Genomic DNA, 115343 nt, shown 5'->3' with positions numbered 1-115343 from the left:
TTCAAAATAGTTTACAATGTATTCAATAAGACAGCCGTTAGTTCTAGTATAATTTTCCATAGCAGAAAGTTTACTGTATCTAACTTTAGCTATTTCTGGAGATAAATTTTCATTTTCAATGAATAATTTTTGAATAATAATATCTTTAGGATTATAAAGTAGAATACAACTTGAAATAAGACCATCTCTACCGGCTCTACCAGCTTCCTGATAATAACTTTCAATATCTTTTGGTAGGTTATTATGAATAACCCATCTTACATTGGATTTATCAATACCCATTCCAAAAGCATTGGTTGCGACAATTATTTTACATCTATCTAAAAGAAAATCCTCTTGATTACTCATTCTCTCATTATCAGAAAGACCAGCGTGATATTTAGCAACACTCTTTTCTTTAGAAAGAAATTCATAAATTTGTTCACACTCTTTTCTTGTAGAAGTATATATTATTCCACTTTCCTCAGGGTGTTCTTCAATAAATTTTTTTATAAATTTAAGGTTATCTACATTTTTGAAAACAGAAAACTTTAAATTATCTCTTTTAAATCCATTTTTAAATATAGTTGCTTCAATATTTAAACTTTCTAAAATATCTTCAGTAACTTCAGGAGTAGCTGTAGCTGTAAAAGCTGATATTACTGGATTACTATTTATATCTTGGATAAAATTTTTAATGTTTTTATAGCTAACTCTAAAGTCATGTCCCCACTGAGATATGCAATGAGCTTCGTCAATAGCGATTTGAGATATATTAATATTTTTTATTACTGATAAAAATCTAGAATTCTCTAATCTTTCAGGTGCAATATAAATTATTTTGTATTTATTAAAAAGAAGAGCATTATAAATAATCTCACATTGTGAATTTGAAAGACTACTATTTATAAATACAGAAGGGATACCATTTTCATTTAAAGCATCAACTTGATCTTTCATAAGTGATATTAAAGGAGAAATGACAATAGTAACTCCTTCAAAAATTAAGGCTGGTATTTGAAAACATATAGATTTTCCACCACCTGTTGGCATAATAGCTAGAGTATCATTTCTTTGTAAAATATTTTTAATGATATCATGTTGTCCCTTTCTAAACTCATCATATCCAAAGTATTTTTTTAGAATTAAATTTTCTTTTGCTGTTAATTTATTCATATATCCTCCTGGGATTTTATTTATTACAATATTATTATATTATATCACTAAAAATAAAAAAGGTACCTATTTTATTTTTGACAAAATAGATACCTTTTATTAATCTTTTGAAATTAATCTTTTTTAGATACGTAATAGTATGCTGCTCCTAATCCAACTCCTCCAAGCATATTTCCTAAAGTTACTGGAATTAAGTTAACAATCATTCCCATAAAGAATTGTGGTTCTTTAAACATTAATGCTGAGAAAAGAGTCATGTTTGCAATACTGTGTTCTAAACCAACAGTTATGAAAGCAAATAGACACCACCAAATCATAATCAATTTACCTGATTCAGATGTCATTTTTATAGAACACCAAACAGCTAAACAAACAAGTATATTACAAAGTATTCCTCTATAAAATAGATCCCAGAAAGGTGCTGTAGCCTTTAGTGTGGCTATAGTTCCCATAAATTTACCAACACTTTCAGCTCCAGGAACAAAGTGAACAGTTAAATTTGTTAGAGAGAATAAATATCCACATAAAATAGATCCAGCTAAGTTTCCAAAATAACATACAACCCAAAGTTTAATAGTATCAGCCCAAGTTGTTTTTTTAGATAGTGTAGATATTGTCATAACAAAGTTATTTCCAGTAAAAAGTTCACTACCACACATAATAACTAAACTCAGTGCTACTCCAAAGCAAGCTCCCATAAGTGTTCTAGCACCTAAAGGTCCAATAACTGGTGCTGCTAATCCACCAATAGAGAAAATTAATAAAATTCCTAATCCAACAAAAAATCCAGCAAAAGTTGATAAGACAAAGTATTTTCCAAAACTATTTTTTAAAAAATTAGATTTGCTAACCCCTGCATTTGCAACTTTTTCAACTGCCTCAAAAAACATATATTCCTCCTCAATTAAATGATATACTAGCATTTTATATTAAAAATAAAAAAACATAGTGTGATTTAAATCACACTATGTTAAATTGTGTAAAAAAAGATTTTTTGTGGATTAAAATGTAATCTAACTGTATTTTTTAAAAGAAAACATTACAATGTCTTAAGTCCACATTCCATAAAAGTTTGATGTTTCTCTTTGTGCACTGGCAGCCATGAATCGCATCAAATATAGTTTCTAAGTTATAATGTCTAATTACATAAGATTCTACACAGACATCAAGAGTCGTTTTTCTATCTCTTAAATTGCAAGGATATACTATAACAATCTCCTCTTTAAGCTTATTAAGTGTTTTTAAAGTATCTAAGGTAATATCATTAATATTTTCAAATCTATGTAAAACATTATTCTCTCTATCTAGAATAAGTCCCTCTCCAATATGGAATAGATTTTCTTTAACAATATTTCTGTAAGAGTTAGTTAATTTTTCATAAGCTATAATCATGGTATCAACCCCTTCTATTATCTTAATTACCATATGTATTACCTCATAGATACCATAAAGTCAAATGCTTTCCTTTAATTTGAATCATCATTCTAATGAATAGTTCCTAAAGAATAATCATGTATTGGGATTGGATACATTTCAAAGCCTTGTACTTTTTTATTAAGTGCACCATTTAAGTCTCTATAAAATAGCATAACTTCACTATTATTATTTACAATAATCTCTTGAACTTGCTGATAGATTATTTCTCTTTTATTTTTATCTAAAGTACTTCTAGCCTCTTCTAAAAGTTTATCAACTTTTTCATCACTAAAAAATGTACGATTTCCTGGAGCACCAAAAGCACTTGAGTGGTGAGTTGGATAAAGAGCATAGTCAGAATCTCCTGTAACACTTCCCCAAGATCCTATAAACATATCAAACTCTCCACTATTAGTTTTAACCCAATAAATACTAGGTTCTAAAACAGTTATTTGAACATTAACACCAATATCATTTAAATATCCAGCAATAATTTCAGCAGTTTGAATATCTATATTATTACTCATTGTAGCTAAAGTAAGAATCTTATCTTTTAAAGGTGCTAGAAGTTTTGAAGCTTCATTTTTATCATATCCTAAATTTTTTAGATTTGGATTGTGACCTTTTACTCCTTCAGCAACTGGAGAGTTAGCAATTTTTCCCTCTCCATTTAAAACTACTTCCAAGATAGCTTCTTTATCAATAGCTAAATTTAACCCTCTTCTTATATTAGAATCTTTAAAAGTATCTTTTTGTAAATTTAGCCCCATATATGTATATGAGTATGATGGCTTAGATATAAATTTTAAATTCCCATTATTATTAATAGTTTTTTCATCTTGAGGTGGTAGAGAAAAAGCTATATCAGCTTCTCCTGTTTCAAGGGCTATAGTTCTATTTGTTGCTAAAGGTATTGTTTTTATATTTATTTTTTCGTAAGTTGGCTTAGTATCAAAATAGTTTTCAAATCTTTCAAGTACTAATCCCTCTCCTGGAGACCAGCTTTCTAAAATATATTTACCGCTTCCCATAGGTTGTTCCACTAAAATATCTGGATTTTTTGTTAGATAATTTTTGCTCACAATGCTTAGCGCAGGATGAGTAAGTTGATCTATAATCGCTGAAAATGGTTTTTCTAAAATCATTTGAAAATTATATTTATCCTTTATAATAATCTCTTTGATAGGAGGTAATATTCCTGCAATTCTAGGAGATTTTTTCATTCTTTCAAAAGAGAACTTAACATCTTCAGAAGTTAAGTTCTCTCCATTTTGAAAAAAAACATTATCTTTTAAAGTAAAGTCAATAGTTTTATTATCTATAAATTTATAGCTTTTAGCTACTCCTAAAACAGTTTCCATATTTGAATTTTTTTCTAAAAGTCTAGAATATAATAAACGATTTATTCTTAAAGAAAATCCATCGTTTCCAAAATGAGGATCAAATGTTCTAGGATCTCCTTCTTGCACTATATTAATTGTTGCTGAAAAAAGAGCAACACTCATTGTAAAAATAAGAAATAAAAACAAACGAATCCTTTTCATAAAATACTCTCCTATAAGATAATTTTTTCGACCTTATCGATATTTGTTCCTAAAAACTCTTGAGCAACTTCTTTGAATTTTTGGCAATCACCACTAACAAAAAATTTTATAGATGTTTTTTCAGAAGATCCCCCTTCACCTATAATTGTTTTTAAAGACTTTGCAGTCTCTTTGGCAGGGTCTACAATACTTCCAATAAAATGTCTTTTTATATATTTTTCAATTAATGGATAATGGGTGCATCCTAAAATAAGAGTATCAACATTTTGAGGTAGATTACTTAAATAATCTTTAATTAACTGATTACTCTCTTCATTGTCAATCCATCCTCTTTCAATCATTCCAACAAAAAGTGGACATTTAACTTGATAAATATTTAAATTTTTATCAATTCTATTGAACTCTTTTAAATAGATATCCATTTTAATTGTAGCAGGAGTAGCAATAACTCCAATGTTTTTATTTTTAGTTACTCTTATTCCTTCTTTAACACCATTATTTACCACTCCAACAACTGGAATGTGATATCTTTCTTTCATTATGTGCATGGCTGCTCCAGTAGCTGTATTACAAGCTATAACTATAGCATCAACTTTTTTTTCATAAACTAAGAAGTCTGAGACCTTTAGACAGAGCGCACGAATCTCTTCAATCTCTCTATCCCCATAAGGAGCATGTAGACTATCTCCAAAATAGATGATATTATCATAGGGAAACTCTTTTATAACCTCTTTTAATACTGAAACTCCCCCTACTCCAGAATCAAATACTCCAATTGTTCTCATTAAAACCTCGCATTCATTTTTATATTAATTTTATTATACTACCTGATTCTCCAGGAACTGCTGGAGTAACTTCTAATCTTCTTGGAATTCTAATTTTTAAATCTTCAACGTGACTTATAATTCCTATTTTCATTGCATCTTTCCATCTGATCTCTTCTAGAATTTCAATAACTCTATCAAGAAGAGTAGCATCTAAAGTTCCAAATCCTTCATCTAAAAAGAAAAACTCAAGCTGTATTTTTCCTTTTAACTGTAGTTGGCTAGATAAGGCTAAAGCTAGCACAAGAGATACGATAAAAGTTTCTCCTCCTGAAAGTGTTGAACACTCTCTAGTAAAGTTACTATTAAAAGCATCTACAATATTAAAATCACAGTTATTATCAACTGTTAAAATATATCTACCTCTTGTAATTTTTTGTAATCTTTTAGATGCTTCATAAGCTATATAATCTAATTTTTTTCTAGCTAGAAATTTTACAAATTTTCTTCCTTCAAATTTTTTCTGAAGAGTGATGATATCATCTTGTTTTAAAATAAGTTTATCTATTTTTTCTAAAAGCTCTTTAGATTCTAAGGCTAGTTGTTCGAGCCTATTTAAATCACCTCTATGTTCTGTAATCTCTTTAAAAAGATTATTCTCTTTAATTGTTAGACCTTCAAGTTTTTCTTCCAACTCACTCCATCTATCTTTATTAAAAACTCTATTATCAATAGATTTCATTACCTCATCTTTTAAACTTTGATATCTTATACTATCTATTTCATATGATGATATTTTATCTTTTAATATATTTATTTTGCTATTTTCTAAGATGTGGTTTAAGATATCTTCAATAGATAAAAATCCATTTTTAGTAGCTTCTATTTTTAACCACTCTTTTTTATCATTATAACTATCTTTTAAATGATTATTCTTTTCTTCTAAACTAATTACTTCAAGAGAAAGAGTTTGAATCGCATTAAAATCTTTAAAAATATTATCTCTCACTCCTCTAAGAGATATATCTAAATTTTCTTTTTTATTAAATACCTCACGATACTCTTTATCCATATTTTCTAGTAAAGTTTTTCTGCTACTAATGAAATCTAAAGAATCACTTTCAAGTTTAAGAAGAGATATATTTTCTCTCTCCTCTAAAATTTCTTTTTCATATAAAGTTAATTTTTCTTTGAGTTTATTTAAGTCATTCTCTTTTTGAGTTATATTAGATGAAGAATTTTTTATATTTGATTTCAAAGTGGAAATTTTATTATTTAATTCTTTTTCATTTTCTAAAATCTCTTTTTCTTTAACCTTTAAATCATTTATATTGTTTTCTTTAATTTTTAATGCACTTTTTAGAATATCTATATTGTCTAACCTATTCAATTCAGATAACTTTTCCAAACGATAATTAAGCTTTGTATCTATCTCTAATATAGATTTTTCTAATCTTTCTTTATTTTTAGATAATTCATCTAAAATAGATGTATCTATATTTTGAATTTCTTTAGCTGGATTTGGATGGTCTTTTGATCCACAAACTGGACAAGACTCTCCATGAATGAGATTTTTAGATATTTCGAAAGCTTTACTTTCTAAATGTTGCTGGTTAATATTTTTAATTTGTATTAAACAATTTTCCAACTCTGCTGTAATCGAAATTTTTAAAGAATTGTCCTCTTTAATTTCAACTTCTAATTTATTTTTTTCCTTTAGTTTTTCTTCTAATAGCTTAATATCAGCATTTAATTTCTTTATTTCATCTTCAAGAGAAATTAATTTATCCTTATCTATTTTTTCAAGGTTTTGAAGATTATTATTTTCACTTTCTAAAGATAGATTATCAACTTTCAATTTTTCATATAAAGATTTTAAGTTAGAAGAGATTGAATTAGAATCTATTAAAGTTTCTTCTAAAAGCTTTTCTTTAAACTTTAATGATCTAATATATTGATCTCCTTTACGTAAATTATCAAGTTCAGTATAATCTACTTTTAAATTATTTAGTTCTAGTATTAATTTATCTAATTCAATCTGCTTTTCTCTCTCTTGTTCTTTAAGATTTTCAAGGGCTGAGTTTAGATTCTCTAAAGTACTTTTTGATTTTAAGAGATTATTCTGATTGTTAAAAATACTTTCTTTAAGATTTGTTATTTCATCAATAACGCTTTTGAAGGATTGTGCAACTTCATGCTTAGTTAAAATATTTTTACATAGATTAATATCTTCTTTGTCTAAATCTAATCTTTGAAGTTCATATGTATATGACTCTAGTTTTTCAAATAAAATTTTTAGTTCTTTTAATTCACTATATTCCTGAGATAGCTCTTTTTTACTCGATAAAAGATTATTGTACTCTTCCTCTTTAGTTGCTAAAGTGGCTTTAAGATTATTTATTGTTTCTAATGAACAATCTCCTTTTCCTTTAATTTGGTTTTCTAAAGATGTAATCTCTTCTTTTAATTTATTATTTCTAACTTTTATTTTTTCAGACATTTTAGTTCCATATCGTTCTAAATCGAAGATATTTTCTAACATAGTCATCTTATCAGCACCTTTTAATTTTAAAAACTCACTGAACTTACCTTGAGGTAAAACAACTGATCTTGTAAAATCATTTACACTTATACCGAAGAATTCATTTATTTTGCCTTCTACATTTTTAACAGTATCAGCTATAACATCTCCATTTAAAATTAAAATAGGATTGCTTTGTTCAAATTTCTCCTCACCTTTTCTAGAAAACTTTTTCTTATAACATCTAGTTATTTCAAAGATATCCTTTCCAAGTGCAAATTTAAAATAAACCTCTAAAATATCACTATCTTGATTTAAACATGGTCTTATATTTTTCCCTTTACTACCCATAGTTCTTGGTATTTCATCAAATATTGCAAAAATCATGGCATCTAGTATTGTAGATTTTCCACTTCCTGTTTCACCAAAAATACCGAAAAGTCCAAGAGTTGTTAGAGCATCAAAGTCAACTATCTGCTTTTTAGAAAAGCTTTGTAATCCAGTTATTTCTAATCTAATTGGTCTCATTGCTTTCTCCCTCCTCTAAAATTTCTAAGAAAAGTTTCGTTATGTTATCATTTGGAGGTAATCCCATTGTTTCTTCTTTATAAAACTCAATAAAAGCCTCTTCGAGAGTTTGTTCGTTATAATTTGTAACTTCAATTTCTTTTGATTTTACTTTTATAATTGGAACTATTTCTAAAATATTTTTATTAGATTTAATTTTTCTAATAACAGAATTTGTAAGAGGTTCTTCCAACTCTACATTTAAATAAATCCACTCGTTTTTATCAATAAGTTCTAGAGATTTATTAATAGCCTCATCTGCTCCAATTACGCTATATTCTCTTATAGGTTTATAATTTTCTAAAGGTATCTCCTTTACAGTAGTTGAATCTTTTAAAATATCAACTACAAAAATCTTTTTATCAAATCTATTTTCAGTTACTCTATACTCGATAGGAGAACCACAGTAATAAGCTTTTTTATTTGCAAAGCACATTGGTTTATGAACATGTCCTAAAGCTATGTAATCGACATCTGGTAAATCACTAGTAGCAATTGCACGTGACCCACCAAGTTCTAAAGCAACTTCTCCCTCACCCATAGCTCCAGCTACATAGATATGAGTCATTACTACACTAGGTATATTTTCATTATTGTAACTGACACCCTCTTCTAAAATCTCTTTGATTCTAGTATTGAACTTGATATCATCAAAAGTTTCGTTTAAAGTAGCTTCACTTGGAAAAGGAAGATTATATATATATATTTTTTTATTATTTTTTTCTATGAAAATTCCACCTGGAACAGAATTATAAATATTTAGAGTACCGTATTTTCCTATAGTGATTTCTTGGAATGCACTATCATAGATTATAACTCCATAATCTTTAGCTAAATGAGATACAGCAGTTAATCTTTGAGGATTATCATGATTACCGGGAATTATTATAATTCCTACTTCCCCATTTAAAGATAATTGTTTTATACTATCAAAAAATAGTTTCTCGGCCTCAGCTGATGGATTATAAGTGTCATATATGTCTCCAGCTAAAAGAATTAAATCAATTTTTTCCTCTTTTATAACTGACTCTAGAGCATTAATAAATAGTTTTTGTTCTAATATTCTTGATTGTCCTTCAAGCTTTTTGCCTAAATGCCAATCAGAAGTATGAAGTACTCTCATAAAAGCCCCTCCTAAATTATTTCTTCTTTAATACAGTGTATCACTGAATTTGGCAAAATTCAAATTTTAAGATAAAATAAAAAAGGCTGTCAAATAGACAACCTTTATATTTTAAAATTATTTTCCTGTCATTCTTTTTAAAGCGTTAGCTACAAACTCAACTTGAGTTCCAACGATAATCTGAACAGAAGTTTTACTTGGTTTTAATACTCCAGCTACCCCTAATTTCTTGATTTCTGCTTCATTAACTAATGAACTATCTTTAACATCAAGTCTTAATCTAGTTATACAGTTATCTACAGTCACTAAGTTATCAGTTCCACCTAAAAGTGGTAGCATTCTTTCAGCTAACTCATCATTTGTAGAAGCTTTTGATGGTGCATTTACTTCTTCTGAAGGATCAGCATCTTCTCTTCCAGGAGTTTTAAGATTAAATCTTGTAATGATGAAGTAGAATATGAAGTAGTATAAGAAGAAGAATACAATACCTTGTATAACTAACATATACCATCCTGTAGCTAATGGATTTCTAGATGATAATAACATATCTATTAATCCAGCAGAGAATCCAAATCCAGCAATCCAGTGCATAGTAGCAGCTATAAATAATGAGATTCCAGTTAATATAGCATGAACTAAATATAATCCAGGTGCAACGAACATGAATGCAAACTCTAATGGCTCAGTAACCCCTGTTAAGAAAGTTGCAAATCCAGCAGCAATCATGATAGATTTAATTTTATCCTTATTTTCAGGTTTAGCTGTTTTTACGAAAGCAACTGCTGCTCCTAAAAGACCAAACATCATAATAGGGAAGAATCCAGCTTGATACATTCCTGTAACTCCAGGGATTCCAGTTCCGTTTGCAATTGATTGAGCTCCACCTAAGAATTTAGGAATATCATTAATTCCAGCAACGTCAAACCAGAATACTGAGTTTAAAGCGTGGTGTAATCCAACAGGAATTAAAAGTCTGTTTAAGAATCCATAGATACCTGCTCCAACAGCTCCCATTCCGCTGATTCCCTCTCCAAAGTTAACTAATCCATCATAAATTGTTGGCCATACATACATTAAAAGGAAAGCAACTATAATCATAACAAATGATGTAATGATTGGAACTAATCTTTTTCCACTAAAGAATGAAAGAGCTTTAGGTAACTCAACATCACTAAATCTGTTATATAAAGCTGAAGAGATAACTCCAACTAAAATACCTATAAATTGGTTATTTATTTTACTAAATCCAACAGGTACATTGTCTATTTTCATAATCTGTCCAACAGCACCAGGTGATAATAATGTAGTAAGTACTAAGAAACCTACTAAACCTGTTAAAGCAGCAGAACCATTTTTGTCTTTAGACATTCCAAAGGCAACCCCAACAGCAAATAATATAGGCATTTGATCTATTATCGCAGCCCCAGATTTAATTAAAAATGCAGCTAATGCACTATTTCCTCCCCAACCAGTTGGGTCAATAAAGTAACCTAATCCTAATAAAATTGCAGCAGCTGGTAAAACTGCAACAGGAACCATTAGTGCTTTACCTATTTTTTGTAAATAACTAAACATTTTTCCCTCCTAAATACATTTGTTTTTGAAATTTTATTTCTAACATATTTTATAATAAAAGAATTATTGTGTCAAGTACAATTCATATTTTAACAGAACACATTAGCTATATTGTATACAGTAAAATTATTTCTTTACTTTATTTAAAAATATGGTATAATAATAAAAGATTAATTTAATAAATAGGCGATGGAGTTCGCCATTAAACGCGAAAGCTAATGACTCCTACTCTTTTTTTAAGGGTAGGAGTCTTTTTTATTTTAAGGAGGAGAGAGATGAATTACTTTATTATTTTACTTTTTTTTATTTTTTTAGCATTTTATTCAAATTATGTAGGAAAGATTTTTGAAAAGATTAAGTTCCCGTCTTTAATTGGAATGATGATTGCAGGAGTTTTAATTGGACCATATGGTCTGAACAAGACACCAGAGTTAGCTCTTGAATTAGCACCAATTTTAAAAGATGTAGCTCTAATAATAGTTTTATTTATTGGGGGACTTGGTATAGGTGCCGATCAAATAAAAAAAATAGGTCGTCCAGCTATATTGTTAAGTATTATTCCTGCAACTTTAGAAGGATTTGCAATAGCATATTTATCAACTATTTTTTTAGGTTTTACTTTTATTCAAGGAGCTATTTTAGGATTTATTATAGCTGCTGTTAGTCCAGCGGTTTTGATTCCATCTATGGTAAGTTTGATAGACAAAAATATTGGTCAAAAAAAATCTATTCCACAGTTATTATTAGTAGGAGCATCTGCAGATGATACGATAGCTATTACTCTATTTACATCTTTTTTAGCAATATATTTTCAAAAACTTGATGGTGGAACTTTTGATTTTAAAACTCAACTATTTCTTATACCTGTATCTATTGTAGTCAGTTTAATAATTGGGTGGTTAGTGGGATTGATTGGAAAATATAGTTATTTAAAAATAAATAATAACAAGATAAAAATAGCTGTAGTTTTTACAATTTGCTTAGTCCTTAGATTTATAGAAAATAAGTTTCATTTTACTTTATATAATTCACTATTAACAATAATGTCTCTGGGATTTTTTATTCGTTATTATCAAGTAGAAAAGTATAAAGAAATTCATAAAGGAATGAATGAGATATGGAAATATGGAAAAATATATCTATTTACTTTTGTAGGAATGGCTATAAATCCAGGATTAGTAGGTGGTTACTTTTTCATCGGATTAACAATTTTAACATATTCTTTATCTATAAGATCAATTGGAGTTTTAATTGCGTTAATTGGTACAAATTTAACATATAAAGAAAGATTATTTTGTGTTATTGCTTATCTTCCTAAAGCAACTGTTCAGTCAGCAAAAGCAGGAATTCCACTTCAAATGGGAGTTGTAGGTGGAGAAGTAATGCAAGCTATAGCTATTTTAAGTGTTTTAATAACAGCTCCTTTAGGTGCTATAGGTATAAACTCTACATATAAAAAATTATTAAAAAATTCTTAGATAAAAAATAAAAATTAAAAAAGGAAAAATAGGATTAGTAAGTATAGACATTGTAGTAGGTTTTATTTTACAAAAATTTATATTTTGAGGTGGTTGAATATGATTGAGTTTAAAAAAGTTACAAAATCTTATGATAAAAGAACACTTATTTTAAAAAATATAGATTTTAAAATAAAAACTGGAGAATTTGTCGTTTTAATTGGAGAATCTGGTTGTGGAAAAACAACAACTATGAAACTAATAAATAGACTTATTGATCCGTCCAGTGGAATTGTACTTATAGATGGAGAAGATATAAGTAAAGTTGATCCAATAACTCTTAGAAGAAGAATTGGATATGTTATACAAAAAGAGGGACTGATGCCTCATATGACTATTGGTGAAAATATAGAGCTCGTTCCTAAACTTTTAAAATGGGAAAAAGAAAGAAGAAAAGACAGAGCTTATGAATTATTAAATCTTTTAAATCTTGATCCTGAAATATACTATGAGAAGTATCCTCATGAAGTGTCGGGAGGTCAAAAGCAAAGAGTTGGTATAGCTAGAGCTTTGGCCACAAATCCTGATATAATTTTGATGGACGAACCTTTTTCTGCACTAGATCCTATAACTAGAGAAAGTATTCAAGATGAAGTTTTAAAACTGCAAAAAGAGTTAGGAAAAACTATTATATTTGTTACTCATGATATGGATGAAGCGATAAAGTTAGGAGAGAGAATAGCATTTTTAAAAGATGGAGAGATTTTACAGTTTGATACTCCAGATGAAATTTTGAAAAGGCCAGCATCTGAATATATAGAGCAATTTATAGGAAAAGATAGAATTTGGAAAACACCTAAAAAACTTCTAGTTTCAGATATAATGTCTAAACATTATTGGACGATTGAAAAGAGAAGTAACATTTCTAGAGCTTTTAATCTATTAAAAACTCACGATACAGATTTTCTTATTGTTACTGAAACAGAGGGTGGAAGATATAGTGAACCTATTGGAATAATATTTAGGAAAAATTTGATATATGCTATGGAAAATAATATTTTAAGAGTAAGAGATATTATGGACAAAGAGTTTACTACTATAGATAAAGATAGTAATTTGTTAGATGTTTTAAATAAGATGTCTAGTATAAATGCAAAAGTTATACCTGTTGTTGATGATAAAAATAGATTGAAGGGAGTTATAACAAACTTAGGGTTAGTTAATGCTATTAGTAAAATAGCACCATCTCCTGAAGTCGAAGAAGAATCTTTAGAGACGGGTGATGCTATATGAACTCATTTATAAAATATTTTATAGAAAAACTACCTGAGGTTCATGTTGCACTTATGCAACATATAGAGATAACAGGTCTTGCTGTAGCGATAGCTATTATAATTGGAGTTCCAATAGGAATTTTTATAATTAGAAGTGAAAGACTTTCCAAAGTGGTTTTGACTATAGCTGGAATATTTCAAACAATACCTAGTTTAGCATTATTTGGTCTGATAATTCCTATTATGGGAATTGGAATAAAACCTGCAGTTTTTGTACTTTTTTTATATTCACTATTACCAATTATAACAAATACTTATATTGGAATAAAAGGGGTAGATAAATCTACCATTCAAGCTGCTATCGGTATGGGAATGACTAATTTCCAAGTTTTAACTAAAGTTAAGTTACCTATTGCTGTAGCTGTCATAATGGGAGGAATTAGAATTTCTACAGTAGCTACAATAGGAACAGCAACAATTGCAGCATTAATTGGAGCGGGTGGATTGGGAGAACTTATATTTAGAGGAATATCAACAAGTAATAATAATCTAGTTTTAACTGGAGCTATCCCTACAGCTATTTTAGCTTTTGTGGCAAACTATTTTTTAGGAGTTTTGGAAAAAGTACTGACTCCTAGTGGAATGTTGACAAATCCAAAAGAGAAAAAGAAAAATGTAAAAATCTTAAAAATAGTTATGGCTATCTTAATATTAGGAATTGGATTTAGAATATATGAAAATAATAAAAGTAGAGGTATACCGACAATAGTTGTAGGACATAAAAATTACAACGAACAAAGAATTTTAGGGGTAATGATGTCTCAAGTTATAGAAGCTAAAACTAATTATAAAGTAAAAACAGTGGAGCTTGGAACAGGAACAGTTATATTTGAGGCTATTAAAAGTGGAGATATTGATGTATATCCTGAATATACAGGTGTAGCATATGCAGCTTATTTAGGAAAGAAAGAGAAGGCAGATGCTAAAACTGTATTTGATATCATAAAATCTGAATACTTAGCAGATCATAATTTAGATATTAGAGAACCTATGGGATTTGAAAACACATATGCTTTTGCTATGAAGCCAGAAGTAGCTCAAAAGTATGGAATAAAAGCTATTAGTGATTTAAAAAGATATGCAAATAATATGGTTTTAAGTGGTCCTCATGAGTTTATGGAGAGAGAAGATGGACTTTTAGGAATACAAAAAGCTTACAATATAAGATTTAAAAGTATTCTATCTATGGATCAGGGATTGGTTATTAATTCTTTAGTTTCAGATAAGATTGAGGTTGCTTTAGTTTACTCTACAGATGGATTGATAGCTAAACATAAGTTGCTTCTTTTAGAGGATGATTTAAAGTTTTTTCCTCCTTATGAAGTTGTGGTTACAATGAGAAAGGGATTTGAAGATACAAAGGGAGATGTTATAGAAGCATTGGATTCTCTTGTGGAAGCTTTAAATGAAGATGAGATGCAAGAGTTAAATCTTTTGGCAATTGAAGGGAATGAACCCATTGAAAATATTATTAATAAGTTTCTTATAAATAAAGGTATTATAAAATAATAAAAATAAAAGAAAGCTGAAGAATTTTTATTCTTCAGCTTTTGTAATTTTATTCAATCTGATATTTGATTAATTTTTTATAGGAATATAAAATATCCTAATAGTGGTAGTGTTAAAATTAACACTGGTATATTTAATTCTTTATATCTTCCAGTTAATACCTTTATAATTACATGAGATATAATACCCATACTCATTCCAGATGCCATGTTATCTGTAAATACAGTAAACATAATTGTAATAACAGCTGGAACAAATTCAGTCATATCGTCCATATCGATAAACTTCATGCTTGTCATCATAAGGATGCCTATAAAAATTAATGCTGGTGCTGTTGCAGCAGATGGAATTATATAAACAATTGGTGTTAAGAAAATTGTAAATATAAAGCAAATTCCTGTAGATATTGCAGTTAGACCTGTTCTTCCTCCCTCTTCAACTCCAGCTGCTGACTCTAAAAATGTTGTTATTGTTGTAGAACCAAATAATGCTCCAACAATAGTTGCTATAGAATCAACTAGGAAAGGTTTATCTACTTCTGGTAAATTACCATTTTCATCTAAAAGTCCAGCTTGTGCTGAAACTCCTAATAAAGTTCCTAGAGTACAGAAGAAATCTCCTACGAAAAATGTGAATATTAAAGGTAAAAATGCAAATTTTAATGCTCCCATTATATCAAGTTTAAAAGCTATACTAGATATTGATGGTGGCATAGAGAAAAAGCTCTCAGGTATTTGAGTTATTCCCATTGGAATTCCAAGTAGTGTAGTAATCACTATACCAATTAAAACTCCACCTCTAACTTTATTTAAAACAAGAGCAATTGTAATAAAAAGTCCGATTAAAGATAATATAGTATTTGGATTATAAATACTTCCCATAGAGATAGTTCCATTAGAAATTGTCATTATTTGACCATTTTTAAATCCTACCATAGCTATAAAAAATCCAACAGCTACTCCTATAGCAAACTTTAAATTTTTAGGAATTGCTTCTACAATAAGTCCTCTCAATCCGAAAACTGTAAGAACTAAAAAACCTATTCCAGATAAAAATACCATTCCCATAGCTGTTTGCCAATTAACCATTCCTCCAGCAACTAGAGTATAAGCGAAAAATGCATTTCCTCCCATAGCTGGTGCCATAGCAAAAGGTCTATTTGTATAAAGACCCATAACAATAGAAAAAGCAGCTGATAGCAGAGCAGTTACAATAGTAACAGCTTTAACATCCATTCCAGCAGCACTCATAAATAAAGGCTGAACTATTAAGATGTATGCCATCGTCATAAAAGTTGTAATTCCAGCAGTTATTTCTGTTGAAATTGTAGTGTTGTATTGGCTAAGTTGAAAATAAGAATCAATAGCCCTTAGCACACCATTATTCTTTTGTTTAATGTTTTCCATTACTCCTCCTAATAATAAGCCATTTACGGTGGCTTGTAGAAACTCCTGACCTTATTACAGGATTATATCAGTGATAAAAATACAGACTATTGTACTATATTTCACAAAAATTGTCAACTTTTTTGTTTTTTGAGTATTTAAACTATAAAAAATATAAATTGTAAGGATAAGTTTTATTCGTCCAATTTTCATTAAATTACTATCAAATAACAATAATTATTATTTTATAATATATTACATTACAAAACTGCATATAATGCCTCTTATCTGAAGTTTTATTAAATAAAAATAATTATTACTTGGAATAATATTGAAATTATTGTAAGTTTTTATAAAATATGAGATAATAATATAATATAAAACATATAATAAGGAGGTTTTTGGTTATGTATAATGTTACAAGAGAGATGTTAACTGAAATTTTAGATGGATATATTAAATTAGCAAAAAAATTAGATGGAGAGTTAGTCGTATTAAATAAAATTGATGATGAAGCTGATGAGTTTTTAATTGAAAATATAAAAGATTTTAATCTTATAAAAACAAAGAAAAACGATTTGTTAGAAATTACTATTTATGTTGACGATGAAGATGAGGTATACGAAGAGTTCGTTATTGGTGATGGAAGTGATTATTCAAAAGTACAAAAAAATATTTATGAAAAATTTCCTAAGTATTTCAGAGCAGGGTCTTTAGAAAATAAGTCCGATTCAAAAAAAACTGGAAAAACAAAAGAAAGCTCAATTAATAGAGATTCTCAAAGTAATCATTTTCAAAAATTTATGAAAAAAAATAAATAAGTTTATAAAAAAGAGCAACTCCAATATTTATTTTGGAATCGCTCTTTTATTTTTTAAAAAATTATTTTTCATAATTAATAATTTATCTTTTTTTATGGTTTTTATACTTCTTTCTATCTAATACTAGGTATATTATTGTAATCAATTCTACTAAACATAGAAGCGAAACAATTCCAAAAGCTAATTTATAGATATTTTTAGCTGAAGTTTTCTCTGTTTCAAGAACTTTTATATTAACTTCTTGTAAATTATCAGTTAATTTTCCTGAAGAAGTAATTTCATCCTTATTTACCGAGTTGTTATTTTCCATATTTTTTTGTATAGGTCTATTATTAGAAGAGGCATCTATTTGAAGATTTTTTCCCGTAACTTTTATTTCTTGTGATGGAATTATTAAATTTTCATATTTTTCTGTGTTAGTATTAAAATATGGAATAACTATTTCTGGAGTTTTTTCAATACCTCCATTTTTAGGAATAAATGCTACTTCAAAAGTTTTTTCATTATAATAGTTTTCACCTTTAATCTCTTCATTATAATTTTTTACACTTTGAAAAACATTAAAATCATTTTGATTTTCAATAGGCAAGTTTTCTAATAAAGCTAAATTTCCACTTCCAGATAAAGTTAAATTCAAAGTAATAGCTTGTCCAACATTAACCTCTTTATTTTTCCAATTTTCTTTATAGGTAAGGGTTCCTACAATATCTTTAAAATTTTTAGGTGTATCTACAGGTAGTGGCTTAATATCTATTTTTAAATTATCTCCCCCAACTAAAGTTGTATTTTCATAGAAAAAATCTCTTGTAGGTTCTCCAACTTTAACCTCACTTGTTATAATATTTTTTTCACCACTACTATTAGCTTGCAAAATTCCTTTAAATATATTAAGTTCAATGGCTTGTTTACCTTTATATTCTATTTGATTTTGTATATAGCTATTGTTATTATATTTAGTAATATCTTTTACTGAAAAATCTTGGAAATTTGGTGCTTTAACTTGAGAAAAAGAACTGATGTTAACAGTACTTATAAAATTCTCTTGAAAAGGTATTTTTTCACCAAAATAATAACTTTTTTTAGGTATATCTACTTGCAAAGCAAATCTATCTTCCATAACTTTATCTAATTGCTTGTTCTCTTTTACATCTATTAGAAGAGATTTTTCATTGCCGTTTTCAGTTATAAGTTTTAGTGTAAATTCTCCATCTTTCTTTGGCTTCAATCTATAGACATCGCTTTTAACTGATGTTGTTTTTCCATTTATTACATTGTAGCTATTACTTGAGCCTTTGGATAAAACATCAAAATTTTCTAAACCATCTATTTTGTATTTTTCTTTATCTTCGTTTACAAATGAAACTTCTAAATTAAAAACTTCATATTTTGAAGGAGATAAATTAGAAGAGTTTAATATTAATTCAGAAAAAGTTAATTTACAAAGCATTAACATTATTAAAAATAAATTAATTTTTTTCATTCTGCTCTCCTCTACCATCTATTTTCACTATTTTTATTTTCACTTGTGTTTAAAACTCTCTCATTATTTTTAAAAGCTTGTTTTTCATTTCCTTCAAGTCTTTGCATAATACTTCTTAACTCCTCTTCTTTTTGCTTCATAGCTTTCTCCTCTGGAGTTAACTCTTTTGGAGTACTTCCTTTGTTTGGCTCATTATTTTGTGAGTCATTTTGATTTTCTTGTTGATTCTGTTGTTGATTATTATTATTATCATCTTTTTTATTTTGATTTTCATCTTGCTTCTGATTATTTTGTTGATCATCTTTTTTATCTTTATTGTTTTGTTCATTATTTTTCTGATCATTTTGCTTATTATTATCTTGTGAATTGTTTTTATCTTGTTGATCTTGTTGCTGGTTTTGCTGTTGATTTTCATTATTTTTTTGATCTTGATCTTGATTTTGTTGATTATCTTGTTGTTGATTTTGTTTTTCTTCATCAACTTTATTTTTAATAATTTCAAAATTCTTTTTTATATTTATATCTTCATTGGTATCCATGGCTAGTTTATACTCTTCTAAAGCTTCTTTAGTTTTGTTTTCTTTTACTAATGAGTTACCACTCATAAATTTTAGATATCCAGGCTCTTCAACTGCTTTATCTCTTTTTAATCTCAGAATCCCAAATATAATTAAAAGTATTCCTAGAAGAAGAACTAATACTTTTTTAAACATATTCTCCCTCCTTCTCTTTTCTTCTTAAAAAATATCCAATAAGCACTAATAAAAGTCCTATTCCTAATGGATATTGGTAATATTGTTCATAAATATTTAATTTTTCATCTCTTTGAGAAGTTTTATCTAGTTTACCAATATCAGTAATTAACTTTTGATAATTGCCTGTATTTAAGTTATTTAAAGAATAATATTGTCCACCACTCTCTCTAGCTAACTCTTTCAAAAAATCATCATTCAGTTTAGATACAACTATATTTCCACTATTATCTTTTATAAATCCATTATCTATTGGAATTACACTTCCTTCATCAGTTCCAACTCCAAAGATAAAAGTCTTAATATGATTATCTTTAACATACTTTAAAATTTCAGGATTTCTCTCTCCACCATCTGAAAAAATAATAACATTTTTATCTTTTGCACCTGTTTTTTCAAAAGAGGCATTTGCTAATTTTAAAGCTTCTAAAAGTTCTGTTCCACCACCTGAAATAAGCTTACTATCTATTGCATCAATATAATTTATTGCCATAAAATAATCATCAGTTAAAGGCATTTGAACGTAGGCACTATCAGAAAATGGAATAATTCCAACACGATCCCCTTTGAGATTATTTAAAATCTCTTTTAATTCTTTTTTACTTATCTCCAATCTATTTGGATAAGTATCTTCAGCCAACATAGACTTAGATATATCCATCAGAACATAAAGATCACTTCCTTTAACCTCTATTTTCTCCTCTTCCTTTAACTTCTGTGGTGAAAGTAGTGCTATAAATACTAAAATTCCACCTAAAGAAAGAAGAATTGTTTTAACAACCATAATCAGAGTATCTTTTTTCCAACCTATTCTTTCTAATATTTTCTCTCTTTTTCTTACTCCTAATATTAAAAATAAAATAGTTAAAATAGGGATAACTATAAATTTAATACTAGTTGTGTTTCCAAATTCCATAACTATCCCTCCTAAGGTATTCTTATATATTTAAAATATTCAAAAAATATTCCTAATAAAAATAAAACTAAAGCAACTTTTAATAACTCTTCAAAATATTCTGTAATATTATAGATACTTCTACTATCTATCTTGCTTTTTTCTAAATTATTTATTTCGTTAAAAATATTCTGAAACTCTTTAGAATCACTAGCTCTGAAATATTTTCCATTTGTTTTTTCTGCAATAAGATTTAAAAGATTTTCATCTAGCTCTTTATTTTCGATATATGAAGTTCCAAAAAATCCAGGAACTGCAATTTCTTTAGCTCCAATTCCAATGGTATAAACTTTTATACCTAACTCTTTGGCAACTTCAGCGGCTCCTATTGGACTCATTTCACCAGAGTTATTTTCACCATCTGTCATTAATATAATAATTTTAGATTTAGAATTAGAATCTTTTAATCTATTTAATGCCACTCCCAATCCCATACCGATAGCAGTTCTATTATTGCTTGTTATATCATCAGTTGTTATATTAGAAATCATATTTTTTAATACACTGTGATCAAATGTCAAAGGTACTTTTGTGTAAGCTTCTCCTCCAAAGACAACTAAAGATAATCTATCATTTGGTCTTTTATCTACAAATTCATTTAATAGTTCTTTTGATTTTTCTAATCTATTGGGATTAAAATCTCTTGCTTCCATAGATTTTGAAAGATCTAAAGCTATAGCTATATCTATTCCATCTTTTTTTACAACTTTACCCTCTGTTGTAAGTTGAGGACGAGCCAAAGCTAAAATCATAAATACAGTAGATAAATACATAAAAACTCGTCCTAAAAGATGTTTTTTACTTCCTTTCGAATATTTTTTTATAATTTGTATTCCTGGAACCTTAATAGCTCCTTGAGATCTTTTTCTAAAAAAAAGATAGGTAACTATAGGAATCAGTATTAATATATATGGTATCTTAAAGTTATACACTGTTCTTTTTCTCCTTTCGTAATCTCTCTACTATTTCAAAGGTTCTTTTTTTATAGTCTAAATAATCACCCTCTCTATTAGGAGCAAATTTTAAATAATCCATATTTTTAACAAAGTCAATATCTTCTTCAGTTATAGGATAAATAAGTTTATATTCTCCTCCTAAAAAATTAGTTCCGTACATATTATCTATATATCTACGTAATTCTAAGCTAATGTTTTCTTTCCAATTAGATTCATTAACTTTAGACATACCTTTTTTAAATATAATATATGGATCTTTAGCTCTATCTACTAAATGCATAAAAAATGCTGTTATAATAGCAATTATTCCTGCTATAGTTGCTAAAATTCCCATATGAGGATAATCAGTTTCTATATATGTATTATTTGGATTTGAAAGAGCTTCATAAATCTCTTTTTCAGAAGGTTCTATCGTTGAAACTACATCTATTTTTAATTTTTTATTACCAATTTGAATTTCATTTTCTCCAACTTTATATGTAGTAAATGTTACAATATAAGAACCATCTTTATCTTTTTCTAAGGAAGATATTTTATAATTTTCCAAAGCTTTTTCAATTTCACTTTTACTAATAGTACCTTCTATCTTTAGAGTAATTTTGTCACCTATATTATACTCTTTACTAAAAGATAATAGAGAAAGTAAAAGAAAAATACCAATAACTATTTTTTTCATCGCACTCTCCCTCTATTAAAAAATTTTGAAATTTCTTTAACATAATCTTCTCCAACATATAAATTTATTCCGTTAGAAATATTATTTATGTTTATATTGCTACTATTTTCTTTGTAATTTTCAACAACTATTTGTTCGCCAGTTTCAGCATCTTCTAATGTAAAAATAGCTCCAATAGGAAGTGATTCATATTTTTTATCACCTATTCTTACAGGGATAATTTCATGGCGCTGAGAAAGTATTTTTAACTCTTTTTCATAATTATCATCTAAAAAGTCTGATATTAAGAAAATTACTGATCTTCTTTTAAAAACTTTTCCAAAGTATCTTAAAGCCATTGCAATATCAGTTTTATCTCCTTTAGGATTAATTGTCAACAGATTCTCAATTATAGAAAGTGTATGTTTTTTTCCTTTTTTTAGTGGAATAACTCTTTCAATTTGATTAGAAAAAAACAGAGCTCCTACCCTATCGCCATTTTTATTAGCGCTAAATGCTAAACTTCCAACTAATTCTGTTATAAGCTCTAATTTTTCTTTAAATCTATTAGATGCTGATATATCAACTAATAAAAAAACAGATAATTCTCTCTCCTCAACAAACTCTTTAACGTATGCTTTCCTTTGTTTTGCAGTAACCTTCCAATCAATTTTTTTTACATCATCTCCTGGAGCATATCTTCTAATATCAGAGAACTCCATTCCATTTCCTTTTAAACAAGATTGATACTGTCCTGCAAAAATATTATCAGATAAAATAGTAGCTTTTATTTCGATATTCTTTATCTTTTTTAAAAGTTCCTTTTTACTTTCTAATTTATTATCCATAGCCTCTCCTTATGGTAAAATAACTGTTTTTAGTATATCATCTATTATATCTTCTACTTTTTTATCCTCTGCTTCAGCTTCATATGTTAAAATAAGTCTATGACGTAATACATCATAAATAACCTTTTTTATATCCTGTGGCATTACAAAATCTCTTCCATCTAAAAATGCAGCAGCTTTAGATGCTATAACCAAACTTATACTTGCTCTAGGAGAAGCTCCACAAGCAATATAATCAGAATGTTCTCTAGTTTTAAATACAATATCCAAAATATATTTTTTTAACTTTTGGTCTATAACAACTTTTTTAATTGTTTCTTTTATCTCTTCTAAATCTTCTAAAGATACAATTGTATTTATTGGAATATCAGAAAACTCTTTTTCACCTGTCAATAAATCAAGTATCTCCATCTCCTCTTCGTATGTTGGATACTCTATCTTTACTTTCATTAAAAATCTATCTTGTTGAGCCTCTGGTAATGGATATGTTCCATCTTGCTCTATAGGGTTTTGAGTTGCTAAAACTATGAATGGTTTATCTAATTTAAATGTTTCGTTAGCAATTGTAACCTGTTTCTCTTGCATAGCTTCTAAAAGAGCAGATTGAACTTTTGCAGGAGCTCTGTTTATTTCATCAGCTAAAACTATATTAGCAAATATAGGTCCTTTTTTTACACTGAAATCTCCTGTTTTTTCATTATACATCTCTGTTCCTACAATATCACTTGGTAATAAATCTGGTGTAAATTGAATTCTCGAAAAACTTAATCCAAGGGTTTCTGCTATTGTATTTACTGTTAATGATTTTGCTAATCCAGGAAGACCTTCTAATAGAATATGGTTTCCTGTTAAGATTCCTATAAGAATTTTCTCGACCATATCTTTTTGTCCAATTACCTTTTTAGAAATCTCATTTTTTAAAGTATTAATTCTTTCCATACTTTCCTCCTAAATTTTATTTAACATTATAATTTATTATACGGCGTTTCTACCTAAATACCTAAGTTTTTTGACGAAAAAAAAAGAGTAAAAGTTTTATACTTTTACTCTTCGAACATAATTTTTTTATTGTAATACAGTTGCTTCAATTATATGCTTTGGTAATGGTTTAGAAAAAAGGTATCCTTGAATAAAGTCAGCCTTCATATATTTCAATAATCCTAAATCCTCTACCGTTTCAACACCCTCTGCAACAACTTTTAAGTTTAAGGCATGAGCAGTATCTATGCAAAGTTTAACTAAAGTTCTGTATTCCTCACTATCTTTCATACCCCAAATAAAACTCTTATCAATTTTGATATTAGAAAGTGGTATTTTTACAAGATAGCTAAATGAAGAGTATCCAGTTCCAAAATCATCTAAAGATATTTTAATTCCAATGTCTTTAAGTTCTTTTATTTTTAGAATATTTTCTCCAATATTTTGTAATAATACAGTTTCAGTGATTTCAATACCTACAGTATTTGGTTCAACACCTGTTTCATCTATAATTTTTTTTATAGTTCTAACAAAGTTATGTTTCATTATTTGAACTGCCGATATATTAACAGAAACTATAACTTTTTTTTCTCTGTTAGTATTTATTTTTTTTGCAAATGAAAAAGCACTTTTTATTATAAACTTCCCTATTTCATCAATTAGAGTTGATTTTTCCATAATATTTATAATATCAACTATGGGTACTTTTCTATATTTATCATTATTCCATCTAAGAAGTGCTTCTAGTCCAACAAGCTCTTTACTACATGTATATTGAGGTTGATAGTGAAGTTCAAGTTCATCTTTATCTAAAGCATTTCTTAAATCCTGTTCAATCTCTTCATTTAAACATCTCTTTTTATCTAAATCACGGTTATAGAAGACATATTGATTTTTTCCTTGATCTTTGGCTTTATATAAAGCTAAATCTCCTTTAGTTAAAAAGTTGTCGATTGTGTCTTCTTCAGTATTACCTGTCACAATTCCGATACTTGCAGATAATTTATTAAACTTTCTTTTTTTTCCACTTAAAAGATTAAGAATTTTTTCTGCCATTTCAGTTGCTAATTCTTTATTCATCTTTCCTTCCCAAACAATTACAAATTCATCTCCACCGATTCTAGAGACAAATCCATTTTTACAAATTGTCTGTAAATCTTCACCAAATTCAATTAGAATCCTATCACCATGTTGATGACCAAAACTATCGTTTAAAGATTTAAAATTATCTAAATCCATAAACATAATTGTAACATCTGCATATTTTTTTACTAGTTGACTCTCTACATAGTTATACAATCCTCTTCTATTAGCTAATCCTGTTAAAGAATCAGTATAAGCCATCTTTTTTATTTTAGCTTCTTGATTTTTAACCTCTGTAACATCTCTCATTGTACAAACAATACCAATAACTTCTCCAGATATATCGATAATTGGAGATTTAAAAACTTCAACTATTTTCTCACCATTTTTTGTTTTTAGTGTCCTTACTAAAGATATATTACTTTTATTATAGATAACATCCTTATCTTCAATTTCAATACTTTCTTTATGTTCTATGCCCAAGAAATCTTCCTCTTTTAGAGAAATATAAGTGAAGCGATTAACATCAGTTAATTTATAAAAAGTTGAATTATTTTGTATAATATCTCCATTTCTATTTTTAGTAAATACAGCAAATGGCATATTTTCTAATAAAATATCAAATTTTACATCTTTATTTTTCAAATCTGTTATATCTTTTGCAGTCCCCATTGTTCCTAAAATATTATTTTTCTTATCTACTACAGGAACTTTATAAATATTAAATTGTTTATAACCTTTTTTACCTGGAATTATTTCATCGAAAACAAGTTGTTTTCGTTCTGTCATAACTTTTAAATCGTATTGACGGCAATTTTCCCCAATCATACCATCCCATACAAATTGGTCCCCTTTTCCTCGAATTGTTTCAAAATCTTTTCCACAATGTTCTTTAAATTCATTATTAACAATCATATACTCACTGTCTTTATTTTTAAACCAAGCCATATAAGGAATGTTATCTAATAAAGTATAAAACTTTAATCTATTTTCTTCTGCCTCTTCTTTAATTAAAAGATTTTCTTTTAATTGATCTAAAATTAATCTGATTTCTTTTAAAGAATATGGTTTTAAAAGAAAATTCCCTGCCCCTCTTTTTATATAATCTGAGGGTCTTTCTTCTTTTAAAATATTCACTGATACAATTATTCTATCTGCTTTTTCTTTAAAGTATTCAAATACATAATCATTATAACTATCAAATACTATAAAATCATAGATCCTGAAATTAGCTTTTAAATAATCTAAAATATTTAAAAATTCAAATTCATAATCTTGTAGCAGATGTAAGCCTAATTCTTCAAGGGATATTTTTGTGCTTTCACTTTCATGTAAAATTAAAACCTTTGATTTTTTCATCTAACTTCCTTTACTCCTGATTTTTTACGTTCTTACATATGTTTTTTAATATTTTAACATATTTTATAGCTATTGAAAATAATTAATATTGAAATTCCAATCTTTTGATATTATAATAATAACTATAAAAAGAGTTTAGGGGGAGTATATGTATAAGTTGATAGTTTCTGATTTAGATGGAACTTTAGTTGATAAAAATAAAAATATTTCTGAATACACAAAAAAAATTGTAACTTTATTAAAAGAAAAAGGTATTGAATTTATTATAGCTACAGGAAGAAGCTATAAAGGTGCTAAACATATTTACGATATATTAGAATTAAACAGCGAAATTGTTTGTAATAATGGAACTACCATTTATAACAATAAAGGAGAATTGATTTTCCAAAGAGTATTAGATTCTAATATAGTAAATGAAGTTTTTAAGAAATCTATAGAAGAAGATTGTGTATTTTTTGCTACATACGGAACTCAAGTATATATAGGAGAGGGAACAATAGATAAAGCGAATACTTTTTTATATAACTCTCTAGAAGATCCTATTGAAATAAATTTAGAGAATATTAATTCATATATTTTTGAAAAAATAGTTTTAATGGATAGAGATAATGAAAAATTGAAACATCTATCATTATATTTTAATAAATATGATGAAGTTAATGCTTTTATATCTCAAGAAGATTATCTTGATATTGTTCATTTTGAAACATCTAAGGGAAAAGCTCTTGAAACAATAGCGAAATTAAAAAATATTAGTTTAAAGCATACAATTGCTTTTGGAGATGCTTTTAATGATTATGAAATGCTTAAAGTTGCAGGAAAAGGACTTGTTATGAAAAATGGTTTTGAAGAGTTAAAAAAAGAGTTTGATACATTAGACTTAACAAATGATGAAAATGGTGTAGCAAAATATTTATCTGATATATTTTCTTTAGAAAATATATAGTATATAAAAAGGGAGTTTTTAAAACTCCCTTTCTTATTTTTAGAAGAAGTTATATCCTAATGTAAAGCTAATTTGCTCTAAATTATCATTTCCTCTTTTATCTCCGTCTATTTTTGTAACAGAATACAGTATTTCACCTTGTAATGCAAATATATCCATACCTACTCCTGCACCATAGAAATACTTCCCATCAGGATTTGAATTAGATACACTGTCACGAGTATATAAAACTTTTCCAACTTTTCCAACTAAGTATGGTTTTACTCCAACTGGAAATAGATTCATTTTTATTAGTCCATAAGCTGGTACTGTTTCAATATCTGTTCCTGAAGTTTTTCCATTATAAGCAATTCCCACACCTACATCTGCTAAAAGTAAAGTTTGAGTAACCTCTAATCCTATTGTTGGTGCATAGCTCTCAAAGCTTTTATCCTCTTTATTATAAGATCCAGCATTTGTTATAGCTCCTAATCTTAAATGTGCATCCATTGAAAATGCCGCTGTACTTGCTGCTAAAAATAAAGCAATTAATCCTTTTTTCATGTTTTCTCCTTAAATATCTTTCTAGTATCATATATATTGTATAATATTTTTTTAAGAAGCACTACATTTATTTTTTACTTTTGTTTATTTTTTTATTTTATTTAAAATTAAATTTATAACTTTTCTTAGCATAGATATTTTTATACTACTTCCTTCAAAAATTGGCTTATAGTGAGTAAATGTATCAAAAGAATATTTACCATGATATTGACCAAGACCACTGTTACCTATTCCTCCAAAAGGAACTCTTTTATCAATAATTTGAAGCATTGTACTATTTATACATACTCCACCAGCTTTTAAGCCTTTTGTAGATAAATTTCCCTTATCACTCCTAAAAATATAAAGAGCTAATGGTGAAGGCTTTGATCTTAAGTCCCAATAAACTTTTTCTAAACTTTCATACTCAATTAAAGGAAGAATTGGGCCAAATATCTCCTCTTGAGCAATAGGGTCCTCATCTTTAGGATTTAAAATTATTGTAAATGGAAATATTCCCTTATTTTTACTGTCATCATCTATTCTACCATTTTGATAGATTATATTTTGATTATTTAATAGATTTTCCAATCTTTCAAAATGAATATCATTTATTATTTTCCCCTGAATATCACCATTTCTTCTAATATATTCTCTTGTTAATTCTACAAATTTGTCTTTCAATCCTATAGGTAGATAGATATAGTCGGGAGCTACACATGTTTGACCTCTATTGAAAAATTTTCCCCAAATTATTTTTTCAACAGCATCTTCTAAACAATGCTCATCTTCTATTATAACAGGTGATTTTCCTCCTAGTTCTAATGTTACTGGAGTTAAAGTTTCAGCTGCTTTTAAATATACCTCTTTTCCAACTTTTGTGCTACCAGTAAAAAATATATAATCAAACTTTGTATTTAAAAGTTTTGTTGTTGCTTCTTTATCTCCAAGTACAACAGAAATATCTTCAACACCACTTTCTTCAATTATTTTTTTTATTACTTCACTTGAAGTTTTAGAATGTTCTGAGGGTTTTAAAACAACTTCATTTCCAGCTGCTATTGCTCCTATCAAAGGAATGAATGTCAAATTAAAAGGATAGTTCCAAGGAGAGATAATTAAAACTTTACCATAGGGTTCTGGTTGAATAATTGTTCCACAACCTATGAAATTAAAAAAGCTTTTAATTTTTTCAGGTTCACTCCACTTTTCTATATTTTTTAAAAAATAATCAAATTCAGATATAATAGGATAATATTCTGACAATCTACTTTCTTCAAAATTTTTTCCTAAATCTTTATACAAGGCATCTGTTATTAAATCTTTGTTTTTTTCAAAAGCTTTTTTTAATTTTTCTAATTTATCTACATTTTTCATATATATACCCCCTTTCAAAAAAATTCATTTTTGTCTTTATACAATATTATATGTATATTTCCTTTAAAAATTTTTTTGTTGATGATATTTAGATTTTCCTCTATAATAGAGTTATTTTTAAAATAAATAAATAAAGGAGGATTTTATGAAATTTAAAGATTTTAAATATGAAAGACCTAATTACGATTTAATTAAAGAAACTTTAACAAATCTAATGCAAAATTTAAAAGCTTCAACTGATATTCAAGAACAAAAACATTTAATTCATGAAATTAATACCATAAGAAATAATATATCATCTATGTCTAGTATTGCTAATATTAGACACACTATAAATACTGAGGATAAATTTTATGATGACGAGAATGAATACTGGGATGAAATATCACCTTTTTACCAAGAGCTAGATACTAATTTTTATGAGATTCTAGTAAATCATAGCAATAAAAATAATTTAGTATTAGAGTATGGAGATCAACTCTTTAAACTGATGGAGAATAGCTTAAAAACATTTTCTCCAGAGATTATTGAAGATTTACAAGAGGAAAATAAAGAAGTCTCTAAGTATGTTAAACTTTTGGCCTCTGCTAAAATTTTATTTGATGGGAAAGAAAGAAACTTATCAGGTATGACACCATTTATTCTTTCTAAAGATAGAACTATTAGAAAAGCTGCTCAAGAAGCAAAATCAACTTTTTTTATTAATAACGAGAATAAATTTGATGAAATATTTGATAACCTTATAAAAATAAGAGTTAAAATAGCTAAAAAATTAGGATTCGACAATTTTATAGAGCTAGGATATTTAAGAATGAATAGAGTAGATTATAATGCTGAAATGGTTGACTGTTTTAGAAAGCAAGTTATTGAAAGTATAGTTCCATTGGCTTCATCTCTATATGAAAAACAAAAAGCAAGATTAGGATTAGAGTCTCTTAAATATTATGATGAAAAATTTGAATTTAATGACGGGAACCCAACTCCTAAAGGGGATTCAAATTGGATTATTGAGCAAGGAAAAAAAATGTACCACGAACTTTCTTCTGAAACTGCTGAATTTATTGATTTCATGATTGAAAATGATTTAATGGATTTAACAACTAAAAAAGGGAAAGCTGGAGGGGGATATTGTACTTTTATTCCAGATTATAAATCACCATTTATTTTTTCTAATTTCAATGGAACAAGTGGAGATATTGATGTTTTAACACATGAGGCCGGACATGCTTTTCAAGTTTATAGATCAAGTTGGATTGAAATTCCAGAATTATTATGGGCTACATATGAAAGCTCTGAAATACATTCTATGAGTATGGAATTTTTTACTTGGAATTGGATGGAAAATTTCTTTAAAGAGGATACAAACAAATATAAATATTTACACTTAAGCAGTGCTATTAAATTTATACCTTATGGAGTTTTAGTTGACCATTTCCAACATAAAATCTACGAAAACCCTAACTTAACTCCAGCTGAAAGAAAGACTATTTGGAGAAAGTTAGAGAAAGTTTATAAACCTCATTGTGATTATTCAGAAAATCCATTTTTAGAAAAAGGAACATGGTGGTTCCAGCAGGCTCATATATTTGAAGTTCCATTTTACTATATAGATTACACATTAGCTCAAATTTGCGCATTACAATTTTGGCAAAAAATGAATAAGAATTACCAAGAAAGTTGGAAAGATTATTTAAATTTATGTCATGAGGGTGGAATAAAATCATTCTTAAATTTATTAAAAGTTGCTAATTTAAAATCTCCTTTTGAAGAGAATTGTGTAGAAAATATAATTGAAGATGTTAAGAAATATTTAGATGAATTTCAATTTTAATATATTATAGGTCTAAAAGAAGTATTTTTATACTTCTTTTTTTATTTTCAAAAGGATTTTTTTACTTTTAACAGAATATGATAATGATACAATTAATTTTTTAAGGGAGGGTCCTTATGGGAAAAATACTTTTTTTACTTTTTATTTTCAATTTTTCTTTATTCGCAAAAACTCTTGATGTTGGAGTTATTTTAGAAAACCATTCGCAATGTTCAGAGACCGCTTTAGAAATTCTTAAAGATGAATTAAATAAAAATTTTGCAGGTACAAATTTTTCTCCAAAAATAACAGAAAAATTTTATCTGACAAATCATAATATTCAAGATGGTATAAATAAATTAAATAAAAATCCTAAAATTGATGGAGTTTTTATATTAACTTGTGCACCATTGGAAAATATATCTAATTTACAACAAAATAAATTTTACTCTATGCCTCTAGGGTTTGGAGATAAAGGAAATAATACTCCTAAAAATTTAAACTATATTTACAGTAATCTTGATTTAAATAATTATCTGATGCCTTTTAAAGAATTGACTGGTGTTACAGAAGTTGATGTACTTATCTCTAATATGAATTCAAGCAATTTAAAAAAACTTGCTCAAAGTACTAATGTTCCTGGAATAAAAGTTAATGTTCTTAAATCTACAAAAGAAAACTTGTTAAATGCGATTGATAAAAAAGTCCCTTCATTTCTTATTGATTTTAACGAAGAATTAAAGCCATATGCATATTCTGGGTTAAATCTAAATAAAGAGTTTAGAAAAAGATTAAGAGCAGCTTCTTTAAATTATATGTTTTTTAAAACTAAAAAAGATATGAGTACAATAGTTGAAGTTAATGCTCCAATCAAAGATATATACCTAAATTCTGAAGTAGCAACAAAAATTGATATTTATCCTAATCTTATTTTCCTTCAGGATTTATCACAAGTTAATACTCCAGAAATGGCAAATCCAAAATTAACACTTAAAAATGCTGTAAATAGAGCTCTTAATTCTAACTTAGACCTTCTTCAAGTTAGACAAAATATTATGACTAGTTACTATAATGTTAAAGTTACTAATTCTAAGCGTCTACCGCAGTTATCAGCTAATGCAGATTATTCAGCTCTAGATGATAGATCTCCTAATTTTAAACAAGGATATCCTACAAATAGTGTGGCTTCTTATTTACAACTTTCACAAGTTATATTTAGTGATCAAATCAATGCTAGTGTTTATATTGATAAGTTATCATTAGATTCTAATAGAAAAGCATTTGAGCAACAAAAATTAGCTACTATATATTATGTAGCTTCTACATATGTTAATATTCTTCAATTAAAAGCTCAATTAGCTATTCAAGCAAGTAACTATGATCTTTTAAGAGAAACTTTAAATGTTGCAAAAATTAATTATAATGTTGGTGCTGGTGGACTACAAGACGTATATAGATTACAATCAAATGTTGCCGGAGCTCTTTCGGATATTTCTAGTGTTAAAGGAGAAATTCGTTCTCAAGAAATCTACTTGAATAACCTTTTAAATTATCCAGAGGGAAACACATATACTTATGAAACTCTTGATGAACTTGCTCCATACTTTTTATTAAGTGAAAATTTAGGTAAAAACTTTACATTTGGTTCTGAAAAATCTAAAAAAATAGAAAGCTTTTTAGTAAATGGAGCTCTTACGAATTCTAATTCTTTAAAACAACTTGATAATACTATAAAAAGTAAAGAAAGAGAACTTACATCAAACAATAGAGAAAGATTTATACCTACAATAACTGCTTCTGGAAATTATTACAAAAATAATGTAGTAACACCTTGGGGTAAAAATTCAAATGGAGATTTTCCAGATGAATATTGGCAAGCTGGAATCAATGTTAGTTTACCACTTATAAGTGGAGGAGAAATTTACTATAATGGTCAAGCTATAAAAAGTGAATTAAAAGCACTTGAGTTTAATAAGCTTTCATCTCAAAATCAATTAGCTCAAGAGGTTTTACAAACATATACAAATCTTTTAACTAATTTTGTACAAAGTTATACAACTAAAATATCTTCAGATGTAGCTAAGAAAAATTTAGATATCGTAACTAACCTATACACAGAAGGAACAACTACACTAACTGATTTCCTATCTGCTCAAAATAATACTTTGAGTCAAGAATTAAATCATGTAATTGAAAACTTTAATCTGATTAACTCTACGCTAAAACTTGAATACCTTTATGGTAAGTCTTCTCTTACTATGGAACCGTCTGAAAGAAAAGTTTTACTGCTTAAACTTCAACAAGAGTTAGATAATTAGGAGGGATAAATTATGAAAAATAAATTTTTAGCAGCTACTATTCTAATTTTATTATTAGCATGTGGTAAAGACAAAACAAAAGAAAACACAGGAGATATAAAATCTGTAGTTTATGAAAAAGTTGAGAAAAAAGAATATGATGTTAAAAGAACATATTCTGGAACAGTTAATACCGAAGCTCTATCTAATCTTAGCTTTAGAGTTTCAGGAACTATTAATAACAGAATTGCACAATTAGGAGATACTGTTAAACAAGGACAAATCTTGGCAACACTTGATCCAATTGAATATCAATTAAATTATCAGCAAGCAGTTTCAAACTTAGATAAAGGAAATGCTAACTTAGCTGAATCTACAGCTAATTTTAAAAGATCAGAGGCTTTGTATTTAGAAAATAGTATTTCAAAAGCTTCATATGATAGTGCTACAGCTAACTACAAATCTGCAATATCTTCTGTTAAAGCTTTAGAAGATGCAGTTAATCTAGCTAAAGTTAATCTTAGTTATACTATGTTAACAGCTCCAAGTGATGGAACAATTGGGCAAGTAAAAAGTGAAGTAAATCAAAATGTTTCTTCTAATACTGTAGTTTTTGTACTAAATACTTTTGGTGAACGTTATGTAGAATTCAATGTATCTCAATCTGTTGTTGGTGATTTACAATTAGGTGAAGAAGTTGACATTGAAATAACATCCCTTAATAATCTAAAAATTAAAGGAACAATTACAAATATTGGTACTCTTTCTGTTGGATATGGAGGAACTTATCCTGTTAAAGCTAAAATAGTTGATCCTCTAGATACCGTTAAAGTTGGAATGACAGCAAAAGTTATTGTTACTACTAGTAATAGTAACCAAGTTATTGCAGTTCCATTAACTGCTATTTTAACTGCACCTAATGGTGAAAAATATGTTTATGTTGTTACAAATCTTGAAAATAATATTGGAATTGCAAAAAAACAAGTTGTAACACTTGGAGCTACTACTGAAGTTGGAACAGAAATTGTAACTGGATTAAACAATGGAGATTATGTTGTTACAAAAGGAAGTAGCGTACTTTTAGAAGATCAGAAAGTTTCTCTTTTAAAAGGAGCTGAATAATCATGAAGTTAACCGAACTAGCGATTAAAAATAAAGTTACAACCTATTTTTTAATAGTAGTTTTACTTATTGGTGGATATTTATCTTACCAAAAATCAGAAAAAGCTCAAGATCCTGGATTTACAATAAAAGTCGCATTAATTACAACAAATTGGCCTGGTGCTACTGCCAAACAAATGGCTGATTTAGTTAGTAAAAGAATTGCAGATCAAGTACAAAATATGGATTCACTATGGTATGTTAACTCTACTAATACAGATGGACAATCGAATGTTTATGTAAACATAAAAGCTGAATATAAAGATATTCAGCCAGTATGGACAGAGCTTAGAAACAGAATAAATACATTTGTTGTTCCAAACCTTCCTCAAGGAGTTCAAGTTCCTCAAATAAATACATTTTATGGAGATATTTATGGAACTCTTCTTGCTATAGGTGGAGATGGTTATACCTATGAAGAACTTTATGAAACAGCTTATCAATTAAAAGAGGTTTTATTATTTAATGTACCTCAAATTGGAAGTATTGATATATCTGGTATTCAAAATGAAACTGTATATATCGATATTGATAATAAACTATTATCTCAAACAGGGCTTACTTTACAAAATATTATAAATACTTTAAATAGTTCTAACGTTATTATTAAAGGTGGAAATATTGTAATTGATGAAAATAGATTAAAAGTTACTCCTAGTGGAAATTTTAAAAGTATTGAAGATATTAAAGATACAATTATAACTAGTCCTAATGGAGATTCAAGCATCTATCTTAGTGAAGTTGCAAATATTTACAAAGGTTATCAAGACCCGTCGCCTTATTCTATTGATTTCAATGGTAATAAATCTCTTGTTTTAGGGATATCATTAGGTTCAGGTGAAGATGTTTTATTAATGGGAAAAGGTATTCAAGAAACATTAAAAACATATAGAAACTCTCTTCCGATAGGTCTTGAAGTTGGAGAAATTTATTATCTTCCTGATTTAGTTCAAACAAATGTTACTGCATTTATTGTTAACTTGATTCAAGCTGTTACAACAATAGTTTTAGTAATGCTTGTATTCTTAGGACTTAGATCTGGATTAATCGTTGCTGCCTTAACTCCAACATCAATAGCTTTTACTCTTATTGGATTATTTTGGTTCGATTACGGAATTAACCAAATCACTCTTGCAGGACTTATTATAGCACTAGGTATGCTTGTTGATAATGCCGTTGTTATGTCAGAGAACATTACGGTTCTATTAGAAGAAGGATATTCAAGAATGGATGCTTGTTTAGAATCATCTAAAACACTAGCAATTCCTTTATTTGTTAGTTCTCTAACAACTATAATGGCTTTCTCCCCTATTATTCTAAATAAACAAAACATGGGAGAATACGTTGGACCGTTAACTATCGTTGTTATGCTTGCACTTATGAGTTCATGGTTAATTAACCAAACTTTTATACCTTTATTATGTTATGACTTTATAAAATTAAAACCTGGAGAAAAACAAAATCTTAATAGCAAACCATATCTTTTATATAGAGAGATTTTAATTAAAGTTTTAAAAAATAAAAAAATTACAATTGTTTTAACTGCAATTTCATTTATTTTTGGTATTTGGCTACTTGGTCTTGCTCCTTCAAACTTTATGCCTGGTTCAACTGACCCCGTTATGTCAACGTATATAACTTTACCTAAAGGTACTGACGTTGACCATACAAGAGCAGTAGTTGAAGATTTAAATAAATTTATTGAAAAAAATTATAGTACTGGTCCTCAAGAACCTCTTCCACCTGGACTTTGGGATTATATAACAACTGGTGGTACTACAAAAACATATGATAAAGCTGGAGTTTTAAGTTGGGGGTCATTTATAGGTGGAGGTGCACCTAGATTCTCTACAGGATATTCACCACAAACACAACTCCCTGAATATGCTTATATTATGTATAATCTAACTGATTACAGATTAATTCCAAAATTAAGCCAAGAAATTAATCAATATCTTATAAATAAATATCCTGATATAGATGTCGTTTCTAAAGGATTAGGTAGTGGAGTTTCTCTTGCTAAAGATTTAGGATATGTTTTTGCTTCACGTGATATAAAACTTTTAAAAAAGGTAGCAGAAGAGGTTAAATCTAAATTGACATCTCTTGATGGTACTTATGCTGTATCTGATGATTGGGGAATTGAGGTTCCTAAAATATTTATCGAAGTAGATACTGAAAAAGCTCAAATGGCTGGATTTACTAATGATACTATTGGAACATATTTACAATATGTTCTACAAGGATATAACGCTAGTGTTTATAGAAACTTTGATGCTCCGCCTCAAAGTACAGTTATTCCAATAGTATTGAGAGGAACTGATCAATATAAAGATGATTTAAACTCAATCCAATCTATTGAACTTGTAAATTCAAAAGGACAAGCTGTTCCTTTAAAACAAATTGCTAAAATATCTTTAGAATATTATGATAGTTTAGTTGCAACTAGAAATATGGCTTACTCTATTGAAATTGATGCAGCTATAAAAGATTCAACTACTCCTCTTGAAGTTAATAAAAAGTTTATGCCTTGGCTAGATGAAAAACTTAAAGAGTGGGGACCTGATGTAAAATATTATTCATCTGGTATTATGCAAACATCTGATGAAAACCAAGAAGCTTTATTTGCACAAGTTCCAATAGCAATTTTAGGAATGTTCTTCCTAGTTGTTGCTCAGTTTAACTCTATGAGAAAAGGTTTAACTATTATGCTTGTTATTCCACTTTCTATATTAGGAGTTGCTATTGGATTACTATTAACTAATACTGATTTAGGATTTATGGCAATGATTGGTATTATTGCTCTAGCGGGTGTTGTTCTTAACCATGCTATTATCCTAGTAGATAAAATGACCATAGAAAAAGATGATCTTGGTCGTAGCGATCAGGATGCTGTAGTATTCGGTTGTCAATCAAGACTTAGACCAATTTTTCTAACAGTTGCTACAACATTAGTTGGTTTAATGCCTCTATATTTCTTTGGAGGTCCACTTTTCCAACCAGTAGCAGTTGTTCTTATATTTGGTTTAGTAACAGATACTGTTTTAGCTCTTGGAGTTATTCCTGTTATCTATGCACTTTTCTATAAAATTGATTTTGCTGATTATAAATATGATGAAAGTCGTTTAATAGAAAATAAACCAACTGAAAATAAAGATGCTCAGTCATAAGATAATAAGATAAAATGCCTAGCTAATTAGCTAGGCATTTTTTATTTTATAATTTTTTATACACATATTGTGGTCTACCTATATTTCCATAAGTTATATTTTCCTTTATATAATCTATTTTTTCTAAATAATCCAAATACTTTTTTATGGTTACATTACTCATTTCTGTTAACTCACAAATTTCTTTAATATTAAATTCTTTTCCCTCTAAACTATCTATTTTATTCATTATCCCATTTAAGGTTTTTTCATTTAATCCCTTTGGTAAAATTTCTAAATTTTCTTTTTTAATAAAGTTTAGTTTATCCAAATCTTCTTGTCCTATTTTTTCTTCATTAAAAAGCATATTTTTATCATGAAATTTTTTAATAGCACATTTAAATCTTTCAAAATCAAATGGTTTTATTAAATAATCTAAACAGCCTAAAGACAAAGCTTTTTTTATCTCTTCGCTGCCATTAGCAGATGTAATCATGATAATATCAACCGTATATCCCTCTCCTCTAATAGCTTTTAAAATTTCTAATCCACTCTCACCACCTAAAAAAATATCCATTAAAATTAAATCAACTTTAAACTTTTTTAGATATTCGAATACTTCATCTTTATTCACTGCATGTCCAACTACTTCTAACTGTGATATCTTTGATATGTATTCCATATTTATCATAGCTACCATTGGATCGTCTTCTACTACTAAAACTTTCTTCAACTACTTCACCACCTTTACTTTAAAGAATTTCCATTGTTCATTTTGTTCAAATTCAATTGTTCCCTTATATAATGTTATTTTATTTTTTACAATACTTAATCCTACACCACGTAACTCTCCTTTTGTTGAAAAACCTCTTTCATATATTTTTGAAAAATATTCTTGTGGAATCGGTTCACCATTATCCCAAACTTCAAGTTCAATGTTATCTTCAGTTTCTATAATTTTTATTTTAATTATTTTTTCTTTAATATTAAATTCTTTAAATGAGTCCATAGAATTTTCAATTAAATTACCTATTATTGTACTTATATCTTCAATTATAGGACTTTTATTTTCAGTTGTAACCTCTGATTGAGAATCAACTATAAACTGTATTTTTCTCTCTTTGCAAATTGCATCTTTTCCCAATAACATAGCTTTTAAAAAAGAATTCTTAATTTTTGTAAATTTTTTAAAATCATATTCATTTAAGTTCTGTATCTCTAAAATATATTTTTTTGCCATATCTATTTTTTCCAGATTTATAAGACCTAAAATTACATGTAACCTATTTTTAAACTCATGTATATTTGCTCTCATTCCATCAACTAATTGATCTATTCCAGTTATCTCTCTAGCATACCTACTTACATCATCTTTTGTCTTTATTAGTAATATTGTTCCGTAGTACTCTGTTAAATTATATATTGGTAATATTTTTACATAGTAATACTCATTATCAATAACAACCTCTATATTTCGAGCAGTATTTTCTTTTTTTTCTAAATAGATACTTACTTTTTCTAAAATTAATTTAGGTGATAACTTTCCATATTTTTTAGAAAAAACACTATTCACTTTAAGTATCTCATTTTTTGTGTTTAAAGCGATTAAACCAGATTCTAAATTGTCTATTATCAATCGTTCCTCAACATATAGTCTTCCAATCTCCTCAGGATCTAAGCCAAATAAACTTTTTCTAACACCATTTGCAAAAGTTATTGCTAATATAAAAGCTAATCCAAAAGCTTCTAAAAATAGTAAGCATAACATTAATACAGTATTTTTTTTCATATCTGAAATTGCAGTATAATATTTCCCTACCATTACAAATCCTATAACTTCTTTATTTTGTACATCATATATAGGTTCAAATCGTCTAAAGGTAATCCCCATAGATCCCATCATTTTAGAAAAATATCCTTCACCTCTTTTTATATCATTCCATTGGACTGGATTTACAAATTTTTGTCCAATCTGCTTTTTATCTAAATGAGAATATTTTATCCCTTCTATATTTGCAACTACAATAATATCTATATCTCTAAAAATATCTGTTAGAGAATCAACTTTTTTTTCAATCTCACCACCTTTATAGTTTAATTGTAAATTTTTTCTTATTTCATTACTACTGCTAACAACTTTTGCTGCTTCCAAAAGATTTTTTGTTATATTATTTTCATCATTTTTTATTTTTTCATTAAAAAATATTGCATATGAAAAAATCAGGGGTATTAAATTTATTATTAAAACCCAAATCATTATTTTATTTTTAAAATTTAATCTCTTCATAACTGTTATATTAACATATAAAAAAGAGTTAGTACAATTAATTATTATACAAATTTAGATAACTTTTTTGTCTATTTTTTTATCAATTTTAGTTTTTTCTACTTAAAAAAGTTAAAAAACTATTTATAAAGTTTAAAAAATTGTAAATCTTTTCAAAAGGACTTATATTAATTAATGAGTACTTAATTGTTAAATTTTATTTTAGGAGGATTTTATGAATTTCAGTGAAATTATTTCAAGTATTTTGAAGAATAATAGTATTGTTGGTGCTATATCTTCATCTGTTTTAATCATTCTTTTTGGATTTTATCTTAGAAAAACTAATGTTTTAAAAGATGGTACATCTAAAACATTAAGTGATGTTATCTTATCCGCATCTTTACCAGCTTTAGCTTTTAACTCTTTTATGCAAGATATCAACAAAAATAGTTTAGAGCAAGGTATCAATCTTTTAATTTGGGGATTTGCTATATATATCTTATTGATATTTTTGACAAAAGTTTTATACATCCAATATAAAGGAGATAAAAAATCAGTTTTAGAAGTTCTAACTATATTTGGATCTACTACTTTCTTTGGTATTCCAATTATTGCTGCTGTTTATGGAGAGGTTGGAGTTATGTATGCTTCAATTTTTAACATAGCATATAGAGTTTTCCTTTACTCTTATGGGTATATTAAAATGTCTGGTATTAAAGTAGATAGAAAAAATATATCTCAGATGTTTTTGAATCCAATTGTTTTAGCTACATTTTTAGGTATGTTTGTTTGGGTTTTCCAAAGTTCACTACCTCAAGTATCTATTGGTGATAAAAGCTATGCTTTCTTAAGAATTGATAAAACAGCTTTTTGGTTATTTAAACCGATGACTTATCTAGCTGCTCTTTGTTCTCCATTAGCTTGGATCTCTATTGGTGCAAAATTAGCAGATATTTCTCTAAAAGAAGCTTTCTCTTCAAAAGATTCTTGGATTTACAGTTTTGTTAAAGTTTTAGGAGTTCCTGCTATAAATATAGTTGCTTTATATATTTTAAATATTACAAATATTTTACCAATATCTTTTGTAGGATTAGCTACTGTTGTTATTATGATGGCAACTCCAACAGCAACTGTTGCTGCAGCTTATGCTATAAAGTTTGATAAAGAATCACTTATGACATCAAATTGTTCTTTACTATCTACAGTATTTAGTGTAATATGTATGCCATTATGGATTGTAGTTTTAGAAGTTATTAAATCTTTACAGATATTTGGATAGATTAAGTAAATTTATAGGAGGTTTACAATGAAATTAATATGTTTTGGTGTTAGAAAAGTGGAACGTGATTTTTTTATAAAATTAAATAAATTTGGATATGAGTTAACTTTAGTTGAAGAGTTATTAAATGATGAAAATATTCATCTAATAGAGGGACATAAAGCAGTTATGTTAAGAGCTAATTGTCCAGCAAATCGAAAAAATTTAGAAATAATTAAAGGATATGGTGTTGAGTACCTTCTAACTAGAACTGTAGGTTATAATCATATCGACTTAGATGCTGCTAGAGAGATGGGATTCAAGATGGCTAGAGTTCCTACTTATTCTCCAAATGCTATTGGAGAATTAGCTATTACTTTTGCTATGAACCTAGTTAGAAAAGGAACTTATATGGTGAATAGAAGTAGAGAAAAAAACTTTACTGTAGATGAGTTTATGTTTAGCAAAGAGATTAGAAATTTAACTGTAGGTATTGTTGGAACTGGAAAAATTGGACTAACAACTGCTAAGCTTTTTAAAGGACTTGGTTCTAAAGTTATTGCCTATGATATCTATGAAAATGAAAATGCTAAAGATATTTTAGAATATGTTTCAATGGATGATTTAATTAAAAATGCAGATATTATAAGTTTACACTGTCCATATATAAAAGGATCTAATGATAATCTAATCAATGATAGTCTTATTAGTAAAGCTAAAGATGATGTTATCATAATAAATACTGCTAGAGGAGAACTTCAAGATGTTGAAGCTATCATAAGAGGATTAGAAAGCGGTAAAATCGGTGGCTTTGCAACAGATGTATTTTCTAATGAAAAAGAGTTTTTCTTTAAAAATATGACTGGTAAAGAGATTGATAAAAATGTTGAAAAACTTTTAGACCTTTATCCTAAAGTATTAATAACTCCACATATTGGTTCGTACACAGATGAAGCTCTTACAAATATGATTGAAATATCTTATGAAAATCTTGATGAATTTATTAAAAAAGGAATTTGTGAAAATCAATTATAATAATTTAATAGAAAAGCTATGAAGTTTAAAACTTCATAGCTTTTTTTAAAAGACATTATTTAATAAATTTTCCATTTTCTTTCTTAATTCGCTTCTCTCTCCATTCCAGTGATTAACAACAATAGCAAAAGTATATGTTCTTCCATTTTTTTCCACATATCCAGCATAAGATTGTATTCCACTCATACTTCCACTTTTAACTCTAACTTTTCCCTCTAAAGGTGTATTTCTTAAAAATAAAGCTACTGTTCCATCTTTTCCAGCAACAGGTAGAAGATTTTCTAAACCATCCTTAGAATAAGATAAAATTTCTACTAATAGTTTTGCTGAAATAGTATTTCCTCTAGATAAACCACTTCCATCTCTCATAGTTAAAGAGTGAACATCAATCCCTTTTTCTTCCCAAAACTTTTCTATCTTCACACCTTTTGTTTTTTCTATTAATTGGTATAGATGCTCTGTATAATGATTATCACTTCTAGTTAATAAAACTTTAACTATTTCAGATATTGGAGGAGATTTTGTCACTGCTATAACTTTTGGATTTCTCGGTCTTTGTGATGTTAATCTAGCTGTTTTAATATTTCCATTTACTTTTATATTTTCTCTTTTTAAATAGTACGAAAAATATTGTCCCAAAAATAATCCTGGATCTGGAATATCACTTTGAATTGTTAGGCCATTTTTATTTTGTGGAACTACTCCAAAAATTCTTCTTTTATTTTCTAAAGGTACACCTCTTACATATATATCCTTTTTTCCACCCGGAGTTACCACACTTTGATTATCAAATGTTAATCCTTGAATCTCTGGTTTAGTCTTTATCACTTCAGGCTTTTGACCAGAGATACCTGTGTTTAAATAAAGAGTATATATATTATCAAATACACTTATTCCATAAGTTCCTTGACCATAATTCGTTCCCATATCTTCCCAAAGCCATTTTCCTGGAATTCCTTCATATCCAAACAAATCATCCAATACAATTATATTTCCATTAATAGATTTTATTCCTATTTTTTTCACTGCATCAGTCCAATTTTTTAAAAATTCCTCTCTATTTATAGATATTCCATCTGAACCTAAAGTAGGATCTCCTCCTCCTTGAATATATATATTTCCAGTTAAAACTCCATCTTTAGATATCTTTCCATCATATAGAACTTTAGTTTCTAAAACAGTATCTGGCCCTAGCACTTCTAGTGCTGTTGCTGAGGTAACTATTTTTAAAACAGATGCTGGAGTTAAAGCTGTCTCTCCTCTATAGTTATCGATAACTGCTCCACTTTCTATATCCATAGCATAAAAACTTAAATTCCCATGCTCTAAAACTCTTGAATTAACAAATTCATCTACAGCTTTTGATTTTACTTTAGTAGGCAAAGTTGTCATAGGTATAATTGGTTCTTCTACTATTTTATCTGGAACAACTGGTATTTGATAGCTATCTTTATTCTCAGATTTTTCTATACTGCTACAACTAGCCAATAATATTGTAATTAGTGCTAAACAAATATATTTTTTCTTCATACACCACCTCTTATAAGACTTTTTTATATCCTACATCATTTAAAGATTTTTTTAAAGTATTTTTCTAATTAATTACTTTTTTAATAATATAAAAAAGCTTAGAAAAAAATCTAAGCTTTTGATTTTATACTTTACTAACGTTTACTTCTCTTCCTTCTTTTCTCCACTGTGAATATTCTGCAATACTTGTAAATAAAACATCTGTAGATGAATTTAAAGCTGTTTCACATGAATCTTGAAGAACCCCTATAACAAACCCTACTCCGACAACTTGCATTGCAACATCATTAGATATCCCAAATAAGCTACATGCTAATGGAATTAATAATAATGATCCTCCAGCTACACCTGAAGCTCCACAAGCACTTACAGCTGAAAGAACACTTAGAACAATTGCTGAGAAGAAATCCACTTGAATTCCTAGGGTATGTGCTGCACTTAAAGCAAAAACAGATATTGTAACTGCTGCACCTGCCATATTTATTGTCGCTCCAAGAGGAATAGAAACAGAATACATATCTTTTTCTAAACCTAACTTCTCACAAAGATTCATATTTACGGGAATGTTCGCTGCTGAACTTCTTGTGAAAAATGCAGTTAATCCACTTTCTTTTAAACATGTAAATACTAATGGATATGGATTTTTTTGAATCATTACAAAAGCTATTATTGGATTAACTATAAGGGCTACTGTCACCATACATCCTAAAAGTAAAAGTAAAATCTTTCCATATGATAGTAACCCACTTCCACCACTTGCTTCTATTGAACTAAATATTAATCCCATAACACCAAAGGGAGTAAACTCTATAACTAATTTTACAACTTTTAAAAGAGCTTTGGAAATATCTATAACAACCTCTTTTGTTACATCTTTAGCATCTTTTAAAAAAATACCAAATAAAGAACTCCAAAATAAAATACCAATATAATTTCCATTAAAAAGAGCTTTTACTGGATTATCTATAAGGTTTAAAAGAAGAGTTTTTAAAACTCCTACAATATTTTGTGGTGCTGACTCCATATTTATATTAGATACAAGGGAAAGGGTAACTGGGAATAAAAAACTTCCTATTACTGCAACTAAACTAGCTAAAAAAGTTCCTAATAAATATAGTATCACTATTGATTTTATATTTGTTTTCTGACCTTTTTTATGTTGAACAATTGCAGATATAACTAAGAAAAATACCAATATTGGAGCAACAGCTTTTAAAGCACCTACAAATAGGTCACCAAAAATTGTTATCCAACTCATACTATTAGGAGCTATATATGCTAAGGCCACTCCAAATAATAATCCTATAAAAATTCGTTTCACTAGGCTTATGCCGCACCATCCTTTAAACACTTTCTCCATTTTTACCATCTCCTTGTCTTTGTTTTAGAAACACATGTCTTTAGATAAGAGACAATATAACATATTATTTTTTATAATACAAGTTTTTTTTCTAGACATATTTTTTTTAAAAAGTTATACTATCTACAAATGCATATAAATTGGGAGGTTATAAATGAATGGAAAATTTTTGGTTGTAGATAAATCTATCCTTCCAGATTATCTGGAAAAAGTTATTGAGGTTAGAAACTTACTAGCTGAAGATAAAGTTCAAAATGTAAGTGAAGCTGTTAAAATTGTTGGAATAAGTAGAAGTACTTATTATAAATATAAAGATTTTGTATTTTTACCATCTGATAATGCTTTAGGAAAAAAAGCTTTAATCTCTCTTATGTTAGAGCATGAAAAAGGAGCCTTATCTGAAGTTTTAAATTTTCTATCATCTGTTAATTGTAATATAATTACTATTAATCAAAATATTCCAATTAATAATGTTGCTTCTGTAGTTATATCTTTTGAGATATCTTCAACCTCTCTTCCTCCAGAAGATGTTGTTCACGAATTAAAAAAAATTAAATATGTTAAAATGTCTAGACTTCTAGCTTTTGAGTAATTCACAAATGTCAACTTTACAATTTAATAAAAGTTGACATTTTTTTTATTTCATAATAATATATATTGAATACTGTATACAATAAGGAGAAGAAAATGACTACTAAAGAAAAGATTATCTCTATGTTAGAGAATAATAAAGGTTCTTATCTTTCGGGAGAAGATATCGGAAAACAATTAAATATATCTCGTGCAGCAGTTTCAAAAGCTATTAAAGAACTAAAAAATAATGGTTATACAATTGACTCTGTGAATAAAAAAGGTCACTGCATTCCTCACAAAAGTAATATGTTGTCGTTAATAGAAATTAAAAAAAATCTTAAATACAATAATGATATTATTATAAAAGATTCTGTTTTCTCTACTAATTTAGAGGGTAAAAACTATCTAATAAATAATCCAAAGCATGGAACTGTTATCATTGCTAATGAGCAAACAAATGGCAGAGGACGAAAAGGAAGAAGTTTTTTTTCACCTAAAAATACTGGAATATATATGAGTATTATTTTAAAACCTGAAAGTTTACTTTTGGAAAACTCTTTTAAGATAACTATTGCTACAGCAGTTGCTGTTTCTAATGCAATCGATGAAACTTGTAATAAAGATACTCAAATAAAATGGGTTAATGATATTTTCTTAAATAATAAAAAAATATGTGGAATTTTAACAGAGGCTATAACAGATTTTGAAAGTGGCTCTATTGAAAATATCGTTTTAGGAATTGGAGTAAACTTTAATACTTTAAACTTTCCAGAGGATCTTTCTTATACTGCTGGATCAATTTTTCTAGAGGATATTACTCCTATTAATAGAAATCAATTAATTTCAAAAATAATAAATAATCTTATGGAGATTATAGAAAATTTAGACGATTCAGAAATTATTAAAATCTATCGTAATAAATCATTTTTAATTGGTAGAGATATTATTTATTATGAAAAAAATAGTCCTATTCAAGGTATTGTTATTGATATTGATGATGACGGACATCTTGTTGTTCAAGATTCTAATAAAATTATAAAAATTTTAAAATCAGGGGAGGTTAATTTTAAGTGGTAGAAAATTTATTTTTAAATCTATATTTTTTAGGTATTTTAGCGATTGGGTATAACTCATTTAAAAAAATTAAAGATAGTTCTCATTTTTTTATAGCAAATAAAGAAGCAGGTGTTTTCCAAGTTACAGGTAGTTTATTAGCCACAGTTTTAGGAAGTTCCGCTATTCTAGGAAATGTTGCTGCTACATATTCTATTGGTTGGGCTGGAATTTGGCTTCTTTTTTGTGCAGCATTTGGTCTTTTTACCCTTTTACCTTTGCTTAAAAGATTTGAAAAATTTAAAGGGTATAATCTTCCAGAACTTTTAGGAAGTTTTTATGGAGATGAAGTTCGAATTTTAAGCTCTTTTATTATTTCTATAGCTTGGATTGGAATTGTTGCTGCTCAAATTATGGGTGCTGCCCAAATTATGGAAATTATAAGTAATTTTTCCTATTTTCAAAGCGTTATTATAAGTGGAGTAGTTTTTATTATATATACTATATTAGGTGGACAACTTTCAATTATAAAAACAGATTGTTTTCAATTAATTTTTATTTTGCTAGGTATTGTACTATGTTTTTTATTTTTACCTAACATAGAAACAACTTATGTAGTACCTCAACTAATTAATGAAAAATTTAGTTATATTGATTTATTAATTCTAGTACTAACATATTCATCTACATTTTTAGTTGGTCCTGATATTTATTCTAGAATTTTTTGTGCAAAAGATACCACTGTTGCAAAAAAATCAATTATTATTAGTATTATTATTTTAGTACCTTTAGCTTTTATTCTAACTAAAATAGGTATATTTGCTGCTGGAGCCTATCCTAATCTAACTAATGGTCAATCTCCATTACTACATGTTGCAGCTAATACTTTACCAAAACCTATAAGTCTTCTTTTATATTTTGGTTTACTTTCAGCTATAATTTCTACTGCTGATACTTGCTTATTAACTGGATCATCTATATTTACAGAGATTTTTACTAAAAATTTAAAAAATGTAAAATCAATTAAACTTACAAGGGTTTTCATTGGAGTATTTGGATTATTTAGTATCCTTGTAGCTCTTAAACTTAAATTTATATTAAGCTCTTTATTACTAGCTTTATCTGTTTATTCTGGAGCACTTATAATTCCATGTTTTGTCGGAATTTTAGGATATAGATTTAAAAAATCTTATGTTTTAAGTGCAATTATAATGGGAGGAACTATAGCTTTATTTGGGAAAATATATGGTGGTAGTAATTCAAATTATATTTTAATTCTTGCATTTTGTATCAATGCTATAATTTTAACAGTTGGTCGAAAAAAATAAAAAATATATTTTGACAAAAAAATTTTTATATGATAATATCATCTAAAATAATTTTTTAAGGAGGTCAGTTATGTTTTTAAGGAACGAAAGAGAGATTTTAAAATTTTATATTTTAGATAAACTATCTCTTTTGTTATGGAAAATATGACTATACTTTTATTAATACTTTAGTCTTTTATTTACCGAACTAATTTGAGTTAGTTCGGTTTTTTTTATACAAAAATTTATTTTAATGGAGGGTATTATTATGAAAAAAATTATTACTTTAATCATGGCAAGCGTTTTATCAGTATCTTTATTTGCAGAAAAACTTTATGTTGGTACCAATGCTGAATTTGTTCCATACGAATATCTTGAGAATGGTAAATTAACAGGTTTTGATGTTGAACTTATGGAACTTATTGGACAAAAAGCTGGATATGAAATTATATGGAAAGATATATCTTTTGATGGTTTGATTCCTGCTTTACAAACAGGAAAAATCGATGCAATTATTGCTGGTATGTCTCAAACAACAGAACGACAAAAAGCAGTAGATTTTTCAAATCCATATTTATATTTTAAATCTGAGCATCTTGTTTTAGTTAATAATAAAAGCTCTTTAAATAATAAAGAAGAATTGAAAAATAAAATTGTTGGAGTTCAATTAGGTTCTCTTCAAGAGGAGTTTGCTACAAAGTTAGGAGCTGAAGTTCGACCATATAACTCATTTTTAGGTGCTCTTATGGATTTGGAAAACAATAAAATTGATGGTGTTATTATCGCTGATAAAACTGGATATGAGTATTTAAAATCTATGAAAACTTTAAAAATATTAGATAAAATTACAGATAATTACCCTGGTGCGTCTATTGCTTTAAAGAAAGGAAGCTTGGAAAAAGTTGAAAAAATTAACGATATTTTAGAAAATTTAAAAAACACTGATGAGTATAACAATTTAGTGATTAAATATTTCCCTGAAAAAAATAATTAATTTTTTTGTTGACATTTGATTTTTTTTTATTTATACTTAACAAAATAAAAAATTTAAGGGAGGTTACAAAATGACACTATTTATATTTAGCTTTAGTTTCTATCTATTTCTGCTGCTGCTAGCATTTATTTTTATACTAGATAAAAACTATATTTTCAATTGGCTAAATATAAATTCACAAGTAAACTCTTTTAAAAAATTAAAAATGAATGCTATTTATTTTCATAGTCTTCTCTTTCTCTAATTTTTGATTTAATTTAAAATAGTTGTGTTTATGACAGCCAGAAATGGCTGTTTTTTTTATATAAAATTTTAAGGAGATGATTCTATGAAAAACATTTGGTTTATTTTTACTATTTACCTTTCTCTATTCTCTACTAATACTTTCGGTAAGGTAGAGAACCAATTTAAAGACACCCTTGTTATTGCACAACGATCTGATGTGAAAACTTTAGATCCTCAAAAAAGTATTGATACTGTTTCAAATAAAGTGATAAACCTTATGTTTGAATCTCTTCTTACTTTAGATGAAAATTTAAATATAACACCACAAATTGCCACGAGTTGGGAACAAGTTGATGACCTTAATACTATCTTTCATCTAAGAGAAGGCATTATTTTTCATAATGGAGAAAACCTAACATCTGAAGATGTAGTATTTTCATTAAATCGAGCTAGAGCCTCTGCACAAGTTGGATATAATTTTACACCTATTATAAATGTTCAAGCTATTGATAAATACACAATACAAATAACAACTGATAAACCTTTTGGAGCTATGCTTAAATATTTAAGTAGTGTGGGTGGAGCTATTGTCAGCAAGAAAGCTGTAGATGAACTAGGAAATAATTTCTCACAAAATCCCATTGGAAGTGGTCCATACAAATTTAAAGAGTGGATTCCAGGAGATAAGATTACTGTAGAAGCTTTTGATAATTATTATGGCGAAATTCCTAAAAATAAAACTCTTATTGTTAGAAGTATTCCTGAAGTTACAAATAGAACTATTGCCCTTGAAACTGGTGAAGTTGACATTGCTTTTGATATTGGAATTATGGATCGAGAAACTATTAAAGATAGTAGTGATTTAGAATTACTTGAAGTAGAAGCTCCATCAACTCTTTATCTAGGATTTGATAATACAACTCCATTATTTCAGAATAAAAAACTTAGAGAAGCTATTGCCTATGCAATTGATAATGAATCTTTAGCTGAATTTGTTTTTAGAGGAGCTGCTCTTTCTGGAGACTCTCCTATTCCTCCAGTTATAGATGTTTATAATCCAAATGTTAAAAAATATCCACAAGATATAGTTTTAGCTAAACAACTTATGAAAGAAGCTGGATTTGAAAATGGTCTTAACATTGAACTTTGGACATCTGCACAATCAACATGGATAGATATGTGTACTATTATTCAAGATCAGCTAAAAGAGATTGGAATAACTGCTGAAATTAAAATTTTCGAATGGAGTACATATGTAACTATAACTTCTCAGCCAAATAAAGCTTTATATCTTCTTTCTTGGAATATATCATCTGTTGATGGTGATCCTGCTTTATATCCACTTTTCCATTCAAATGAAAAAGGGATGTCTGGAAATAGAAGTTTTTATGAGAATAAAGAGATTGACTCTTTACTATTAGAAGCCAGAACTACCGTTGATCAAAACAAAAGAAAAGATCTTTACTTTAAAGCGCAAGAGATAATTCAAAATGAATTACCACACTATACATTAGTATATCCTCATTATAATTTAGGAGCTCGAAAGGCTGTTAAAAACTTAGTTTTACAAAAGAATGGTTTCACTGATTTAGCTAAAACATACGTATTAAAATAAATTTATTGGGAGGTTTTTATGAGAACGAAGGAGTTGGCTAAAAAATATAAAGATTATGTAATCTCTATGAGAAGGGAGTTTCATCGATTTCCAGAAGCTAGTCTTGAAGAGTATCGAACGTCTAAAAGAATTAAAGAGGAACTTGAAAAATTTGGTATTACTGCTGAAATCGTAGGAGATACTGGGGTAGTTGCAACTATTTCTGGTAAAAATAGTGGTAAAACTGTGGCATTAAGAGGAGATATTGATGCTCTGTCTGTAACAGAAACAACAAATACCTCGTATAGTTCTGAAACTCCTGGCCTAATGCACGCATGTGGTCATGACACTCATGCTGCTATGCTTCTAGGTGCTGCTAAAATTTTAAAAAATATGGAGAATGAGATAAATGGAAATGTTAAACTTATTTTCCAACCAGGAGAAGAGGTAGCCCGTGGTGCTTTAAAAATGGTCAACTGTGGTGTTTTAAACAATGTTGATAATATCTTTGGAATGCATATATCTTCTGATCTTCCAGCTGGAAGTATTTCGGCAGATGCCGGCCCTAGATGTGCATCTGCTGATATTTTTTCTATAAAAGTTACAGGAAAAGGAGGTCATGGTGCTCGACCTGATCAGTGTGTTGACGCTGTTGTTGTAGCATCTGCAATTGTTATGAACTTACAATCTATTGTAAGTAGAGAATTTTCTCCTTTAGAACCTGTAGTTCTTACTGTTGGATCAATTGTTTCTGGGAGCCGTTTCAACGTTATTGCTCAAACTGCAACTTTAGAGGGTACAACTAGATGTTATAACCTTTCAATTAGAGAAAATTTTCCTAAAATAATTGAAAGAGTCGCTAAAAGTACTGCTGAAGCATATCGAGCAACTGCTGAAGTTACCTATACTCTTGGTGTTGGACCTACAATTAATAATTCAACATATTCAGATTTAGCTAAAATCTCTGCTGCAAAATTAGTTGGAGAATCCAATGTAATTTATAGACCACCTTCAACTGGTGGAGAGGATTTTTCAGAATTTTCAAATAGAGTTCCTGGTGTTATGGTAAATCTTGGTGCTCGAAATGAAGAGAAAGGTATTATCTATCCACATCACCATGAAAAATTTGATGTAGATGAAGATGTTTTTGAAATTGGAAGTGCTTTATATGCTCAATATGCAATTGATTATCTAAACCAGTAAAGAGAAAATCCCTTCTTAGTTTTTACAGAAGGGATTTTAATTTATATCTCTATTTTTTCCTAAATTTGATAGAAATTCATATTTTTTTATAATATCAATTACTTTCTTTTTACTTGGATTATTCTCTAATTTTTCTAGAAATTTATAATTACTAACTAAATCTAAAAAATTAGAAAGTGCATCTAAATGAGTATTTTCATCTTGAGAAGTGAATGTCAGCATCGTTTTAACTGGTGTTTCCTCTGGAAAAAGTATATCTCTTCTAAAATTCATTAAAACCATCTTACTTTTAAAGACATTTCCATTGTTTTTACTATGTGGAAGAGCAACTTTATTACTCATTACCATGTATGAACCAAACTCTTTTACTCTTTCTATTATATTTTCAATATATGTTATATCACAAATTTCATTTTTAATCATTATTTCTCCAGCCATCCTAATAGCTTCTTCCCAGCTTTCACACTCAACATCTAAAATAACATCTTCTAGCATATCTGATAACTTTAGTTCATCTTCATGAATATCGTTTATTAAAACCTCATTCATCAATAGAGATAAATCTTTTATCAAAATATTTTCATTTTTTATTACTCCACTTCTTTTAAAAGTTTCTAATAAGTCTGATAAAAAAACTCTATTTTTTCGTTTACTTAATCCAATATTTTCAAGTAAAACAACATCCTCTTTAGATAATATTGTATTTATAGTTATACAAGGTTTTTTAAGTTCAACTTCATCCATATTTATTGTTCCTACAATAAGATCAACATTATCTAAGCTATAATCTTTTAATCTATAAAATGGAATAGCTTCTACTATATTCACTGAAAAATTTTCATTTATTTGCTGTGATAGTAACTTTGATGTTCCATATCCTGAACTACAAACTACTAATATATTATTTTTTCTATTTTCAAGTTTATTTGCTCTATCTAAAGCAGCTTTAAAATGAATAGCTAAAAAAGCTATTTCATCTTCAGTTATATCTAAATTTATAAAATTCTTTAATGGTTTAATAGATTTTTTAGTTCCCATAAATATTGGTTTATATAGTTTTAAAAAATCTTTTAAAATACTATTTTCTAAAATTTGTTTATTTTTTAATCTATGGATAGTTGGTTTCAAGTGATTAATAATTCCTTTTAATAGCACTTTATCTTTTGATAAATCCACTCCCATATTTTCTGAAAAAATTTTAATTATTTTTTTAGCTATTATATCAATCTCTATCCAAAATTTGTAACTACTATTTTCAGCTGAATAGCAATGACTTCCTAAAAAATAATCTGTCAATCTTACTTTCTCATTTAATTCAATTTTTATCTGGTACTCTTTCTCTAAGATATCTAAAAATCTACTTATTACTTTGTACTCTTTTAACCCTTGAAAAAACACTTGATTTTCAACTTCTAATATAGATTTTCCTTTTCTCAATCTCTCTACCATTATTAAAATATAATGGTAAAGATTTGTATATGGTTCATCTGATATTATATGTTTTGTGTTATCTATTATTAGATTTAAAAATTTTTCTATTTTTTCTCTATTTATTCCTGCATAATATTTTTCAATAATATTTGAAAAGTAAATCTCTTTTGAATAGGTTAATATAAATTTCAATTGAGCTTTTCTAATATTCTCCTCAGTTCCAACCAAAATTAAGCCTTTTTGTATTTCAATCTCTAATTTTAATTCATTTAATTTTAATTTTTCTTTAATCACTTTTAAAATATTTTTTACACTAGTTCTACTAACTCCAAGCTCGTCTTCTATATTTTTTAAATTTATTCTTTCTAAAAATAAAACTTTAAAAAATAAAATCTCCTCTTTATACTCTGTTAAATCTATACACTTTATAAATTTATCAATTACTATAGATAGAATATCTAAGTTTTTATACTCAACTTGCCCCTTTTCCACTTTTTCAATTTGAGGATAGTTATTACTTTTTAATATTTCGTTTATCTTATCTATATCGTACCTAATACTTCTTTCATTTATAAATAAAAGTTCTGAAAGGAGTTTGTAAGTAATTTTTCCATTATATTTTATAAGATATTTAAGAATTTCTAACTCTCTTTTAGTCATCAATACTCCCCCTCCTTTTATTTTTTCTAATTTTATCATAATTTCTACATTTTTTCTAATTTTAAAACATATGTGGGCAAAAAAAATCATTTTTTTTTTGAAAAAATATGATTCTATTCTTTTTATTTTCAATCTGTTATTATAAAAGAAAAACAAAACTTAGGAGGTTTTTATGAATTTTAGTAATTTAATAGACAAAAATTTAATTGTTCTAGATTTAGATTCTTTAAACAAAAATGAAGTTATTGAAAAATTAGTAGATTTACTTGATGAAAATGGTGCTCTTATCAATAAGAATGAGTTTCTTGAAGCTGTTTTACTTAGAGAAACAAAATCTCCAACTGGATTAGAAGATGGCTTAGCTATTCCTCACGGGAAGTCTACTTCTGTTAAAACACCTAAAATTGCTGCTGCAAGACTAAAAAATAAAATTAAAGATTGGGAATCAGTTGATGAAAGTAATGAAGTCGATCTTGTATTTTTAATTGCTATTCCTGATGCAGAAAAAGGAACAACACATATTGAAGTTCTTTCAAATCTTACAACTCTTTTCATGGAGGATGGATTTATTGAATCTCTTAGAGACGCTAAAAATAAGGATGAGTTTTTAAATATCATTTTAAAAAATGATAAATCAGTACCTTTAAAAACTGAAACTATAAATCAAAAAGAGAGATCATTTGAAAACTCAACTAAAGAAAATAACTCATTTAAATTTCATCTAAATAAACTAAAAGAACATCTTCTTTTTGGAACTTCACATATGATTCCATTCATTGTCGCTGGAGGAGTTTTACTATCTCTTGCTGTAATGTTATCTGGAAAAGGTGCTGTGCCTGAAACTGGATTTTTAAAAGATATGGCTGATATGGGTATAGCTGGACTTACTCTTTTTACAGCTGTTCTTGGTGGATACATCGCTTACTCTATTGCTGATAAACCAGGTTTAGCACCAGGTATGATTGGTTCATGGATAGCAGTTCAAAATTATAAAACTGGATTCTTAGGAGCAATTATCGTTGGATTTATAGCTGGTTTCATTATTAACCTTCTTAAAAAAATCAAGCTTCCTGATAGTATGAAATCTTTAGGATCTATATTTATTTATCCTTTAATTGGAACATTTATAGTTTGTGGTATTGTAATGTGGGGAATAGGTATTCCAATAGCCGCTATGATGACAAGTATGAATACTTGGCTTGCTAGTATGGCTGGTAGTGGTAAAGTTGCTCTTGGAGCTATTTTAGGTGGAATGACAGCTTTTGATATGGGTGGACCTATTAATAAAGTTGCTACACTTTTTGCTCAAACTCAAGTTGATACTCAACCTTGGTTAATGGGTGGAGTTGGAATAGCTATTTGTACTCCTCCTCTTGGAATGGCTTTAGCTACTTTCTTATCTCCTAAAAAGTATACAAAAGATGAAAAAGAAGCTGGAAAAGCTGCTGCTATAATGGGATTAATCGGAATTAGTGAGGGGGCAATTCCTTTTGCTGCTGCTGACCCTATGAGAGTTTTACCTGCTATAGTTGCCGGTGGAGTTGTTGGAAACATTGTTGGATTTTTAATGAACTGTATCAATCATGCTCCTTGGGGAGGATGGATTGTTTTACCAGTAGTCGAAGGAAAATTTGGATACATCCTTGGAACTATTTTAGGAGCATTAACTACAGCTTTAATTGTTAATACTTTAAAACCTATAGCTCCTGAAACTTTAGAAGAAGAGATGGAAGAGTTAAATTACGAAGGTGTCGTAGATGAAGGTGAAGCAGACGTTTTAGCTATAACATCTTGTCCATCTGGAGTTGCTCACACATTCTTAGCTGCTAAAGCTTTAGAAAAGACAGCTGCTAAAATGGGTGTTAGAATAAAAGTTGAAACTCAAGGAGCTAATGGTATCGTAAATAGAATTACTCAAAAAGATATAGAAAATGCTAAAGTTGTAATCTTTGCACATGATGTAGCTATAAAAGAACCTCAAAGATTTAAAAATATAAAGACATTAGATGTTAAAACTAAAGTAGCAATTCAAGATCCTAAAAAATTAATTGAAGAGAGTTTAAAGATTTAATTTAAAAGAAGCCAACTAAAAAAACTTTAGTTGGCTTCTTTATATTTTATATGTTATTTTTTTCTAGAGATACTTGATCATTTTCATTTACATTATTTTTAATAGATGAGGTTGATTTCATAATTATAAAAATTCCTCCAGCTCCAAGAATAAAGTAAACAACATTAATTACTGTTAAAGAGTTTCCACCTGCTAATCCAACTTTTGATAAGATTGTATATACATAAGCAAGTCCTAACATTAAAATATATGATACTGGAAAAGCATATTTCCAATTTGATAAATCCACATGAGATTTATTCTCTTTTGGTAACTCATAAGGAACTTCTCTTTTCATAAAACTACCTAATATAACCATAAGCAATATATCAAATACAAATAATCCACCCATTACATGAACAAAGTTAAGATTTATTTTAAATATCCAAACCAAAGAAAAATATAGTGTAACGTGAGCTATTACTGTTATTCTTGCTGCTAAACCATTTATTGTTTTATTTAAAAAACCGACTGCTACAAGAGCTATTATAGGAATATTAAAGAATCCAGCAAATCTTTTTAAAAGTAAAAATAATCCATCTGATCCAGATTGTAACATAGGAGCAATAAGCATTGATACAATTGCTATTACTGTTCCTGATATTTTAGCAACTTTTATTAAATCATCATCTGAAATATTCTTTTTAAATATAGGTTTATAAAAATCATAACAGAATAAAGTTGCTGCACTATTTAAAAATGAATTAAAAGTACTTAATATTGCTCCAAATAAACATGCTGTAAAAAATCCTAGTAATGGCTTTGGTAAAACTTCTCTTACAAGAGTTGGATATGCCAAATCAATATTGTTTAAAGAGCTTCCAAATATATGAAACGATACTAATCCTGGTAAATTTAACATAAATGGTAGTGTTAATAGAAATACTCCTGCTATCAAAATACCTTTTTGTCCCTCAGCTAAACTTTTTGCTCCTAAAGCTCTTTGAATAATTGCTTGATTTGTAGCCCAATAAAAGAAATTAACAATCATTATTCCTGTAAAAATAGTTGTCCAAGGTACTGGATCAGTTGCTGCTCCCCAAGCATTTAATTTATCATAGTGAGTTGTTGTTATTTTACTAACTCCATCTAAAATACTTCCATCTCCTAAGTATTTTAAAGCAAAGAATGGAATCATTGCTCCCCCTATAATTAAAGCTAATCCATTTAATGTATCCGATACTGCTACAGCTTTTAGTCCACCAAAAATAGCGTAAATCCCTCCAATTATTCCTATTAACCAAACAATAACCCAAATAGACATATTAAAACTTATATTAAAAAGTCCTGGAATATCAAACATCTGTGAAAAAGCTATTGCTCCTGAATATAGTGCTCCTGGAATTAAAATAAATGTATACCCTACCATAAAAAGAAATGACATCATCTGTCTTGTCTGTCTATCATACCTAGCTTCAAAGAATTCTGGAATTGTTGTAAATCCACCTTTTAAATATCTCGGCAGAAGATAAAGTGCTAGAACACATAATGGAATAACTGATTGAACAGTCCATGCCATAATTGAAAAATTACTGATATAAGCTGAAGCGTTGGTTCCAATTAATTGTTCTGTTGATAAACTTGTTAAAACCATTGAAAATCCAATAACTACTCCTGACAGTCCCCTACCTGCTAAAAAATATCCTTGTGCTGAGTGTTCTTCATCCTTAGTTTTTAAATAAGATATGAAACCGATTAATGCTGTGACAAATACAAAACTTAAAATTGTCATTAACATATTATACACCTCCCATTTTTTATTACTCTATTTATACATTTTTTTTGAAAAACAAACAATATCTTAATTTTAACCATTATTTTTTTATAAAAAATGTAATGCTTTAAACTTCATACTAAATAAACACTTTTTACAAAGTTGTTATATTTGTTATGTTTATAAAAGACAAATAATTCTTGAAAAAAAATCATTTATATGATAAAAAATGAGCATAACAAATAATACAAATTTTAATACTCGAGGTGAGTAAAATAAAGAAAAATAGTAGTAATTACGAAAAAATTTATAAAGAACTTAAAAAAAGTATCGAAAAAGGAAAAATAAAAGAGTTTGAAAAACTTCCCACTGAGATGCAGCTATGTGAAAATTATGATGTCAGTCGAATTACTGTTCGTAAAGCCCTTGAAAAACTTGAGCAAGACAATCTTATACAAAAGATTAGAGGAAAGGGAACATTTGTCACACCAATGCCTATTGTTCAGAATAAATCAGGTTTAAATAAACTTTTTGATGATATAAAAAAATCTGGTAAAACGCCATACTCTAAAATTTTATCTATAGGAATTTTTTCTCCACCAGAAGAAATCCAAGAACAAATGGAAATTACAACTGAAAAAGTTCTCATTATTGAATGGATTAGATATGCTGATAACGAACCAGTTTTATATGAAAAAGTTCATTTTTTAGCAGAAAAGCTTCAAGGATTAGAAAAAATGGATTTATCTGATAAAAAACTTTATGATATTCTAGAAAAAAAATACGGAATAGTTTTTGAAAGAGGAGTTGAAAAATTTAGACCTTGCATATTAAATGACGATTTACAAAAACTTATGAAAATTAAAAACTGTAATTTAGGAATGGAAATTGAAAAGAAACTATGGTTTAATAATAAAATTTTTGAATATACTTTAGCATACATAAGAGGGGATAGATTTATATACACGACAGAATATAAAAAATAAATTTAAAGGAGTAGTAGATGGAAAATATAGCAATTATTTTATTAGATCAAATTCGTACTGATATGTTGGGGTGTTATGGGCATAATATTGTTAAAACTCCTAATATGAATAAATTAGCTGATGAAGGAGTTATTTTTGATAGGGCATATACTCCCGCATCTGTTTGTTGTCCAGCAAGAACATCACTTTTTACAGGGCAAATGCCAACAAATCATAAGATAATTAGAAATGTTGAAAAAGCTGAGGTACAAGATCCTAGCTTAAACAATCCAAATATAATTTCAGATTTAAAAGACCATAAAAAAATATATATTGGAAAGTGGCATGTTGGAGGAAATATTTTACCTAAAGACTTTGGATTTATTGGTCATAACTTCGATGGATATGGGTACCCTGGAAGTAATGTTTATGAGAATATGGTTTTTGATCAAGGACCTAAAAAAGAGGATAGATATGTAAAATGGTTAGAAGAAAAAGGATTTGAAACTCCTAAAGTTACAGATGAATATTTCGGAGAAAACCCTCATCTTAGAGTACAGGAACTTTGTGGAAAACTTCATTGTCCTAAAGAAGCTACTCTACCATTCTTTGTAGTTGACGAAGCTAAAAAAGAGATCTTACAAGCTAAGAAAGAGGGAAGACCATTTTTTATTTGGATGAACTTCTGGGGACCTCATACTCCATGTGTAGTTCCAGAACCTTATTACTCTATGTATAGTCCTGATGATGTAACTCTTGATAAAAGTTTCTATGAACCTTTAAAAAATAAGCCAAACCACTATAAAAGTATCTCTCAAATGTGGGGGATGTGGGATGCTAGTGAAGATAGATGGAAAGAGGTTATAACTAAATTCTGGGGATATATAACTTTAATTGATGATGCTCTTGGAGATTTCTTCCAATTCCTGAAAAATGAAGGACTTTATGATGATCTATTCTTAACAGTTACTGCTGATCATGGAGATGCTATGGGAGCTCACAAGATGATTGAAAAAGGTGAGTTTATGTTTGAAACTACCTATAGAATTCCAATGATTATAAAAGATCCTAAATCTCCTAGAAAGGGAGAGAGAGAAAATGCCATGGTTTACTTACATGATTTAACTCCTTCATGTAGTGATCTTATCAATGGTAATTACTCTGATTTCTTCGATGGAAAATCTCTTCTTCCACTACTAAGAAACGAAGCATACAATAAAAGAAATGGAATTTTAGGACAACTTTCTGGTCACTTCGTATCTTTTGAACAAAGAATGTGGAGAAACGAAAGATATAAAATTGTTTTTAATGCAACTGACCTTTGTGAGCTTTATGATTTAGAGAAAGATTCTGAAGAGATTAATAACTTATTCTATGATGAGCAATTTAAAGATCTTAAAAAACAAATGTTAAAAGAACTTTATTGTGAAATGGTTGAAATTAAAGATCCTTTAGCAAATTGGCTTTATAGAATCATTAACTATCTGTAAAATAATTTTTAGAAGAGTTTTAAAAACTCTTCTATTTTTTTATTTAAAAATATCTTGATTTTCAAAATATTTTATTATATAATCATCTTAACAATTACTAAGGAGGTTTATTTATGAATATTGGTATATTTTATGGAAGTACTACTGGAGTTACTGAACAAGTTGCAGAAAAATTAGGAAGTTTATTAAACGCAAAAGTATTTCACGCAGGTGATATCGAAAAGATTTTAGAATTTGATACTGCTATATTAGCAACTTCTACTTGGGGAATAGGAGATATACAGGATGATTGGATTGGACCTTTGGAAAAATTAAAAAGTTTAAATTTAGCTGGAAAAAAAATTGGAATTGTTGGAGTTGGAGATCAAGAGGCTTTCTCTTCTAGTTTCGTTAATGGAATGAGAGATTTATATATTGCTGCAACTGAGGCTAATGCAACTATTGTTGGATTAACTTCAACTGACGGATACTCTTTTGATGAGTCAACAGCTATTGAAAATGATAAGTTTATTGGTTTAGTTATTGATGAGTCAAATCAAAGTAACTTAACAGATGAAAGAATTGAAAAGTGGATTGTTAATTTTAAATAACTTATGGGGAGTGATTATATGTCAAAAAATAGATTTATTGAACTTTTGAATAAAGATATCTCTTCTGTAACAGATAATGAGAAAAATGAACTTCAAGAGTTTTTAAAAGAGATGAAAAAAAGTAGTTTTAAAGGGGCAAGTAATTAATATAAAAATGGCGTGGATATCACGCCATTTTATATTATTCTCCAAAATAAATTTTCAATAAAAGCTTTATATAATCCTCATCAGTTAATCTATTTGGATTATACTCTGTACATATATCTCCTTTTATATCTTCTAATATCTCTGGAATTTTAATTTTAAACTCTTCAAAGTTTATACCTAAATCTTTTAAAGATTTTTCTATTCCTAAATTTTCCTTTAGTTTTTTTACAAATCCATTAAATAGATTTTTTCCATTTTCATCATCAGTTGGATTAAAATCTAAAAGTTTTGCAAGCTCACTATATTTATTCCAAGCTTTTGTATTAACTTCAATTATATATGGCATTATTATAGCATTAGCTCTTCCATGAGATATGTGAAACTTCGCTCCAATAGAGTGTGCTACACTATGATTAATACCTAAAGATGAGTTATTAAAAGCTATTCCTGCCATACAAGAAGCATACTGTACATTTTCTCTTGGAAGCAGCAACTGTGGATTATTAAAGTGATTTACCAAATTCTCTTTAATAATTTTTATAGCTTCTTTAGCTGATGAATTTGTAAATGGTGTTGCTATTGTAGAAACATAAGCCTCTAGTGCATGAGTTAAAACATCCATACCCGTATCTGCAATTATTTTAGATGGAAGTGTTTTCATAAACTCTGGATTTAATATTGCTAAATCTGGTAACATCTCCTCATTAGCCAGTGCAATTTTTTTATCTCCTTTAGTTATAACACTATATGATGTAACTTCTGATCCTGTTCCACTTGTTGTTGGTATTGCTATAAAGTATGGCTTCTCTCTTTTTATTCTCAGTTCATCTTCTATTTTTAAATTAAAATATAAAATACCTTTACAAGCATCTATTGGCGAACCACCACCTAAACCAATTACACACTGTGGAGAAAAATAAACAATCTCTTTTAACCCTCTTTCAACTATTTCCACTGTTGGATTAGGAGTTACATCTTTAAATATTTTTACTTTTGAATCTTTAGGTAATTTCTCTAAAATTTTATCCACTATTTTTAAATCTACCATAGCTTTATCTGTTACTATAAGGTAACTTGAATATTTTAATGTTTTTAAACAGTCTAAAGAATCTTCACCTGATTTTATTTTTGGTTTTATGAAATATTCTCTCATAACCCCACCTACTTCTGTTCCATCCAGTTAGCTGGATAGACAACATAGATAAACTTAGCATATTCTGTAGCTTTAAACTTTATACTTGATCCCTTTGGAATTAAAAGGACATCTCCTTTTTCCCCTGTAATTGTTCTTCCATCTATTACAATTTCTAATTTACCCTCTATTACGTAATCAATTTCATCATAATTTAATGTCCAATCGAAAGTACTTTTTGTCATCTCCATCATACCTGCACCAATTCTAGGACTCTCTTCTAAAGAGAATAAATCTGTTACATAAACTTGATCTTGAGGATTTCCTGTATCAAACTTAACTTTCTCTATCTTTTCAGCTTTTACAACAGCTACACCAGATGGATCTACATACTTTATATTTTTCTCTCCTCTTAACTCTTTTTCTATAACTTTTCTGATTATTTTTTCTAGTTCTAACTCATCTATATTTATCATTTTGCTTCACCCTCTATATTTCTGAACATAAATTTTGCTAAAATAACTGCTGTTACTCCACCAACTAACTTTCCAACAACCATCGGGAATATCATTTGCGAATCTACTCCTGCAGTAAACCCTAAGTGATCTCCAAATACGAAAGCCGCACTTACAGCAAATGCTACGTTTATTACTTTACCTTTTTTATCCATCTCTTTCATTAATCCAAACATTGGGATATTGTTAGCAAGTGTTGCTACTAATCCTGCTGCTGCTTTTTCATTCATTCCCAATGACTCTCCAAGTTTTGTAAGTGGTTTATTTAAAACTTTTGTTAAGAATAATACTAACGGGAATGCACCAGCTAGTGTGATTGCAATACTTCCTACAATTTCAATACCATCTGTTATTGGAGCCATTCCTGGGATAACAACGATTCCTGTTAATGTTTCAATTATTGATGCAGCTAATCCAATTGTTATAACGATAACTACTCCTTTTCCAAAAATTGTGAATCCACTAGTCATCTTTTCAGGCATTTTCCAAAGACCTAAAGATATTAATGCTGAGAATATTATTATTGGAAGTATATTTGAAAGCACTAACTCTAATGAGAATCCTGCTGTTAATCCACCTGCTAAACAACCAATTGGAATTGTAATCATACCTGCTAATATACCTTTTGCCAAGTATGGTCTATCCTCTTTTTCAATTATTCCAAGTGCAACTGGAATTGTAAATACAAGAGTTGGTCCCATCATTGCCCCTAGTATTAACCCTGCAAATTTTCCAGCTTCAGGTGAAAGAGCTAGCTCCATTGCTAGTGGATATCCACCCATATCATTTGCCAATAATGTCGTAGCAAACATTGCTGGGTCTGCCCCAAGCATTGTATAAGCTGGAGAAATTATTGGACGAAGTATTTTGGCTAATACTGGAGCAAGTGATATTACTCCAACCATTGCTAGAGCTAGAGCACCCATTGCCATAATTCCCTCTTCAAACTTCTCACCATAACCAAATTTATTCCCTAAACACTTATCAATTGCTCCAATTACCATAAATAAAACCATTATATAAATGATAATTTCATTAATACCCATTATTTATACCCCCTTTAACTTTTTTTAAAACTTCACCGATTACTCTTTCATCTGATATATTAAAATCTTTAGTCAAAATCAATTTGATTCTTTCTTCTAAACTTTTACAACTATCAGATACATATCTAATTTTTACCCCTTTATTTTTTAAATAATCATTTACTTTAGGAAGAAGAATCATATCTTTTGACATATTTAATTCATCTCCTACTATAAACTCCTCTACATTTTCCAAGGTAATAAGTTTCTTTTTCATCTATTCACCTTCCTCAAATCCATCTATAATACCAATTGTTACTGCATCAATTGGTATACTTTCATTTTCTAAAACTTTTCTTGCTCCACTTCCTTTTGTTATAAGAACCATATCTCCTGTTCCAGCTCCAATATAATCACATACAACTATTTTTTCTCCGTTTTCAAGTTGAGCTATCATAAATTTTAAACCATTTAAAGACTCATCTTTCCTTGTTGCCCAAACATTTCCAATAATCTTTCCTATAACCATAAAATCACCCTTTTTTTATTTCTAAAGCTGAATTTTTTAAATATTCTTTGGCTGAGTCTGTTATAAAGATTTTATCTGAAACAACTATCTCATCTGTTGCTTCTCTTTCTATCTCTTTCACATCTTTTAGAGTCATAACTTTTTTGTCAAAATATTTTTTCCTTTTAGTATTATCCAAATGATCAAGAATTTCAATTTTTTTAATAATTTTTATTCCCATGTCTTTCAATTCTTTTTCATAACACAAATACTTATCGGTTATTTTTTTAATTTCACAATTATAACTTCGCCAAGATATTCCCTCCTCTATTAAATATATATTTTTATTTTTTAATAGAGATTTTATTATCAACTCTGTTTTTGGATTTATATATGTTGCATTTGAAATGGAAAATAACTCATCAATTTCCAATGAAAAAACTACTATTTTATTGCTTTCATCTGAAATCTCAAATCTTTTTTCTAACTCCTCTTTAAGTATTAAATCCTCTCCCAAAAGAGTTATTTTTTCTTTTATATTTTGTTCTTGTGAATCATTTTTTTCTCTTATATACTTTTCTATCTCTTTTCTTATAATATCTAGTAAATCATTTTCATTCATAAATTTCTCCATAAGAGTCTTTAGTTAAAAAACAAGCATTGGCCTCATCATAATCTATATGCATATTTAGAGAAAATCTATTATTCACTCTCACAACAACATCTTCAAAAATCATTGGTCTTAAACTACCACAAATTTTTACTTTTACTTTATCCTTATCTTTTAAGTTTAACCTTCTTGAATCTTCTTCTGTCATATGAATATGATTTTTAGCTACTATTACTCCCTCTTTTAACTTTAAGTATCTATCACCATTTGTTATTAAAATTCCTGGAGTATCTTTTGTGCTTCCAGATTCTCTTAAAACAGGAGTTACACCTAAAGTTCTAGCATCTGTTAATGAAAGTTCAACTTGAGTACTTCCTCTAAATGGTCCTAAAACTATTACTCCTTCTATTACCCCTTTTGGACCAACTAGTCTAACTCTTTCCTTACAAGCATATTGACCTGGTTGAGATAGATCTTTCACTTTATTAAACTGATATCTCTCTCCAAACAAAATCTCTGCATCCTCTTCTGAAAGGTGAATATGCCTACCTGAAGCTTCTATTGGAATTCTTTTCATATTTTTATATTCTTTTTGATTTAACTCTTTTTCTACAGCATCCTTTACTAATTTTACAATCTCATCGATTTCCATACTCTCCTGTCACCCCTCTTAACATCATTATATAGATAGCACTACTTAATCTATTTAGTGCTAATAGGATGTCTCTTCTTTCAATTGTTCCATTCTCTTTAACAAAAGCTTCTACACCTTTAATCTCTAGCTCTCTAGATAAGGCTCTCATCTCATTTAATTTTATAACTGGATAACTATCCTTTGAACATATTCCAAAGAGATGCTCTCTATTAAAATATTTTTTAGGATTGTGAGAGATATCTCTAATCTCATCTAAACTTTTTTCTAAAACCTTTATATCAACTAATGCCTCTCCTATAACTTCTGAAACTAAAATGTTTTTTATAAATTTTTCGATACTCTCTAAATCCTTTTGAAGTTTAGCATTTTTAACCTCTTCTAAATCCTTCATTAAAACTAACCAACGACTTTGAAAAGAATCTATTACACCTCTAAAAATTATTCTTTTATCATCTTTTTTTACTAAAACATTTCCATATATTTGAGTCATATACTCTGGTTTTTCAACATAAAGCTCTCCTAATATTCCTTTGTACTTAGGTTTTGATTCTTCATTCCTTATCTCTTTAAACTCTCTAGTCTCTTCAGTTTTTCCAGCTATTTTATCAACTACCTTTATATCTTTATCTATTAAAAATTGTCTTGCTGAAGGAGTTAAAATTGTTCCTTTTTCTAAAGAAATCTCTTTCATATTTTCATCTTTTTTATAAAGAGATCTTAATTTTTCCTCTGTTAGAACCATAAGTACCTCTCCTATCTATTTAATATATCTGCTACTATTTTCTTTACCATCTCTTCTAATTTATCTTGCGATGTTTCACAGCTTTTCTTTTCACCTTTTATATCTTCTAATTCTCTAACTCCCCAAGCTACTCTTCTTATATTTATAAGGTTTAATGGAGTTATATTATCAGAAGTTGAACTTCCTCCAACTGCACCGCATCCTAAAGTTAGTGCTGGAGCTAGATTAGTTGTTCCACCAATTCCACCTAAAGCACCTGGTGTATTAACTAAAAGTCTCGAAACTGGTTTTTTTAGAGCAAACTCTCTTATAACCATTTCATTCTCAGAGTGAATAACCATAGTATGCCCTTTTCCTTCTACATTTAATATTTCAATAGATCTTTCACATGCCTCTTCCCAACTGTTTTCAACATAAAATGCTAAAATTGGAGCTAATTTTTCTCTTGAGTATGGATTTCTTTTTGAAACTTCACACTCTTCTGAAATTAAAACTTTAGTGTCACATGGAACATTTATTCCCGCCATCTGTGCCAGTCTTAAAGCATTTTTACCTACAATTTGTGGATTCATCGTTCCATTACTTCTTAAAATGAAATTTGAAAGTTTTTTAGATTCTTCTGGATTTAAGAAATATCCACCTTGAGCTAATAGCTCCTCTTTCACTTGTTCTCTTATCACTTTTTCTACAATTATAGATTGTTCAGAAGCACATATAACACCATTATCAAAAGTCTTACTATCTATAATTCTCTTTACAGCTAATTTTATATTTGCACTTTTCTCTATAAATGCTGGCCCATTCCCTGGTCCAACTCCTATTGCTGGATTCCCTGAACTATATGCAGCTTTTACCATAGCTTCTCCACCAGTAGCTAAAATCAATGCTGTATCTTCATGTTTCATTAACTCCTCTGTTGCATCCATAGTTATTGTTTTTACTACACCTATTAATCCTTCAGGTGCTCCAGCTTTTTCTGCAATCTCTTTTAACAGATTAGCTGTTTCAATTATACAATTTTTAGCATTTGGATGAGGACTTACCACTATTCCATTTCCAGCTTTTAATGATATTAATGTTTTATAAATTGTTGTAGACGTCGGGTTTGTAGATGGAATTAATCCAGCTATAACACCTAAAGGAACACCAATCTCTAAAACTCCATTTTCATTTTTCAATTCACCGACTGTTTTCATGTTTTTTATATACTCATATACATATTCTGAAGCAAACTTATTTTTTAAAACTTTATCTTGCCAATTTCCAAAACCAGTTTCTTCTACAGCCATCTTAGCTAATTTTTCGCTGTATCCTTTTATTCCCTCTACTATAGAACATATAATACTATCTATTTTCTCTTGAGAAAATGTAGCATATATTTTCTGTGCTTCCTTTGATTTTCTTATTAAATCTCTTACCTCTTGTCTTGACATTAAATCTCTATCCATTTTGCCTCCCTATTAAAACTTAAATATAATCAAGTATGTTTTCAACTGGGTTATTTATTTTACTAATATCCATATATTTATAAGATGATCCTGTAACTAAAACTATTGCCTCATCTATAGAACTCGTTTCTCCTCCTACAACAAAATAACATTTTCCTGCTAGTGTCCATCCTAAAACTAATTTAACTATATCTACATCAACACTTTTAATCACATGATCTAAAACTTTAACACCATCAGCTATATTTAAAAATTCAACTACACCTATTGCTTTAAATTTCTTATCTTCTCTTTTTCTGTTCAAAGCTTCTAAAAGCTTTTCACTTACTCCAGAAATAACTTGTTTACAACGTTCTCCTGTTAAATCTTTCAATCCATCTTTAACTGAAGAGTTATCTCCATAAACTATAAAGTAATATTTTCCAGGACAAGTTACTCCAGCCTTATATATTTTCAATTCATTAAATTTTATAATTTTATCTAATTCCTCAATTCCCTTTGGAATACTATTAAATTCAACTATACCTAATGCCTTCATCTCTTCTCCTTTCATTATTTTTAGGGAGTGACTAATATGTCACTCCCTAATATTTTTCTACTTTGCTTCTTTTGGTAAAATTGCCTCTACATCTGAGTGTGGTCTTGGAATTACGTGAACAGATATTAACTCTCCAATTCTATCTGCTGCCGCTGCTCCAGCATCTGTTGCCGCTTTTACAGCTCCAACGTCTCCTCTAACTAAAACACTCACAAGTCCTCCTCCAACAATCTCTTTTCCTATTAAAGTTACGTTTGCTGCTTTTACCATTGCGTCTGCTGCCTCTATCGCTGCTACTAATCCTCTTGTTTCTACCATTCCTAATGCATTTAAAGTTGCCATAAATATCCTCTCCTTATCTATTTTTTAGTTTTATCTCTTCTATTCACTACTGGTTTTGCTTCTACTTCATCTACTATATCTTCTACTATAACTTCGTTTTCTTCTGGAAGCTCTACAATTATCTCTTCCTCGACTATCTCTTCTGTTGGAACCTCTTTTTTTTCTACAGTTTTATGTTCTCTTTTTTTTTCTAACATATTGTATACTTCTTCAGTTGGTCTTGGAATTACATGACTTCCCATATAAACTCCTAATCTTTTAACTGCTTCAGCTGCCGCTTCTACTGCAACCTTTACAGCTCCAACATCACCAACTATTTCAACTGTTACTATTCCACCTTTTACAAGATGTCTATTTAGTACCTCTACATCTGCCGTTTTACACGCCACATCTACAGCCTCTATCGCTCCAACCATTCCTCTTGTTTCAATCATTCCTAATGCTTTCATAATTTAAACAACTCCTTTTAGAACTTTAATGGATTTTGAGCAACGTATTTCACAGCGTCAGCAAAAGCATCACATGCTGCTTTACATGCTGATTGACTTCCTGTTAAAAGTCCTCCTCCAAAGTTAGTTTCTGATGGTGGTCCAAAGAAAGCTGCCAATCTTACATCTGCTGCTTTTAATGCCACATCAAGTGCATACATAGCCTCTAAAGGTGGTGCTATTAAATATGCTAAAGCTTCTCCCTCTGGTACCCCTGCAGTTTTTGACAGATAAGTTCCTGTTCTTGAAACACAGTGAGCGTAATATGCAATTGTATCGTCATCATTAGCACTATAGAAACATGCTTCATTTTCTATAAAATCTACTATTGCATTTAATCCACTTTTTACTTCAGCAGGTGTAGGTCCAGCTATTATTCCAATAACTTCTCCTGCTAATTTTGTATTTGCATTTGCTGCGCCACCATAAAATGATCTACCATAAACTACTTCAACTTCTGACATTTTTGTTGCATAATCTAATGCTGTATATGTTACATCATCACAATCTGCTGTAACTATTCCAATACTCTTATACCCTTTTGGAAGTTTGAACTCTTCCGCCATTTTATCATCTACATTTGGTATTAGCTTAACTGCTAAAACACTTGGTTTTATAGGATCGTTTGTCATTTTTTCCTCCTTATAATTTTAAATCTTGTCCGCTTGCTTTAGCGTCTAATATTTTCTTAATTATATGTGCCACATGTGCTCCTGCTTCCACTGCTGGAGTTCCTTTTTCATGTATGTTTGATACAACTGTTCTTTTAGCTTCTGGTATTCCTACATATCCTTTATATGTTATATATGCACTCATACTTTCTGCAGTTGCTAATCCTGGTCTCTCTCCAATTAATACACAAGTTACTGTTGCACCAAGTGTTTCAGCTACATCATCTGAAGCAGCAACTCTTCCATATTTCAAGAAAAATGGTGTTCCTGTATCTATTCCATAAGCTTTTAATCCATTTAATAGTGCCGGAAGTATATTTTCAACGTTAGCTTCTACTGCTGTTGAACTAAGACCATCTGAAACATAAACTTGAACTGTTGGGTTTTGTTTACATCTCTCTTTTAAAACCTTTACAGCTTCATCTGATAATCTTCTACCTAAATCTGGTCTTGTTATATACTCATCTTTAGAATTACATCTTGTTTGAACTGTAAATAGATTATTTTTAGCTAATACTTCATCTGAAACATCAGTAAATACAGCATCTTGTGCTGAAGCGTGGTCAGCTCTAAATCTTAACATTGTTGATGTTGTATATCTTGTTCCAGCTCTTCCAATTCCAACTCTTGCTGGAGTTTTTCTTTTATACTTTAATAACTCCTCTCTATTTTTTGGATTCACTACGTCTATAACTTCTCTCAAATCAATTTTAGTTATATCCTCTACCTCTTCCAAATTAGAAAGTGTTTTTTCAACTCTTTCTTTTACTTTTTCTAAAGCCTTTCCCTCTCCATCCATCTCTTTTAAAACTTGTGATATTATATCTTTCAACTCTTTTTCAGAAATCATTATTCTCTCCTCCTATAAAAATAGTGATGCATCTCCTGCAAGATTAGTTAAATTTCCATCCTCATCTCTGATACCTACTTTTTCTAGCCACTCCTCAAACTCTTTTATAGGTTTAACATTTAATGTTTCTCTTAAAGTTTGAATATCATGATATCCTGTAGTTTGGTAGTTTAACATAATATCATCTCCAGCTGGAACTCCCATAAAATAGTTACATCCAGCTGCTGTTAATAAAACAGCTAAGTTTTCAATATCGTTTTGATCTGCCTTCATATGGTTTGTATAACAAACGTCAACTCCCATAGATAATCCATGAAGTTTTCCCATAAAGTGATCTTCTAATCCAGCTCTTGTAACTTGCTTACTATCATAAAGATACTCTGGACCTATAAATCCAACTACGGTATTAACTATAAATGGATCGTATTTTTTAGCAAATCCATAACATCTTGCTTCCATTGTTAATTGATCTACACCATTATGTCCATCTGAAGAAAGTTCAGAACCTTGTCCTGTTTCAAAATACATTACATTTGGTCCTGCTGCTGTTCCGTGAGTTAGAGCTAGTTGTCTTGCTTCCTCTATCATATCTCCTGTTATTCCAAAAGCTTCATTTGATTTTTGTGATCCAGCTATACTTTGGAATATTAAATCTGTAGGAGCTCCTTTTCTTATAGCTTCCATTTGAGTAGTTACGTGAGCTAGTACACATATTTGTGTTGGTATATGGAATTTTTTCTTTATCTCATCAAATCTTTGTAAAACTCTAACAACACTATCGACAGTATCATCAACTGGGTTTAATCCTATTAAAGCATCTCCAACTCCGTAACTTAACCCTTCTAGTAGTGAAATCATTATTCCATCTGGATCATCTGTTGTATGGTTAGGTTGCAGTCTAGCTGCTAAAATTCCTTTTCCTCCAATTGTTGTGTTACAATGTTTTTTTACTTGAATTTTACTCGCCGCTCTAATTAAGTCTAAATTTGACATTAATTTTGTAACTGCTGATATCATCTCTGAAGTTAATCCTCTTCTTATCCACTGAATCTCTCTATCTCCATTTTCAGTAGCTAATAACCACTCTCTTAGCTCACCAACAGTCCATTCTTTTATCTCTTCATATACTTTTAAGTTTAGAGCGTCTATTATAATTCTTGTAACCTCATCTTGATCATAAGGAACTGCAGGATTCTCTTTAAACTCTTTAAGTTTTATATTAGATAATACCTCTTTTGCTGCCACTCTTTCCTTTGTACTTCTTGCTGCTATTCCAGCTAACTCATCACCTGATTTTTCTTCATTTGCTTTAGCCATAACATCATATAAATTTTCAAATACATAGTCTTGGCCAAAAAGTCTTGTGTGTAATCTCATCAAACTCACCCCAATCTATTTTTTTTATTTAATAACTTAAAACTAATGTCTTTACAATTACCGGTAACACACTTCCACTTCCAAGAGGAAGTCCAATATCTACAAAGTCACCATCATTAACTTTTATACTGTCTATACAAACTATTGGAATCCTATTTTCAGATTCTAATATTAAGCACTGTCCTAAAACTTTTCCTATGTCTTCCTCTACTATAATCACTAATCTTTTAAATCTTTTCATCACCTCGTATATATTTTTAGACATCTCTTGTATATCTTTATATTTAAGTCCTTTTCTACCACTTAATCCAATAGCTACATCTTGATATCCATCATCTGCTTTAAACCATTCTAATTTTTTTTCTAAAACTTTTACTAAATCTTTATAATCAAAATTTTTATCTGCATCATTTATTTTCAATATAGGAAGATTTTTTATTGGAAGAACCTCTTTAGCGTAACTTATTGTACTTCCACTTATTTCAGTTGTATGAGAACCTGCTCCTACAACTGTCGCTCTTATTGTTTCTCCCAATCTAACCATATTTATTTTTTCTTTTTCAAACTTTCTTTTTATACAAACTCCTAAAAGTGGACCGATATCATCATAGACATAGTAGTCTTTCTTTTCAGGTTCAGTGTAGATAAAATCAGCTACACCTCCTGAGAAACTAATAAATTCACCTTTCAACAGAGTTCTGTAATCTTTATCTGTTATGAGCAATCTATAATCTTCACTTTTAGGTTGAGTATTTTTCACTGCTTCTAAAAGAATTTCAGCTATTTTATCACATAAAATTTCTAAATCTCTTTCACTAGCAATCTCTCCAACTTTTAAACTTTTTAAATTCAATCTCTCAATAAGCTTTTCATATTTTTTAAAGATATACGCTATCTTCAAACTATTTTTTTCAAATTTTATTAATCTACCACCTATATCTAAACAAGTTGTATCCTCAACTTCACCCTTATCAAATAAAGAGATATTTGTCGTTCCACCACCTATATCTAAATTATAGATACTTGTATTATTCTCTTCTGAAAACTTCATAGCTCCGGAACCTTTTCCAGATATTATACTTTCTAAATCTGGCCCAGCTGTTGCTACGACAAAATCTCCAGCCATTCCACTTAAAGCTTTTAGTACCTCTCTAGCATTACTTTTTCTAGCTGTTTCTCCAGTTATTATTACCGCTCCAGTACTTATCTTTTCTCTTGGAACTTTAGAAGCTTCATACTCATCTTTTAAGATTTTTTTTAAAGCTTCTATATCAATCTCATAAGAATTTACAAGTGGTGTTGTGTAGATTTTACTTCTATAAAAAATCTCTTTGTCCACAATTTTTATTTGAGGAACTCTTGCTCCAGAAGATAGATTTTCTAAAGTTATTTTCGAAAAAACTAACTGAGTTGTAGATGTTCCAATATCAATTCCCACACTTATAATCTCTTCCTTCACTAAATTTACCTCCTAATTAGAACAAAAAAAGCTAAAGAAATATAGTTACCCACTATATTCTTTAGCTTCTTTGCTATTTTAAAATATACAACCTTGTATATTTAATATTCATTTTTTATTTCAAACTTAACTGTTGTACCTTTTCCTACTTCACTTTTTATTTCAAAACTACCTTTTAACTGCTCTTTTATTATTTTTTCAACTATCATTAATCCCAAACCAGAAGATGATATCTTTTCTTGAGGAATTCCGACCCCATTGTCAGAAATTGTAATTCTTGAAAAGAAGTGATCTTTCTGAATAAATATTTTTACCTTTCCGGCTACATCGTCTGGAAAAGCATAATCTACTATATTTTGGATAATCTCATTTATAACTAAAGCAATCGCCGTAGCCTTCTCAGATGAGATATTAAAGTTATCTCCAATAATAGTAAACTCTATTTTTTCTTTTTTGTCAATAGTTTTTGTTGAATAATTTTTGTATATTAAGTCAACTATTTCTCTGATATTAAGATTATCGAATCCTTTTTCGGACAAAACTTCATGTGTTATTGCTATACTTAAAATCCGACTGATAGTTTCATCTAAGATTTTTTTAACCTCTCTATTTTTAGATCTTCTACTTTGAATCCGTAATAAACTAGCAATTGTTTGCAAATTATTTTTTACTCTATGGTGTATCTCTTTTATCGCCACAGATTTTAAAATTATCTCTTGCTCTTTACTTTTCTCTTGGGTTATATCTCTAACTATCATAATCACATTTTGCCTTTTTTTATTTTCTAGTGTTGCAAAATAACTAACTGATAAAACCATATCTAATATACTTATTTCAACTACATCTATTTTTTTATTTTGTAATATATTATTAAACTCTACGCTGTTGATAACTATATTTTGAAATGTTTCTCCTACAATATTTTTTCCAAACCCCATTTTTTCATAAATAGATTTAGCTACTCCATTGGCGTAAGTTACAGTTTCATTGTTATTAAAGATAACTATTCCATCTTTTATAAGTTCTGGTATTGTGTATCTAGTTTCTAAAAAACTGCTCATTAACTCTTCAGGAGTTTCTACATCTCCTATTTTTAAAAGAGTTTTCTTTTTATCAGAATGTTCTAATATTAAAACACCTATTATTTCATTACTTTCATTTTTTATAGCAATTACATTTTGTAAAACGGTTTCTCCCTCTTGAGTTATAGCTTTATAATTTTTAGATGGCATTCCTGTTTGTAAAGTTCTTAAAACAGCTGGTTCATTTTTATAAAGAGCTACTTCTCCAGCTATATTCTTAGAATACATACTCCCTGTTTCAGGTTTTGAGTGATGAACAACTAAAGCTTTCTCTCCATCTTTTGTAGGACAGTCTATAAATGTATCCACACCTAAGACGTTACTTAAAATTATAGCTGTTTCCTCTAATTTTTGTATTTTCTCTATATCTTGCGTCGTTAGAGTAGCACACATTTTACAATAGGTTTTTATCATAACAACTCTCCAGTAGTATTTATAATTTCAGATAATTGGCAAATTGAAATTCTCTTTTCCATACTTATCCTTCTTATTTTTGTATATGCTTCATCCTCAGTTAAAGAGTATTTACACATTAAAATACCTTTAGCTTTCTCTAGCATCTTTCTCTCTTTTAATTTTCTTTCACTTAATTCTAAAGCATTTTTTAATTTTATTTTTTCACTGTAATTTTTATATAATAGATCCATCTGTGATAGAAGAATCTTTTCATCTAACGGTTTTATTAAATATCCTGACACATCATATTCAGTAGCTTCTTTTATATAGTTTTCCATACTATAAGCTGTTAGCATAATTATGCAATTTTTATACTCCTTTTCTTTCAGAATTTTTGCTACATTCGTTCCTAAAAGAAATGGCATTTTTAAATCTAAAAGTAAAATATCTGGTGTATGTCTTAGTGCTAATTCAACAGCTTCCAATCCATCTTTAGCTTCTCCTAAAACATCATATTCATTTTCTCTTAACATCTCTACAAGATCCATTCTTATTAAAGAATCATCCTCTGCTACAACAACGGTTTTTCTCATTAACTCACCTCAAAAAAGTTTTTAAGCACTCCACTCCCTTTAAACTTTTTAAGTCTAAATGAAAGATCTTTTCAACTCCTGCATTCTCTAGTATCTTTTCGGCGTCTTTACAATTTTCCTCTAAATCAATTTTAGTTATTGCCCCCAAGACTTTTTTTCCTAGAAACATACTCGCAAAATTTGGTGGATATAGATTCTCCTCATCTGTTGCTGATTGAATTAATATTATGATATCTGCATCTATAGAAACAACATTCAAAGCTTTATAATACACTTTATTTTCTAAATATTCTCCTGGTGTATCAATTATCTTTCCCGCATAATCTACCATCTGTGTTTTTTTGTACTCAACTTTTTGATTATTTAAAATTTGAGTCAATGTTGTTTTTCCACTTCCAGTTTTCCCTACTAACATTATTTTCATATCTTAAGACCTCGAAATATTTGTAACTGAAAAATTTAAAGATGCTTTTAAGTATTGCATAATTGCTTCTAAAGAACTTTCTATACTTGAAACATCTCCTGTTATAACTAAAGTTCCACTAAATCTATCTAAAAACCCTATCTCTATCGCTCCTGATTTAGTTGCTATATCTGCTGCTATTATAGCTGCTTCTCCTGGAGTTATTGTTAATATTCCTATAGCATTTTTATTTTCAACGTTCAATCCCATTTTTTTATAAATATCTAAGTTTGGATGAGCTATTAGATGTGCTAGTGTTACTTGCTTTCCTGGTACATACTCCTGAATCATTCTAACTTTTTCCATGGTTATACCTCTTTTGTTTTTATTTTACTTCATTTGTTTACAATTAAATCACAAACATTGACTTTTTTCAAGAATAAAAAAAGCTCAGCTTCTACAAAGTTCCAACCTATATAGTTTTTATATAAAAATATTTTTTTATTTGAAATATTTTTTTTACTATTGACTTAACAATATAATAAATGTAAAATTATTTCATAATAGTTTAATAAATTTTAAAGGAGTGAAATGTGAATAATAGAATACCTAACGACTCAATCACAGCAGCAGCAACGTTATCTCATTTTGGTAATAACGAAGTAAGTTTAGTATTAGACAGAAATTTAGAAACAGTTTACGCTTCAAACGGAAGCTACCCCAATGGTTCTTATGCTGATATTTATTTTAAACTACCTACTCATCGAGTAATTGAAAAAATAGACTTCTACACAAGCAACCTAAGAGGTTGGGGGCTTATCCAAAGTTATGAAATTTTATATAAAAATAATATCTCTACAGCAGATTGGGTTTCTATATATAGATCTTCTAGTTGGGAAACTAGTGAAGGACTTAGAACTGCAGAATTTAGTCCAACTTTTGCAAATGAATTTTGTATTCGTATCCATGGAAGTAACGGAAGATTTGTTACAATGAATGAAATAAATTTTTATTTTAGTTTAAGTCAAGAGATGAATATGCTTACTTTTTTCGATGAAATCAATGGCAATTTTATACTTTCAGACTTTTTAACTTTAGAAATAATTGACGAAGTTCATAACGATGTCAAAATTTATCCAGAGCTATACAAAGTAAGTGGAATAGTTAAATACTTATACCTATCTAAGATGGATACTATAAAATATAAAGATGTACAACTTTTAAAAAATACAGTTGATACCAATGAGTTTTGTAGTACTTTAAAAATTTCTAAAACAGAGAAATTGAACTCTTTAGGAATGTTCATTAATAATAGTAGAAATGTAATACTAATTTCTAGTTCTAATTGTGAAATCACTTATTTTCAAGATCAAAGTAACTTTCAATATAATGGCACTATAAAATTAAATAAAGGAATAAATAAAGTCTTTATTCCAGACTCAGGAGAACTTTTTTTAATCGGGGATTTAAATGAAAATATATATATAAGAGGTTATGGTTTTGATGAGTCAAGCGTTTTCAAAATGGGCGAAAGTCAGTTTACACAATTTTTAAACCTTCAAAGCAACAGAAAAAATATGTTTATAGAGGGAAAAAACTTCATTGCTAATATAGAAATCAAGTGGATAAAAGACAATTTTGATGAACATCGTTTTTTAGATTCTATAATTACTATAGATGCCTACTATGATTTTTTATACACAATTTTAGATATGCCTTTGTATTTTGAAAAAAATATAATTAAAAGAGTTTTATGGCAAGGTAATACCAATGAGAATGTTGAAAGAAAAACAACTGAAATGGGAAGTATTTTAAACTTCGGAGGAGATGCTAATTTATTCTTCAAAAATGGAATACATAGTTTTGCAACTCCTTTAATTTGTAGATTAACTTCTGACGAGATGGTTTCTAGCGAGTTTTTTCCTAGAGAGCTAGAAGATCTTCTAAAACTTGGTTTTTTTAAAACGTTTGAGTTTAAATACAATAAAGTTTTAGCTTTAACGGGAGACGAGAAAAAAGATATTTTTATAAAAACAATGTTATACTCAAATTCAGATAGATTTATGACTAGACTTTTCAGAAAATACTATACTTATGAACTTTCTGAAAATGAAAATCCTATTGATAAATTAACTCTTTGGACAACTGAATTAACTTTCAGAAATATTGGGGCTATTTTTACTGAGAAAGGATATAATATATCTCAAAATATTTTAGATAAATGTAATACATATCCTAATCTATTTTTAAATCTTGATGATATTACTTTCCAAAATCACAAAGATTTCTTTAGAAGAGAAAAAGAGTTATTTAATCAAGATTATTTAAATAAAATACAACAGGAGGAAAGAAGATAGATATGAATTTAAAAGAATTTGTTCCTGAATTAATTTTTATTAGAAATGGGAACGCCCCTAGTTCAAAAACTTTCACTTTAAAACTTAATGATTATTCAGTAATAACTAATCTAATTTTAGAAAGTCAAAACAATCTATTTCCTTCAACTTTAAATATAGAGTTTAAAGATTTTCTAGATAACACTGTAAACTTACATGCTCGAGAAGTTTCAAATGAGGGAAATATTCAAAGATGGGAATTAGATCCTGTTCTAACTGGAGAGATTAAAGTTTTAATAGAGGACGATGAAGCCTCTATTATAAATGTAACTCCTATCATTGTAAATGGAAAAAAATATTATAAAAACGAAGATGTTGATACAAGAATCAAATCTGAAGAAGTAACTATTATTACTGAAAATCAAAATAAGGAATGTTATTTCACATTACAAGAATCAAGAATTATCGATAGAATACAATTTGCTCCTAATGGTGATTTCGAATTATTTTATTCATCAGGGGATGATCAAAATTTTGTAAAAATAACTACAGAAAGAGATGAAAGTAGTGGTACTTATAAGTTTTTACCTGTTATGATGAAAAGAATATATATAAAAAGTAATAATTCTCTAACTATAAATTTCTTAGAAAATACAAACATCTTTATCTTCAACTATATATCATATGAAATAGACTCTCTTTTTACAGACAATACTTTTTCTGCTTTAAAAGATGAAGTCACTTATAATGACATTAAAGATATTAACACTAGAGTTCACTCTACTGAAGAGTACATTTCAAAGTTAAATCTAGCAAAAAAACTACTAACTGGAAAAGAGGATGGTAAAACTATGATATATAGAAACGAACAATTTGAAATGTGGAAAGAGTTTTTTCTAAACGATAACTTATCTCATGGATATATTGAAATTGAGTATGCAGATAACTATGGAAATATTTTTACAAAAGTTCCTCTATCAATCGATGGAAATAAAATTACATTTAAACCATTTTTTGCAAAAGATATCACTTTTAAAATATATGGTGCGAGCCAAGAAAACCTTATCATAACTGGAACTCCTTTTAAAGAGGATTATTATTCTGAAATTGATGAAGATACTATAATAGATAAGTCAACTATCACAGCTACATCTGGATGTGGTCACTACGCACATCTAGTTGCCCAAAGAGCAGTTGATGGAGATGAATCTACTCAGTTTCATAGTAATCCATTCACATCAATTGGATATGGAGATGTGTATTTCTCTTTTAGTCAAGAAAAGGTTATTGACAGAGTTCATGTATTAACAAGACCTAACTCTTTAGGAAGAATACAAAACTATACTTTATTTTACAAGGAAAGTTCAGAAGATGAATGGATGGAAGTGGCTCAATGTTTAATGGATGGTATATCTGGCAACTGGAGAAACGTTCATTTTAAACCTGTATTGGCAAAAGAACTTTGTGTTAGAGTTACAAAAGGGAATGAAGACCATGTTTTAATCTATGAAACTGAGTTTTTCAAATATAATCGTCTTTATGATATTTTAATGGAGTGTTTTACAGATGAAAGTAAAACAGCATTGGTAGATAAAGTAGATTTAAGCTATCTAAAATACTTAAGAACACTTTTAGCAGAAACTGTAGAATATAACAATATTTATAAAGAGATTGAAAATCTTTATTTAGAAAGTATTGAACCAAATATTTTTAAAGCTACTAATTTAACAACTTTTTCTGTTATTACTGGCTTACAATTCTCTGCTTTAGAAAATATTTTAAGAGCTGATGTAAGATATTTTGACAAGAATAAAAAAGAGTTCCGATTAAAAAATATCGAAATAAACAATTTAGAAGAAAATAAAAAAATTATTAATTTTACTGAAACTTATACAGATAATTTCGAACTTCTAATCTATGGAACATATGAAATTTATGGTGTTGAAGCTATCAGTGAAAATATTGAAAAGTACTCATTTAATACAGATGTTGATATAACTTATAACAATGAAAACTTTACAATTGATTACTATGCTATTGATGATGTTATCTATAACATTATAAAACTTTCTGAAAAGAAATTAATATCAAAATTCGCAACAACTTTTGAAGATAGATTCTCAATTTATTGTGAAAATTCTCTAACAAAGGACAGATACCTTTACAATGAAAATAATCAATTTAACTCTAAAATTGATCCTATGTTCGTTTCAGAACTTTTTATAAAAACTGCAACTCGTAGAATAAAAAAAGAGGAACTAAAAATATTTATTCATAACTTTTTAGAGGATGATATAAATAATCTTTTTACTGATGAAACTTATACTTCTTTAAAAACTGAAATAACATTTGAAAATATATTAGAACTCGAAAAAAGAGTTTTAATAACAAAAGATTATATGAATAAAATTCAATTAGCTAAGGATTTATTTAAAGAAAAAGTTGCCTACCAAGATATTAACTACACTAATAATGATTTAAGAGTTATAAACCATATTACTCTTAAATTAAAAAACAACCTTAATACTTTATATGGAGTTGAATTAAATTATATTGATAGTTTAGGAAATGATAGATCTTTAAAAACTATAAAATATACTTCTAAAGAAAATGAATTAGATTTAACTTTTGATCCTATATACACAAAAGATTTTACAATTAGAGTTTTCTTAGAGGAAATAGAAAAATGGAAGCCTCATTATCTTGAAATTATTCCTTGTATTCAAAGTAATTACTATGTTACAAATGATATTTTTACTGAAATTCCTCAAAATACAATTAAAGGTTTATCTAGATGTGGTTCTCATAAACCTATTGAAAATGCTCTTGATGGAAATTTAGAAACTAACTTCTATAGTACTAGTATTGGAGATATTGAATTTGTCTTTGAAAACCCTAAAGTGGTTGATCAATTTAGATATATTTGTAAATCTATAAATGGTAATATTAAAAAAGGAGAAATCTATTATAAAGAATCTGAAAATGATCAGTGGAGATTTGCTACAACTTTCTCTATTAGTAATTCAGCTAATAGTAATATAAAAATTCTAGAAATTCCTCCTGTTTTAGCTAAAGAAATTATGATAAGAACTCTAGAGTCAAGTAGTAATTCTGTATCACTTTATGAAGTTAACTTTAAAATTTATAATCCAATTCACTCAAGAATAAAAGATATATTCAATAACGACTTTACAAAAGTTAAACCTGGAATTGGAATTAAAGATATTGAAGAGATAGAAAAATATGTAACCGAAGATAAAGAGTTAATTGTAGCTTTAGAACTAGCAAAAATTTTCATAAACAACAATGGAAATAACCCTTTTTATATTCTTTCAATTAAACCTTTAGAAAAAAACACAAGTTTTTATTTTGGTAAAATAAATGCAAATAGTACTGGTAATCTTTATATTACTCCTCACTATTTAAAACCTAACCAAGATTATATATTTGTATTTAATAGAGCTATAAGTGGAACTTTAACTACTTTTGTAGGAAAACCAAATGCTAATTGTAACTTTAACTTTAAACCTGGAATAAATATTATAAATCCTGGTGAACAACAAGGACAACTTTTCTTGCAAGGATCTAGAGAAACTGAGATTAGAATGTATACCTTAAGTGAATTAGACAATGGATTAGTTTATCGTTATGGTTATGATTCTTATAAAGAATTTTATCAAAAATCTAAAATAGAAAGTGTTATGTCTGAAAATCACAATTGTAACCTAGCTTATATTGAAGGAGTTAATACAATAGCTGCCTTTGATATCGATTGGTTAAAGAGTAATATAAAACCTGAAGAGTTTTTAGAAGTTTTAAAAACTAGAGATGAGTACGTTGACTTTTTATATAATTTAGTTGGAGCTAATAAAGCTTTTGATGAACCTATTCCGTATAAAAGAATTATGTGGACAGGATTAAATTCAGATAACCCTCATGCTGGAGTTGGTACTGGAAATGGATATACAGCTTACAGTGGAAATCCATTAGCTTTCAATCATTTAACAAAGGAAAGATATGCACATCATTGGGTTGTTGGACATGAAGTTGGACATGAACTTGATAATAATGGCTATTTAATGGGAATATTTGGTGAAGTATTTAATAACTGGTTCGCTGAATCTGGTCTGTTAGAATATAAGCATGGTGGTGGATGGTCAAATGATAATATCATTACAAATGAAGCTATCTCTATCTATGATGCTGATTTTTGGGGAAAGCTTGCTTTCTGGTTTAAAATGAGATATTTCTATAATGACAGAGAGTTTATAATAAAAATGAATGAATATATGCAGGCAAATCCTACAACTTCAAGTGAAGATGCTGCTTCTAAACTTGCTATGTTCACTTCAGATATATTAAATAGAGATACTAGTGACTATTTCTTACGTCATAGTTTCCCTATATCTCAAGAAGCTATTGATGTTTGTAAAACATATCCACCTTTTGCTATTCCTATTTGGCAAATAAACTGGACTAACAAAGATGAGTTTATAGCGGAAGAAAATAGATTATTTTTAGAAAAGCTTACAACTAAATAAATTTTTATATATTTTAAAAGAGCTGTGGGGCGATATTTCTTCACAGTTCTTTTTCAATATTAGTATAATTTTTTGAAACAATTTAATTTATTTGTATTTTTTTATTGACACACTTTAAGTTACGTGATATACTTATTAAGTAAAGGTAACGCGGGATAGAGCAGTTGGCAGCTCGTCGGGCTCATAACCCGAAGGTCGTTGGTTCGAATCCAGCTCCCGCCACCAAATTATATTAAATACGCTTCTAGCTGTCGGTTTTGGCAGTTTTTTTATTTTTTGTAACTTAATTAAATTATAATTAATCCAATGAAAAAACAAAAGGTGCAGTTCAAAACTAAATGAACTTGCACCTTTTTAACTTTTTTAATTTTTATGAGAATTGAGCATCACATAATCCACAACCTGAGCAAACATGCCCATTATAAGAGAATGCAATTTTCTGTGCTTTTTGTTTTTTTCTCAATTCTGCCACATGTCCCTCTCCTTCTCCATTAACATGATACTTCAGCATTTCAACTAAATTATCCATGCATGAAGACAATCCTTTTATCGGAGCACCTGAACATGGATTATCATCTAAAAGAGCGATAACTTTATCTACTTCCATTCCAGGTAATAATTTAGATATTGCATTTAAGTTTCCTGGGCATCCTTTCACTGCAGAAAACGACACTATTTTTCCATCTTTTACCTCTACAGTCATCTCTTTAGAGCAAGCTCCATAGGGTACCTCTGTAAATTTAACATCTTTTTTCACTTCCCCATTAGCAAAGGTACTTACCATTAAAACTCCAGCTAATAAAAATAAATTTCTTTTCATAATTTCCCCCCTTGTATTTTTGTATTATTAATATAGCTATATAACTCATTATTTTTAATATGTCAAATAAAAAATTATTGTTTTTCCTTAATTTGTAATACAATATCTATATAACCTCTCTATATCATCTACATAGCTTTATATATCATTTTTTTCTCTTCTTAACTCTAATTAGATTAATTTCAAACGAACGCCTTAAATCTCATTTAATAGCGGCATTTTTTTGTACTTTTGTTTTTAAAATAGTAACTTCATATTTCTATACCTTTTTTTTAGTATTTTTTTATATAAATCCCATATTTTAAGTATATTCATCTAAATTTAACCTCTTTCTTCTTAATTTTGACTAAAAAAAATTGCAGATTTTACTCTGCAATTTCACTATTTTACAACTATTCTTCCCTCTAATTTAGGGTTTAATACCTTTATTTTTTTCACATAATCAATAAAAATATCTGAATCAATATTTTTCTCTGAATCTATCTCTACTGTCCCCACAGTATTTTTTAACATTTGGAATCCATCTCCTCCATTTTTTATATACAAAGGAAGAGCAACTGTATAAATAGTTTCTAATTCAATAGGTTTATTATTTACAGTGACATTACTTACTCTTGATCCCACTTCATCTTTTGGATTATAACTATATTCCATCCCTGCGACTTGTAAAAATCTTCCAGCTTTTTTATCTACACTACTAACTCCATGCTCTAATGCTTCTACTATAGTTTTTCCACTATATTTAAAAGCACCAACTTTATTTGAGAATGGAAGAATTGATATTGCATCTCTTAATCTAAAATCTCCCGATTCTATATTTGCTCTAATTCCTCCACCATTCATAAATGCAATCTCTGTATTAAAGTGATTTTTATAAGCATCTGCTATTAGATTTCCTATATTACTCTCCTCATATCTAGCGTGATGATTCTCTCCAAATCCTGAATCTAGTTTTACATTGTTTTTTGCAATAACGGTTCCTAAGTCTCTATCTAATTTTTCTTTATAGAATTCTTCTAATTTTAACATCTCTTTATCTGAAGGAACAGAGCTATCAACTGGTAAAAATTCTAAACTTTGTTTTATTTTTCCATCTTTATTTTTAAATATATCAATTTTTACAATAGACCCCATATTTCCTTGTGGAGAAACAATTGGTTTTTCTCCCACATAAGTTACAAAATTATATTTCTCAGATTTTTCTTCTGCTAATACAGCATTTATTTCTGGATATTTTTCTAAAATTTCTATATTAAGCTCAGGTTCTGCTTGAGTTAAAAGAACTATAAAATCAACTTTTTCTTTTTTTAATTTTTCTAAATTTTCTCCAATACTTTTTATTATATCCTCTTGATAAATTTCAGTTGTTTGAATTGTTGTCTCCATTCCATCAGTAGTTCCTAAAAAACCAACCTTAAAATCTCCTATCTTTTTTATAATATATTCTTTAGAATTATTAAAAGGCTTTCCAGAACTCTCTTTTAAGTTAGTGCTTATCCATTGAAACTTAGATTTGTTAACTAAGTTTCTAGCTTCAGTTACTCCGAAATCAAACTCGTGTTGTCCAAAATTTGAAATATCTATAGGCATTTTATTAAAAGCTTCAATCATTGGAAATCCATGATAAACAGCTCCAAATAAAACTCCTCCTCCTAAATCTCCACCTTGAAGTACTACAGTATTTTTATTTTCTTTTTTTATAGAGTCAACTATAGTTTTAGCTCTAGCAACTCCTCCTCTTTCACCATGCTTATCTACAACTGGATAAATCACATGAGAGTCATTAAAATATAGTAGTGTAGCCTTTTCTTGAGCAGCAACCAATGACGAAATAAGTAAAAAACTAAGTAATAATTTTTTCAAAATACACCCTCCAATAAAATAATTAAATTTAAATCTGAAGTATTATATCATATATACCAACTATAAAGCAAAAAGCTGTAGATTTCTCCACAGCTTTAACTATTAACTATTATGCCTTCGTTATCTATATTCTCTTTAAAATCCTGATTGCTTATAGATATATAATTTACAACATCTACAGTATATATTATACTACTCTCCTCAAAATAATCTCTTATTTTATACATAATTTTATCTACATCACCTTTTATTGCAATATCTATATCTGAAACTTTATTATAATCTCCTCTTGCTCTAGATCCAAATATTACAATCTCATCTATCTCAGGAAATAGATAATATAAAACTTTTATCTCATCTAACTCTCTTTCCTTCAAACCAAACTTCATTTAAAAGTTCATCTCCTTTAAATAGTAAAATAACAACTCTAATTCTTTAAAATATTTTTTTGTTATTCTTAAATATATATCATCTGCCATTGATTGACTATAAATATGTGATGTTAAATTTCTATCATCTATCATCTCTATCCAAATCTCACCATTTTTTATAATTCCAGCTTTATATGCTTCTCTTACAACACTTTTTGGTGTATTCACACAATCTATTCCTTCATTCATTAAATATGTTTTTAATATCTTCCAAGATAACTCTAACGTGAATTCAAATCTTTGAATTACCCCATCCTTTAATGTTGACAATTCTATTTTTTTACTATCTTTTATGGCTTCATCTAATCTTGAAACAGCGTTCTCTAAATCTTTAATTTTTTCACTCCATCTCTTTCCCATAAAAATATCACCCTATTCTAACTTTTTTATATATTGTATCACATCTATCTAGCTTAAGCAAAAAAGCTGTAGATTTCTCCACAGCTTTTTGCTTAATTAATTCTCTTTAAATCTAATCTTTTTTAAAAATAATCCTAAAATTACTCCTGATACAATAATAAATACTATAATTAAGATAAATTTTATTCTACTATTTTCATTTACTACTAGAATTGCAGGTATTCCACCTGGACCTATTCCCATCGATTTAACTCTATAAATACCACACAAATATCCGCCTAAAGAAGATAAAATAATAGCTAATACAAATCTCCTATTTTCTTTTAAATTTATTCCATACATAGCTGGCTCTGTTATCCCTATATATGCTAACCCTGCTGCTTTCCACTCTCTAAATGAACTCCCTAAAGCTACTGCTCCTTGAGCTATATTTGAAACTACCACCATTGGCCAGAAAAATGTTCCAACTCCTGATAAAATAAGTTGTAGGTCTAAAAAAAGTAATATATGATGAAGTCCATATTTTACACTTAAAGCATAGACTCCCCCAAAAATTCCTGCTAAAATAGGGTAATATTTCCAATCAAAAACTGTCTCCATCCAATTTATAAACACTAGTAATACTATTTCTCCTAAATTCTTTAAGAAAAAACTAACTATAATATAACCTATTAAAATAGAAAGTGAAGGGGCTAAAAGTATCTTAAATGGATCTTTTATATGTTTTTCTAAAATATCATTTAATTTTTTCAGAAAATAAAAAGCTGGTAATACCACTAATAAATTATCTCCCAAATCTAAATTTATCATTAAAAAGCCAAAAGCTATTCCTACTATAGGTGCTTTTCCAAAATATGTAAACAGTGAATATCCCAATACAGCTGGAAAATATCTCAGTAAAACTTCATATAATTCTTTTATACCTCTAAACTCTTTTAAAAATGGTATTTTTAGAAAAATAAGTAACATCCCTGTCATAAGAATCCATGAAATCATCGGTAGAAAAATTTCAGAAAAAAAAGACAGTCTATTTTTTTTCGCTTCATCTTTTTCTCCTATAAAAGTTAAAATCTCTTTGAAAATCTCTTTGACTTTAACACCTATTACAATTTGAATATTTTCACCATTTACAACTATACCCTTACAAAAATGATTATTTTCTAATCCCTCTTTATTCAATAAAGTTGAATCATTTAATTGAGCTCTCAATCTAGTCATACAATGATTTATGCTTTTTATATTCTCTTTTCCACCTAACATTTCCACCAATTTTTTTGTATTTTCTTTCACTTCTCTCTCCTAATTAAAAGCTATATTGTAATCCTAACATCATCAATGTTATATCCACTTTTTCATTTGATCTTTTCTTATCCTCTCTTTTATAACTTGCTTCTCCTACCATTGTTAAAGATTCTGTTAACTTTTTATTTCCTGATATTCCAAATTTTGTATTACTATTTCTATCTCCTACATTATTACTATATGGTCCTATCTCTCCCCATAGCGAAAGACCTAAATCTAGACTTTGAAAGTTTCTCCAAATATATGGTTTGAAAAATCTTTCTCTCTCTGTAAATCTCTCATTTGATGTCTGTCCCCACTTTAAAAAATAGTTCATTCCCATTCCTAAATTATCAGTAAATCTATAAGAAAATCCTGGTTCTATCTCAACAAACTCATAGTCATCATAGCCACCCTTAAACTCTCTTCCTACTAAAGTATAAAAGTTCATAGCTAATTTATCATTGATCATGTGAAAAATTGAAACTTTAGGTTTTACTGCATCTCTGTTATCAATACTTTCAGATGTATAAATCAGTTCAAAAGCTGTCATTCCTTTATCATTTTCAAAGTTATATTGATATCTTGGTGCAATCTCTATAATCGTATTTTGTGGACTTCCACTTCTATCCCACATTTTAGATTTAAAATATTGCTCTTTAGCAATATGATAAAACAATGACCAGCTATCATAATCTTCATGTTTTAAAATTCCCTCAGCAAAAACAAACTTTACTTTTCCTTCATTTATATCTTTAGATAACTCTTCAACTTCCACTTTTGTTCCAATAAAACCAGTTAATTTTAGCTCTTTTTTAGCTTTCTCCTCTTTTAAAGCCTTTAACTCATTTTCAAGTTCAAAGAATCTCAATTGATTTTCATTATAATACTCTATTCCGCTAGCTCCTCCGTCAGTATTCTCATTTTTAAGTATTTCAACCTTTGGATCTAACTCTTGTCCTAACGTATTTTTTCCTAACGCTGCTAAGCATAATACCATTAACGAAACCGAATATAATTTTCTCATTTTCTTCCCCTTTATTAAATTCTTTTTATAATGTCATCTAAGTTTATTTCATAAATTCCTTTAAATATAAAATCTGCCTTTCCTAATATTTCTTCTGGTCCTAATCCAATAGCTTTCATTCCTGCTAATTTTGCTGCAGCTACCCCTGCTTCAGCATCCTCTAGAACAATGCACTCTTTTGCTGTACACCCTATACTTCCAGCTGCATGAATAAATACATCTGGAGCTGGCTTACTATTTTCAACTGAGTTTCCATCAGATATATTGTCAAATAATCCTTTTGCTTCTAAGTTAGTAAGAACTAAATCTGCATTTTTACTAGCTGATGCTACCGATGTTTTAAATCCTTTCTCTCTTAGCTCTATTAAAAATTCTTTAACTCCTGGCAATAAATCAGCTGGAGTAATTTTTTGAAGCATTTGAACATAGTTCACATTTTTTAAATTTGCCAGTCTATCTTTTTCTTCAAGCTCTAATTTCACATCATTGTGATCTAATATTATTTGAAGGGAATCTAATCTAGAAACCCCTCTCAATTTTTCATTTAATTCTCTATCAAAATTCCAGCCATTATCATCTGATAATTTTTTCCAAGCTAAGTAATGGTACTCTGCTGTGTCTGTTATAACTCCATCTAAATCAAATATAAAACCTCTTATATTCATGTCTCTCTCCTAGTATTTAATCTCTATTTTTTTATCTAAAACATACTCTTTTCCAAACACTGTAAATTTAACTTCAGTTCTATTTTTAGAATTTCTAATTACAATCAGCGTATTTTTTGTAACTTCAACTGTTAAATTAACTCCATGCCAATTTAATGGAAACTTTACCTCGTTCCAATTCTCAGGCAACTTTGGATCAATTCTTAAATCTCCACCTAACATTCTAACTCCAGCAAATCCATTTACAATACATTGCCAAATTCCTCCTAAAGATGCCGCATGAACCCCATGATCTGAAGTTTTCATATTTGGTCCTAAATCTATTTCAGAAGCTCTTCTAAATAAATCATATGCCATCTCTTTATCGTTCATATCACTAGCTAAAACACAGTGTGTTGATAAACTAAGAGATGAATCATGTAAAGTTTTTGGCTCATAATAATTCCAGTTTGCTCTTTTTATATCTGTTGAGAATCTATTTTCTAATAGATAAAATAGCACCATAATATCAGCTTGTTTTGAAACTTGAATCTCATTAACTTGATCTAAACTATAGTCTTTAAACATAGATCCCACATGATCTTGATTTTTATATTTTGTTAAATCTATAATTTCCTTACTTAAATATGTATCATCTTGAGGAATAACTCCATCAATCTCTCTTGGTTGTGGAAGGTATATTTTTGTAACTTTATCCATCCAGATATTTAAATTTAAATCTAAATTTAATTTTTCATTTAATCTGTTAAATAGTTCTGGTTTTTCATTTTTTAGCTTTTCATAGTATTCTATTGCTAAATTTAAGTTCCAATTTGCCATATAGTTTGTAAAAGCATTATTATTTACATGCTCTTTATATTCATCTGGTCCTATTACATTATTAATGTGATATTCTTTTTTCTCTTCATTCCACTCTAATCTACTAGCCCAGAAAATTGCAGTATCAAATAGAATTTCAAATCCATAGTTTTCCATAAACTCTTCATCCTTAGTTACCATATAATATTGCCATAATGCATAAGCTACATCACAAGTTATATGTTGCTCTATAAATCCAGACCATATCTTTGTAGCTTTTCCTGTTACAATATCTACAGCTCCCCAAACAGGTGTAACCTCTCCATCATCTTTCCATGCTGATTCCCAAGGGAACATAGCTCCTGAATATCCATTATCCTCAGCTTTTTTTCTTGCTCCTCCTAAAGTTTCAAATCTATATTTTGCCAATGATTTTGCAACTTCTGGCATTGTATAAGTGAAAAATGGCATAATAAATAACTCTGTATCCCAAAACGAGTGCCCTTTATATCCTTCACCAGAAAGACCTTTTGCTCCAACTCCCATTCTAGAGTCATGAGATGGTGTCATAACAATTAAATGATACTGAGCAAATCTTATTGCAAGTTGATCAAATTCCTCTTTAGATGAAATTTTGATATCTATCTCTTGCCATTTTTTATCCCACTCTTTAGCACTTTCATTCAATAAAGTTTGGAATCCAATCTTCGATAAATTCTCCAATTGATTTAATGAAAAAGTTCTAATATTCTTTAACTCTTTTCCAGCATGTGCTAAGTCTCTTGTTGTATTAACGGTACAAAGCTTTTCAAATGTTAATTTCTCTCCCTTTTTTAAATCTACCTTATATTCTACAGATACTTTTCTTCTATCCATATTTAAGTCTGGAGCTATTTCAACTTCTACACCATCTTTTTTTAATGCATGAGTTGTCATTTGAACAAAATCAATTTTCATTGTTGTTGTTGTTGAAATCATCTCAATAAATTTTTTATTATATATTCTTTTTTCACCCTCATGAAAATGTTGAGCACCACTATTAGTAACCTGCCCATCTATTCCTGAGCTTATAACAACAGCTGAGTCCATATTTAATGGTGTTATTTCCACTTCCATTGCCATTAAATTTAACTCTTTTAAAGATACAAATCTTCTTGAAATAAAGTGATACTCTTTTCCTTTAAATGTCCAATTAAACTCTCTTGTTATAACTCCCGTTTTTAAGTTTAAATCTCTAGAATAATTTTTTAATTCTCCTTTTTCTAAATCTAATCTTTCTCCATCTAAAGTTATATTTAGTTTTGTAAAATCAGGTATATTTGGTAACTCTGTTACTTCATTTTCATCAAATTTATTAAAAGTTCCACTTACAAAATGATCTCTAGTTTCATTTAAATAAACCTCTTCTGTTGCACTTCTAACTCCCATATAACCATTCCCTAGGCACATTATAGCTTCGCATTTTCCTAAGTTATTAGAATTAAATTCATTTTCAGATACAATCCAGTTTTTTAATTCTCCTGTACCCTTTGTGTAATTCATCAAAACAATCACTCCCTCGTTTTAGTTAAACGTTTAATATATATTTTAAAATTTAAAGGAGATCTCTCTCCTATTGCTTACTCTTTTGAACCTGAATTAGCTATTCCAGCTATAAAATGCTTTTGAAATATTATAAATATAAGTATTGCTGGAATTGAAAGTAGCATTACCCCTGCTAAAACTTGATCCCAGAACTGGAAATACTGCCCATAAAAGGAGTTTAATCCAACCGGTAATGTATACATACTTTGTTTTCTTCCAATTAACGTTGGCCATAAGAAGCTATTCCAATTTCCTGTAAAACTAAGTATAAATTGTGTTGATAAAGCTGACTTTGAAACTGGTAATATTATTCTAAAAAATATTCCAAATCTACTTAATCCATCAATATATCCTGCCTCTTCTAAATCTTTTGGAATTCCCATAAAAAACTGTCTCATTAAAAATATATTAAAGAAATTAAACATAAAAGGGATTGTTAGTCCCAAATATGAGTTTATCCATCCAAAGTGAACTAGTATAATATAAGTTGGAACCATTACTACCTGTCCTGGTATCATCATCATACCTAAAATTCCTATAAATATACCTTTTTTTCCTGGAAACTCTATCCTTGCCAAGGCATATCCAGCCATAGAGTTAAATATTATATTTCCTAAAGTTACTAAACTCGCAACTATAACACTGTTAAAAAGCCATGTTACAAATGGGAAATTTTTAAATATATAAATATAATTTTTAAATGATAAATCTCCCCAAGGTATCGTAAACATATTTACTTCCGTTGTAGGTTTTAAAGATGTTATAAAACTCCAAATAAACGGAAATATTGATATAGCTCCATAAAACATAACAATGGATACTAAGATTATTTTTAAAACTTTTTTCAATATCTTTTTCATATATTAATCACTTTCCTTAAAAATTAGCTTCTGAATCATAGTTAAAGTAAAAATTATTCCAAATAATATAAAGGCTATTGCTGATGCATATCCCATTCTAAAATCACGGAAACCTGCATTGAATAAATAAAGCACAACTGTTGTTGTAGAATCCAATGGTCCTCCTGTTCCTCCTGATATAACATAAGCTTGATCGAAAACTTGTAGTGTTCCTATGAAAGATACTACTAAGTTAAAGAAAAGTACATGTTTTAACTGAGGTAAAGTTATGTATAAAAACTGTTCCCACTTTGGGGCTCCATCAATATCTGCAGCTTCATATAAAGAGGGTGATATTCCTTGAAGACCTGCTAAAAATATAACCATATATATACCCACAGAAGACCATATAGCTAAAGACATCATAGAGGGTAATGCAAAAGCTGGGCTATTAAACCAACCTATTGGAGCTATTCCAAAAATTCCTAAAAATTTATTTAATAATCCATCTGTTTTATAAAGGAAAAGAAACATTATTGAAACTGCAACTGCTGATGTTACTGTAGGTATATAATAAATCGTTCTTAAAAGTCCTTTATTTCTTATTTTTGAATTACATATAACTGCTAGTCCTAAAGCTATTATCAACTGAGATGGTACAACTCCCAAAGCATAAGTAACTGTATTTTTTAAAGATTTAAAAAATATCTCATCATTTAAAGCATCTCTATAATTTTTCAAACCTATCCAAGGAGCTTCTATCATTGTGTAACTATCCAGTAATGAATATTCTTTAAAAGATAACATCAAAGACATTCCTGCTGGTATTACAAAGAATATTATTGCCAAAATAAAAACTGGCAATATGAACAACCATCCATAAACCTTATCATATTTTTTACCGACCATTATAAATTATCTCTCCTTATTTTGCTTTTTCTGCATAGGTATTTAAAATCTCTTGAACATCTACATTGTACTTGCCATTTACATAATCTATGTATATGATTTCATTGGCTTTTCCAAGTTGTTGAGCCACTTTTAATCCTGTTTTTCCAAAATTAAATGGTCTTCCAAACTCTGCCATTTCAATCATAGCTTTTTTAGTTGGATGAACCTCTACAAATTTATCATTTAAAGATTTTCTTGTGGGAAGGCCTAATCCTGTTTCTATCATTAACATTTGAGGCTCTACACTTGTCATATATTTAATAAACTCTGCTGCTTCTTTAGGATGCTTAGTGTTCCTTCCCATTGAATAACAAACTGTAAAAAGCATAGTCGCTTCTTTTTCTCCTTTTGGTAATTTTGCTAATTCATAATTTAAATTTGGTGCGGCACTTGATAAATAAGGTACTAACCACCCTCCTTCTATTACCATTGCTACCTTTTCTCTTGCAAAGGCATCTCCATTCCATCCTTCTCCCATAGCTCTTGGTTCTCTCACATAGTTTTCTTTCACTAAATTATAAAAATATTTCAATCCCTCAACAGCTTCGTCTAAATTAAATATAACTTCATTCTTTTCATTATCATATACATCTCCACCATTTTGTAAAATAAACGTTGCTAATCTTTCTCCATTTGATACAGAAGACATTGGATACATAAAGTTTTCCCCCAACTTTCCACTTTCTCCAGCCTCTTTTAATTTTTCAAAAGTTACAGACCACTCTTTCCAAGTAACTGGAACTTTTTCAATCCCTGCCTCTTGAAACATATCTTTATTATAAGCTAAGATAAGTGGATTATAATCTTTTGGTAAACCATAAACCTTTCCATTTTGCGAAAATCCTTCTAGAAGATTAGAATTAAAATCTTTTAAATCTTCTTTATCTAAATATTCATCTAAAGGTAAAATCGCTTGTTTATCTATATACATTGGAGCAACAGCTGAGTCTATATAAAATACATCTGCCTCTATTCTAGCTGCTATATTTGTTTGGAGTGCTTGATTATAATCCCCTGTAACTACTTCTTTAGTTACTTTTATATTAGGATACTTTTTTTCAAATAAAGCTATTTGTCTTTCTACTAGAGCTGTTTCCTCTGGAGAACTTCCCCATACAGCAACTGATAAATTAATCTTTTGATTTTTTTCATTTTTTCCACATCCAAAAAAAATCATGGCTATGAACAACATAAAAATATTTTTGAAACTCATAATACCCTCCCACTTTTGAAACTCTTTTTCTGATAAAACCTTCTCTAACTAAATCAAGTTAAACGTTTAATTTGTTTTATATTTTTTTAGGGATTACAGTTTTTTAACTGAATCCCTTTTTATTAACTTTGGTTCTATTTTAATATTTTTTCCATACTCATTTTCTATTATCATTCTTAACATTTTTTTTGCAATTTCTTTTTTACTATGAGCTATTGTTGTTAGTCCTGGTTTCAATATCTCACCTACAGGAATATCATCAAATCCTATTAACGATATTTCATCTGGGACCTTTATATTATTTTCATTAAAATATTCTAAAGCCCCCAAAGCCATTAAATCACTAAAAGCAAATAGTGCTGTTACCCCTTTTTTATATAAAACTTTTGCTCCTTTATAACCACTTTCTTTTGAAAAATCTCCCTCATAAATCTCAATCTCTTTACCTATCATTTGATTTGTAAAAGTATATAATCTTTCTATTGAAACTTGAGCTTTAAAATGTCCTGTTATAACACCAACTTTTTCATGATTCATCTCTTTTAAATAATCTGTTACTTTTTTAACACCAAGTTCATTATCTGTTTTTACAGAGTTTACATCTCCACCAATATTGGTGTCAAATACTACCACCGGAAACTCTTTATTTTCTTTTAAATCTTTTATTTGAGGATCATCTAATTTTATTCCTAAAATTATAGCACCTGTCACATTCTCTGATCGACATAAATCTATATAGTTTTTTTGTTCATCTGTATCTTCCACAGAAAATACTAAGATATTATAATCAATTTTATGAGATTCATTTATTAAATACCTAAAAATTTCATTATCTAAAAAAGAGAATCTTATATCTTCAATTTTTCTACTTAAAATAAAAAGAGCTATTTTATTTGTACGATTTTGAACTAGATTTTTAGCTATAAGATTCGGTGTATATCCCATACCTTTAGCAGCTATTTTAACCCTTTCTCTTAACTCTTCACTTACACCAGAAAGATTATTAAGAGCTTTGGAAACTGCTGCTGTAGATATATTTAGTTCCTTCGCTATATCTTTTATTGTTACTCTCAACTTTCCTCCTATGTTAATCGTTTAATCTGTTCCAATACTAACATCTTTTGTTTGGAAAGTCAACTGTTTTAAAAAATTATTTTTTTATATCCTCAATAGTTATTGATCTTATATTTGTAGCTCTTCCCTCTTTTGGTAAATCTATTTTTCCTTCATTTATAAGTTCAACTGCAATAGCTTGATTTTTATCTCCTGGCAAACCTATTATTTCCCAGTTATTATCTGGTAAGCCATCAATTACCTTTTTCTCTTGAACATATTTCATAGATAATTGTTGGATAGTACCCTCTGTTTTTCCATAAGCAGTTTTAGAATCCCATAAAATAGGTATATTTCTATTTTCAAATATTCCACCTTTTTTAGCTAACATATCAAATCTATATGAATTCATTCCAACTTTAACTTTCATATCATCTGTTATTAGAGTTCCATCCATAAGTTTTAAATCTTTTATTCTATTACCTTTTTCCTCTCTTAAATCTATTTTATATTGTGCTCCACCAAATTGATCATACAAGCTATATTTAAAAGATCTTTTATCTAAATCAAAACTTATTGTTAAATCTCCAGGTTTTAAAGTATTAAAATACTCAGCTGACCACTCCATATAGTTCTTTAAATCTTTTCCTGTAAATTCATATACAGTTATCTCGCCACCAGTGTAACCATAGTTATAAGCAATATCTTTTTTCTTTACCTCTCCTGCATCCCATTTAGAGTCATCTCTATCTAAAGAAAGTGCAACAACTTGAGCATCACTATAATTTAACATAACATTATGTAAAAATGTAGCAAGCCCCGTGTCCTCCACATAAATACTTGGAATTCCTTTAACCTTATCCTTTGGTACAAGAGGATTAGTTGCTTTTCCTATAACTATGTTGGCTTCCTCTCTTAACTTTTCATGATAAGGAGCATATATCTTATCTACTCTTTCACTATTTTCAACACCTTTTAAAGATACAGTTTTAGCTTCTTTTGAAACAAGCTTTGATTTTTTATTTGTATCAAACTTTAAATCAACTATCGATAAATCTTGTCCATATTTATAAGGAGCTGTAATCACTACACCATTTTCAATTACACTTGAAACCTCTTTATGTGCATGTCCTGATAAAATAATATCTATTTCTGGAATTGCATTTGCTATATCCTTTACTCCACTTCCAGGAACACCATTCTCATTATCATACCCCATATGAGCTACTAAAACTATGGCGTCTACTTTTCCTTTTAGTTTTTCAACCTGTGCTTTTATAGATGGAATTGAGTCCATCACTTCTAAATCTTTTACATTCCCTGTATCTGCTTCAAACTTTGTAATAAGAGGAGTTGTTAGACCAATGAATCCGATTTTAATGCCATCTTTTTCCATTATTGTAGATCCTTCTAAAAACTCTTTTCCATCTTTTTTATAAAAAAGATTAGAAGCTAAAGATTTGCCTTTAAAATCTTGTGTATACTTTGAAAGAACATCTAATCCAAAGTTAAACTCATGATTTCCTGGAACAAATACATCATACTCTATTACATTCATAACTTTTGCTACTGGATTTGGGAAAACTTTGGAAAACTTTTCAACAGAGTTATCTTGAATTGCATCACCAACATCAACTAAAATAACATTGTTACTCTTTTTCTTTTCTTTTGACACATATGTATCTATTTGACTGAAACTTCCAGAAACATATGAATCTCCTGAATATTCCCAAGGAATAATTCTTCCGTGTACATCTGAGCTAGATATTATTTTTATATCCACCTCTTTAGCTAATAAAAACGACGTTGTTAAAGTTCCTATTAGCATTACATTTTTTAATCTCATTTAATCTCCTCCTGATTTTGTATTATACAGATTAACACTATTCTAATTCTTTTTTTGATTAGTAGCAAGTTTTTGTTAAAAAATAAAAAAAATTGCAGAACAAAATCTGCAATTTTTTATTTTATTAACTTTTTTTTCTAAGCATATATTTTACAAGTGGATAAACTAGCATCAATACACAAGCAATCATCAATACTGCTGTTATTGGCCTTGTAAACACTTTCACTATATCTCCATTAGCTAAAGTATATGCACGTCTAAAATTAGATTCACTCATTTGACCTAATACAAGACCTAAAACTAGAGCTGCTGAATTATAACCTAATTTTACAAACATATATCCTATTATTCCTGCTGCAGCCATTAAAATAACATCTCCAGTATTATTTTTTAGAGCATACGCTCCAATTGTTGCTAGCATAACGATAACTGGGCCTAAAATTGTATATGGAATAGCTAAAATTTTAGCAAAAACTTTTGCTACACCCATAGCAACTATAACCATTACAATATTAGTTATAAGCATTGAACCAAATACAGATGCTAAATACTGAGGCTGTGTTTTTATTAATAATGGTCCTATCTGTACACCTTTTATAACTAATGCAGTCATCATTATCGCTGCCGCATTTCCACCCGGAATTCCAAGAGATAATAAAGGTACCATAGATCCACCTGTTGCAGCATTATTTGCTGCTTCTGATGCCACTATTCCATCAGCTATTCCTGTTCCTAATTTTTCTGGATGTTTTGATACCTTTTTCTCAATGGCATATGATAAAAATGATGCTATTGTAGCTCCGGCACCTGGAAGTATTCCAATTACAGTTCCCAAAATAGAGGATCTTGCCATTGTTGCCTTTGTTTCCCAAACCTCTTTAATAGATGGTAAAACTGTTTTCATTTTTGTTGATTCATTTTTTTCTTTATCACTCACTTCAATTTTTTTAGATTTAGCAGTTTGCTTCAATACCTCTGTTACAGCAAATAGTCCAATCATTATTGGAATCATTTCTATTCCTGAAAGTAAAGTTGAACTCCCCCAAGTAAAACGTGATATTCCTAACATTGGATCCATTCCAACACAAGCTAACAATAATCCAATCAAGCCTGATATTAGAGTTTTCACTATATTGTCACTATCTAAACATGATAAAACTGAAATTCCTAAAAAAGATACAGCAAATAGTTCTGAAGGTCCAAACTCTAAAGCTATACTTGCTAGTTGAGGAGATACTAATGCCATTGCAAATGCTGCAACTAATCCTCCAACTGCTGATGCAATTAATGAAAATCCCAATGCTTTTCCCGCTTCTCCTCTTTGAGCCATTGGATATCCATCAAAAGTGGTTGGTGCACTAGAAGGAGTTCCTGGAATTTTAAATAATATTGCTGTTATTCCACCTCCCGTTATAGAAGCACAATAAACTGAAACTAAAAATGCAATTGCAATAACTGGATCCATTGCATAAGCAAAAGGTAATGCTAAAGCTACAGCCATTGAAGCACTTACACCAGGCATTGCTCCAAAAACAACTCCTAGAATAGTACCTGCAGTTATTAAAAAAAATGTACTTGGATTTAATATAATTTTTAATCCCATACCTAACAGATCAAACATAACTTATAGCCCCCTTTTAATATTTAATAATATTCCTTCAAGGAAAAGTGCTAAGTTACGGAATACTCCAATTCCTCTTTCTAATCTTATATCTAGTAACCCTTGGAAAACTATATATAGAATGAACGTTATTACTAAAGAGTTCAGTATAACTTTAACTATATTTCTTTCTCCTAATAAAATTGCATAAGTTACTAAAAATCCAAAACATGATGTTAAGAATCCTATATACGGTGTCGAAAGTGCCATAATTGAAACCAATACCATTCCTATAAATAGTTTACTTTTTAAAAATCCTACTATATTAATCTTTTCATGAACTGTTTTTTCTTTTCTTAACTTTACTTGATTTATTACATTAACAACTAGTAATATAAGCATCAAAGATATAACTATTCTTGGCCAAAATGCAGCTCCTAACTCTGTTAAAGTAGGAGCTGGTGATTCTATTCCAACTAAAAAGAAACAATAAACATTAAATATAATTAGTGCTATCGAAAATATAATATCCAAATTTATTTCACTCCCCGCTATAAGTATTCTTTAGTTTGATATTACTTTTTACCAAATAGTTCAGTTAAAGAGTTGTAATCATTTTGCCACTGTGCTTTGAACTCCTCTGTATTTAACCATCCTTTTCTCTGATCTAACCCTTCTGTTTTAGCCCAATTTTGGAAAAAATCACTTGCTATAGCCTTTTGAGCTGCTGCTTCAAATGCTTCGATAGCTTTATCCGGTGTCCCTTTTATATAAAATATTCCTCTTGCAGGTCCAAAGTATGTATTTAATCCTAATTCTTTTGAAGATGGAACATTTTCATATCCAGGAAGTGTCAGTCTATCCTCTGTAAGAGCTAATAATACTTTCATATCCCCAGAAGCTACCATTGCTGCTACTTCAGCTGGTCCAACACATGCTATATCAACATGTCCTCCGATTACATCAGCATTTAATTGAGATCCTTCTGTATAAGCAACAGGCTCTATTTTTCCATCTGTTGCCCCCATTACACAAGCTGCATCAAGACCTGTTATTGTCATAACTCCAGCCTTCACTTTACCAGGATTTTGATCAACATATTCCATTAACTCTGTAAAATTATTATATGGTGATTTTGAACTAGTTACAAAGATATTTACATCGTGTACCATTTGAATTAATGGATTAAGTGTTCCATAGACATCATATGGAGTAGCTCCTGAAATCTGAGCTAATAAAGGTGAAGGTGTTGACATTATATATGTATATCCATCAGCTGGTTGTTTTGCTCCAAATTGAATACCTGATACCCCTCCAGCTCCTGATCTATTATTTACTACAACTGGAACTCCTAATTCTTTTTCTAAAGCTGTCGCAAATGTTCTTGTTGTAGTGTCTGCTCCACCACCAGTTCCCCAAGGGCAAATTATTTCTACTTTTCTTTCCCATTTCCAAGGCCCATCTACAGCAACTTTATCAGATGAATCCCCACATGCACCTAGTAAAAACGTCGTTGATAATACAGCTAAAATTTTTTTCTTTAACATAATATCTCCCCTTTTTATAGTTATTTTAAAACTCTGAGACAAAGTTTTAATTTTATATCCGGTATTCTGTATCCTGTATATGTTTTTTTGTATACAATAGAGTATACAACATTTTTTTCTATTGTCAATTTTATTTTTGTTTATATATCGTTGTTAAAATTATTTTTTAAAACACTATGACCTTTTATAATAGTTTATCAAGCATCCATCTATTAAAATTTCTCTCTCTGTATCTGTTAATGAATCTATTTTTAATTCAATTTTTCTCACTTCATTATATTCAACTGAAATTAAATAACTTTCTACTTTATCAATTTTATTTTTTATAATTTTTTCTATATCTTTTACATATATATAATCTCCGCTTTCAAAGTTAATATCTTGATCTATAATAAATGGAATTATTCCCCAATTTATAAGATTTGATCTATAACGTTTAGTTGCATACTCTTTAGCTATGTTTGCCCAACCACCTAAAACTTTTTGACACGATGCAGCTTGTTCTCTTGCCGATCCATCTCCTGGTTTATTTGCATATATTGTACTTCCTATTCCTACCTCTAGAGGATTAATATCTTTATCAATCTCTTTAATTTTATAAAATATCTCCTTTAACTCTTCTACAAAAGGATTTTCATTAAATTCTCTTCGAATTTCAAATTTTTGAATTTCTTTAGCTCTTTCAACATACTTAGGTTCTCTTCTTGAAAGTGTAAATTCAGCTAATCTCATAGGATTTGAACGATAAGATGATGTCTCTCCTGAAGGTATTAGTTCATCTGTTGTAGTTACTGAATCTTTTATTACTGCACAAATTTTAAGTAATAAATCTTTTGTTAGTTTTGGCATTTTTGGCCAATCAACTATATTCGGCCCGTAGATTAATTCTGATTCACGGCTCTCTTTAAATCCATTATACACTTTATTTTTATAAACTTTATCACTGAAGCTATACTTTGGTTTTGTAAATTCTATATCCAATTCTGTTGCTGCTGTTAGCTTACCTTCATTTATAGCTGTTGCTGCTATAGATCTAGCATCCATTAGTGCTACCATAGATATCTGTCCTTCTCCTGGTTTTGATCCCTCTCTATTTGGAAAATTTCTTGTTGTATGTCTAAGACTTAATTGTCCATTTGCTGGAGTATCTCCTGCACCAAAACATGGTCCACAAAAAGCGGATCTTACAACTGTTCCACTTTCCATTATTTTTTCTATTGATCCATTTTTATTTAATTCAATATATGTTGGCTGGCTAGATGGATAAATATTTAATGAGAAGTCCACTCCTATTGACTTATTATTTAAAATATCTGCAACATCAACAATATTGTCATAAGTCCCTCCTGCACACCCTGCAATTACTCCCTGTTCTGCAAAAAGATACCCCTTTTTTACTTTACTTTTTAAATCTATTTTAATTCCCTGTTCAAAAGCCTCTTTTTCTACTTTTGTTAAAATTTCTTCTAAATTATTTTGTAACTCTTTGATAGAATAAACATTACTTGGATGAAAAGGAAGTGCAATCATCGATTCAATTTTATCTAATTCTATAACAATCATCCCATCATAATAAGCAATTTTTTTAGGCGATAACTCTTCATAATCAACTTCTCTATTATGATCTTTTAAATACTCCTTCACTTTATTATCTGTTTTCCAAATTGAAGTTAAACATGTTGTTTCTGTTGTCATAACATCAATTCCATTTCTAAATTCAACACTTAAATTCGAAACTCCCTCTCCAATAAACTCCATAACTTTATTTTTTACAAACCCATTCTTAAAAACAGCTTTAATAATTGTTAATGCAACATCCTGTGGACCTATACCATTCTTTGGTTTACCTTTTAAATATATCCCAATAACTTCTGGATATTTTATATCGTAGCTTTTACTTAAAATTTGTTTTACTAACTCTCCCCCACCTTCACCAATTGCTATTGTTCCCAAAGCACCGTATCTAGTATGACTATCTGATCCTAAAATCATTTTTCCACATCCAGCCATATTCTCTCTCATATATTGGTGAATTACTCCCTGATGAGGAGGAACATATATACCACCATATTTTTTAGCTGCTGATAGTCCAAACATATGATCATCTTCATTTATTGTTCCACCTACAGCACATAAAGTATTATGACAATTAGTTAATACATATGGAATAGGAAATTTTTTTAATCCACTAGCTTTTGCAGTTTGAATTATTCCAACGTAAGTTATATCATGAGACGCTAAACAATCAAATTTTAATTTTAAATTTTCCATATCATTAGAAGTATTATGTTCCTTTAGTATTTCATAAGTTATTGTTCCTTTTTTAGCCTCAATTTTACTATCTTTTACAACACTTTCATTTTGAACTATATCTTTTCCATCAATTAAAAAAACTCCTTTGTCATATAAAGTTATCATACATTCCTCCCCTTTTTATTTTTTGAATAATTGTATACAATTATAATTTATTATTTTTTTTTTAATTTGTCAAATTTTTTGTATAAAAAAAATGCTACCAATTTATTTGATAGCATTTTTTACACCCTCTTTTGCATTTAACAAGTGAATTTTATTCGCTTCTTTTGCTTTTTCTAATTCATTCTCTTTCAATAAACTTATAATTTCAAAATGCTCCTCATAAGCCTTTAAAATTCTACTTTCATTTTTTAAAGACTTTCTTTTTAATGCCGAAATAATAAAATCATAATGTCTTAAAATTTTCACAGCATACTCTAAAGATGAAGCAGAATAAACAAGAGAATTATACTCTAAAAACAATCGTCTAACTTCACTCCAGTTTTCTGTATCTATTAGATATTTTGTTAAAATAAGATTTTGATAGATTCTATCAATCTCTGTTTTATTTTTTATAATCGAATTAAATAAAATTCCCTCCAAACAAATTCTAATTTCAAATATCTCGTCAATTTTTTGTGGAGTAATTTCCATAACTCTTAACCTACCATTAGGTAATCTTTCTATTATCCCCTCTATTTCAAGTTTTTTTATGGCTTCTCTTAAAGGAGTTCTACTTACATTTAATTTATTAGCATAGTCAATCTCTACAATTTTATCTCCAAAATCTATCTCACCAACTAATAAATCATTTTTTATTGTTTCATAGATGTTATCACTACTACTTTTTCTCATGAATTATAATCTCCTAGTTATATTATATGTAATATAATACTTTTTTTTAGGAGTTTTAGCAAGGAAAAATATTTTAAGAACTCTTTCTATCTCTCATTTCTAGTTGTTGAATTAAAAACTCTTTTGCTTCGGTTAAATGTTTTTTATTTAAATCTACTATCTCTTTTTTCCTATTTTTTTTTATAAACTCTACCATTTTAACATGATCCTTGTGAGCACTTAATCTTCTATTGCCATTTTCGATAGAAATCTTTCTAAACTTTTTTAAATATAAATTCAAATTGTTAATTAAATTTACAACTCTTGGCAAATCTGCAATATTATAAAGAGTTTTATTGAATTCAGAAAAATACTTAAATACTTCTAAACATTCTTTTTCATCCTGTATTATTAACTCCACTTTATTTATATTTTTTTCTAATTTTTTTATATCTTGCTCTGTAACTTTTTCAAATATCTCTTCAAAAATAACAGCTTCCAAGGCCATTCTTATTTTTATTACCTCTTCCACATCTTTTTTTGTTATTTTTGGAACTACTACTCCTCCCTTTTCTCTTCCCTCGATTAACCCTTCTAATTCAAGCATTCTAATCGCTTCCCTTAAAGGAGTTCTACTTACATTTAACTTTAGTGCATATTCTTCCTCTACGATTCTACTTTCCTCCTCTATTTTTCCATTTACAATTTCCTCTTTTAAATATTCATAAACTTGTTCACGAATAGATTTTTTTCTCTCTATTGGCATATATTCCCCCTCAATTATTTCTATTTTAATTTTCTAATAACTTTATATACCTCACGCTTTATAATTTTGCAAAAAATTATATCTAAACATAAAAAAATAAAGCAATCTAACTCATATTATTTGAGCTTAGATTGCTTTTACTTTAGATGTTAATTTTTTACCTCTTTCGCTGCGTTTTCTCCAGCTATTTTTCCAAATACAATTATATCTGTAACAGCGTTTCCTCCAATTCTATTACCACCATGTACTCCACCAGTTATCTCTCCTGCTGCATAAAGTCCCTGAATTTTATCTCCATTTTTATCTAATACTTCTGCATTTTCATTTATTCTAACTCCACCCATTGTGTGGTGTATTGCTGGTGAAACTTCTATTGCATAAAAAGGTGCTTTTACTATCTCTCTAGGTAGTCCTTTTTTTCCAAAATCCGAATCTTTTCCATTTTTAACAAAACTATTATATCTAGTTATTGTTTTTTCTAACTCTTTAGAATCTACTCCAATAATTTTAGATAATTCTGAAATATTATTAGCTTCTTTAGTTAATCCTTTTTTTACATAACCATTTATAGCAGATAAGTTCTCTCTCGTTTGTTGATCAAAAATAAGAAAAGCTGATTTTCCTTTTTGCTCTAACTCAGCTTTAGAAACAACATCTCTTGTTTCTAACTCATTTATGAATCTTTTTCCATCTCTATTTACAAGAATCGCTCCCTCTCCTCTTACACTCTCTGTAATCATATTAGAAGTTTGATGTACAACAGTTGGATGAGTTTGAATCTGCTCCATATCTACAAGATCTCCACCAACTTCTTGAATAAGTTTTATTCCTTCACCAGTAATTGCAGGGTTATTTGTTGTTCCAAATCCTTTTAACTTAGGATTATATTCACTTACCATATCGGCATTTGCTCCAAATCCACCAGTTGCCATAATAACGGCTTTTGCATTAATCTTATATTCTTTACCATTATTTTCAACTAATACTCCACTTACTTTATTATTTTCCATTAAAATTTTTACTACTTTATTGTTTGTTTTAGTTTCAACTCCCATATTTTCAAGAGTAGAATTTAATGCATCAACTATAACAGGTCCTACTGCTTTTCCTCCTGTAGGTCTGTGTATTCTCTTAACACTTTGTCCTCCAGAAAATGATACCTCTGTTAAATCAGTTCCCTTAGAAATTAACCAATCGATAGCATATTTAGATTCTTCTGTTAATTTTTTCAAAAGAGATGGATTATTCAGATTTTTACCACCCTTCATTGTATCGTTATAATATAATTCAGCTGAATCTTCTATTCCTAATTTTTTCTGAATACTTGTATCTGCTGCATTAATTCCTCCTGTAGCATAATTAGTATTTCCTCCAACCATAGGCATTTTCTCTAATAAAATTACTCTAGCTCCATTTTCTTTTGCAGCAATAGCAGCTGAAAGTCCTGCTCCACCACCACCTACAACAACAATATCTGTTTCCAAGTCTTTTAACTCTTCATTTATCGTAGCTTTTTTAGCAACTTTATTTAATATCACTCCTGATGAAGCAATCGCTTTTCCCACAGCTTCTTTTATTCCCTCACTTGTATAAGTTGCACCTGCTATATTATCAATATCTAATGATTGTGAGCTTAAAATCTCGTCATTAATTTTTTTCATAGCTCTTCTTGTAAATCCAGACTCTTCATGTTTAACCACTTCAATATCAGTTATTTTTTTATTCTCTACAGAAACTTTAACCTTAATATCACCGTTATACCCTTTTCCACTTCCTACAAACTCCTCTTTAGACGCCATAACTAAACTTGACACTAAAGACAACATAATTAAACTCTTTTTAAACATCCCCTTAATTTCACTCCTTTTATAAATTTTCTACTTTGTATACAATATATTATACTTTCTTTTTTATTGATTATCCAATAGGAAATACTATATAATCTTTATAAGATATTTTAATAAAGTTTACAGTTTATATAAAAATATTTTATATAAATTTTAAAAGGAGATTTTATGGATTTAAATAAACTGAACTATATAATAGTAATCGCAGAGGAAAAAAGTTTTTCTAAAGCTGCTAAAAAACTTTTTATATCTCAACCAGCTCTAAGTCAATATGTATCAACTATTGAAAATGAACTCAATATGAAAATTTTTGATAGAGATAAATATCCTATTAAATTAACAATAGCAGGAGAAATTTTTATAAAAAATGCTAAAGAATTATTAAATTTAAAAGCTAAAATGATAAGAGATATAAATAGTAGTACTAAAGTATTTTCTGGAACTTTAAAAATAGGAATCTCTCCTTTTAGAAGTCCCTATATACTTCCGAATATTCTTTCTCAAATGAAAAAGCTATATCCTAATCTCAAATTATTTATAGTTGAAAAGTATGCTAAAGAGTTAGAGAAACTTTTAGAGAAAGGTGATATAGATATCGCAATAATGTCATTACCTTTTACTAGTAAAAACCTTTCTTTTAAAGAATTTTATGACGAAGAAACTTACATAATAACACCTAAAACTGAATATTATTCTAATCTTTCAGAAAATGGTGAAATTTCTTTAGAAAAATTAAAAAATGAACAATTTATACTTCCTTCTAAAAAAATTAAGGCTCGAGAAAAAATAGATTTATTATTTTATAATAACCATCTCTTTCCACAAATATTTTTAGAAGCTGAAACACAAGAAAGCATCTTATCATTTGTAAATGTTGGTTTAGGAATTGGTTTTGCTTCAAAAATGAGTCTAAATCATAGAGATTGGAAAAAAGATTTAAATGTATTTTCAATAAAAGAGGAAAAAATCTTCAGAAAATTTGCGGTAGTTTACAGACAAGATAAAATTTTAAATGAAATGGAACTACACCTAATTGATTTTATTCATAAGAACATAAAATAAGAACCACTTTCGTGGTTCTTATTTATTTCTATTTTTTATTTATAAACTTTACTGCATTTTCTCCAGCTACACGTCCAAATATTACAGAAGCACTATATGCCGCACTTGTACTTGTTACCTCTCCAGCTGCAAAAAGCCCTTTAACTATTTCTCCATTATTTTGAATAACCTCAGTTTTCTCGTTAGCTACAACTCCACCTCTTGTCATATGAACAGCTGGTTCAACTAAAACTGCATAGAATGGTCCACTCATATCAAACTCTCTTTTTGCTTTAGCCTCTCTAAATGGATCTTTTACCTCTCCACGTACTCCTTTATTATAAGTTACCACTGTTTCTTTAAATGTTGTCACTGGCACTCCCATTTTCTCTGCTAACTCCTCTATTGAGTTCGCAACTAAATGGTATCCTTTTTTTGTATGTTTTTGTAAACGATAGCTTGAATCATATAACTTTTTATCAAATACATAGAATACTTTGGCTTCTGGTTGAGCTAACATCTTTTTAGCCATATCCATTCTTTCATCTTTAGTTATATGTTCCTTTGTAAATCTCTCTCCATTTATATTAACTAACATCATTCCATCACCATTAGGACCTGCTAAATCTCTTGTTGATCCTAAAATAAATGGTATCAGATTCATTACTTCTAAATTAGCTAATTGAATATTATTTTTTTCAAATACTGGAATTAAATCTCCTGTCGCACTAATTTGATTTGAGTGCTGTAATTTCTCTGTTCCTGGAGCATATTTTGCCAATAACTCTGGATTAGCTGAGAATCCACCTGTTGCAACTACTACAGCTTTTGCATTTATATCATAAAAATTATTTTTATTTTGAACTTTTACTCCTGTTGCAACACCGTTATTTATAATTAAATCTAAACCTTTTGTTGAAGTACGAATATCTACTCCTAACTCTTTTGCTCTAGCTTCCATTTTATCCTGTATAACTTCACCAGCATACACATTCTTTTCAGCCATGTGCCCTCTTTTTCCATAATGGTAATTTAATTTAATCCCCATCTCTCTTAACCATTTATCTAAAACAAAGGCTCCTTCAGCTTGAGCTTTTGTACGCTCTGGTGTATCCATTGGATTTGTGTTGTCCTTTATTAAACTTTCTACTGTATCATTCATCCCATTAGCTTTTTGAGCCTCTGAATTTATTAAATCATAGAAGTTCATATCAAACTTTCCATTACCACTCAGCATATCCATTTTTTCAATTAAAATTACATTTTTTAGACCCTTCTCTTTTGCTGATATAGCTGCTGCTAATCCAGCTGGTCCTCCTCCTACAATTACAAGATCTGTAGATACAGGCTCTAAATAGGCAACTGGTAACTCAGGTCCTTTTGTTCTTGCTGTAATTCTTCCATAATCTTTTCCTAGTTGTTTATAGACATCATTTACCGCTCTTTTTATAGCTGTAGATGTATGTGTTGCTCCAGAAACACTATCCACTATTGGTGATTGAGCCTCTAAAATTCTCTCTTTTAGCATAGGAAACGCTCTTGTCATAACAGGAACTGTTTCATTGTGTGATACAACTTTTATATCTTTCACTTCTTGTCCCTCTGCTATAACCTCTAACTTTATTTCACCAGAATACCCATTGGCCTTTGTTAAAAAAGTACGTTCCTTTGATAGTGTTGCTTGACTTAAAACTAGTAGCGATGCTGCTAGTAGTATGATTCTTTTATTCATTTATTTTTTATCCCCCTGTGTGTGTTTTTCGATATATAATAACACTTTTTTCACATCAAGACAAGTTTTAAGTTCATCAATCTACTTCTTACCAAAATTACTTAGAAACTCATACTTTTTAATTGTATCTATTATTTTCTTTTGAGATTGTGTAGTTGATAAAATTTTATCAAATTCATATTTTTTTAATAACTCTACAAATTGCACTAAAGCATCTAGATGCTCTTTTCCATCATATGAACAAAAAGCTAGTATATATTTCGCAAATACTTTTCCAGGAAATTCAACAGGTGATGAGCATATAGTTAATGACATCCCTGTTTTCAATACATTATTTTTATTTTTAGCATGAGGTAAGGCCACTAAATTATCCATTACTATGTAGGAACCATTAATTTTTATAGCTTCTATCATGTCCTCTGTATATGATGACAAAATACAATTATTTTTCTCTAATAATCCTCCAGAAGCTTTAATTGCCTCTTCCCATGTATACACATTGCAGTCTAAGAAAATACTCTCTTTTAATAAAAATGAGGATAACGGCTTATAACTTTCTTTTAAATCATCAATTATCAAATCATCATACTCATTTTTTAATTTATTAATAAGAATTTTTTCATTTTTAATCTCTGTTTCCTCTTTTATAATTTTCATAAGATTACTTAGAGTTATTTTTTTCTCATATTTTGGAAAATCTAACTTATCAAGATTTAAAAAATCCTCTCCATTTAATAAAGTATTTACTACAATAACTGGGAATTTAAAATATTTTATATCTATATTGTTTATATTTGTAATAATGATATCTATATTTTTATTTTCCAAATATTTATCTAATTGATTCAATGGAATCGTTCCAATTATATTGACATCATATCTATTTTTTATTTGTTGAGCAATTAATTTAGATGTTCCAAATCCCAATCCGCAAACTATTAAAAGATTCTTCAATTCTTTTTTTATAGACTTATTTCTATCTATAGCTGATTTAAAATGAACACCTATAAATGCAATTTCATTATCGGAAATAACCTTATTTAAAAAATCTTCAAGATAAGATAATGCTAGTTTAGTTTTTTCAAAAATAACTCTATCAACTTTTAAAAATTCATTAACTATCGAATTTTCTAGTTCAATATTATTTTTTGCTCTATAAATAGTTGGTTTTATATGATTAATAAGCCCTTCTAATAATATATTGTCACTATTTAAATCAATTTCTATCGCCTCAGAAAAATATCTGATTATCTTTTTTACTAAAATCTCTATTTCTATCCAGTTTTCATATATCGAAAAACTTGTTGAGTAACTATGACTTCCTAAAAGATAATCTGTAAATTTAATAAGCTCATATCTATTTAAACTAATATTTTCCGAAACTTCAATTAACGATACTGCTTTACTTACAAGACGATACTCTAGTGTATTCAAAAAAAAATTTTCATTTTTACAAGCATTTAAACAGTTTTTATATTTTAATCTATTAATAATTACAAATGTGTAGTTAATTAAAATATTGTATGCTTCATCAGAAATCACTTTATTAAGAGAGTTGATTAAATAATTAATAAACACTTTAACTTGATTAATATTTATATTTTTAAAGTATTTATTTAAGCTTTTTCTAAAAAATTCTAATTTAAAATCTATTATTTCAGAGTTATATTTAAATTGATTTAACAACTTCAATTGTATCTTTCTAATAGATTCTTCTTCTCCAACTAATCTCAAACCTTTTTGAGGATTTAAAACTAATTTTAAATTATAATTCGATAATATATCCTCACTATTTTTTAAAGTCATTTTTATACTAGAACGACTCAAATCAAAATCTTCACATAAATCAGATATATTAATCTCTTCTTCAAAAACTATTTTAATAAGAATTAGTTCCTCTCGATATTCACTTTTAGAAAAAGAGTTTGTGTTGTTAAATACTTTTAATAATTCCATTAAAGAAGTTTTTTGAAATTCTAAACTACCTTTGCTCAATTTATTAATGATTGATAAACTATTTTTTTCTAAATATTCATTTATTGTCTCTAAATCATAACGGATACTTCGATCACTAACATCTAATTTTAAACTCAATTCCTTGATAGTGATAACTTTCTCTTGCTTAATTAGTAATTCTAAAATAGAAATAATTCTTTTATTAATTTTTTCCTCCTTATTTTTCAAAAAAAAATGAAAAAATATAACTTGTTAATTTCATAAAAATAAATCAATCTGACTTAATTATAACACTAAAGAATCAAAAAACGTACTTTTATAACAAAAAAATTCATTTTTTTCTGAAAAAAATAGAAAATTTACAAATTACTATAAAATTGATACTCTAATTTATAGGGTATTAAATCAAATTTTTTCAAAAAGTTTTAATTAAAAGGAGAAACACATGAATTTTAAAAATTTAGTAAACGAAAATTTAGTTCTTTTAAATCTTGATTTAAAAGATAAAAAAGATATCATTAAAGTTTTAGTTGATAAACTTTATGATAACGGAAGAATTACTTCTAAAGAGATTTTTTATAAAACAGTTATAGAAAGGGAACTATCATCACCTACAGGATTAGAAGAAGGATTAGCCATTCCTCACGGAAAAGATGAATGTGTAAAAGAGGCATCTATTGCCATTGCTAGATTGAAAAATCCTATTTCCACTTGGGAATCAGTTGATGAAGATAATGAAGTTAATTTAGTTTTTTTAATTGCAATTCCTAAAAAAGAAGAGGGATCAAGTCATATTGAAATTTTAAGTAAACTTACAACTTCTTTTATGAAAGAAGGGTTTATACAAGATTTACAAAATTCTCAAACTACTAAAGAACTTTTAAATATAGTTTATTCTATTGAGGAGGAAAAAAACGAAAATACTAATGAAAATAGATATTTTAAAGATAAACCATTGGTTTTAGCTGTTACTGCATGTCCTACTGGAATTGCTCACACTTACTTAGCTGCTGAGGCATTAGAAAAAGCTGCAAAAGAGTTACAAATAAATATTTGTGTAGAAAAACAAGGAGCTCGTGGAATTGAGGGAAGACATTCTGAAGAGCTTATAATAAAAGCTGATGTCATTATATTCGCAACTGACGTTTCTGTTAAAGAAAAAGAAAGATTTATTGGAAAAAAATATATACAAACAAGAGTTGCTGCACCACTAAAAAAAGGTAAAGAAACTATATTAGAAGCTCTAAATAATCCTGATGGAATTATTGAAGCTAATCAAATAAAATCTGAAAATAATACTGATGATAAAAATGAAAATTCTAATAAACTGTTTAGCCTTCAAGAAATTAAAAGAGCTTGTTTAACAGGGATTTCTTATATGCTTCCTTTAGTTGTTGCTGGAGCTGTTATTATGGGATTATCCAGAATTGGAGCTTCTTTCTTTGAAATTGGAAATATTTGGGATGGTTCTTATGCTCAATCTAGTGAACCATTAGTTAGATTACTTCATACTTTAGATAAACTTGGCGGAAAAACTTTAAGTTTAATGTTACCTTTTATCGGTGGATATGTAGCCTTTGCTATTGGTGATAAAGTTGCTATAGCTCCTGGATTTGTTGGAGGATTACTCGCTGCAGACTCTAACTCAGGATTTTTAGGAGCTCTTGTCGCAGGTATTTTAGCTGGTTATTCTACAAAAATAATAATAAAAAAAGTAAAATTACCGGTATTCGCTTCAGGTGTTACATCTATATTTATAGCACCTATCTGTGCAGTTTTGATAACTGGATTAAGTATTATCTATGTAATTGGAGATCCTGTTGCAACTTTAAATAAATCCCTTGAAATTTGGTTAATGGGAATGAATGGTTCTAATAGACTAATTTTAGCTGCAATTATCGGTGGAATGATGGGAGCTGATTTAGGAGGACCTATTAACAAAGCTGCTCTTACAACAGCCCTAGCTTTAGTAGCTTCGGGAATAACTGTTCCAAATACTGCTGCAATGATAGGAATTGTTGTTCCTCCTTTAGGATTAGGATTTGCAACTATTTTATCTAAAAAGAAATATAGTTTAGCTTTACAAGAAGCTGGAAAATCAGCTATTTTAATGGGATTAGTTGGTGTTACAGAGGGGGCAATTCCATTTGCCATTGAATCTCCAATAAAAGTTATTTCATCAACTATTTTAGGCTCTGCTTTAGCTGCTTCTTTAGCTGTTTACCTAGGTGCAAACAATCCTCTTCCAATATCTGGATTTTATGGATGGTTTGCAGTTCAAAATTGGCCAATTTACATCTTATCAATATTTATAGGTTCATTATTTATAGCAATAATGAATATTTCTTTAAGAAAAGAGGAGAAAAAAGAGAATGTTTAAAGATAAAGTTGTATACCAAATATATCCTAAATCATTTAAAGACAGTAATAATGATGGAATTGGAGATTTAAAAGGAATTATTGAAAAATTAGACTATTTAAAATACTTAGGGGTAGATTATTTATGGATAACACCATTTTTTATCTCTCCACAAAAAGATAATGGATATGATGTTGAAGATTACTACAATATTGACCCTACTTATGGTACTATGGATGACTTTGATATGTTAATTAAAGAATCTAAAAAAAGAGGAATAGAATTAATGTTAGATATGGTTTTTAACCATACTTCAACAGAGCATGAGTGGTTTAAAAAAGCTTTAGCAGGAGAAAAAAAATACCAAGATTATTATATTTTTAAAAAGAGTAAAAATCCAGAAATCCCTCCTACTAATTGGGAGTCAAAATTTGGTGGAAACGCTTGGAAGTACTCTAAAGAAGTTGGAATGCACTATCTCCATTTATTTGATGAAACTCAAGCAGATCTTAACTGGGAAAATCCTGAAGTTAGAGATGAAATGAAAAAAATAGTTAAATTTTGGATGAATAAAGGTGTTAAAGGATTTAGATTTGATGTTGTTAATCTTATTTCTAAACCATATATATACGAAGATGATAATTGGGGAGATGGAAGAAGATTCTATACTGATGGTCCTAAAATACATGAATATTTAAAAGAATTAAATATTGACTCTTTTGGTGATGATAAAGATATTATAACTGTAGGAGAAATGTCTTCTACAACTCTTGAAAACTGTGTTAAATACGCTGGTGAAAATGAAAATGAACTTTCTATGGTATTTAATTTTCATCATTTAAAAATAGATTATAAAAATAAAGATAAATGGAGTTTACAAGCTCCAGATTTTGAAGAGTTAAAATCAATTTTAAATGAATGGCAATTGGGAATGCAAAATAATCAAGCTTGGACAGCACTTTTCTGGTGTAATCATGATCAACCTAGAGTTGTTTCTAGATTAGGAGATGACAAACAAAATTGGAATAAATCAGCTAAAATGTTAGCAACATTAACTCATTGTCTGAGAGGAACTCCTTATATCTATCAAGGGGAGGAGATTGGAATGACCAACTCTTACTTTGAAGATATTGAAACCTTTAAAGATGTTGAGTCTCATAACTACTATAGAATTTTAAAAGAAAAAGGACTAACAGAAGATGAGGCCCTAAAGGTAATCCAAGCTCGTTCTAGAGATAACGGAAGAACTCCAGTTCAGTGGGACGATACTATAAACGCTGGTTTTAGTGAAGTTAATCCTTGGATTAAGGTTATCAAGAATTACAAAAATATTAATGTTAAATCCCAAATAGATGATAAAAATAGTATTTTAAATTATTATAAAGAACTTATACAAATTAGAAAAAAATATAGAGTCATCTCTCATGGTGATTTCAAGCCTCTTTTACTAGAAGAGAAAAATGTATATGTTTACAAAAGAATTTTTAAAAATGAAAATATCATTGTTATTACAAACTTTGGTGAGGAAAAAACTATTAATTTATCTAATGAAAATATTAATGAATACAAGTGTCTTCTTTCAAATACTGAATTTATCAACAATAATGGAACTCTAAATTTAAAGCCTTATGATGCTTTTATATTGTATAAAAAAAATTAATTTAAAAAAGTTGTAGAATAATTTCTACAACTTTTACTTTTTTAAGGGCGCATATAATTCAATACAAACTCAGCTCTTTTTCTATCTTTTCTTTAAACTCTTTAGATAATTCTAAAGGTTCTATTATATCTTTTCCTGCTAGTTCTAAATTATCATTGATTTCCTCTATTTGTTTTAGAAATGCTCTAGAAACAACAGATATAAATTTTGAAATTTTCTTTTTTTGATAAAACTCTTTCATAGCCTCAATATATTTTTTC

General features: G+C 28.5%; 95 protein-coding genes, 1 tRNA gene and 2 riboswitches (2 of these 98 only partly in view). Of the genes, 28 read left to right on the top strand and 68 right to left on the bottom strand.

Annotated features, from left to right (window positions below; genetic code table 11):
* From recQ to nagE, 8 genes are all read right to left on the bottom strand, one after another.
* Positions 1-1155 carry the 5' portion of a DNA helicase RecQ gene (recQ, locus tag MKD34_RS10320; protein ID WP_240221419.1) on the bottom strand. 672 nt of this gene lie to the left of the window's left edge, so the window shows 1155 of its 1827 coding nt (coding positions 1-1155); its start codon is at positions 1153-1155; its stop codon lies beyond the left edge, outside the window.
* A gap of 113 nt (positions 1156-1268) precedes the next feature.
* Complete coding sequence (locus MKD34_RS10315; RefSeq protein ID WP_240221417.1) at positions 1269-2045, bottom strand: formate/nitrite transporter family protein; 777 nt, start codon at positions 2043-2045, stop codon at positions 1269-1271.
* 136 nt (positions 2046-2181) lie between these two features.
* Positions 2182-2580 carry a hypothetical protein gene (locus MKD34_RS10310; RefSeq protein WP_023050315.1) on the bottom strand — a complete coding sequence of 133 codons (399 nt, stop codon included), beginning with the start codon at positions 2578-2580 and terminating at the stop codon, positions 2182-2184.
* 59 nt (positions 2581-2639) lie between these two features.
* Positions 2640-4115, bottom strand: a complete 1476-nt coding sequence (locus tag MKD34_RS10305) for an ABC transporter substrate-binding protein (protein WP_240221415.1) — start codon at positions 4113-4115, stop codon at positions 2640-2642.
* Between the two features lie 11 nt (positions 4116-4126).
* On the bottom strand, positions 4127-4900 hold the full coding sequence (murI, locus tag MKD34_RS10300) for a glutamate racemase (RefSeq protein ID WP_240221413.1): 774 nt from the start codon (positions 4898-4900) through the stop codon (positions 4127-4129).
* A 19-nt stretch (positions 4901-4919) separates the two neighbouring features.
* Positions 4920-7928 carry an SbcC/MukB-like Walker B domain-containing protein gene (locus MKD34_RS10295; RefSeq protein WP_240221405.1) on the bottom strand — a complete coding sequence of 1003 codons (3009 nt, stop codon included), beginning with the start codon at positions 7926-7928 and terminating at the stop codon, positions 4920-4922.
* Complete coding sequence (locus MKD34_RS10290) at positions 7915-9090, bottom strand: metallophosphoesterase family protein (RefSeq protein WP_240221404.1); 1176 nt, start codon at positions 9088-9090, stop codon at positions 7915-7917. The genes MKD34_RS10295 and MKD34_RS10290 overlap by 14 nt, the downstream gene beginning before the upstream one ends.
* Before the next feature lie 117 nt (positions 9091-9207).
* Positions 9208-10665, bottom strand: a complete 1458-nt coding sequence (nagE, locus tag MKD34_RS10285) for an N-acetylglucosamine-specific PTS transporter subunit IIBC (protein WP_240221402.1) — start codon at positions 10663-10665, stop codon at positions 9208-9210.
* A 176-nt stretch (positions 10666-10841) separates the two neighbouring features.
* Positions 10842-10900, top strand: a riboswitch (Fluoride riboswitch).
* A 40-nt stretch (positions 10901-10940) separates the two neighbouring features.
* Here nagE and MKD34_RS10280 point away from each other — a divergent pair.
* The 3 genes from MKD34_RS10280 to MKD34_RS10270 all read left to right on the top strand — a co-directional run bounded on the left by MKD34_RS10280 (position 10941) and on the right by MKD34_RS10270 (position 14965).
* Positions 10941-12143, top strand: a complete 1203-nt coding sequence (locus MKD34_RS10280; protein ID WP_240221400.1) for a cation:proton antiporter domain-containing protein — start codon at positions 10941-10943, stop codon at positions 12141-12143.
* A gap of 99 nt (positions 12144-12242) precedes the next feature.
* A complete protein-coding gene (locus tag MKD34_RS10275) occupies positions 12243-13415 on the top strand; it encodes a betaine/proline/choline family ABC transporter ATP-binding protein (protein WP_240221398.1) in 1173 nt (390 codons plus the stop codon).
* Complete coding sequence (locus tag MKD34_RS10270) at positions 13412-14965, top strand: glycine betaine ABC transporter substrate-binding protein (RefSeq protein WP_240221396.1); 1554 nt, start codon at positions 13412-13414, stop codon at positions 14963-14965. Before MKD34_RS10275 ends, MKD34_RS10270 begins: the two co-directional genes overlap by 4 nt.
* A gap of 77 nt (positions 14966-15042) precedes the next feature.
* On the opposite strand, the gene MKD34_RS10265 is transcribed toward MKD34_RS10270, so the two are convergent.
* Entirely contained in the window at positions 15043-16371 is a 1329-nt protein-coding gene (locus MKD34_RS10265; RefSeq protein ID WP_240221394.1) for an NCS2 family permease, read from the bottom strand.
* A riboswitch (purine riboswitch) is annotated at positions 16364-16461 on the bottom strand. (Overlaps the previous gene by 8 nt.)
* Before the next feature lie 296 nt (positions 16462-16757).
* On the opposite strand from MKD34_RS10265, the gene MKD34_RS10260 reads away from it, so the two are divergent.
* The gene (locus MKD34_RS10260) at positions 16758-17171 is read left to right on the top strand and encodes a hypothetical protein (RefSeq protein WP_240221392.1); all 414 of its coding nucleotides are present in this window, start codon (positions 16758-16760) and stop codon (positions 17169-17171) included.
* A gap of 82 nt (positions 17172-17253) precedes the next feature.
* On the opposite strand, the gene MKD34_RS10255 is transcribed toward MKD34_RS10260, so the two are convergent.
* From MKD34_RS10255 to MKD34_RS10220, 8 genes are all read right to left on the bottom strand, one after another.
* The gene (locus MKD34_RS10255) at positions 17254-18651 is read right to left on the bottom strand and encodes a BatD family protein (protein WP_240221390.1); all 1398 of its coding nucleotides are present in this window, start codon (positions 18649-18651) and stop codon (positions 17254-17256) included.
* A gap of 11 nt (positions 18652-18662) precedes the next feature.
* Positions 18663-19364 (bottom strand): hypothetical protein, encoded by a 702-nt coding sequence (locus tag MKD34_RS10250; RefSeq protein WP_240221388.1) that lies wholly within the window; start codon positions 19362-19364, stop codon positions 18663-18665.
* A complete protein-coding gene (locus tag MKD34_RS10245) occupies positions 19357-20319 on the bottom strand; it encodes a vWA domain-containing protein (protein ID WP_240221386.1) in 963 nt (320 codons plus the stop codon). Before MKD34_RS10245 ends, MKD34_RS10250 begins: the two co-directional genes overlap by 8 nt.
* Before the next feature lie 11 nt (positions 20320-20330).
* Entirely contained in the window at positions 20331-21290 is a 960-nt protein-coding gene (locus MKD34_RS10240; RefSeq protein ID WP_240221384.1) for a vWA domain-containing protein, read from the bottom strand.
* Entirely contained in the window at positions 21283-21990 is a 708-nt protein-coding gene (locus tag MKD34_RS10235; protein ID WP_240221382.1) for a hypothetical protein, read from the bottom strand. Before MKD34_RS10235 ends, MKD34_RS10240 begins: the two co-directional genes overlap by 8 nt.
* The gene (locus tag MKD34_RS10230; protein ID WP_240221380.1) at positions 21987-22817 is read right to left on the bottom strand and encodes a DUF58 domain-containing protein; all 831 of its coding nucleotides are present in this window, start codon (positions 22815-22817) and stop codon (positions 21987-21989) included. The genes MKD34_RS10235 and MKD34_RS10230 overlap by 4 nt, the downstream gene beginning before the upstream one ends.
* A gap of 9 nt (positions 22818-22826) precedes the next feature.
* Complete coding sequence (locus tag MKD34_RS10225; protein ID WP_240221378.1) at positions 22827-23756, bottom strand: AAA family ATPase; 930 nt, start codon at positions 23754-23756, stop codon at positions 22827-22829.
* A 126-nt stretch (positions 23757-23882) separates the two neighbouring features.
* Positions 23883-26237, bottom strand: a complete 2355-nt coding sequence (locus MKD34_RS10220; protein ID WP_240221376.1) for a sensor domain-containing protein — start codon at positions 26235-26237, stop codon at positions 23883-23885.
* Positions 26238-26385: 148 nt separating this feature from the next.
* Between MKD34_RS10220 and MKD34_RS10215 the strand changes: the two genes are divergently transcribed.
* Positions 26386-27183, top strand: coding sequence for a Cof-type HAD-IIB family hydrolase (locus tag MKD34_RS10215; RefSeq protein WP_240221374.1), 798 nt, complete (start codon positions 26386-26388; stop codon positions 27181-27183).
* 39 nt (positions 27184-27222) lie between these two features.
* On the opposite strand, the gene MKD34_RS10210 is transcribed toward MKD34_RS10215, so the two are convergent.
* Together MKD34_RS10210 and MKD34_RS10205 are read right to left on the bottom strand one after the other, a co-directional pair.
* Positions 27223-27726: a hypothetical protein gene (locus MKD34_RS10210; protein ID WP_240221372.1), complete on the bottom strand. Its 504-nt coding sequence runs from the start codon at positions 27724-27726 to the stop codon at positions 27223-27225.
* A gap of 84 nt (positions 27727-27810) precedes the next feature.
* Positions 27811-29082, bottom strand: a complete 1272-nt coding sequence (locus tag MKD34_RS10205; RefSeq protein ID WP_240221370.1) for an aldehyde dehydrogenase family protein — start codon at positions 29080-29082, stop codon at positions 27811-27813.
* A gap of 145 nt (positions 29083-29227) precedes the next feature.
* On the opposite strand from MKD34_RS10205, the gene MKD34_RS10200 reads away from it, so the two are divergent.
* The 4 genes from MKD34_RS10200 to MKD34_RS10185 all read left to right on the top strand — a co-directional run bounded on the left by MKD34_RS10200 (position 29228) and on the right by MKD34_RS10185 (position 37520).
* Positions 29228-30913 carry a M3 family oligoendopeptidase gene (locus MKD34_RS10200; RefSeq protein ID WP_240221368.1) on the top strand — a complete coding sequence of 562 codons (1686 nt, stop codon included), beginning with the start codon at positions 29228-29230 and terminating at the stop codon, positions 30911-30913.
* A 116-nt stretch (positions 30914-31029) separates the two neighbouring features.
* The gene (locus MKD34_RS10195; protein ID WP_240221366.1) at positions 31030-33210 is read left to right on the top strand and encodes a TolC family protein; all 2181 of its coding nucleotides are present in this window, start codon (positions 31030-31032) and stop codon (positions 33208-33210) included.
* 12 nt (positions 33211-33222) lie between these two features.
* Positions 33223-34311 (top strand): efflux RND transporter periplasmic adaptor subunit, encoded by a 1089-nt coding sequence (locus tag MKD34_RS10190; RefSeq protein ID WP_240221364.1) that lies wholly within the window; start codon positions 33223-33225, stop codon positions 34309-34311.
* A 2-nt stretch (positions 34312-34313) separates the two neighbouring features.
* On the top strand, positions 34314-37520 hold the full coding sequence (locus MKD34_RS10185) for an efflux RND transporter permease subunit (RefSeq protein WP_240221362.1): 3207 nt from the start codon (positions 34314-34316) through the stop codon (positions 37518-37520).
* Between the two features lie 46 nt (positions 37521-37566).
* Here the strand turns inward: MKD34_RS10185 and MKD34_RS10180 are convergent, their stop codons facing one another.
* Both MKD34_RS10180 and MKD34_RS10175 read right to left on the bottom strand, forming a co-directional pair.
* Positions 37567-38232: a response regulator gene (locus MKD34_RS10180; protein ID WP_240221360.1), complete on the bottom strand. Its 666-nt coding sequence runs from the start codon at positions 38230-38232 to the stop codon at positions 37567-37569.
* A complete protein-coding gene (locus MKD34_RS10175) occupies positions 38233-39786 on the bottom strand; it encodes a sensor histidine kinase (RefSeq protein WP_240221358.1) in 1554 nt (517 codons plus the stop codon).
* A gap of 214 nt (positions 39787-40000) precedes the next feature.
* Here MKD34_RS10175 and MKD34_RS10170 point away from each other — a divergent pair, with 214 nt between their 5' ends.
* Both MKD34_RS10170 and MKD34_RS10165 read left to right on the top strand, forming a co-directional pair.
* On the top strand, positions 40001-41044 hold the full coding sequence (locus tag MKD34_RS10170) for an AEC family transporter (RefSeq protein ID WP_240221356.1): 1044 nt from the start codon (positions 40001-40003) through the stop codon (positions 41042-41044).
* 27 nt (positions 41045-41071) lie between these two features.
* The gene (locus MKD34_RS10165; protein WP_240221354.1) at positions 41072-42058 is read left to right on the top strand and encodes a 2-hydroxyacid dehydrogenase; all 987 of its coding nucleotides are present in this window, start codon (positions 41072-41074) and stop codon (positions 42056-42058) included.
* Positions 42059-42103: 45 nt separating this feature from the next.
* On the opposite strand, the gene dacB is transcribed toward MKD34_RS10165, so the two are convergent.
* Together dacB and sstT are read right to left on the bottom strand one after the other, a co-directional pair.
* A complete protein-coding gene (gene dacB / locus MKD34_RS10160; RefSeq protein WP_240221352.1) occupies positions 42104-43588 on the bottom strand; it encodes a D-alanyl-D-alanine carboxypeptidase/D-alanyl-D-alanine endopeptidase in 1485 nt (494 codons plus the stop codon).
* A gap of 124 nt (positions 43589-43712) precedes the next feature.
* The gene (gene sstT / locus MKD34_RS10155; protein ID WP_240221337.1) at positions 43713-44948 is read right to left on the bottom strand and encodes a serine/threonine transporter SstT; all 1236 of its coding nucleotides are present in this window, start codon (positions 44946-44948) and stop codon (positions 43713-43715) included.
* A gap of 154 nt (positions 44949-45102) precedes the next feature.
* Between sstT and MKD34_RS10150 the strand changes: the two genes are divergently transcribed.
* The 6 genes from MKD34_RS10150 to MKD34_RS10125 all read left to right on the top strand — a co-directional run bounded on the left by MKD34_RS10150 (position 45103) and on the right by MKD34_RS10125 (position 51897).
* Positions 45103-45540, top strand: a complete 438-nt coding sequence (locus MKD34_RS10150; RefSeq protein WP_240221335.1) for an ACT domain-containing protein — start codon at positions 45103-45105, stop codon at positions 45538-45540.
* A 95-nt stretch (positions 45541-45635) separates the two neighbouring features.
* Positions 45636-46598, top strand: coding sequence for a biotin--[acetyl-CoA-carboxylase] ligase (locus MKD34_RS10145; RefSeq protein ID WP_240221334.1), 963 nt, complete (start codon positions 45636-45638; stop codon positions 46596-46598).
* Entirely contained in the window at positions 46592-47902 is a 1311-nt protein-coding gene (locus MKD34_RS10140; RefSeq protein WP_240221324.1) for a sodium:solute symporter family protein, read from the top strand. The genes MKD34_RS10145 and MKD34_RS10140 overlap by 7 nt, the downstream gene beginning before the upstream one ends.
* A 247-nt stretch (positions 47903-48149) precedes the next feature.
* Positions 48150-48875, top strand: coding sequence for a transporter substrate-binding domain-containing protein (locus tag MKD34_RS10135; protein WP_240221322.1), 726 nt, complete (start codon positions 48150-48152; stop codon positions 48873-48875).
* 328 nt (positions 48876-49203) lie between these two features.
* Positions 49204-50715, top strand: coding sequence for an ABC transporter substrate-binding protein (locus tag MKD34_RS10130; RefSeq protein ID WP_240221320.1), 1512 nt, complete (start codon positions 49204-49206; stop codon positions 50713-50715).
* 18 nt (positions 50716-50733) lie between these two features.
* Positions 50734-51897, top strand: coding sequence for an amidohydrolase (locus MKD34_RS10125; RefSeq protein WP_240221318.1), 1164 nt, complete (start codon positions 50734-50736; stop codon positions 51895-51897).
* 36 nt (positions 51898-51933) lie between these two features.
* Here MKD34_RS10125 and MKD34_RS10120 read toward each other — a convergent pair whose 3' ends face one another.
* Positions 51934-53988: a BglG family transcription antiterminator gene (locus MKD34_RS10120; protein ID WP_240221316.1), complete on the bottom strand. Its 2055-nt coding sequence runs from the start codon at positions 53986-53988 to the stop codon at positions 51934-51936.
* A gap of 172 nt (positions 53989-54160) precedes the next feature.
* Here MKD34_RS10120 and MKD34_RS10115 point away from each other — a divergent pair, with 172 nt between their 5' ends.
* Entirely contained in the window at positions 54161-56059 is a 1899-nt protein-coding gene (locus tag MKD34_RS10115; RefSeq protein ID WP_240221314.1) for a PTS fructose transporter subunit EIIC, read from the top strand.
* Between the two features lie 46 nt (positions 56060-56105).
* Here the strand turns inward: MKD34_RS10115 and MKD34_RS10110 are convergent, their stop codons facing one another.
* Entirely contained in the window at positions 56106-57836 is a 1731-nt protein-coding gene (locus MKD34_RS10110) for a solute:sodium symporter family transporter (protein WP_240221312.1), read from the bottom strand.
* Between the two features lie 242 nt (positions 57837-58078).
* On the opposite strand from MKD34_RS10110, the gene MKD34_RS10105 reads away from it, so the two are divergent.
* The 4 genes from MKD34_RS10105 to MKD34_RS14095 all read left to right on the top strand — a co-directional run bounded on the left by MKD34_RS10105 (position 58079) and on the right by MKD34_RS14095 (position 61004).
* A complete protein-coding gene (locus MKD34_RS10105; protein ID WP_240221310.1) occupies positions 58079-58798 on the top strand; it encodes a GntR family transcriptional regulator in 720 nt (239 codons plus the stop codon).
* A 17-nt stretch (positions 58799-58815) separates the two neighbouring features.
* Entirely contained in the window at positions 58816-60267 is a 1452-nt protein-coding gene (locus MKD34_RS10100; protein WP_240221308.1) for a sulfatase-like hydrolase/transferase, read from the top strand.
* Positions 60268-60380: 113 nt separating this feature from the next.
* A complete protein-coding gene (locus MKD34_RS10095) occupies positions 60381-60857 on the top strand; it encodes a flavodoxin (RefSeq protein WP_240221306.1) in 477 nt (158 codons plus the stop codon).
* A gap of 18 nt (positions 60858-60875) precedes the next feature.
* Positions 60876-61004: a hypothetical protein gene (locus MKD34_RS14095; protein WP_257163181.1), complete on the top strand. Its 129-nt coding sequence runs from the start codon at positions 60876-60878 to the stop codon at positions 61002-61004.
* 34 nt (positions 61005-61038) lie between these two features.
* Here MKD34_RS14095 and MKD34_RS10090 read toward each other — a convergent pair whose 3' ends face one another.
* The 20 genes from MKD34_RS10090 to eutS all read right to left on the bottom strand — a co-directional run bounded on the left by MKD34_RS10090 (position 61039) and on the right by eutS (position 76204).
* Complete coding sequence (locus tag MKD34_RS10090; RefSeq protein WP_240221305.1) at positions 61039-62157, bottom strand: 1-propanol dehydrogenase PduQ; 1119 nt, start codon at positions 62155-62157, stop codon at positions 61039-61041.
* An 8-nt stretch (positions 62158-62165) separates the two neighbouring features.
* Positions 62166-62612: a cupin domain-containing protein gene (locus MKD34_RS10085; protein ID WP_274722640.1), complete on the bottom strand. Its 447-nt coding sequence runs from the start codon at positions 62610-62612 to the stop codon at positions 62166-62168.
* A complete protein-coding gene (gene eutH / locus MKD34_RS10080; protein WP_023050585.1) occupies positions 62609-63697 on the bottom strand; it encodes an ethanolamine utilization protein EutH in 1089 nt (362 codons plus the stop codon). Before eutH ends, MKD34_RS10085 begins: the two co-directional genes overlap by 4 nt.
* Positions 63687-63953, bottom strand: a complete 267-nt coding sequence (locus tag MKD34_RS10075) for a hypothetical protein (RefSeq protein WP_023050584.1) — start codon at positions 63951-63953, stop codon at positions 63687-63689. The genes eutH and MKD34_RS10075 overlap by 11 nt, the downstream gene beginning before the upstream one ends.
* Positions 63954-64205 carry a EutN/CcmL family microcompartment protein gene (locus MKD34_RS10070; RefSeq protein WP_023050583.1) on the bottom strand — a complete coding sequence of 84 codons (252 nt, stop codon included), beginning with the start codon at positions 64203-64205 and terminating at the stop codon, positions 63954-63956.
* Positions 64206-64209: 4 nt separating this feature from the next.
* Complete coding sequence (locus MKD34_RS10065; protein ID WP_240221303.1) at positions 64210-64806, bottom strand: hypothetical protein; 597 nt, start codon at positions 64804-64806, stop codon at positions 64210-64212.
* On the bottom strand, positions 64799-65446 hold the full coding sequence (locus MKD34_RS10060) for a phosphate propanoyltransferase (protein WP_240221301.1): 648 nt from the start codon (positions 65444-65446) through the stop codon (positions 64799-64801). The genes MKD34_RS10065 and MKD34_RS10060 overlap by 8 nt, the downstream gene beginning before the upstream one ends.
* Positions 65433-66191 (bottom strand): ethanolamine utilization protein, encoded by a 759-nt coding sequence (locus tag MKD34_RS10055; protein WP_240221299.1) that lies wholly within the window; start codon positions 66189-66191, stop codon positions 65433-65435. The genes MKD34_RS10060 and MKD34_RS10055 overlap by 14 nt, the downstream gene beginning before the upstream one ends.
* Before the next feature lie 11 nt (positions 66192-66202).
* Positions 66203-67639, bottom strand: coding sequence for an acetaldehyde dehydrogenase (acetylating) (locus MKD34_RS10050; RefSeq protein ID WP_240221298.1), 1437 nt, complete (start codon positions 67637-67639; stop codon positions 66203-66205).
* Between the two features lie 19 nt (positions 67640-67658).
* Positions 67659-68177: a BMC domain-containing protein gene (locus MKD34_RS10045; RefSeq protein WP_170207986.1), complete on the bottom strand. Its 519-nt coding sequence runs from the start codon at positions 68175-68177 to the stop codon at positions 67659-67661.
* A gap of 57 nt (positions 68178-68234) precedes the next feature.
* Positions 68235-68519: an ethanolamine utilization microcompartment protein EutM gene (eutM, locus tag MKD34_RS10040; protein ID WP_023050577.1), complete on the bottom strand. Its 285-nt coding sequence runs from the start codon at positions 68517-68519 to the stop codon at positions 68235-68237.
* Positions 68520-68536: 17 nt separating this feature from the next.
* Positions 68537-68968: a BMC domain-containing protein gene (locus MKD34_RS10035; protein WP_240221296.1), complete on the bottom strand. Its 432-nt coding sequence runs from the start codon at positions 68966-68968 to the stop codon at positions 68537-68539.
* 17 nt (positions 68969-68985) lie between these two features.
* A complete protein-coding gene (gene eutL / locus MKD34_RS10030) occupies positions 68986-69639 on the bottom strand; it encodes an ethanolamine utilization microcompartment protein EutL (RefSeq protein WP_023050575.1) in 654 nt (217 codons plus the stop codon).
* 10 nt (positions 69640-69649) lie between these two features.
* Positions 69650-70528 carry an ethanolamine ammonia-lyase subunit EutC gene (gene eutC / locus MKD34_RS10025; protein WP_240221294.1) on the bottom strand — a complete coding sequence of 293 codons (879 nt, stop codon included), beginning with the start codon at positions 70526-70528 and terminating at the stop codon, positions 69650-69652.
* Positions 70529-70540: 12 nt separating this feature from the next.
* Complete coding sequence (locus MKD34_RS10020) at positions 70541-71905, bottom strand: ethanolamine ammonia-lyase subunit EutB (RefSeq protein WP_240221293.1); 1365 nt, start codon at positions 71903-71905, stop codon at positions 70541-70543.
* 28 nt (positions 71906-71933) lie between these two features.
* Complete coding sequence (gene eutA / locus MKD34_RS10015; protein WP_240221291.1) at positions 71934-73364, bottom strand: ethanolamine ammonia-lyase reactivating factor EutA; 1431 nt, start codon at positions 73362-73364, stop codon at positions 71934-71936.
* Positions 73365-73465: 101 nt separating this feature from the next.
* Complete coding sequence (locus tag MKD34_RS10010; protein ID WP_240221289.1) at positions 73466-74860, bottom strand: sensor histidine kinase; 1395 nt, start codon at positions 74858-74860, stop codon at positions 73466-73468.
* On the bottom strand, positions 74857-75435 hold the full coding sequence (locus MKD34_RS10005; RefSeq protein ID WP_240221287.1) for an ANTAR domain-containing response regulator: 579 nt from the start codon (positions 75433-75435) through the stop codon (positions 74857-74859). Before MKD34_RS10005 ends, MKD34_RS10010 begins: the two co-directional genes overlap by 4 nt.
* A gap of 4 nt (positions 75436-75439) precedes the next feature.
* Positions 75440-75859, bottom strand: a complete 420-nt coding sequence (locus tag MKD34_RS10000) for a EutP/PduV family microcompartment system protein (RefSeq protein WP_240221286.1) — start codon at positions 75857-75859, stop codon at positions 75440-75442.
* 3 nt (positions 75860-75862) lie between these two features.
* On the bottom strand, positions 75863-76204 hold the full coding sequence (eutS, locus tag MKD34_RS09995) for an ethanolamine utilization microcompartment protein EutS (RefSeq protein ID WP_240221284.1): 342 nt from the start codon (positions 76202-76204) through the stop codon (positions 75863-75865).
* Between the two features lie 227 nt (positions 76205-76431).
* On the opposite strand from eutS, the gene MKD34_RS09990 reads away from it, so the two are divergent.
* The 3 genes from MKD34_RS09990 to MKD34_RS09980 all read left to right on the top strand — a co-directional run bounded on the left by MKD34_RS09990 (position 76432) and on the right by MKD34_RS09980 (position 82940).
* Positions 76432-78195, top strand: a complete 1764-nt coding sequence (locus MKD34_RS09990) for a hypothetical protein (RefSeq protein WP_240221282.1) — start codon at positions 76432-76434, stop codon at positions 78193-78195.
* Between the two features lie 2 nt (positions 78196-78197).
* Positions 78198-82715, top strand: coding sequence for a discoidin domain-containing protein (locus MKD34_RS09985; RefSeq protein ID WP_240221281.1), 4518 nt, complete (start codon positions 78198-78200; stop codon positions 82713-82715).
* Between the two features lie 149 nt (positions 82716-82864).
* Positions 82865-82940: transfer RNA gene (locus MKD34_RS09980), tRNA-Met, on the top strand.
* Between the two features lie 145 nt (positions 82941-83085).
* Here the strand turns inward: MKD34_RS09980 and MKD34_RS09975 are convergent.
* From MKD34_RS09975 to MKD34_RS09880, 20 genes are all read right to left on the bottom strand, one after another.
* Positions 83086-83535, bottom strand: a complete 450-nt coding sequence (locus MKD34_RS09975) for a TSCPD domain-containing protein (protein ID WP_240221279.1) — start codon at positions 83533-83535, stop codon at positions 83086-83088.
* Positions 83536-83916: 381 nt separating this feature from the next.
* A complete protein-coding gene (locus MKD34_RS09970; RefSeq protein WP_240221277.1) occupies positions 83917-85398 on the bottom strand; it encodes a bifunctional metallophosphatase/5'-nucleotidase in 1482 nt (493 codons plus the stop codon).
* A 95-nt stretch (positions 85399-85493) separates the two neighbouring features.
* Positions 85494-85787, bottom strand: coding sequence for a nucleotidyltransferase family protein (locus MKD34_RS09965; RefSeq protein ID WP_240221275.1), 294 nt, complete (start codon positions 85785-85787; stop codon positions 85494-85496).
* Positions 85788-86189: a nucleotidyltransferase substrate binding protein gene (locus MKD34_RS09960; RefSeq protein WP_240221274.1), complete on the bottom strand. Its 402-nt coding sequence runs from the start codon at positions 86187-86189 to the stop codon at positions 85788-85790.
* A 96-nt stretch (positions 86190-86285) separates the two neighbouring features.
* Positions 86286-87479, bottom strand: coding sequence for a PTS transporter subunit EIIB (locus tag MKD34_RS09955; RefSeq protein WP_240221272.1), 1194 nt, complete (start codon positions 87477-87479; stop codon positions 86286-86288).
* Between the two features lie 13 nt (positions 87480-87492).
* Complete coding sequence (locus tag MKD34_RS09950; RefSeq protein WP_240221270.1) at positions 87493-88497, bottom strand: OmpG family monomeric porin; 1005 nt, start codon at positions 88495-88497, stop codon at positions 87493-87495.
* 14 nt (positions 88498-88511) lie between these two features.
* Positions 88512-89162 (bottom strand): beta-phosphoglucomutase, encoded by a 651-nt coding sequence (gene pgmB, locus MKD34_RS09945; protein ID WP_240221268.1) that lies wholly within the window; start codon positions 89160-89162, stop codon positions 88512-88514.
* A 9-nt stretch (positions 89163-89171) separates the two neighbouring features.
* Positions 89172-91502 carry a glycoside hydrolase family 65 protein gene (locus tag MKD34_RS09940; RefSeq protein WP_240221266.1) on the bottom strand — a complete coding sequence of 777 codons (2331 nt, stop codon included), beginning with the start codon at positions 91500-91502 and terminating at the stop codon, positions 89172-89174.
* 77 nt (positions 91503-91579) lie between these two features.
* The gene (locus MKD34_RS09935) at positions 91580-92392 is read right to left on the bottom strand and encodes a carbohydrate ABC transporter permease (RefSeq protein ID WP_240221619.1); all 813 of its coding nucleotides are present in this window, start codon (positions 92390-92392) and stop codon (positions 91580-91582) included.
* A gap of 15 nt (positions 92393-92407) precedes the next feature.
* On the bottom strand, positions 92408-93292 hold the full coding sequence (locus MKD34_RS09930) for a carbohydrate ABC transporter permease (protein WP_240221264.1): 885 nt from the start codon (positions 93290-93292) through the stop codon (positions 92408-92410).
* Positions 93293-93308: 16 nt separating this feature from the next.
* Complete coding sequence (locus MKD34_RS09925) at positions 93309-94547, bottom strand: ABC transporter substrate-binding protein (RefSeq protein ID WP_240221262.1); 1239 nt, start codon at positions 94545-94547, stop codon at positions 93309-93311.
* Between the two features lie 93 nt (positions 94548-94640).
* On the bottom strand, positions 94641-95621 hold the full coding sequence (locus tag MKD34_RS09920; RefSeq protein ID WP_240221260.1) for a LacI family DNA-binding transcriptional regulator: 981 nt from the start codon (positions 95619-95621) through the stop codon (positions 94641-94643).
* A gap of 76 nt (positions 95622-95697) precedes the next feature.
* Positions 95698-97446, bottom strand: a complete 1749-nt coding sequence (locus MKD34_RS09915) for a bifunctional metallophosphatase/5'-nucleotidase (RefSeq protein WP_240221253.1) — start codon at positions 97444-97446, stop codon at positions 95698-95700.
* Between the two features lie 124 nt (positions 97447-97570).
* Positions 97571-99067 (bottom strand): tripartite tricarboxylate transporter permease, encoded by a 1497-nt coding sequence (locus tag MKD34_RS09910; RefSeq protein WP_240221251.1) that lies wholly within the window; start codon positions 99065-99067, stop codon positions 97571-97573.
* 3 nt (positions 99068-99070) lie between these two features.
* Entirely contained in the window at positions 99071-99580 is a 510-nt protein-coding gene (locus MKD34_RS09905; protein ID WP_240221249.1) for a tripartite tricarboxylate transporter TctB family protein, read from the bottom strand.
* 41 nt (positions 99581-99621) lie between these two features.
* A complete protein-coding gene (locus tag MKD34_RS09900; protein WP_240221247.1) occupies positions 99622-100593 on the bottom strand; it encodes a tripartite tricarboxylate transporter substrate binding protein in 972 nt (323 codons plus the stop codon).
* Positions 100594-100767: 174 nt separating this feature from the next.
* Complete coding sequence (locus MKD34_RS09895; RefSeq protein ID WP_240221245.1) at positions 100768-103011, bottom strand: hydratase; 2244 nt, start codon at positions 103009-103011, stop codon at positions 100768-100770.
* A gap of 102 nt (positions 103012-103113) precedes the next feature.
* Positions 103114-103743 (bottom strand): GntR family transcriptional regulator, encoded by a 630-nt coding sequence (locus MKD34_RS09890; protein WP_240221243.1) that lies wholly within the window; start codon positions 103741-103743, stop codon positions 103114-103116.
* A gap of 73 nt (positions 103744-103816) precedes the next feature.
* Entirely contained in the window at positions 103817-104488 is a 672-nt protein-coding gene (locus MKD34_RS09885; protein WP_240221241.1) for a GntR family transcriptional regulator, read from the bottom strand.
* A 149-nt stretch (positions 104489-104637) separates the two neighbouring features.
* Positions 104638-106335, bottom strand: a complete 1698-nt coding sequence (locus MKD34_RS09880; RefSeq protein WP_240221240.1) for a flavocytochrome c — start codon at positions 106333-106335, stop codon at positions 104638-104640.
* Between the two features lie 168 nt (positions 106336-106503).
* Between MKD34_RS09880 and MKD34_RS09875 the strand changes: the two genes are divergently transcribed.
* Positions 106504-107397, top strand: a complete 894-nt coding sequence (locus tag MKD34_RS09875; RefSeq protein WP_240221238.1) for a LysR family transcriptional regulator — start codon at positions 106504-106506, stop codon at positions 107395-107397.
* Positions 107398-107425: 28 nt separating this feature from the next.
* Here MKD34_RS09875 and MKD34_RS09870 read toward each other — a convergent pair whose 3' ends face one another.
* Together MKD34_RS09870 and MKD34_RS09865 are read right to left on the bottom strand one after the other, a co-directional pair.
* Entirely contained in the window at positions 107426-109108 is a 1683-nt protein-coding gene (locus MKD34_RS09870) for an FAD-binding protein (RefSeq protein WP_240221236.1), read from the bottom strand.
* Positions 109109-109189: 81 nt separating this feature from the next.
* Positions 109190-111202: a BglG family transcription antiterminator gene (locus MKD34_RS09865; RefSeq protein ID WP_240221228.1), complete on the bottom strand. Its 2013-nt coding sequence runs from the start codon at positions 111200-111202 to the stop codon at positions 109190-109192.
* Positions 111203-111509: 307 nt separating this feature from the next.
* Between MKD34_RS09865 and MKD34_RS09860 the strand changes: the two genes are divergently transcribed.
* Positions 111510-113444 carry a fructose-specific PTS transporter subunit EIIC gene (locus MKD34_RS09860; protein WP_240221226.1) on the top strand — a complete coding sequence of 645 codons (1935 nt, stop codon included), beginning with the start codon at positions 111510-111512 and terminating at the stop codon, positions 113442-113444.
* Positions 113437-115083, top strand: a complete 1647-nt coding sequence (gene treC / locus MKD34_RS09855) for an alpha,alpha-phosphotrehalase (protein WP_240221224.1) — start codon at positions 113437-113439, stop codon at positions 115081-115083. Before MKD34_RS09860 ends, treC begins: the two co-directional genes overlap by 8 nt.
* A 58-nt stretch (positions 115084-115141) precedes the next feature.
* Here treC and MKD34_RS09850 read toward each other — a convergent pair whose 3' ends face one another.
* Positions 115142-115343, bottom strand: the end of a protein-coding gene (locus tag MKD34_RS09850; protein WP_240221222.1) for a Fic family protein. 812 nt of this gene lie beyond the right edge of the window; the window shows 202 of its 1014 coding nt (coding positions 813-1014); its start codon lies off the right edge, out of view; it ends in the stop codon at positions 115142-115144.

The sequence above is a fragment of the Cetobacterium somerae genome (assembly GCF_022430525.1).
Taxonomy (GTDB): Bacteria; Fusobacteriota; Fusobacteriia; order Fusobacteriales; family Fusobacteriaceae; genus Cetobacterium_A.
Note: the sequence above shows the minus strand (reverse complement) of the source record. Positions and strands in the feature narration are given on the sequence as shown.

Bases quoted from the DNA above. Each gene is read 5' to 3' on its own strand.
- MKD34_RS10315 (WP_240221417.1), bottom strand. From the start codon at position 2,045: ATGTTTTTTGAGGCAGTTGAAAAAGTTGCAAATGCAGGGGTTAGCAAA.
- MKD34_RS10310 (WP_023050315.1), bottom strand. From the start codon at position 2,580: ATGGTAATTAAGATAATAGAAGGGGTTGATACCATGATTATAGCTTAT.
- MKD34_RS10305 (WP_240221415.1), bottom strand. From the start codon at position 4,115: ATGAAAAGGATTCGTTTGTTTTTATTTCTTATTTTTACAATGAGTGTT.
- murI (WP_240221413.1), bottom strand. From the start codon at position 4,900: ATGAGAACAATTGGAGTATTTGATTCTGGAGTAGGGGGAGTTTCAGTA.
- MKD34_RS10295 (WP_240221405.1), bottom strand. From the start codon at position 7,928: ATGAGACCAATTAGATTAGAAATAACTGGATTACAAAGCTTTTCTAAA.
- MKD34_RS10290 (WP_240221404.1), bottom strand. From the start codon at position 9,090: ATGAGAGTACTTCATACTTCTGATTGGCATTTAGGCAAAAAGCTTGAA.
- nagE (WP_240221402.1), bottom strand. From the start codon at position 10,665: ATGTTTAGTTATTTACAAAAAATAGGTAAAGCACTAATGGTTCCTGTT.
- MKD34_RS10280 (WP_240221400.1), top strand. From the start codon at position 10,941: ATGAATTACTTTATTATTTTACTTTTTTTTATTTTTTTAGCATTTTAT.
- MKD34_RS10275 (WP_240221398.1), top strand. From the start codon at position 12,243: ATGATTGAGTTTAAAAAAGTTACAAAATCTTATGATAAAAGAACACTT.
- MKD34_RS10270 (WP_240221396.1), top strand. From the start codon at position 13,412: ATGAACTCATTTATAAAATATTTTATAGAAAAACTACCTGAGGTTCAT.
- MKD34_RS10265 (WP_240221394.1), bottom strand. From the start codon at position 16,371: ATGGAAAACATTAAACAAAAGAATAATGGTGTGCTAAGGGCTATTGAT.
- MKD34_RS10260 (WP_240221392.1), top strand. From the start codon at position 16,758: ATGTATAATGTTACAAGAGAGATGTTAACTGAAATTTTAGATGGATAT.
- MKD34_RS10255 (WP_240221390.1), bottom strand. From the start codon at position 18,651: ATGAAAAAAATTAATTTATTTTTAATAATGTTAATGCTTTGTAAATTA.
- MKD34_RS10250 (WP_240221388.1), bottom strand. From the start codon at position 19,364: ATGTTTAAAAAAGTATTAGTTCTTCTTCTAGGAATACTTTTAATTATA.
- MKD34_RS10245 (WP_240221386.1), bottom strand. From the start codon at position 20,319: ATGGAATTTGGAAACACAACTAGTATTAAATTTATAGTTATCCCTATT.
- MKD34_RS10235 (WP_240221382.1), bottom strand. From the start codon at position 21,990: ATGAAAAAAATAGTTATTGGTATTTTTCTTTTACTTTCTCTATTATCT.
- MKD34_RS10230 (WP_240221380.1), bottom strand. From the start codon at position 22,817: ATGGATAATAAATTAGAAAGTAAAAAGGAACTTTTAAAAAAGATAAAG.
- MKD34_RS10225 (WP_240221378.1), bottom strand. From the start codon at position 23,756: ATGGAAAGAATTAATACTTTAAAAAATGAGATTTCTAAAAAGGTAATT.
- MKD34_RS10220 (WP_240221376.1), bottom strand. From the start codon at position 26,237: ATGAAAAAATCAAAGGTTTTAATTTTACATGAAAGTGAAAGCACAAAA.
- MKD34_RS10215 (WP_240221374.1), top strand. From the start codon at position 26,386: ATGTATAAGTTGATAGTTTCTGATTTAGATGGAACTTTAGTTGATAAA.
- MKD34_RS10210 (WP_240221372.1), bottom strand. From the start codon at position 27,726: ATGAAAAAAGGATTAATTGCTTTATTTTTAGCAGCAAGTACAGCGGCA.
- MKD34_RS10205 (WP_240221370.1), bottom strand. From the start codon at position 29,082: ATGAAAAATGTAGATAAATTAGAAAAATTAAAAAAAGCTTTTGAAAAA.
- MKD34_RS10200 (WP_240221368.1), top strand. From the start codon at position 29,228: ATGAAATTTAAAGATTTTAAATATGAAAGACCTAATTACGATTTAATT.
- MKD34_RS10195 (WP_240221366.1), top strand. From the start codon at position 31,030: ATGGGAAAAATACTTTTTTTACTTTTTATTTTCAATTTTTCTTTATTC.
- MKD34_RS10190 (WP_240221364.1), top strand. From the start codon at position 33,223: ATGAAAAATAAATTTTTAGCAGCTACTATTCTAATTTTATTATTAGCA.
- MKD34_RS10185 (WP_240221362.1), top strand. From the start codon at position 34,314: ATGAAGTTAACCGAACTAGCGATTAAAAATAAAGTTACAACCTATTTT.
- MKD34_RS10175 (WP_240221358.1), bottom strand. From the start codon at position 39,786: ATGAAGAGATTAAATTTTAAAAATAAAATAATGATTTGGGTTTTAATA.
- MKD34_RS10170 (WP_240221356.1), top strand. From the start codon at position 40,001: ATGAATTTCAGTGAAATTATTTCAAGTATTTTGAAGAATAATAGTATT.
- MKD34_RS10165 (WP_240221354.1), top strand. From the start codon at position 41,072: ATGAAATTAATATGTTTTGGTGTTAGAAAAGTGGAACGTGATTTTTTT.
- dacB (WP_240221352.1), bottom strand. From the start codon at position 43,588: ATGAAGAAAAAATATATTTGTTTAGCACTAATTACAATATTATTGGCT.
- sstT (WP_240221337.1), bottom strand. From the start codon at position 44,948: ATGGAGAAAGTGTTTAAAGGATGGTGCGGCATAAGCCTAGTGAAACGA.
- MKD34_RS10150 (WP_240221335.1), top strand. From the start codon at position 45,103: ATGAATGGAAAATTTTTGGTTGTAGATAAATCTATCCTTCCAGATTAT.
- MKD34_RS10145 (WP_240221334.1), top strand. From the start codon at position 45,636: ATGACTACTAAAGAAAAGATTATCTCTATGTTAGAGAATAATAAAGGT.
- MKD34_RS10135 (WP_240221322.1), top strand. From the start codon at position 48,150: ATGAAAAAAATTATTACTTTAATCATGGCAAGCGTTTTATCAGTATCT.
- MKD34_RS10130 (WP_240221320.1), top strand. From the start codon at position 49,204: ATGAAAAACATTTGGTTTATTTTTACTATTTACCTTTCTCTATTCTCT.
- MKD34_RS10125 (WP_240221318.1), top strand. From the start codon at position 50,734: ATGAGAACGAAGGAGTTGGCTAAAAAATATAAAGATTATGTAATCTCT.
- MKD34_RS10120 (WP_240221316.1), bottom strand. From the start codon at position 53,988: ATGACTAAAAGAGAGTTAGAAATTCTTAAATATCTTATAAAATATAAT.
- MKD34_RS10115 (WP_240221314.1), top strand. From the start codon at position 54,161: ATGAATTTTAGTAATTTAATAGACAAAAATTTAATTGTTCTAGATTTA.
- MKD34_RS10110 (WP_240221312.1), bottom strand. From the start codon at position 57,836: ATGTTAATGACAATTTTAAGTTTTGTATTTGTCACAGCATTAATCGGT.
- MKD34_RS10100 (WP_240221308.1), top strand. From the start codon at position 58,816: ATGGAAAATATAGCAATTATTTTATTAGATCAAATTCGTACTGATATG.
- MKD34_RS10095 (WP_240221306.1), top strand. From the start codon at position 60,381: ATGAATATTGGTATATTTTATGGAAGTACTACTGGAGTTACTGAACAA.
- MKD34_RS14095 (WP_257163181.1), top strand. From the start codon at position 60,876: ATGTCAAAAAATAGATTTATTGAACTTTTGAATAAAGATATCTCTTCT.
- MKD34_RS10090 (WP_240221305.1), bottom strand. From the start codon at position 62,157: ATGAGAGAATATTTCATAAAACCAAAAATAAAATCAGGTGAAGATTCT.
- MKD34_RS10085 (WP_274722640.1), bottom strand. From the start codon at position 62,612: ATGATAAATATAGATGAGTTAGAACTAGAAAAAATAATCAGAAAAGTT.
- eutH (WP_023050585.1), bottom strand. From the start codon at position 63,697: ATGGGTATTAATGAAATTATCATTTATATAATGGTTTTATTTATGGTA.
- MKD34_RS10075 (WP_023050584.1), bottom strand. From the start codon at position 63,953: ATGAAAAAGAAACTTATTACCTTGGAAAATGTAGAGGAGTTTATAGTA.
- MKD34_RS10070 (WP_023050583.1), bottom strand. From the start codon at position 64,205: ATGGTTATAGGAAAGATTATTGGAAATGTTTGGGCAACAAGGAAAGAT.
- MKD34_RS10065 (WP_240221303.1), bottom strand. From the start codon at position 64,806: ATGAATGAAAATGATTTACTAGATATTATAAGAAAAGAGATAGAAAAG.
- MKD34_RS10060 (WP_240221301.1), bottom strand. From the start codon at position 65,446: ATGGAAATCGATGAGATTGTAAAATTAGTAAAGGATGCTGTAGAAAAA.
- MKD34_RS10055 (WP_240221299.1), bottom strand. From the start codon at position 66,191: ATGGTTCTAACAGAGGAAAAATTAAGATCTCTTTATAAAAAAGATGAA.
- MKD34_RS10050 (WP_240221298.1), bottom strand. From the start codon at position 67,639: ATGGATAGAGATTTAATGTCAAGACAAGAGGTAAGAGATTTAATAAGA.
- MKD34_RS10045 (WP_170207986.1), bottom strand. From the start codon at position 68,177: ATGAAGGCATTAGGTATAGTTGAATTTAATAGTATTCCAAAGGGAATT.
- eutM (WP_023050577.1), bottom strand. From the start codon at position 68,519: ATGGCAACTTTAAATGCATTAGGAATGGTAGAAACAAGAGGATTAGTA.
- MKD34_RS10035 (WP_240221296.1), bottom strand. From the start codon at position 68,968: ATGAAAGCATTAGGAATGATTGAAACAAGAGGAATGGTTGGAGCGATA.
- eutL (WP_023050575.1), bottom strand. From the start codon at position 69,639: ATGACAAACGATCCTATAAAACCAAGTGTTTTAGCAGTTAAGCTAATA.
- eutC (WP_240221294.1), bottom strand. From the start codon at position 70,528: ATGATTTCTGAAAAAGAGTTGAAAGATATAATATCACAAGTTTTAAAA.
- MKD34_RS10020 (WP_240221293.1), bottom strand. From the start codon at position 71,905: ATGAGATTACACACAAGACTTTTTGGCCAAGACTATGTATTTGAAAAT.
- MKD34_RS10010 (WP_240221289.1), bottom strand. From the start codon at position 74,860: ATGATAAAAACCTATTGTAAAATGTGTGCTACTCTAACGACGCAAGAT.
- MKD34_RS10005 (WP_240221287.1), bottom strand. From the start codon at position 75,435: ATGAGAAAAACCGTTGTTGTAGCAGAGGATGATTCTTTAATAAGAATG.
- MKD34_RS10000 (WP_240221286.1), bottom strand. From the start codon at position 75,859: ATGAAAATAATGTTAGTAGGGAAAACTGGAAGTGGAAAAACAACATTG.
- eutS (WP_240221284.1), bottom strand. From the start codon at position 76,204: ATGGAAAAAGTTAGAATGATTCAGGAGTATGTACCAGGAAAGCAAGTA.
- MKD34_RS09985 (WP_240221281.1), top strand. From the start codon at position 78,198: ATGAATTTAAAAGAATTTGTTCCTGAATTAATTTTTATTAGAAATGGG.
- MKD34_RS09975 (WP_240221279.1), bottom strand. From the start codon at position 83,535: ATGAAAAGAAATTTATTTTTATTAGCTGGAGTTTTAATGGTAAGTACC.
- MKD34_RS09965 (WP_240221275.1), bottom strand. From the start codon at position 85,787: ATGAAGTTTGGTTTGAAGGAAAGAGAGTTAGATGAGATAAAAGTTTTA.
- MKD34_RS09960 (WP_240221274.1), bottom strand. From the start codon at position 86,189: ATGGGAAAGAGATGGAGTGAAAAAATTAAAGATTTAGAGAACGCTGTT.
- MKD34_RS09950 (WP_240221270.1), bottom strand. From the start codon at position 88,497: ATGAGAAAATTATATTCGGTTTCGTTAATGGTATTATGCTTAGCAGCG.
- pgmB (WP_240221268.1), bottom strand. From the start codon at position 89,162: ATGAATATAAGAGGTTTTATATTTGATTTAGATGGAGTTATAACAGAC.
- MKD34_RS09940 (WP_240221266.1), bottom strand. From the start codon at position 91,502: ATGAATTACACAAAGGGTACAGGAGAATTAAAAAACTGGATTGTATCT.
- MKD34_RS09930 (WP_240221264.1), bottom strand. From the start codon at position 93,292: ATGGTCGGTAAAAAATATGATAAGGTTTATGGATGGTTGTTCATATTG.
- MKD34_RS09925 (WP_240221262.1), bottom strand. From the start codon at position 94,547: ATGAGTTTCAAAAATATTTTTATGTTGTTCATAGCCATGATTTTTTTT.
- MKD34_RS09915 (WP_240221253.1), bottom strand. From the start codon at position 97,446: ATGAGATTAAAAAATGTAATGCTAATAGGAACTTTAACAACGTCGTTT.
- MKD34_RS09910 (WP_240221251.1), bottom strand. From the start codon at position 99,067: ATGTTTGATCTGTTAGGTATGGGATTAAAAATTATATTAAATCCAAGT.
- MKD34_RS09900 (WP_240221247.1), bottom strand. From the start codon at position 100,593: ATGTTAAAGAAAAAAATTTTAGCTGTATTATCAACGACGTTTTTACTA.
- MKD34_RS09895 (WP_240221245.1), bottom strand. From the start codon at position 103,011: ATGATAACTTTATATGACAAAGGAGTTTTTTTAATTGATGGAAAAGAT.
- MKD34_RS09890 (WP_240221243.1), bottom strand. From the start codon at position 103,743: ATGAGAAAAAGTAGTAGTGATAACATCTATGAAACAATAAAAAATGAT.
- MKD34_RS09885 (WP_240221241.1), bottom strand. From the start codon at position 104,488: ATGCCAATAGAGAGAAAAAAATCTATTCGTGAACAAGTTTATGAATAT.
- MKD34_RS09880 (WP_240221240.1), bottom strand. From the start codon at position 106,335: ATGTTTAAAAAGAGTTTAATTATGTTGTCTTTAGTGTCAAGTTTAGTT.
- MKD34_RS09875 (WP_240221238.1), top strand. From the start codon at position 106,504: ATGGATTTAAATAAACTGAACTATATAATAGTAATCGCAGAGGAAAAA.
- MKD34_RS09870 (WP_240221236.1), bottom strand. From the start codon at position 109,108: ATGAATAAAAGAATCATACTACTAGCAGCATCGCTACTAGTTTTAAGT.
- MKD34_RS09860 (WP_240221226.1), top strand. From the start codon at position 111,510: ATGAATTTTAAAAATTTAGTAAACGAAAATTTAGTTCTTTTAAATCTT.
- treC (WP_240221224.1), top strand. From the start codon at position 113,437: ATGTTTAAAGATAAAGTTGTATACCAAATATATCCTAAATCATTTAAA.